Annotated in this window: 78 protein-coding genes, 1 tRNA gene and 1 pseudogene (2 of these 80 cut by a window edge); 34 read left to right on the forward strand and 46 right to left on the reverse strand. The window is 65.2% G+C overall.

Annotated elements, in window-relative coordinates:
* From ACTJI2_RS12790 to ACTJI2_RS12835, 10 genes are all read right to left on the reverse strand, one after another.
* Nucleotides 1–312, reverse strand: the 5' portion of a protein-coding gene (locus ACTJI2_RS12790; protein WP_440842327.1) for a hypothetical protein. It extends 105 nt beyond the left edge of the window; 312 of the gene's 417 nt are visible here — the first part of the coding sequence; it begins with the start codon at nt 310–312; the stop codon falls past the left edge of the window.
* A 360-nt stretch (nt 313–672) separates the two neighbouring features.
* On the reverse strand, nt 673–3,867 hold the full coding sequence (locus tag ACTJI2_RS12795) for a TonB-dependent receptor (RefSeq protein WP_440842328.1): 3,195 nt from the start codon (nt 3,865–3,867) through the stop codon (nt 673–675).
* A gap of 466 nt (nt 3,868–4,333) precedes the next feature.
* On the reverse strand, nt 4,334–4,486 hold the full coding sequence (locus ACTJI2_RS12800; RefSeq protein WP_440842329.1) for a hypothetical protein: 153 nt from the start codon (nt 4,484–4,486) through the stop codon (nt 4,334–4,336).
* Between the two features lie 37 nt (nt 4,487–4,523).
* The gene (locus ACTJI2_RS12805) at nt 4,524–5,396 is read right to left on the reverse strand and encodes an aldose 1-epimerase (protein WP_440842330.1); all 873 of its coding nucleotides are present in this window, start codon (nt 5,394–5,396) and stop codon (nt 4,524–4,526) included.
* Nucleotides 5,350–6,387, reverse strand: coding sequence for a glycoside hydrolase family 43 protein (locus ACTJI2_RS12810; protein ID WP_440842331.1), 1,038 nt, complete (start codon nt 6,385–6,387; stop codon nt 5,350–5,352). The genes ACTJI2_RS12805 and ACTJI2_RS12810 overlap by 47 nt, the downstream gene beginning before the upstream one ends.
* Nucleotides 6,384–7,889, reverse strand: coding sequence for an MFS transporter (locus ACTJI2_RS12815; protein ID WP_440842332.1), 1,506 nt, complete (start codon nt 7,887–7,889; stop codon nt 6,384–6,386). Before ACTJI2_RS12815 ends, ACTJI2_RS12810 begins: the two co-directional genes overlap by 4 nt.
* Nucleotides 7,890–7,950: 61 nt before the next feature.
* A complete protein-coding gene (locus tag ACTJI2_RS12820; RefSeq protein WP_440842333.1) occupies nt 7,951–10,656 on the reverse strand; it encodes a glycoside hydrolase family 3 C-terminal domain-containing protein in 2,706 nt (901 codons plus the stop codon).
* Nucleotides 10,657–10,669: 13 nt separating this feature from the next.
* Nucleotides 10,670–12,361: a glycoside hydrolase family 43 protein gene (locus ACTJI2_RS12825; RefSeq protein ID WP_440842334.1), complete on the reverse strand. Its 1,692-nt coding sequence runs from the start codon at nt 12,359–12,361 to the stop codon at nt 10,670–10,672.
* A 92-nt stretch (nt 12,362–12,453) separates the two neighbouring features.
* Nucleotides 12,454–14,454: a sialate O-acetylesterase gene (locus tag ACTJI2_RS12830; protein ID WP_440842335.1), complete on the reverse strand. Its 2,001-nt coding sequence runs from the start codon at nt 14,452–14,454 to the stop codon at nt 12,454–12,456.
* Nucleotides 14,451–16,652 (reverse strand): alpha-glucuronidase family glycosyl hydrolase, encoded by a 2,202-nt coding sequence (locus tag ACTJI2_RS12835; protein ID WP_440842336.1) that lies wholly within the window; start codon nt 16,650–16,652, stop codon nt 14,451–14,453. Before ACTJI2_RS12835 ends, ACTJI2_RS12830 begins: the two co-directional genes overlap by 4 nt.
* 113 nt (nt 16,653–16,765) lie before the next feature.
* Here ACTJI2_RS12835 and ACTJI2_RS12840 point away from each other — a divergent pair, with 113 nt between their 5' ends.
* Nucleotides 16,766–17,827 (forward strand): LacI family DNA-binding transcriptional regulator, encoded by a 1,062-nt coding sequence (locus ACTJI2_RS12840; RefSeq protein ID WP_183639502.1) that lies wholly within the window; start codon nt 16,766–16,768, stop codon nt 17,825–17,827.
* 276 nt (nt 17,828–18,103) lie between these two features.
* Here ACTJI2_RS12840 and ACTJI2_RS12845 read toward each other — a convergent pair whose 3' ends face one another.
* The 7 genes from ACTJI2_RS12845 to ACTJI2_RS12875 all read right to left on the reverse strand — a co-directional run bounded on the left by ACTJI2_RS12845 (nt 18,104) and on the right by ACTJI2_RS12875 (nt 29,294).
* The gene (locus ACTJI2_RS12845) at nt 18,104–19,513 is read right to left on the reverse strand and encodes a sugar porter family MFS transporter (RefSeq protein WP_141455221.1); all 1,410 of its coding nucleotides are present in this window, start codon (nt 19,511–19,513) and stop codon (nt 18,104–18,106) included.
* A 51-nt stretch (nt 19,514–19,564) separates the two neighbouring features.
* On the reverse strand, nt 19,565–20,899 hold the full coding sequence (gene xylA / locus ACTJI2_RS12850) for a xylose isomerase (protein WP_183639503.1): 1,335 nt from the start codon (nt 20,897–20,899) through the stop codon (nt 19,565–19,567).
* Between the two features lie 35 nt (nt 20,900–20,934).
* Entirely contained in the window at nt 20,935–22,428 is a 1,494-nt protein-coding gene (gene xylB / locus ACTJI2_RS12855; RefSeq protein ID WP_440842338.1) for a xylulokinase, read from the reverse strand.
* Nucleotides 22,429–22,627: 199 nt separating this feature from the next.
* On the reverse strand, nt 22,628–24,157 hold the full coding sequence (locus ACTJI2_RS12860; protein ID WP_440842340.1) for a tryptophan halogenase family protein: 1,530 nt from the start codon (nt 24,155–24,157) through the stop codon (nt 22,628–22,630).
* 24 nt (nt 24,158–24,181) lie between these two features.
* A complete protein-coding gene (locus ACTJI2_RS12865; protein WP_318287913.1) occupies nt 24,182–25,204 on the reverse strand; it encodes a cupin-like domain-containing protein in 1,023 nt (340 codons plus the stop codon).
* A gap of 3 nt (nt 25,205–25,207) precedes the next feature.
* Entirely contained in the window at nt 25,208–25,951 is a 744-nt protein-coding gene (locus ACTJI2_RS12870) for a SapC family protein (protein WP_141455216.1), read from the reverse strand.
* Between the two features lie 166 nt (nt 25,952–26,117).
* The gene (locus ACTJI2_RS12875; protein ID WP_440842341.1) at nt 26,118–29,294 is read right to left on the reverse strand and encodes a TonB-dependent receptor; all 3,177 of its coding nucleotides are present in this window, start codon (nt 29,292–29,294) and stop codon (nt 26,118–26,120) included.
* A 460-nt stretch (nt 29,295–29,754) separates the two neighbouring features.
* Between ACTJI2_RS12875 and ACTJI2_RS12880 the strand changes: the two are divergent.
* A pseudogene (locus ACTJI2_RS12880) lies at nt 29,755–30,809 on the forward strand (LacI family DNA-binding transcriptional regulator).
* 296 nt (nt 30,810–31,105) lie between these two features.
* Here the strand turns inward: ACTJI2_RS12880 and ACTJI2_RS12885 are convergent.
* Nucleotides 31,106–31,477 (reverse strand): YciI family protein, encoded by a 372-nt coding sequence (locus ACTJI2_RS12885; RefSeq protein ID WP_440842342.1) that lies wholly within the window; start codon nt 31,475–31,477, stop codon nt 31,106–31,108.
* A 576-nt stretch (nt 31,478–32,053) separates the two neighbouring features.
* On the opposite strand from ACTJI2_RS12885, the gene ACTJI2_RS12890 reads away from it, so the two are divergent.
* A complete protein-coding gene (locus ACTJI2_RS12890; RefSeq protein ID WP_183641274.1) occupies nt 32,054–32,827 on the forward strand; it encodes an SDR family oxidoreductase in 774 nt (257 codons plus the stop codon).
* Nucleotides 32,828–33,274: 447 nt separating this feature from the next.
* Here ACTJI2_RS12890 and ACTJI2_RS12895 read toward each other — a convergent pair whose 3' ends face one another.
* The 5 genes from ACTJI2_RS12895 to ACTJI2_RS12915 form a co-directional block, all read right to left on the reverse strand.
* Nucleotides 33,275–33,487: a helix-turn-helix transcriptional regulator gene (locus ACTJI2_RS12895; protein WP_183639510.1), complete on the reverse strand. Its 213-nt coding sequence runs from the start codon at nt 33,485–33,487 to the stop codon at nt 33,275–33,277.
* 154 nt (nt 33,488–33,641) lie between these two features.
* A complete protein-coding gene (locus ACTJI2_RS12900; protein WP_318287917.1) occupies nt 33,642–36,596 on the reverse strand; it encodes a beta strand repeat-containing protein in 2,955 nt (984 codons plus the stop codon).
* Nucleotides 36,597–36,670: 74 nt separating this feature from the next.
* Complete coding sequence (locus ACTJI2_RS12905; protein WP_440842343.1) at nt 36,671–40,399, reverse strand: outer membrane protein; 3,729 nt, start codon at nt 40,397–40,399, stop codon at nt 36,671–36,673.
* A gap of 18 nt (nt 40,400–40,417) precedes the next feature.
* On the reverse strand, nt 40,418–44,572 hold the full coding sequence (locus ACTJI2_RS12910; protein ID WP_440842344.1) for a DUF7507 domain-containing protein: 4,155 nt from the start codon (nt 44,570–44,572) through the stop codon (nt 40,418–40,420).
* 230 nt (nt 44,573–44,802) lie between these two features.
* Complete coding sequence (locus tag ACTJI2_RS12915; protein WP_183639513.1) at nt 44,803–45,027, reverse strand: helix-turn-helix transcriptional regulator; 225 nt, start codon at nt 45,025–45,027, stop codon at nt 44,803–44,805.
* Between the two features lie 816 nt (nt 45,028–45,843).
* Between ACTJI2_RS12915 and ACTJI2_RS12920 the strand changes: the two genes are divergently transcribed.
* Genes ACTJI2_RS12920 through ACTJI2_RS12930 form a run of 3 tightly spaced genes read left to right on the forward strand, consistent with a single transcriptional unit; the run spans nt 45,844 to nt 50,297 of the window.
* Nucleotides 45,844–46,404 (forward strand): RNA polymerase sigma factor, encoded by a 561-nt coding sequence (locus ACTJI2_RS12920; RefSeq protein WP_440842346.1) that lies wholly within the window; start codon nt 45,844–45,846, stop codon nt 46,402–46,404.
* Nucleotides 46,401–47,396 (forward strand): FecR family protein, encoded by a 996-nt coding sequence (locus ACTJI2_RS12925; protein ID WP_440842347.1) that lies wholly within the window; start codon nt 46,401–46,403, stop codon nt 47,394–47,396. The genes ACTJI2_RS12920 and ACTJI2_RS12925 overlap by 4 nt, the downstream gene beginning before the upstream one ends.
* Before the next feature lie 54 nt (nt 47,397–47,450).
* Nucleotides 47,451–50,297 (forward strand): TonB-dependent receptor domain-containing protein, encoded by a 2,847-nt coding sequence (locus ACTJI2_RS12930; protein WP_440842348.1) that lies wholly within the window; start codon nt 47,451–47,453, stop codon nt 50,295–50,297.
* Between the two features lie 181 nt (nt 50,298–50,478).
* On the opposite strand, the gene ACTJI2_RS12935 is transcribed toward ACTJI2_RS12930, so the two are convergent.
* Entirely contained in the window at nt 50,479–50,850 is a 372-nt protein-coding gene (locus tag ACTJI2_RS12935) for a YciI family protein (protein WP_440842349.1), read from the reverse strand.
* Nucleotides 50,851–51,474: 624 nt separating this feature from the next.
* Here ACTJI2_RS12935 and ACTJI2_RS12940 point away from each other — a divergent pair.
* Complete coding sequence (locus tag ACTJI2_RS12940; RefSeq protein WP_440842350.1) at nt 51,475–51,777, forward strand: hypothetical protein; 303 nt, start codon at nt 51,475–51,477, stop codon at nt 51,775–51,777.
* Nucleotides 51,778–51,843: 66 nt separating this feature from the next.
* On the opposite strand, the gene ACTJI2_RS12945 is transcribed toward ACTJI2_RS12940, so the two are convergent.
* The 5 genes from ACTJI2_RS12945 to ACTJI2_RS12965 all read right to left on the reverse strand — a co-directional run bounded on the left by ACTJI2_RS12945 (nt 51,844) and on the right by ACTJI2_RS12965 (nt 61,605).
* Nucleotides 51,844–52,209, reverse strand: coding sequence for a tetratricopeptide repeat protein (locus tag ACTJI2_RS12945; RefSeq protein WP_440842351.1), 366 nt, complete (start codon nt 52,207–52,209; stop codon nt 51,844–51,846).
* Between the two features lie 258 nt (nt 52,210–52,467).
* Nucleotides 52,468–52,776 (reverse strand): hypothetical protein, encoded by a 309-nt coding sequence (locus ACTJI2_RS12950; RefSeq protein ID WP_183639519.1) that lies wholly within the window; start codon nt 52,774–52,776, stop codon nt 52,468–52,470.
* Between the two features lie 182 nt (nt 52,777–52,958).
* The gene (locus tag ACTJI2_RS12955; protein WP_440842352.1) at nt 52,959–53,393 is read right to left on the reverse strand and encodes a hypothetical protein; all 435 of its coding nucleotides are present in this window, start codon (nt 53,391–53,393) and stop codon (nt 52,959–52,961) included.
* The gene (locus tag ACTJI2_RS12960) at nt 53,374–57,372 is read right to left on the reverse strand and encodes an RHS repeat-associated core domain-containing protein (RefSeq protein ID WP_440842353.1); all 3,999 of its coding nucleotides are present in this window, start codon (nt 57,370–57,372) and stop codon (nt 53,374–53,376) included. Before ACTJI2_RS12960 ends, ACTJI2_RS12955 begins: the two co-directional genes overlap by 20 nt.
* 1,236 nt (nt 57,373–58,608) lie before the next feature.
* Nucleotides 58,609–61,605: a TonB-dependent receptor plug domain-containing protein gene (locus ACTJI2_RS12965; protein WP_440842354.1), complete on the reverse strand. Its 2,997-nt coding sequence runs from the start codon at nt 61,603–61,605 to the stop codon at nt 58,609–58,611.
* A gap of 168 nt (nt 61,606–61,773) precedes the next feature.
* On the opposite strand from ACTJI2_RS12965, the gene ACTJI2_RS12970 reads away from it, so the two are divergent.
* Entirely contained in the window at nt 61,774–62,058 is a 285-nt protein-coding gene (locus ACTJI2_RS12970; RefSeq protein WP_440842355.1) for a phage integrase central domain-containing protein, read from the forward strand.
* An 824-nt stretch (nt 62,059–62,882) separates the two neighbouring features.
* Here the strand turns inward: ACTJI2_RS12970 and ACTJI2_RS12975 are convergent.
* The 9 genes from ACTJI2_RS12975 to ACTJI2_RS13015 form a co-directional block, all read right to left on the reverse strand.
* Nucleotides 62,883–63,872, reverse strand: a complete 990-nt coding sequence (locus tag ACTJI2_RS12975; protein WP_440842356.1) for a cyanophycinase — start codon at nt 63,870–63,872, stop codon at nt 62,883–62,885.
* Nucleotides 63,873–64,070: 198 nt separating this feature from the next.
* A complete protein-coding gene (locus tag ACTJI2_RS12980) occupies nt 64,071–64,376 on the reverse strand; it encodes an XAC0095 family protein (RefSeq protein WP_440842357.1) in 306 nt (101 codons plus the stop codon).
* A gap of 431 nt (nt 64,377–64,807) precedes the next feature.
* A complete protein-coding gene (locus tag ACTJI2_RS12985; protein ID WP_440842358.1) occupies nt 64,808–65,593 on the reverse strand; it encodes a hypothetical protein in 786 nt (261 codons plus the stop codon).
* 262 nt (nt 65,594–65,855) lie between these two features.
* Entirely contained in the window at nt 65,856–68,624 is a 2,769-nt protein-coding gene (locus tag ACTJI2_RS12990) for a DEAD/DEAH box helicase (RefSeq protein ID WP_440842359.1), read from the reverse strand.
* A gap of 7 nt (nt 68,625–68,631) precedes the next feature.
* Complete coding sequence (locus tag ACTJI2_RS12995) at nt 68,632–69,132, reverse strand: hypothetical protein (protein ID WP_440842360.1); 501 nt, start codon at nt 69,130–69,132, stop codon at nt 68,632–68,634.
* Nucleotides 69,129–72,341: a DUF1156 domain-containing protein gene (locus tag ACTJI2_RS13000; RefSeq protein WP_440842361.1), complete on the reverse strand. Its 3,213-nt coding sequence runs from the start codon at nt 72,339–72,341 to the stop codon at nt 69,129–69,131. The genes ACTJI2_RS12995 and ACTJI2_RS13000 overlap by 4 nt, the downstream gene beginning before the upstream one ends.
* Before the next feature lie 12 nt (nt 72,342–72,353).
* Nucleotides 72,354–73,349: a hypothetical protein gene (locus ACTJI2_RS13005; RefSeq protein WP_440842362.1), complete on the reverse strand. Its 996-nt coding sequence runs from the start codon at nt 73,347–73,349 to the stop codon at nt 72,354–72,356.
* Nucleotides 73,349–76,063, reverse strand: a complete 2,715-nt coding sequence (locus tag ACTJI2_RS13010) for a DUF499 domain-containing protein (protein WP_440842363.1) — start codon at nt 76,061–76,063, stop codon at nt 73,349–73,351. The genes ACTJI2_RS13005 and ACTJI2_RS13010 overlap by 1 nt, the downstream gene beginning before the upstream one ends.
* Nucleotides 76,064–76,245: 182 nt before the next feature.
* A complete protein-coding gene (locus ACTJI2_RS13015; RefSeq protein ID WP_203322814.1) occupies nt 76,246–76,749 on the reverse strand; it encodes an Lrp/AsnC family transcriptional regulator in 504 nt (167 codons plus the stop codon).
* Nucleotides 76,750–77,017: 268 nt separating this feature from the next.
* Here ACTJI2_RS13015 and ACTJI2_RS13020 point away from each other — a divergent pair, with 268 nt between their 5' ends.
* The 7 genes from ACTJI2_RS13020 to proC are packed head-to-tail and all read left to right on the forward strand — an operon-like array spanning nt 77,018 to nt 86,703.
* Nucleotides 77,018–79,267, forward strand: coding sequence for a TonB-dependent receptor (locus ACTJI2_RS13020; protein ID WP_440842364.1), 2,250 nt, complete (start codon nt 77,018–77,020; stop codon nt 79,265–79,267).
* 22 nt (nt 79,268–79,289) lie between these two features.
* On the forward strand, nt 79,290–80,825 hold the full coding sequence (locus ACTJI2_RS13025) for an amino acid permease (RefSeq protein ID WP_440842366.1): 1,536 nt from the start codon (nt 79,290–79,292) through the stop codon (nt 80,823–80,825).
* Nucleotides 80,822–82,261: an amidase family protein gene (locus ACTJI2_RS13030; RefSeq protein ID WP_440842368.1), complete on the forward strand. Its 1,440-nt coding sequence runs from the start codon at nt 80,822–80,824 to the stop codon at nt 82,259–82,261. The genes ACTJI2_RS13025 and ACTJI2_RS13030 overlap by 4 nt, the downstream gene beginning before the upstream one ends.
* A complete protein-coding gene (locus tag ACTJI2_RS13035) occupies nt 82,261–82,899 on the forward strand; it encodes an FMN-binding negative transcriptional regulator (RefSeq protein WP_183639532.1) in 639 nt (212 codons plus the stop codon). Before ACTJI2_RS13030 ends, ACTJI2_RS13035 begins: the two co-directional genes overlap by 1 nt.
* Nucleotides 82,896–83,888, forward strand: a complete 993-nt coding sequence (locus ACTJI2_RS13040) for an alpha/beta hydrolase (protein WP_440842369.1) — start codon at nt 82,896–82,898, stop codon at nt 83,886–83,888. Before ACTJI2_RS13035 ends, ACTJI2_RS13040 begins: the two co-directional genes overlap by 4 nt.
* Entirely contained in the window at nt 83,885–85,885 is a 2,001-nt protein-coding gene (locus ACTJI2_RS13045) for a S9 family peptidase (protein WP_440842370.1), read from the forward strand. The genes ACTJI2_RS13040 and ACTJI2_RS13045 overlap by 4 nt, the downstream gene beginning before the upstream one ends.
* Nucleotides 85,882–86,703: a pyrroline-5-carboxylate reductase gene (gene proC, locus ACTJI2_RS13050; protein WP_440842372.1), complete on the forward strand. Its 822-nt coding sequence runs from the start codon at nt 85,882–85,884 to the stop codon at nt 86,701–86,703. Before ACTJI2_RS13045 ends, proC begins: the two co-directional genes overlap by 4 nt.
* Nucleotides 86,704–86,828: 125 nt before the next feature.
* Here proC and ACTJI2_RS13055 read toward each other — a convergent pair.
* From ACTJI2_RS13055 to dtd, 3 genes are all read right to left on the reverse strand, one after another.
* Nucleotides 86,829–86,904 (reverse strand) — tRNA-Ile (locus ACTJI2_RS13055).
* Between the two features lie 95 nt (nt 86,905–86,999).
* Entirely contained in the window at nt 87,000–88,856 is a 1,857-nt protein-coding gene (gene rpoD / locus ACTJI2_RS13060; protein WP_183639535.1) for an RNA polymerase sigma factor RpoD, read from the reverse strand.
* Between the two features lie 112 nt (nt 88,857–88,968).
* Nucleotides 88,969–89,409: a D-aminoacyl-tRNA deacylase gene (dtd, locus tag ACTJI2_RS13065; RefSeq protein WP_183639536.1), complete on the reverse strand. Its 441-nt coding sequence runs from the start codon at nt 89,407–89,409 to the stop codon at nt 88,969–88,971.
* Nucleotides 89,410–89,461: 52 nt separating this feature from the next.
* Between dtd and ACTJI2_RS13070 the strand changes: the two genes are divergently transcribed.
* The 4 genes from ACTJI2_RS13070 to ACTJI2_RS13085 are packed head-to-tail and all read left to right on the forward strand — an operon-like array spanning nt 89,462 to nt 93,896.
* Nucleotides 89,462–90,361, forward strand: a complete 900-nt coding sequence (locus ACTJI2_RS13070; RefSeq protein ID WP_183639537.1) for a lauroyl acyltransferase — start codon at nt 89,462–89,464, stop codon at nt 90,359–90,361.
* A 36-nt stretch (nt 90,362–90,397) separates the two neighbouring features.
* A complete protein-coding gene (locus tag ACTJI2_RS13075) occupies nt 90,398–91,837 on the forward strand; it encodes a hypothetical protein (RefSeq protein WP_440842373.1) in 1,440 nt (479 codons plus the stop codon).
* On the forward strand, nt 91,837–92,358 hold the full coding sequence (locus tag ACTJI2_RS13080; protein WP_192199515.1) for a PH domain-containing protein: 522 nt from the start codon (nt 91,837–91,839) through the stop codon (nt 92,356–92,358). The genes ACTJI2_RS13075 and ACTJI2_RS13080 overlap by 1 nt, the downstream gene beginning before the upstream one ends.
* 44 nt (nt 92,359–92,402) lie before the next feature.
* A complete protein-coding gene (locus tag ACTJI2_RS13085) occupies nt 92,403–93,896 on the forward strand; it encodes a PH domain-containing protein (RefSeq protein WP_440842406.1) in 1,494 nt (497 codons plus the stop codon).
* Nucleotides 93,897–93,900: 4 nt separating this feature from the next.
* On the opposite strand, the gene ACTJI2_RS13090 is transcribed toward ACTJI2_RS13085, so the two are convergent.
* Nucleotides 93,901–94,965, reverse strand: coding sequence for a CDP-glycerol glycerophosphotransferase family protein (locus ACTJI2_RS13090; RefSeq protein WP_440842408.1), 1,065 nt, complete (start codon nt 94,963–94,965; stop codon nt 93,901–93,903).
* Here ACTJI2_RS13090 and ACTJI2_RS13095 point away from each other — a divergent pair.
* The 7 genes from ACTJI2_RS13095 to ACTJI2_RS13125 all read left to right on the forward strand — a co-directional run bounded on the left by ACTJI2_RS13095 (nt 94,961) and on the right by ACTJI2_RS13125 (nt 103,116).
* Nucleotides 94,961–95,779, forward strand: coding sequence for a glycosyltransferase family 2 protein (locus ACTJI2_RS13095; RefSeq protein WP_183641290.1), 819 nt, complete (start codon nt 94,961–94,963; stop codon nt 95,777–95,779). The genes ACTJI2_RS13090 and ACTJI2_RS13095 overlap by 5 nt on opposite strands.
* A gap of 2 nt (nt 95,780–95,781) precedes the next feature.
* Nucleotides 95,782–97,689, forward strand: a complete 1,908-nt coding sequence (gene asnB, locus ACTJI2_RS13100) for an asparagine synthase (glutamine-hydrolyzing) (RefSeq protein ID WP_440842374.1) — start codon at nt 95,782–95,784, stop codon at nt 97,687–97,689.
* A 145-nt stretch (nt 97,690–97,834) separates the two neighbouring features.
* Nucleotides 97,835–98,782: a UDP-glucuronic acid decarboxylase family protein gene (locus ACTJI2_RS13105; protein WP_203323388.1), complete on the forward strand. Its 948-nt coding sequence runs from the start codon at nt 97,835–97,837 to the stop codon at nt 98,780–98,782.
* The gene (locus ACTJI2_RS13110; RefSeq protein WP_318287944.1) at nt 98,779–99,690 is read left to right on the forward strand and encodes a glycosyltransferase family 2 protein; all 912 of its coding nucleotides are present in this window, start codon (nt 98,779–98,781) and stop codon (nt 99,688–99,690) included. The genes ACTJI2_RS13105 and ACTJI2_RS13110 overlap by 4 nt, the downstream gene beginning before the upstream one ends.
* A 279-nt stretch (nt 99,691–99,969) precedes the next feature.
* A complete protein-coding gene (locus tag ACTJI2_RS13115; RefSeq protein ID WP_203323390.1) occupies nt 99,970–101,139 on the forward strand; it encodes an O-antigen ligase family protein in 1,170 nt (389 codons plus the stop codon).
* On the forward strand, nt 101,136–101,975 hold the full coding sequence (locus ACTJI2_RS13120; protein WP_440842376.1) for a glycosyltransferase family 2 protein: 840 nt from the start codon (nt 101,136–101,138) through the stop codon (nt 101,973–101,975). The genes ACTJI2_RS13115 and ACTJI2_RS13120 overlap by 4 nt, the downstream gene beginning before the upstream one ends.
* A gap of 19 nt (nt 101,976–101,994) precedes the next feature.
* Nucleotides 101,995–103,116 (forward strand): glycosyltransferase family 4 protein, encoded by a 1,122-nt coding sequence (locus ACTJI2_RS13125; RefSeq protein ID WP_440842377.1) that lies wholly within the window; start codon nt 101,995–101,997, stop codon nt 103,114–103,116.
* Nucleotides 103,117–103,120: 4 nt separating this feature from the next.
* Here the strand turns inward: ACTJI2_RS13125 and ACTJI2_RS13130 are convergent, their stop codons facing one another.
* The 4 genes from ACTJI2_RS13130 to def form a co-directional block, all read right to left on the reverse strand.
* Nucleotides 103,121–104,806 carry an ArnT family glycosyltransferase gene (locus ACTJI2_RS13130; protein WP_440842378.1) on the reverse strand — a complete coding sequence of 562 codons (1,686 nt, stop codon included), beginning with the start codon at nt 104,804–104,806 and terminating at the stop codon, nt 103,121–103,123.
* 73 nt (nt 104,807–104,879) lie between these two features.
* Entirely contained in the window at nt 104,880–106,187 is a 1,308-nt protein-coding gene (rsmB, locus tag ACTJI2_RS13135) for a 16S rRNA (cytosine(967)-C(5))-methyltransferase RsmB (RefSeq protein ID WP_440842379.1), read from the reverse strand.
* Nucleotides 106,184–107,104, reverse strand: coding sequence for a methionyl-tRNA formyltransferase (gene fmt / locus ACTJI2_RS13140; protein ID WP_440842380.1), 921 nt, complete (start codon nt 107,102–107,104; stop codon nt 106,184–106,186). Before fmt ends, rsmB begins: the two co-directional genes overlap by 4 nt.
* 103 nt (nt 107,105–107,207) lie before the next feature.
* Nucleotides 107,208–107,723 carry a peptide deformylase gene (def, locus tag ACTJI2_RS13145; RefSeq protein WP_192199512.1) on the reverse strand — a complete coding sequence of 172 codons (516 nt, stop codon included), beginning with the start codon at nt 107,721–107,723 and terminating at the stop codon, nt 107,208–107,210.
* Nucleotides 107,724–107,854: 131 nt separating this feature from the next.
* Here def and ACTJI2_RS13150 point away from each other — a divergent pair, with 131 nt between their 5' ends.
* The 8 genes from ACTJI2_RS13150 to ACTJI2_RS13185 all read left to right on the forward strand — a co-directional run.
* Entirely contained in the window at nt 107,855–109,024 is a 1,170-nt protein-coding gene (locus ACTJI2_RS13150; RefSeq protein ID WP_183639548.1) for a LysM peptidoglycan-binding domain-containing protein, read from the forward strand.
* Between the two features lie 76 nt (nt 109,025–109,100).
* A complete protein-coding gene (gene dprA / locus ACTJI2_RS13155; RefSeq protein WP_440842381.1) occupies nt 109,101–110,240 on the forward strand; it encodes a DNA-processing protein DprA in 1,140 nt (379 codons plus the stop codon).
* A 42-nt stretch (nt 110,241–110,282) separates the two neighbouring features.
* Entirely contained in the window at nt 110,283–110,756 is a 474-nt protein-coding gene (locus tag ACTJI2_RS13160; RefSeq protein WP_141455174.1) for a DUF494 family protein, read from the forward strand.
* A 30-nt stretch (nt 110,757–110,786) separates the two neighbouring features.
* Entirely contained in the window at nt 110,787–111,500 is a 714-nt protein-coding gene (locus ACTJI2_RS13165; protein WP_440842382.1) for a GYF domain-containing protein, read from the forward strand.
* Nucleotides 111,501–111,601: 101 nt separating this feature from the next.
* On the forward strand, nt 111,602–112,696 hold the full coding sequence (locus ACTJI2_RS13170; RefSeq protein ID WP_440842383.1) for an RDD family protein: 1,095 nt from the start codon (nt 111,602–111,604) through the stop codon (nt 112,694–112,696).
* Between the two features lie 31 nt (nt 112,697–112,727).
* Nucleotides 112,728–113,630, forward strand: a complete 903-nt coding sequence (locus tag ACTJI2_RS13175; RefSeq protein ID WP_440842384.1) for an RDD family protein — start codon at nt 112,728–112,730, stop codon at nt 113,628–113,630.
* 12 nt (nt 113,631–113,642) lie between these two features.
* Nucleotides 113,643–114,593: an RDD family protein gene (locus ACTJI2_RS13180; RefSeq protein ID WP_440842386.1), complete on the forward strand. Its 951-nt coding sequence runs from the start codon at nt 113,643–113,645 to the stop codon at nt 114,591–114,593.
* A 172-nt stretch (nt 114,594–114,765) separates the two neighbouring features.
* A protein-coding gene (locus ACTJI2_RS13185; RefSeq protein WP_440842387.1) for a DNA topoisomerase I crosses the window boundary here: on the forward strand, nt 114,766–115,343 show its beginning. It continues 1,966 nt past the right edge of the window; the window shows 578 of its 2,544 coding nt (coding positions 1–578); the start codon lies at nt 114,766–114,768; its stop codon lies beyond the right edge, outside the window.

Below are 115,343 nucleotides of genomic sequence, written 5' to 3' on the forward strand. Positions count from 1 at the left end.
GTCCTTCAAATCGGTCACCAGCGGATGGCCCACCGGCAGCCTGCGCAGGCTTTCGCTGACCGTGGGGACCATCAGCAGGAACACGCTGATGCTCAGGGCAATCGTTTGCACATGTTTCCAGAAGGTCTTCGCCGTTCGCCACCGCGCGATGCCGTAACCCAGCAACAGCATCGCCAGCGTGACGGACGCCACGATGGCGCTGATTGGCTGGTGCGCAATCGGATACACCGTCAGCACCCCCAGCAGCATGAACCAGAAATACGCACGCCCGGCGCGGGTTTCGGGAACGATCCGCCCGTACTTGAACAGCATGTAGGCGGCAAGGGGAATGGCCGGAAGGCTGCCCAGTGTGTGGAGCCAGCCGATAGGAGAAATGCCCACGGGGTCGTTCCTGTCAGAGAGTGAGGCGACTTTACCTACTAGTAGGTAGACAGTCAACCAGGGGCGAGCCCAAGCGTGCGGCGCATGCACGAGCACCCCGTGCTGCCCCGCAGGCAGGACGCTATCCAGGTTTCCTCACACCGGCACGGCATCGGCGCCCTTTTGGACCCCATTGGGTGGTCGCCGCTCGCCAGCGCCGACGAACCGGCACATGAGAGGAAGAAGGGCCACCACGCGAGGTGGCAGCCCTTCGCATCGCACGTCCAGGCCCGCGACGTGCGTTTGCGCCGGTCAGTAGTCGTAACTGACGGTCAGGCGCGCATACGTGGGCGTCTGATAGGCGACCGGCTGGTTGTACAGCGGATTCAACGTCTTGTCGGGCAGCTGTGAGAACGGGTAGATGTTGGTCGCCGCATCCTCGTTCGTGACGTTGAAGACGTTGAAGCTGAAGGCCAGCTTGCCCTCGGCGAAGGCGGGCTTGTACAGCACGCCCAGGTCGATCTGGTTCACCCAACCCAGACGCCCCTGCGACCCGGGGGGTGAGGGTCGGCCGGTATCGGTGCTCGGGTCATAGCAGTAGTGGTACGGGCCGCCGGTGATCGCGCTGGTGCCATAGCCGGCCGGGTCCGTGCCGGTGTAGGTGTCGCCGTAGTAGTTGCCCAGGCAGTTGCGGGGCGCGCCGGAAATCATGCTCAGGTTGCCGGACACGCCCCACTCCGGAGTCAGCTGGTAGTAGCCATACAGCTTGATCTGGTGGCGATGATCATTGGACTGGTCGCCGTTGAAGTGTTCCATCAGCGCGGCGTGGTCCCAGCTCTGCGTGGTCGATACCGAGGCCTGGCCCTGGTAGCTGCCGAGCGCGCCACCGGTACGCCACAGGTCCGAACGCAACTGGCCCTCGGTGGTGCCATAGCTGTGCGACCACACGTAGTTGAACTTCGTGTACCACTTTCCGTCGAACGGACGCTCCAGATTGAACTCCACCGCCGAGTAGTTGCGCTTGAGTTCCGGGAATCCGGCCGCCTCGCGGGTCACCGTGACCTCATGGAACTGGCCATCGGTGCCAATCACACCCCAGGTGTTGGTCTTGCCCGGATTGATCAGCGCCGCGCCGGATACCTTCGACCAGTCAATGGTGATGCCCTGCGCGGCGGCGGCCTCGATCAAGGCGGTATTGGACACGTCATAGTTCTGGTCGTCGATGCTGGCATTCAGGCGTCGATGGGTAGCGCGGACACCGTAAACCCAGCCACTCTCCAGCTGCTTGGTGAAGCCCAGGATGATTTCGTCCTGGTTCTCGCCTTCGATGTCCTTGGCCACCGCGGTGCGCACATCCGCGATGCGGCCGAAGCGCGAGTTGGCCGACACCGCGGATCCCAACTGCTGGGAAATGATCGGCGTGCCGTCGGCGTTGATACCGCTGTAGGTGTAGTAGGTACTGGTATTTATCGCCGGCGTGAACAGGCCAACCGGTGACAGTGGCAGGCCGAGGTAGTAGCGGCCAAGGTTGCCGAACACCTTCAAGGTGGAATCGCCGTGGACGTCCCAGCTGAAACCGATGCGGGGCGCCCATGCGTCCTTGACCTCGATGTAGGCTTGGCCGAATGGCGTGTAATTGGTGAATTCGTCCTTGCGCAGGCCCAGGTTGAGCAGCAGGTTGTCGGTAATCTGCCACTTGTCCTCGATGTAGTACGCCTTCTGCTTGGCCTCGTAGGAATACAGACTGGTGTTGATGTTCCTGATGACGTAGTAGCCGCTGGCGCCATGCACCGGATCCACCAGGCCCGGGCTCGGTGCACCGATGCCCCCATCTTCATTCGCCGCCTGGGTGATCAGGCCGTTGGTTTGCAGGCCGTTGGGATCGTCGGTTCGGCCATAGGTCCATGAGTATCCGGGGCCGGACAGGATAGAGCCGATGTTGATGCCCTCGGACTTCTGGTTGTCGATGCCGAAGCTGAGCGTGTGGTCGCCGACCCGCCATTCCAGATTCAGGCGGGTATTGGTTTTCTTGTACTCGCGGTCCGGATCGCTGGTCGAGATGACCTTCTGCGTGCCGAGGATAGGCGCACCACCGGTGTACGCGGGATTCTGCTGCGTGGCGTCGGCGATCAGCGGGCCGTTGGCTGGGTCATAGCCGGATGGCGTCACCTCATCGGGTGTGGACATTTCGCCATACAGGGCGGTTACGGTGACGTTCTCGCCGAAATAGCCGGTGTACTTGCCAAGATACAGTGTGGGTCCGGCTTCCTGTCGGGAATCGTCGGCATAGTACGTGCCGCGCTCGCGGGTTAGGTAGTCGTAACGGTAGATCTGCCCGCTGGTTTCGTATTCGTCACTGGCGCCGGTTAGTTCGAGCAGATGATTGTCTGTGATGTACCAATCCAGCTTTGCGTACCAGCGCTGCTGGGTGTAGCTGTAGTCCGTCCAGCCGCCGTTGGCGCCGTTGGCGGAATCACGGTTGGACAGCACGCGCACGCCATCGGAATCCGCCTGTTCGGCGGCGACGAAAAAGAACAGCCGATCCTTGAATATCGGGCCGCCGGCATAGGCACTGTAGGTGGTCGTACTGGATTCGCTCTCACTCAACGGCTGGTACAGACCGTTGGCGGCCCGTGCGTAGTCGTAGGCAGTGTTTTTGTTGGTGCTGCCAAGGCTGTCGGGACGCCAGTAGATGTTCTTCTGCTTGGCCTTCAGCCCATTCGGTTCCCAGATCACCGCCGCGCCGAAATGCCACTCGTTGTCGCCGCGCTTGCCGACCTGGTTGATCACGCCGCCATTGCTGCGGCCGTACTGCGCGCCGTAGCCGCCGGTGAAGATTTCCTGCTGGTCGATCGCCCCGTAGGGCAGCGTCAGGCCGCCCAGGCTGTTGCTGGCCGTGGTGGTGTTGAAGCCGTTGAGGTAGTAGGCGTTTTCACTGGCGGCGGATCCGCCGAAACTGGGAAGCGAACCACCCAGCGGGCCGTTGTCGAATCCGCCGCTGTTGTTGACCACACCCGGCGCCAGCAGCGCGATGGCTTCGGCGGTGCGCCCCAATGGCAATTGCAGCAGCTGTTCAGAGGTCACCACCGTACGGGTATCCACCGTGGTGACATCGATGGGATTGAGTCGCGATCCGGTCACGCTGACCGTGCTCAGGGTCTGCAGGTCGCCCGTGCCCGCGAACGAAACGACAGTGCTCGCGCCCACGGTGATGGCCACGTTCTCGCGGGTTTCGACCGCCGCGCCGTCCTGCTTCACCGTGACCTTGTAAGTGCCCAGCGGGAGGTTGCCCAGGGCGTATCGGCCGCGCTCATCCACCGCGACCTCGCGACTGAAACCACTGTTGTTCTCGATGAGCACGGTCTTGCCCGCGCCATTGGCCACGCTGCCGGAGATATTGCCGGTCGTGGATTGCGCCCATGCCGAGCTGCTGGCGAGCGCGAGTGTCAGGGCAAGCGCCAGCCTGCCAGCGCGGGGGTGAGCGGTGCGGGATGTCTCTCTCTTCATTTGGAACCGGCTCCTGTTGTGGGGGAGAAGCGACTACGGGACGCTGGGACGCGTCGCCGGTCTGCCGGCCCCCTTCCAAGCCGGAATTCCTGCGAATCCGAAAAACAAAGACGTTGTTGTACCGCGCCCCCTGTCAGTTTTAACTTTGCCGTAATGGCGTTGTAATAAATATCGGAGCGGTTTTGATAATGCAATGGCATGAACATCATTGCACCCAAGTGGTGCGCCAACGATGCAATGAGGTGAATGCCATCGCCACTTTCATTACGCTTCAAGCGGACACTTGTGATAGAGATCACCGTTGACCGCCACCTGTCCTTGCAGTGCAGGAGAGTCATTGGTCAATGCCCGTCCGCGGAGAGGCACGCTCATGAGCCTCGCATGGACAAAGGTGCTTTCTGCAAACCGCCTTTTCTAAAGAGATGGCCTGCGCGATCTTGCGTATCGTGCAGGCTCATCCTCTTTGTCACATCGGGTCGATGTCAGCGACCGGCGTGTTCATCAGTTGCTGTCCCGCAGATGGGTCGATGCCGTTATCGGCAGCAAACTGCTTGAGGAAAACGCCCAGCTTGGCCACGCGCTTGGCGAAGCGGCGGTTGCTGCCATTGAAGGCGTTCAATCCCCCGGCGTTCAATACTGGTGGAGCCGCCAACGCTTCATGACCACCGCAACACCATCCAGATTGCCAACGTCTGTCCCGGCTCAACGATGCGCGGCGCAAGATTGAATCCGTCCGGCGGCCCCGTCTGTGGTTCCACGCAGGTCGCGTGCCCGGCGCCGTCGTACACCACCCAGTGCGTGCAATCGGATGTGACGTGGAGTCGTTGCCGCGCGCGTTCCAGCACGGCGCCGTCTTCGGCGATGAAGCAGTCATCCCAGGGGCCGGGCCGGGGCGGCACCGGCGGGAGCGTCGCGATGCCATCGTGGTCCCGCGGATACATGGCCGAGGGATGGAAGACGAGCCGGTCGGGCTTGCGGAACCAGGGATGCCAGCCCAGCACGGCCGGCATGGGCTGGTCGCCAGCCTGTACCGACAGGTCCAGCCGCAGACCGTGGTCGTGCAGGGTGATTACCTGTCTCGCGAGACCGCCAAAAGGCCAGTAGCCATCCTGCGGCAGCAGCAGGGACAGGGTTGCGGTGTCGTCATCCTGCGACTCGATTCGCCAGGAGCGGGAAAAGCCGAGGCCATGGATGGCGTGGCCCCCGAAGTTCACCGGCAGTTGGTAGGCGCGCCCACCTGCCTGGAAGCGACCCGCGCGCACGCGTCCGGCCCACGGCACCATGGGATAACAACCCCACGCGATGGTGTCGGGCCAGCCATCGAGGGGACCAATCAGCCAATCCACGCCGTCGAACCGGATCCGGGCGACGCGGCCGCCGGCGGCCGGTGCCAGCTCGACCTCCAGCGATCCCCTGTGCAGACGAATCGTTTCGCCCGGCGGCATCGGTGCGGACGCATCGTCCCGGGGCAAACGACGGGTCTCAGTCGCCATAGGGGTGGATGGTGCGGATGTGGCCGTGCGCGTCATGCCGCAGTTCCGTGCACTTGGCGGTGCGCAGGTGGGTGGCGCCGCCCGACAGCAGGGCGTCGTGATAGAACAGGTACCACTTGTCCGCGAACGCGCAGATGGAGTGGTGCGTGGTCCAGCCGACCACCGGAGTGAGGATCACGCCCTGGTAGGTGAACGGCCCATAGGGGCTGTCGCCCACCGCGTAGCAGAGCAAATGGGTGTCGCCGGTGGAGTAGGAGAAGTAATAGCGGCCTGCATGCTTGTGCACCCAGGCGCCCTCGAAGAACCGTCGTTCGTGATCGCCGGCGCGCAGGGGTTGTCCCTGCTGGTCCAGGATCATGATTTCGCGCGCGGGTTCGGCCAGCGTCTTCATGCCGGTATCCAGGCGGGCCACCCGCGGCCCGAGCGCGGGCGCGTCCGGAGTCGGCTCCTCGTGCGTGGCATCATGGCGGTTGTCGCGGTACTTCTGCAGTTGCCCGCCCCAGATGCCGCCAAAGTAGAGGTAGTGCTCGCCGTCATCGTCCCGGAAGACCGCCGGGTCGATCGAGTAGGCGCCCGCGATGGGTTCGGGCTCGGCGGTGAACGGTCCCTCCGGTCGCTCCGAAACGGCCACGCCGATCCGGAACAGGCCATCGGCCTGCTTGGCGGGAAAGTACAGGTAATACTTTCCATCGCGGCAAGCCGCGTCCGGCGCCCACATCTGCCGCTCCGCCCATGGCACATCGCGTAAGTGCAGGGCGACGCCGCAATCGGTCGCCGGGCCATCCGGCGAATCCATCCGCAGCACGTGGTAGTCCTCCATGACGAAATGGCCACCGTCGTCGTCGAAGGCGGCGCCGCCGTCGATGTCGTGGGACGGGTAGATGTACAGGCGCCCGTCGAACACATGCGCTGACGGATCCGCGGTGTACAGATGGGTGAGCAACGGCTGCGAGATGGCGCACGCGGCCAGTCGTTCCAGTTCGGCGGCCGGCGTTGCCGGCTCTCCGTGGGGGAGGATGTCGGTCATGGGGAGGAAACCTCGGCGTGCAGGGGGCGGTCGACGGCGCGGCGGCGCTGGTCGAGTTCGTGCTCGATGCGCACTTCCATCCGCTTGTCGATCTCGTAGATGAAGAGCAGCGCCACCGCGATCAGGAACGGAAGGGCGCAATAGACGCTGACGGTCAGGCGGATGCCGTCCACCACGGCGGCCGGTTGAGTTTCCAGCCCGGCCTGGTAGCCGTAATGGGCGAGGATGCCGGCGACCAGCGCACCGCCGGTGCTGAGGCCGATTTTCAGCCCGCACAGCATCGCCGAGAAGATGATCGCGGTGGCCCGCCGGTGGTTCTTCCATTCCGAATAGTCGGCCACGTCGGCGATCATCGCCCACAACAGCGGGATGGTGATGCCGTAGCAGAAGCCGTGCAGCATGAAGGCGACGAACACCCAGCCCACCGCGGTGGGCGGAAACAGGTAGAACGCCAGCAGGAACAGCGTGGAGACCAGCAGCGCGACGCCGAAGACATCGCGCTTGCCAAACCGATCGGCCAGGCGGCGCGACACGCCGATGCCCAGGATCATGCAGACGATGCCACCGCCGTTGAACAGGCTGAAGGTGGACGTGGCCGGATCCTCCGGCCACTGGAAGCCGGCCAGGCCCGCGCCGGTCAGCATGGCGTTCAACGAAGCGATCAGGCCATTGAAACCGGAATCGCGCAGGAAAGCGGCCAGCGCGGCCTCGCTCATGTAGTACTGGAAATAGTAGATGTAGGTGCCGCCCTTCAACGCCAGGTTGGTGAACACCAGCACCGTCAGGGCCAGCATCACCTGCCACGGCCGGTTGCGCAGCAGATCGGCCAGATCCTGCAACACGCCGGCGGACTGCTCGCGGGTGGGAACGATGCGCTCGCGCGTGGTGAGGAAGGTGATCAGGAAGAACACCGTGCCAACCACCGCGAACAGGGTCATCACGCTCTCGAATCCCCTCACCCGATCCCCGTCGCCCAGGATCAGGACCAGCGGCAGCAGCAGCACCTGGATGATGAACTGGGCAATCATCACCGCCACGAACCGGTACGAGGACAGGCTGTTGCGCTGGGCCATGCTGCCGGTGAGCACGCCGCTGAGCGCCGAATACGGCAGGTTGTTGGCCGCGTACACCAGCACCAGCAGGCTGTAGGTGGCCAGCGCGTAGATGATCTTGCCCCGCTCTCCCAGTTGCGGCGTACTGAAGGCCAGCAGCGACAGCACGCCGAATGGCACCGCGGTCCACAGGATCCAGGGCCGGAACTTGCCCCAGCGGGTGGAGGTGCGATCGGCGACGATGCCGATTACTGGCGTGAACACGAACGCGCCCAGCAGTCCCACCACGAAGATGATGGTGGCCGCGGTCGCCGGCGGCAGCCGGTAGACATCGGTGTAGAAGAACGCCAGATAGGTGATCAGCGTCTGGAAAATCAGGTTGGCCGCGAGATCGCCCAGGCTGTAGCCCAGCTTCTCGCGGATCGACAGCGGCTGTTCTCGGCTGGACATGCGTGTTTTCCCCCTGGCATCGGTGCCATGCAATTCCGGCGATGCCGGTCCCACGGTTGAATCAGTCATCGGCGGCCTTCACCTCGAATTGCGCAGTGGCACGCGCGTCGGCGCTGGAGCCGCCCACCCGCACCTCGTAGCGGCCGGGTGGAACAATGTAGGCCTGGCGTGCTTCGTCGTAGCGTCGCAGGGCGGACTCCGGCACCAGGTCGAACGTCAGCGCGCGCCGTTCGCCGGGCCGCAGGTGGATGCGCTGGAAACCGCGCAACTCCTGCCGCGCATCGCCGGGCCGGGCCTGGACGGGGCGGACATACAGTTGCACGACTTCATCACCGGCGCGCTCGCCGATGTTCTCCACCCGCAGCTTGATCCGCACCGTCGCGTCCGGCTTCACCGTACGCTTGTCCACCCGCAGGCGCCGGTAGTCGAAGCGGGTGTACGACAACCCATGCCCGAACGGATACAGCGGGGTGCCATCGAAGTAACGGTAGGTGCGTCCCTGCATGCGATAGTCGTCAAATGCAGGCAGTACTTCATCCGCCTTGTAGAACGTGACCGGCAGGCGGCCGGCGGGGCTGATGTCGCCGAACAGCGCCTCGGCCACCGCCGAGCCTCCACGTTGACCGGGATACCAGCTCATCAGGATGGCGCGCAGATTGGCGTCGGCCCAATCCACCGCCAGTGCGGATCCGCCGGTCAGGACCAGCACCACCGGTTTGCCGGTGGCGTGCAGCGCTTCCAGCAGTTTGCGCTGGGTCGCCGGCAGGCGCAGATCGGTGCGGTCGCCGCCGGCGAAGCCGGGATAATTGACGGTCATTTCCTCGCCTTCGACATCGCCGGTGAGTCCGCCCGCGAAAATCACCACGTCCGCGTCGCGCGCCGCATCCAGCGCCTCCTCGAACGGCGGCTTGGCGCCCGGCATGCGCCAGGCCAGCCGGACCGCGGCATCGCGTTCGCCATCGTAGTACTCCAGGCGCAGGTCGTAGGCGCGGCCAGCCTGAAGATCCAGCTCGACGCCATCGCTGCGCAGGCGATCGCTGGCGGTCCAGTGATCCAGCACCCGCACGCCATCCAGGTACAGGCGGAAGCCGTCGTCGGCCGCCGCCTCGATCCGGTACTTGCCCGACACCGGCGGCAGCAGTTGGCCGCTCCAGCGGATGCTGAAGCCGTCGCTCGGTATCCCCTGCCCCGGCGCCGCCTCGCCACGCGCGAGCAGGTTGTCGGTGGGCGATCCGCGATCCCAGCGGAATCCGATCTGCGCGTCGGTTCGCACCAGCGCCGGCGCGCCGGACAGATCCCGGCTGCGGAAGTACTCGCCGCGCAGGCCGCGTTCGACGGAATCGGCGGACGGTCGCAGGTAGGTCGCTTCGATCAGCGGGGTGGCAGCGGGGTCGTCGCGCCCCTCCACCAGATCCACGCCGCGCGCGTAGGTCACCCGGATCCCCGGCACCGCGTCGCGAATGCCCTGCAACAGGGTCACCGGCGCGGCCGGCGTGCCGAAGTAGTTGCCGAGCAGCGCCATGGTGTCGTCGGCGGTCGGGCCGATCACCGCGATGCGCTTCAGGCTGCGCGACAACGGCAGGATGCCGTCGTTCTTCAGCAGCACCAGCGATTCGCGGGCGGCCTTGAGTGCCAGCGCATCGTGCGCCGGCGACTGGTTGACGGTGTACGGCATGCGCGCCCAGCGCACGCGCGACGCCGGATCGAACATGCCCAGCCGCATCCGCGCGGTGAACAGCCGCGTCACCGCCTCGTCGATTTCCGCCTCGCTGATCAGGCCCCGGCGCACGGCGGCGGGCAGCGTGGCGTATTCCTCGCCGCATTCCAGTTCGGTGCCGTTCTTGACCGCCAGCGCGGCTGCTTCCTCGCGGGTGGCCACTATCTTGTGGTTCTTCCATACATCGACGATGGCCCAGCAATCGGATACCACGTAGCCGGTGAAGCCCCAATCTCGCCGTAGGAGATCGCGCATCAGGAACCGGCTGGCGCTGGCCGACTCGCCGTAGACGCGGTTGTAGGCGCCCATCACCGCGTCCACCTGGCCCTCCTTCACCAGCGCCTCGAACGCGGGCAGGTAGGTGTCGAACAGATCCCGCCGACTCGGACGGGCATCGAAATGATGGCGGTCGGCTTCCGGGCCACTGTGCACCGCGAAGTGCTTGGCGGTGGCGTCCAGCTTGCGGTGCGTCGGGTCGTCGCCCTGCAGGCCGCGCACGAACGCCACGCCCATGCGCGCGGTCAGGTAGGGATCCTCGCCATAGGTTTCCTGGCCACGGCCCCAGCGCGGGTCCCGGAAGATGTTGATGTTCGGGGACCAGAAGGTCAGGCCCTGGTAGCGGCCATGCGCGCCCTCGCGCACGAACTGGTGGTGCTTGGCGCGCGCCTCGTCGCTGATGGCGGTGGCGACCTCGCCCATCAGCGGCACGTCGAAGGTGGCCGCCAGGCCGATCGCCTGCGGAAACACGGTGGCCTGGCCGGCGCGCGCGACCCCGTGCAGGCCCTCGTTCCACCAGTCGTAGGCGGGCACGCCGAGGCGTTCGATGGCGGGCGCGGCGTTCTGCATCTGCGCGGCCTTTTCCTCCAGCGTCATGCGCGCCACCAACGCCGCCGCGCGTTCCTCGAAGCCGCTACGGGTATCCAGCCAGGGCGCTGGTTCATCCGCGGCCACGGGGCGCGCGGCGAGCAACGCGAGCGCGCACAGGGCCAGCGCGCGCAGGCGCGACGCGTTGCGGAGGTGTGCCTGGCATTTCGGTTCGGTGATGGTCATCGTTCTCTCCCGCTCAGTGGGCACGTTCGTCGCGCGCGAAGGGACCCAGCAACGTGCCGACGAAGCCGCCGGCCCGGTCGGTGCTCAGTACGGTGCCGTCGATGTCGCGCGCCAGCGATTGCCAGCCGCGGCCGTCGCCGGCATCGAAGGCGAATCCATAAGCGCCTTCGTCACCGTCGATCTTCAGGCGCAGCGCGCCACCGGCCTCGACCTCGCGGGTGGCAAGCGTGCGTGCGGCGCCGGTGCCCCACCGCCCCTCCAGGAACACCTGCAGCCTGCCGCCGCTTGTTCGGCGCGTACCGAGCAAGTACCAATGCGTCTCGCTCTGGAACGCGGCCAGCCCGGCCGCGACACCGGCGCCGGGCAGCGACATCGCCGTGCTGGCATCGAAGCGAAGGTGCTGTTGGCGGCGTCCCAGGAACGCCGGGTTGCGCAGCGTGTCCAGGCCTTCGGCCAGCGGATGGAGGGCCAGCGCGCCCGGGCGCGTGGCCAGATCCGCCCAATCCCGCCTGGGCACGCGCACGCGCAGCCATTCGCGTGCCAGCGCCATGCCGTCGAACTCGTCGCGATGGACGAAATTTCCGGTGGACGGCGCCTGCGCGGCATCTGTGCGCATCCACGACGGCGCGCGTGCGATGTACGGGATGGTCTGGCCGGCCGGCAGGATCACCGGCCATCCGTCGCGCCATTGCACGGGCAGCAGATAGGTTTCGCGTCCGGTGTTGTAGTGGCGCTGCTGGTAATTGCGACTGGCCAGGAACACCGCCCACCACGTCCCGTCGGGCCCTTCGACCAGATCGGCATGCCCGGCGTTGGTGATCGGCAACGACCGATCGACCGGCAGATCGCGCTGGGTCAGGATCGGATTGCCCGGATACGGCACATACGGCCCCCACACCTGCCGGCTGCGCAGCACCACCTGCGAATGCTGCGGCCCGGTCCCGCCTTCGGCGTCGGACAGGTAATACCAGCCATCGCGCTGGTACAGATGCGGTCCTTCGATCCAGATCGGGTTCGTTTCCGGGGAGACGCCGCCATCGATCAGTACCTTGCGCGGGCCGATCGGCTGCAGGCGCTGCAGGTCGATCTCCTGCATCCAGATCGCGCGATGGCCATCGTAGCGCGGAGGACCGACCGGCTCGTCGTTGTTGAGCAGGTAGACCTTGCCGTCCTGATCGAAGAACAGTGACGGATCGATGCCGCCGATGGTCGGCAGCCAGTGCGGATCGGACCAGGGCCCGGCCGGATCGCGGGCGGTGGCGATGAAATTGCCGCCGCTGTCGGTGGCCGTGGTGACCACGTAGAACACCCCGTCGTGGTATTCGATGGTGGGCGCGAAGATGCCGCGCGAGACGCTCAGCCCGTCGAAATCCAGCTGGGTGGGCCGCTCGATGACGTTGCCGATCTGTTTCCAGTGGACCAGGTCGTCGCTCTCGAACACCGGGATGCCGGGATAGAAGGTGAAGCTGGAATTGACCAGGTAGAACTTGCCCCGCGCGGCAACGATGCTGGGATCGGCGTGGAAGCCGGCCAGCACCGGATTGCGGTAGTGGCCGGCGGGCAGCGCCGGTTCGAACGCGGCGTCGCGGCCGGTGTACTCGAACCAGTCGAAGAACACCGGCGCGGCGGCGTCGGCCGGTGGCGCCGAATGCGCCGGCGCGGTGGCCAGCAGCAGGGCCAGGCCGCTGGCGAGCAGCCATCCCATCGTCCTTATTCGGGACGACGATGGCAGGCATGGCGACGTGTTTCGATCCGGATTGGGATCGCGCGCGCGAATTCCGTTGCGGAAGGATGCGTTCATCGGGTCGTCTCGGCCGCGGTGAGTGGAAGTTCGAAAGGTCCGGCGGGCAGGCCGGCGCCGTCACGCAGGGTGCAGGTCGGCCCGTCGGCCCAGCAGTAGCGCACCCGTCCGGCATCGCCGGACCGTTGCGGTGCACGCAGGACCACACGATGGCCATCGATCGTCGCGCCCGCATAACGGCAACCGTCCGCTTCGCCACCGCACAGCTCAAAGCCGATCGGACCGGCCGCGCCCGTCGTCGCCAGCGCGCCGGTGACGCCATCGAACGTCACCACCACCGCATCGGCGGTCCGCCGCGCCTCGCGCGGCACCGGGCCGGAAGGCGCGAGCGCGCGCTCGCCATAGATCACGTGGCGCGCCGCGCGCGCCAGCCGTCGCGCCAGTTCCTGCTTGTTCGGCGGATGGATGTCGTAGTGATCGCCGATGTCGATCGCGATCGCCAACCCCGAGCGCGGCTCCTCCGCCACCACCCGGCGCTGCGCTTCGCGGACCTCCGCCCATCCACTTTCCGTCGGTGCGGAAGGCGGCATGCCGTAACCGGCCAGTTGCGCCACCAGCATCGGCAGGCCGTCGCCCAGTTGCCGGCGCCAGTCCGCGCGCAGCGTGCGCAGTCGCGCCGCGTAGCGCGCGCCGTCGGCGGTGTTGGACTCGCCCTGGTACCAGAGGAAACCGCGTAGTCCGTAGCGACCGAGCGGCGCGATCATGCCGTTGTACAACGTCGACAGACCCGCCGCCGCCTGCCAGGGCGCGCTGGGCGGCGCGTCGGTACCGGGCGCGGGCCGGTAGCGCCAGTCCGCATCCAGTGGCACCCGGCTGCCGTCGTCAAAGCGCAGCGCATGCGCGGTCGCCGGGCCGGCGAGCCCGCCTTCGCGCCAGGTATCCAGCACGTTGACGACCACGCTGTTGGCGCCTTCCCGCAACAGGCCCCGCGGCAGCGCGTAGGCGCGCGCGGCATCGGCGCCATAGCTGCTACCGACGGGCACGCCATTGACCCAGGTCATGTCCGTTTCATCGGCCACTCCCAGTTCGAGCACGGCCCCACGCGCGGCCTGCGCCGCGCTCAGTTCCACCTGCGCGCGGTACCACACCATGCCGTCGTAGGCCGCCAGTTCGGGGACACCCCAGCGCTCCCAGGCGCCGAGTCCGGCGGACGCCGGCCGCCACGCCGGATCGGCCGGCGCATCCGCGCGCCACGGTTCGTCACCGGCGGCCGTTTCCTTGCGCGCATTCCACCAGCGCTGCCAGTGCGCGCCCCAGCGCGCGACCGCGGCGATCGGGTCGGCGGCATACAGTGACAGCACGTCGAGCGCCTCGCCCCCCTGCCCGCCCGCGCGCAGCGCGTCCACACTGGTCCAGGCCTCGATCCGCGAACCGCCCCAGGCCGCCTGGATCAGTCCCATCGGCACGTCGATCGTCTTGCGCAGTTCGCGTGCGAAGTAGAAGCAGGCCGCCGAGAAATCCCGCACCGTCTCCGGCGATGCAATCCGCCAGGCGGTCGGTTCGGAGAAGTGCGACTGCGGCGTGATCGCACCGGCCCGCGGAACGGTGAACAGGCGGATGCGCGCGTCCGTGGCGGCGGCGATCTCCCCGCCCGCATCCAGCGAGCGCCAGACGGGCAGTTCCATGTTCGACTGCCCGGCGCACAGCCATACATCGCCAAGCCATATGTCGCGCACGGTCTGCACGGCATCGCCCGCTTCGACCCGCAGATCATGGGGTCCGCCAGCCGCCTGCGCGGGCAGGCGGATTTCCCATGCGCCGTCGTTCCCCGCCCGCGTCGCCGACGCGGCGCCGGCGAAGGACACGCTGACCTGCTGCCCCGGCGCGGCCTGGCCCCAGATACGCAGCGGCGCATCGCGCTGCAAGACCGCGTGATCCTGGAACAACTCATGCAGCAACGCCGGGCGGTTCGCTTCCTGCGCGTGCGTGCATGGCGCCGCCATGCACCACAGCGCGACGCAGGCGATGCCCCGGGCGAACAAGGCTCCCCGGTTCATCGTCCGTCTCCCGGCGCATAGGGAAATCGCAGGGACTGGTAGTACGCCAGCGGCCGCGGTGGCGGCGCTTCGCCTGCGGGCAGCGGCAACCCGTTGATGGACTGGAAGTAGGCCAGGCTCGCATCGCGCCACCACTGCGCCTCACGCTGCTGGATGCGCAGGAAGGCGGCCACTTCGCGATGCCGCACGTCGTCCACCCGGCCACGCAGGCCCTCCCAGGTGGCGCGCATGTCGCCCACGCGGGCCACGCCGCGCGAATAGCGGTGAACCATTTCGTCCCACAGGGAACGCCCGGATTGCATGCGATGGTCCCAGCGCACGTGGTGGAACCACAGCAGGAGCGGCTCGGGCACGCGATCGACGTCGCCGAACACGCGCGCCACCGGCGGCATGTACTGGGCCACGGCATTGCTGCCCCTGACGCTGCGATCGAAGCCGATGCCGTCGCGATCGGCGCGGTGATAGTAGACCGAGGTCCAGTCCGCGCGCGGGCCACCGTCGACCCAGGGGCCGGGGCCGTAGTGATGACCGCGTGCCATCAGGTGATGCAGGCCCAGCGGGGTCATGTAGTCCACCGCCGCCTCGCGCGATACCATCATCATGTCCACCACCGGCCGCACCACCGCCGGGTCGGGCGAGAAGGTCATCGCGACCCAGTCGCGGGCGATGTCACGCGCGGCCAGATGGGGATTCCACGCCAGCCGGCCGAACGCGTACCAGTTGGCCTGATCGAAGTGGGAACCGCTCCAGTTGCGATCGGCGCCCACGTTGGCCACGCCCGCCATGCCGGTCAGCGCCGCGCCGTGCAGCGAACCGTCCACGACCCGCGCCACCGTGGATCCGGCGCCGCGCGCATGGGTATCGGCGCGCAGCGTCTCTTCATAAAGCGTGCCCAGATAGACCAGGTGGGTGGCGAAGCCCAGATACTCCTTGGTGATCTGGAACTCCATCATCAGCGGCGTTTTCGGCATCGCGCCGAACAGGGGATGGAACGGCTCCCTCGGCTGGAAATCGATCGGCCCGTTCTTCACCTGCAGCAGCACGTTCGGACGAAACCGGCCATCCTGGTGGACGAACTCGGCATGGGCCTGCCTGGCGCGATCGTCCGGGACCTCGTGCGAATAGACGAAGGCGCGCCACATCACCACGCCGCCGTAATCCGCCAGCGCGTCGGCGAGCAGGTTCGCGCCGTCGGCATGCGAGCGGCCGTAGTCCTGCGGGCCGGGCTGGCCCTCGGAATTGGCCTTCACCAGGAAGCCGCCGAAATCGGGAATCAGACCGTGGATCTCGCGCGCCTTCTCGCGCCACCAGCGCCGCACCCGCGGGTCCAGCGGATCGGCGCTGTCCAGCCCCCCTATCTCGATCGGCGCGCTGAAGCGCGCACTCAGGTACACGCGGATGCCATAGGGACGGAAGACATCCGCCAGCGCCGCCGCCTTTTCCAGGTACATCGGCGTCAGGCTCAGGGCATTGGCGTTGACGTTGTTGAGGACGGTGCCGTTTATCCCCAGCGACGCGTTCGCCCGAGCGTAGTCGGTGTAGCGCGGGTCTCGCCAATCCGGAAGCTTGTGCCAGTCCCACAGCGACGCGCCCGCATAGCCGCGTTCGACGTGCCCGTCCAGATCGTCCCAATGGTTGAGCAACCGCAGCTTCAGCCGCGGGGCTTCGCGGATCTCCAGGGCCTGCAGCGAAGCACCGGTCTGCAACAGCCGCAGCAGATGGAACACGCCGTACAGCACGCCGATGTCACCGCCGCCTGCGACGACGAGGGTTTCTTTTCCGTCAATGTTCGTCTGGCGCAGGAAATAGCCTTCCGGCCCCAATCCGCGCACTTCATCGCCCAGCGTCGCGATCCACCGCGAGGAAGCGGGCGTGCCCAGCAGCAGCGTGCCCTCGCCGATGGGGCCGGAGGACAGGCGCGGCGCCCGCCCCAGCAAGCCCTCCAGTCCGCGCAGCAGTTCGTCGCGCGCGGCGCGCTGGGTCGGCGTGGCCTCCGGCGCGACCAATTCGCGCAGGCGCGCCCGGGCTTCCACGGCCTGCGCCGGAGCCATCGGCACGTAACGCATCCACAGCGCGTAGCCGTCCTCGGCGCGCGCCGCGCCCGCGATCAGCACCATCCACAGCAGCAGGAGTTCGGCCAGCACCGGCAGAACGCGCCGCCGGCCCGGGTCGCCCCGACGCAAGGTTAGCGTTAACATTCGCCGGCCAGGCGGGCACGCGGACGTGATGTGTTCCATCATCATCCTGCGAGCCTGGCCGGGTTCGGGCGGCCGCGGAAAGACGCGGCCATGGTCGAAGAAGGGAAAACAGGTTGGACAAGCCGAAGAAGTCGATCCGCCGCAAGAGCAGCGGCGTGACTATCGATGAGGTGGCCGCCCTGGCGGGCGTGTCGCCGATGACGGTCTCGCGCGTCATCAATGGCCAGGGAAAAGTGCGCGACACCACCCGCGAGCGGGTCATGCAGGCGGTGCGCGAACTGGACTACACGCCCAATCTGGCCGCCAGTTCGCTGGCGGCGGCCCAACACACCCGCATCGCCCTGATCTACACCAACCCCAGCGGCGCCTATCTTCGCGAACTGCTGGTGGGACTGCTGCGCGTGGCCTCGCGCACCGCGATCCAGCTGGTAGTGGATTACTGGGACGGCCTGGGTGGCGAAGCCGAGCGTGAAGCGGCGCGCGCGCTCGCCCGCCGCGTCGATGGCGTGATCCTGCCGCCGCCGTTGTGCGAATCCCGCGTCGCGGTGACCGAACTGGTCAAGGCCGGCGTGCCGGTGGTCGCGATCGCCTCGGGACGTTTCAGCAACGACATCTCCTGCGTCAGGATCGACGACTTCACCGCCGGCAAGGAGATGGCCGAGCACCTGATCGAACGCGGCCATGCCCGCATCGGCTTCATCCGCGGACGCAACGACCTGAGCGCCAGCTCGCGGCGCTATGACGGCTTCGTCACCGCGCTGCACGAAGCCGGCCTGGAAGTCGACGCCGACCTCGTCCAGCAGGGCGACTACACCTATCGCTCCGGACTCAAGGCCGCCGAGAAACTGCTTGCGCACCGCAGGCCGCCGACCGCGATCTTCGCCAGCAACGACGACATGGGCGCCGCCGCGATCTCGGTCGCCCATCGGCGCGGGCTGGACGTGCCGCGTGATCTTTCGGTGGTCGGTTTCGACGATACCTCGGCCGCGACCACGGTCTGGCCGGAACTGACCACCATCCACCAACCCATCGCGTCCATGGCCAACGCGGCCGTGGACATCCTGCTGCGCAGCATCCGCCGCAAGGACGACAGCACCCGCGTGCTGATGGACCACGTGGTCCCGCACCGGCTGGTCAGCCGCGAATCGGTGGCGGCACCGCCCAAACGTCGCTAGCGCGTCGCAAGGCCTGCCCGCACCGCACCCGGCAGCGGCATCGTCGACAGGCAGCGGCATACCGGCCCGGCGGACCAGCGCGCTTGCGATATCGGGGTTCCACATGCCCATGCTGTTTCCCGCCCCTCCCGATGACACGGATGCCTGATCAGCTGATCCGGCCGTCCGCCCTGGTCTGTATTCCGTCCGAACAAACCTGCGTCGCGATGCACGGCGCACCACGCCTGCCGACTCCCACGCCGGCCCGCTCATCGCGATGCCGGCGCCGGTCCGGGCTCACCCCTCCATCTGTTCCAGTTCCTTGCCCTTGGTCTCGTGCACGTACTTAAGGACGAAGAACACCGAGATCACCGCCGCAGCCAGGTAGATGCCGTAGGTCGCCGCCAGGCCGATGGCGGCCAGCAGGATCGGAAAGGTCACGGTGATGGCGAAGTTGGACGTCCACTGCGCCGCACCCGCCACCGCCAGCGCGGAACCGCGGATCTGGTTGGGGAACATTTCCCCCAGCATCACCCACATCACCGGTCCCCAGGACAGGTTGAAGAACACCACATAGAGATTGGCCGCCACCAGCGCCAGCGTGCCCATGCCGCCGGGCAGTTGCAGGTGGCCGTCCACCAGCGATCCGCTGGCGAAGGCCCACACCACCAGTGCCAGCGACGCCGCCATGCCGGCCGAACCGATCCACAGCAGCGGCTTGCGCCCGATGCGGTCGATCAGCAGCACGGTGACGAGGCAGGCACCGATGCTCAGCGCGCCGGACAGCACGTTGATCAGCAGGGCGTCGTTTTCCGAGAAGCCCACCGCCTGCCAGAGCACCGCGCCGTAGTAGAACACCACGTTGATGCCCACCAGTTGCTGGAAGGTGGCCAGGCCGATGCCGACCCACACGATCGGACGAATCCGGCCGGTGGCCTTGTTCTTCAGATCCGACAGGCGCGGGCGATGGTGATCCTCGGACAGCGAGGCATCGATTTCGGCCAGTTTGACGCGCGCCTCGCCCGCGCCGAACAGACGGGTGAGCACGCGCATCGCTTCGTCCTTGCGGCGCTTGACCACCAGGTAGCGCGGGCTTTCCGGAATGGTCAGCAGCAGCACCAGGAACAGCAGCGAGGGAAACGCCTGCATCCAGAACATCCAGCGCCAGGCCGCCTGGCCGCCCCACAGCGCCCCGGTCGAGGCGCCCGCGGCGCGGGCCAGCAGATAGTTGCTCAGGAACGCCGCGAACAGGCCGCTGATGATGGCGATCTGCTGCACCGTGGCCAGCCGTCCGCGGTACCGCGCCGGCGCCACTTCGGCGATGTAGGCCGGCGATATCACGCTGGCCGCGCCCACCGCGAATCCGCCCAGCACGCGCGCGGCCACGAACACCAGTGAACTGTGCGCGGCACCGGCGCCAATCGCCGACAACAGGAACAGCGCCGCCGAGATGATCAGCACGCTGCGCCGGCCCCAGCGATCGGCCAGCCGGCCGGCGAAGAACGCGCCGACCGCGCACCCCAGCAGCATCGAGGCGACCTCGAAGCCCAGCCCCGCCTTGCTGGATCCGAACGCCTGCTGCAGGCCGTCCACGGTGCCGTTGATGACCCCGCTGTCGAATCCGAACAGGAATCCCCCGATGGTCGCCACCACGCTGATCAACACGATCAGCCGGGTGTTCTCGTTCTCCGTCAACGCCTGGCTCATGCCGTCCTCCCCTTGCTCAGTTCATGACCGTTGCGATGGCCACCCGACCGCTCAGCGCAACAGGTATTGGTTGAGCAGATTCTCGTAGCGCTCCTGCTTGCCACTGATCTGCCTGGGTTCACCGTTCCCGGCGGCCAGCGCCGCCAGTCCGGACAGGTCCAGCCTACCGTTTTCGAAGTCCTTGCCCGCGCCGCTGTCGAAGCTGGCATAACGCTCGGCGCGCCATTGTTCCCACGGGGATTCGGTCAACAGCGCGTGCGCGACCTCCAGGCCGCGCGCGAACGCGTCCATGCCGCCGATGTGGGCCAGGAACAGGTCCTCCAGATCGGTCGACTCCCGGCGCACCTTGGCGTCGAAATTCAGCCCGCCCTCCAGCCCGCCCTGGCGCAGCACCACCAGCATCGCGCCGACGGTGTCGTACAGGTCGGTCGGGAACTGGTCGGTGTCCCAGCCATTCTGGGCATTGCCGCGATTGGCATCGATGCTGCCCAGCAGCCCGTGATCGGCCGCCACCTGCAGATCGTGCTCGAAAGTGTGGCCCGACAGGGTGGCGTGGTTGGCCTCGATGTTGAGCTTGAAGTCCTTCTCCAGGCCATGCTCCTTCAGGAAGCCGGCCACGGTGGCGCTGTCGAAGTCGTACTGGTGCTTCATCGGCTCCATCGGCTTGGGCTCGATCAGGAAGTTGCCCTTCAGCCCGATGCTGCGGCCGTAGTCGCGCGCCATGGTCAGGAAACGGGCGAAATGCGCGATCTCGCGCTTCATGTTGGTGTTGACCAGCGAGGCGTAGCCTTCGCGACCGCCCCAGAACACGTAGTGCTCACCGCCCAGTTCCACCGTGGCTTCCAGCGCCGCCTTCACCTGCACCGCCGCGCGCGCGACCACGGCGAAGTCCGGATTGGTCGAGGCGCCATTCATGTAGCGCGGATGCGAGAACAGGTTGGCGGTGCCCCACAACAGCTTCATGCCGGTCGCCCGCTGGCGCTCCCCGGCCAGGCCGACCATGTGCCGGAGGTTCTTTTCGTAGGTGGCGATGTCTTCCGCGTCCGGCGCCAGATCCACATCGTGGAAGCACCAGTACGGCACGCCGAGCTTGGTGAAGAATTCGAACGCCGCATCCACCTTGGCTTCGGCGGTGGCCATCGGCGAACCGGCCTCCCACGGGAAGTGCCGCGTGCCGGGGCCGAACGGGTCATGGCCGGCATTGCAGAACGTATGCCAGTAGCAGACCGCGAACTTGAGGTGCTCGGCCATGGTCTTGCCGCCAATCCTGCGGTTCGCGTCGTAGATCTTGAAGGCCAGCGGATTGTCCGAGCCGCGGCCCTCGAACGGGATGCGGCCGATGCCGGGGAAGTATTCCTTGGCGCCGATGAAGGGCTGCGTGCTCATGCTGGATTTCCTTGGGTTGTGCCGGAGGGGAAGCGTCAGCCGCGCTGCAGCGGCGTGACGGCATCGAGGTACTGGAGGAAGCGCCGGTAGCCGTTGGCGTACGCTTGCCTGCGTGATGGATCGGGCGTGGCCGACAACGCCGGGTCGGTCGTCACATGCGCCTGCACGACGGTGGCGATGGACGCGGAGTCGCCGTTCGCGCGAGCGCGGGCCCACAGCGCCTGCAGGGCCGCGCCAAAGGCCGCGCCTTCGGCCTGTCGCGGCACGTCCACCGGCAGGCCGAACACATCGGCCACCAATTGCCGCCAGGCCGCGCTGTTGGCGCCGCCGCCGGTCAGCACGATGCGATCGAAACGCATCCCGGCGCGGACGAAGGCGTCATAGCCGTACTTCAGGCTGTAGGTCGCTCCTTCCATCGCCGCGCGATACAGGTGCGCCGGGCTGAGGTTATGCACGTCCAGGCCGGCGAGCACGCCCTTGCCCAGCGGCAGATCCGGGGTGCGCTCGCCGTTGAGGAACGGCAGCATCACCAGCCCGTCGGCGCCGGCCGGCGTGGACTGCACGAGCGCGTCGCCGTCGCGCGCGTCGAAGCCGAACAGGCGCGCGACCTGCTCGGTCGCCACCGTGCAGTTCATCGTGCAGATCAGCGGCAGCCAACCGCCGGTGGACGAGCAGAACGCCGCCCACGCGCCGGCCGGATCGACCACCGGCGTGTCTGAGTACGCGAACAGCGTGCCCGAGGTGCCGAGGCTCATCGCCAGCCGGCCTTCGGCCACGCAGCCGGTGCCGATGGCCGCCATCATGTTGTCGCCGCCGCCGACCGCGACTTTGACGGTGGTGGGCAGGCCCAGCTTCGCGGCCATCGCCGGCATGATGTCGAACAGCGCGTCCGGCGCGGCGATCGGCGGCAGGCAGGCCGCCAGATCGCGATCCGGATCGGTGGCATGCAGCATCGCCTTCGACCAGCCGCGCGTGCGCACGTCCAGCCAACCGGTGCCGGAGGCATCGCCGTACTCGCAGAAGCGCTGTCCGGTCAGCACGAAATTCAGGTAGTCGTGCGGCAGCAGGATCGTCGCCAGCCGCGCGTAGGCCTCGGGACGATGCTTGCGCGTCCACGGCAGCTTGGAGGCGGTATAGCCGGCCAGGATCGGATTGCCGGCCAGCTCGATGGCGCCTTGCGCGCCGCCGACCGCCGCCATGATGTCGACGCACTCGCCGGCCGTGCTGGTGTCGTTCCACAACTTCGCCGGCGCCAGTACCTGTCCGTCGATGTCCACCGCCACGAAGCCGTGCTGCTGGCCGGACACCGCCAGCGCATCCACGCGCGCGCGGATCGTCGGGTCGATGCGATCGAAGCAATCGCGCATCGCCTCCACCCAGTCCGACGGATGCTGCTCGCGGCTGCCGTCCTCGCCACTGGTCAATGCCAGCGGCGCACTGGCATTGGCGACCACGGCGCGGGCATCCGTGTCGTACACCACCACCTTGAGGCTTTGCGTGCCTGCGTCGATGCCTGCGGTCAGTGCCATGCGAAGTCCCCGGAACGAAAAGTTAGCGCTACCATTTCGGCGGTAAAAAAAATCCGCGTCCGCGAATACCGCCGGGAAAGCCGCTGCCGCGGCCCGGTCCCTAGCCTGCGGCCACTGTATACACGACCGCGCCGGAGTACATGCTGCGGCGCAGAATCCCCGTCCCGACAAGGACTTGCGGACGACGGACCGTGCGCTTTCATGCCCGCTGCTCCCGCGCCGGGGCCGGACGTTGCCGCCACACCTCGGCGTTGGCCGGGCAGTAGCGTTCAATGAAGTCCTGCTGCGCCGGCATCGCCGCCACCGCCCGCGTGATCGGCGCGCGGATGCCGTCCAGCAGGCGCTTCAGATCCGGGTCGGACAGGCCACGCGCCAGCGGATGGTGCGCCTGCGGCTGCAGGCCCTGGCCCAGCATCACGTGGGTCCAGGAATCGACGCGGAACAGTTCGTTGGCGCCCTGCCAGGCGTGCGCGCGCTCGCGCCACGCCTGCAGGCGGATCGCCAGCGAATCGGGCAATTCCATGTGGCGGCATTCGCGCCACATCGGTTCCTCGCGCTGGTTGGCGTGGTAATGCAGGATGATGAAGTCGCGCACGTGCTCCATCTCGGTCCGGCTGGTCTCGTTGTACAGCCGCACCAGCGCGTCATCGATGCCATCGAGCGGAAACAGTTCGATCAACCGCACGATCGCGGTCATCGCCAGGTGCAGGCTGGTCGATTCCAGCGGCTCGATGAAACCGCTGGCCAGGCCCAGCGACACCACGTTCCTGTTCCAGGCCCGCAGGCGACGCCCGGTCCGGAACGGCACCCGCCATGGATCGCGCACCGGCGGCGCGCCGACGTCGGCCAGCAGTTTGGCGCTGGCTTCGTCGTCGGACATATGACGGCTCGAAAACACCAGGCCGCAACCGACCCGGTGCTGCAACGGGATGTGCCAGCGCCAGCCGGCCGCATGCGCGATCGCGCGCGTGTACGGCACCGGCGCGCCGGTTGGCTCGGTCTGCACCGCCACCGCGCGGTCGCTGGGCAACCAGCGGTTCCAGTCCTCGTAGCCGGTTTGCAGGGTCTGCTCGATCAGCAGACCGCGAAAGCCGGTGCAATCGATGAACAGATCGCCCTCGATCACCTGGCCATCCTCCAGCAGCAACGCGCGCACGTCGCCGGTCCCGGCGTCCTGGCGCACCTCGCGGATCTTGCCCTCGATCCGCTTGAGTCCGTTGCGCTCGGCATGCCGGCGCAGGAAACGCGCGTACAGCCCGGCGTCCAGGTGGTAGGCGTAGTTGACCGCGGGCTGCCCGCCCAGGGCGAACCGATCCCGCAGCGACGCCTGGGTTTCCAGGCAGAAGTCGCCGAGCTCGGAGGCATGGCCGCGGCGCAGGCTCTCCAGCCAGAAATGGTGGAACGCGCAGACCAGGGTGCCCTGACCGGTGATGCCGAACGGATGGATATAGCGCTCGCCGTGCCGGCGCCAGTGCTCGAACGAGATCGACAGCTTGAACGTGCCGGCCACGGCCTGCAGGAATTCCTGCTCGTCGATCTGCAGGAAGCGATGGAAGCTGCGGATCGGCGGCACCGTCGATTCGCCGACGCCGACCGTGCCGATCTGCTCGGATTCGATCAGGGTGATGTCCAGCAGTCCGCGGAACTGGTGCGCCAGCGCGGCGCCAGCCAGCCAGCCGGCGCTGCCGCCACCGGCAATCACCACCCTGCGTATCCGTCCAGCTTCCATCCGTCCCCTCTCCCGGCGTGCCGGTCAGCGATTGAGTTTGTCGATCAGCATGGCGCGCAGCTGCCGCGCCATCGCTTCGTCCAGCGGCCCCATCACCCCGCGCGCATCTTGGGGCAGGTGCGCGCCGGCCTGATCGGCGGCGCCGAACACGTAATGATCGAAAATCGCGCGCCATCCCCGCTTCTCGCGCTCGGGCCGATCCCGAATCGTCCACAGCGCGTGGTACAGCGCGTGCATCGGCGTCGGCAGATAGGCCGGCGCGCTGCTCCACCAGTAGTTGATCAGTACGTTGAACGGCTCCAGCCCCTGCACGTGGTGCCACCACAGGCTCGGCATGAAGATCGCGTCGCCGGGTTCGAGCACCGCCTCGCGCGCGGTCGCCCACGCCTCGGCGAAGCGCGGGTGGCGCTGCAGATCCGGTGCGGCGAAATCCACGATGCTGACCGCCTGCCCGCCGGGCGTCGGCGCCAGCGGTCCCGGATACAGGTTGGCGATCTGTTCGGGCGGGAACAGGGTGAAGCGGCGCCGTCCGACGGCGCAGCAGGCGATATTGTTCAGGGCGTCGTAATGGCATGACGCGATCACCCGGTTGCCGATCCAGATGCTCGGCGGCGCGTGGATGCCCTGGGCCGCGAGCCCGAGATCGTTGCCGGCGCGCAGGCGCGGAAGACGGGCGTCCACCGGCAACGACGCCACGTAGTAGGTCGGTGGCCGTTCGTCTTCGATGTGCCGTGCGATCCCGTCGAGTACATCACCCAGGCCATCGCGGCGCACCTCGCAGTTCAAGCCGGTGAAGCCGGCATCGTAGAACGGCCGTCCCGCCACCTCCGGCGCGCCCCACGAATAGGTGACCGGCTGGCCGTTGTCGTGATCGCGCAGGTAGTCCATCGCGGCGCGCATCGAACTCCGGCCGGCCCGCACCAGTTCCCAATCGCGCGCGACCCCGCGCAGCACGACCGGCTCGCCGCCGGCCAGCAGCGCCTGCACGGGCACGTTCTCACCTGGCGACAGCGCCAGTTCGGGCAGCGGCGTGGCGGCAGGCAACATCGCTCAGGCCGCCCGTGCCTGGCGCAGGCGACGCTGCTTCTCGGCCATCAACCGGCGCAGGTTCTGCATCGACGCCTGGATCAGATACGCTCCTTCCAGATATCCGGCGCGGTGGAGTCCGTGCAGCGCCCCCGCGTCCAGCGCGGCCAGGCGCTCCCGATCCAGGCCATGCAGGCCGGCCAGGCTCACCCGGTGCTGGTCGTCCAGCTGCAATTCCAGGTCCAGCGGCTGGATCAGCTCCAGCGCGTCGAACGCGGCGAACATCGACGCGCCGGATTCGATGCCGTCGCGGACGCCGCGCAGCACCGCCGAGACATGATCCAGGTAGGGACTGTGCCCGCCGTGTGGCAGGAACACCGCTTCGCCTTCGCTGAAACTGGCGCGCGGATGATCCAGGTCGACATGGATTACCGGTTCGCGCCGGAGTTCGCCCTCCACGCTGCGCTCCTGGAAACCAATCAGGAACGGCCCCTTGGCGACGATGCCCGGCAGGTAGGTGGCGTTCCAGCGGCCATCGCGCAGGAACAGGTTCTCGCGCGCGTCGAAGCCCAGCAGGGCGACCGCCTGCCAGGCGCCGTCGCGGTTGCGGTCGCGACGGAAGAAAATCGGATACTCGCGCTGCAATTCGGCGAACTCGGTCGGGAACGCGGTGACCATGCCGACATCGTCGCCGAACTCCGGCCCGAAGCGGGTGATGACCCGCAGGTCCTTGTGGGCGACGTTGTTCAGCAGTTCGTGTCGTGCCATGGTGATTCGGGACCGGGTGGCGTGCGCGGAGTTATGCACCGTCCCTGCCGGAATTGGAAGGGCCGCCGCCGAAAGCCGGGCGGGCGACCGGTGGGTGAAAAGGGATCGCTGCCGAAGCAGCGATCCCATCCTTCACGATAGCCGGAGAGGGCGGTATCGCAGGACCCTAGAACTTGTAGCGGACACCGAGCATGTAGCGCGGACTCTGATCGACCAGCTTGATTACCTGCTTCTCCGAGCGGCCGTGCCAGCGCACGTCCTCGCCGGTCAGGTTGATCGCCTCGAAGCCCAGCGACCAGCGGTCCGACAGCGCGTAGTTGACGCTGAGATCCCACTGCTCGTATTCCTCGACGTAGTACGGATTGCGGTTGGATCCGTTCTGGTTCGCCGCGATGAGGTACTCGTCGCGCCAGTTCCACGCCAGGCGGACCGACCAGCCATACTTCTCGTACATCAACATCAGGTTGGCGGTGTCGCTCAGGCCCAGCAACGCGAACTGGTCGCGGTCCAGCACCGTGTTGTCGAAGCCGACGTCGCCATTGACGATGGTGTAGTTGGCGAACAGACCGAAACCGCTGTCACCGAGGAAGTACTGGCCGCCGATTTCCCAGCCGCGCAGCTTGGCCTTGTTCTGGTTGACCGGCCGGTTGACGTCGAACAGGTACAGCGGATCGTCCGCCTCGCCGACCAGGTTGTAGTCGGTCTCCATCTCCAGCACCTGCGCCGAGCTGCCGTCGTAGGCGGCCAGGCCACCGGTTGCACCGGCGTTGCGCAGCATGGCCAGGGCCGTGAACAGCGCCGTGTCGTTGGCCGAGCAGGCGGCGTCGACGTCGTTGCCGGCGCCGCTCACCTGGGTGACGCAAGCCTGGCTCTGCAGGAAGTCCAGCGCCGCCTGCGCATCCGGACCGGAGGTCGGGTCGGTCAGGCCGTACAGCGATTCGCGGACCACGGTGTTGCCGATGAAATTGTCGACCGCCTTGTTCCAGTAGGTCACCGACACGTAGCTGGCATCGGCGAAGTACCACTCCAGCGCCAGGTCCAGGTTGTCCGATTCCAGCGGCTCCAGCGCCGGGTTCTGGGCGTCGCCGCCGGCGCGCGTGGACGGATTGACCAGCACCGAACCGGTCGGCTGGTTCGGGTTCGGACCGGCGTACAGGTTGCCGTACGGCGGACGCGCGATCGTCTTGCTGAACGAGGCGCGGCCCTTCAGGGTGTCGGTGAAGTCAATCCCGAAGTCCAGGTTCGGCAGCAGGTAGCTGTAGCGGTTGGTCTCGCTGAACGGCTGCACCTCGTCCGAACGCAGGATGCGGAAGTCGTTGTTGGCCGACCACTCGATCGCGTTGGGCACGGCCACTGCCGAAGTGGAGGTGACATCGGTACGCTCGTAGCGCACGCCAATCCGCGTCTGGGTGGCCATGCCGCCGAGCTCGCCCTGCATTTCCAGCTGCAGGTAGACCGAATCGGTCTTTTCCTCGATCTTGTTGTCGGCCGCCAGTTGCGGGTTGTAGCGGTTGCTCGCCCCGTACTCGCCGGCCGCCCACCGCGCCAGGTCACTGGTGTTGCCTCGCCATGCGCCGGGCGCCGCGCCGTTGGCGCTGTAGTCGTCGAACAGGCCGATGATGCTGGTCCGCTGCAGCAGATCGGTCAGGCCCGGTTCGTCGCCGGCATTGGCCACGCCCCAGTCGCCGAGCGTGGCGTACATCTCGGTCGCCTGCCGCCGCCTCATCGTCATGCGCGAGGAATCGACGCCGAACTGGAAGCGGCCATCCTCGAAATCGAACTCGCCGTCGATCCGGCCCTGCTTGATCTCGGTTTCCTGGGTCTGCGCGTTGATGCGCAGCACCTGCGAGCCCAGTTGCTCGGGCGGGAAGTCGGGATTCAGGGTGCCGCCGGTGCCGGCCACCGCCGATGCCGCGTCCGGATACCAGGTGCGGGCACCGAGCGGCAGGCCGTTGTTGAAGCGCAGCTCCTGCGCCCAGTTGCCGCCGCAATACGGACCGACCGTGCAGTTGTTGGTGCCGGCCAGGCTGAAGTAGGTCGCGCCGCCACCGGTCAGCGGGTCGTTCGGCTTGCTGCTTGACTTGGTGTTGTGGGCGTCGAAGTTCAGCCGGAACCGATCGCTGACGTCCCACTTGGCGTTGAAGCCCAGCGAGTCCAGCTTGTACTTCTGCTCGTTGTGCTGCTGCTCGTAACCGAAGTCCTTGGCACCTACGATGTCGCGCAGGTAGACCGGCGTGGCGACGGCCTCGTTGGTGTCGAATGCCAGGTGGGTGAAGCTGTTGGCGCGCTGCAGCCAGATTGTCTGCTCGCCGCGATCCTCGGAGATCTCGTTGGTCGAGTACGTGTAGTCCAGGGTCAGGGTCAGGCTGTCGATCGGCGCGAACTGGATCACCGCCTGGCCGTTGATGCGCTCGCGTTCGAAATCGGCGAAGGCGTAGCGCAGGTCGTTCGGCATCGCGTAGAGCTGGCCGATGGCCGGCGCGTTGACCACCTCCGCGCCGGCGCGCAGCGCCGGATCGGTGCCGGTCCAGCGCTGGATGTTCCAGGCGTTCTCGGTCGCCTGCACCGAACCGCCGTGGCGCTTCTGGTAGCTGGCCGCCAGGCCGACGCCCCAGGTCTTGTCGTCGTTGGTGTAGCTGAAGATGCCCGAGACTTCGGGCGTCATGTCGGTGTCGAACGGCTGCGAGTCGTCGTAGACCGCCTTGGCGCCGGCGCTGGCGACCACGCCGGTGTGGTTGAACGGCCGATCGGTCTGGATGTTGATGGTCGCGCCGATGCCGCCGCTGGGCACGGTGGCCTGGCCGGTCTTGAAGACCTCCAGCGCGCTGATCGCCTCGGAGGCCAATTGGGCGAAATTGAACGCGCGGGTGCCGCCGTCCACGCCGCCGATCGGGATCTGGCCCGGCGCGCCGAACGCGTCGGCGCCGGGAATCTGGCGACCGTTGAGGGTCACCATGTTGAACTGCGGGCCGAAGCCACGCGCGGTGACCTGCGCGCCCTCGCCGTCGCGGCGCTCGATCGAGATACCGGTGATGCGCTGCAGGGACTCGGCCAGGTTGGTGTCCGGGAACTTGCCGATGTCCTCGGCGGTGACGCCATCGACGACGCCGATGGCGTCGCGCTTCATCCCCATCGACTGATCCAGACTGCTGCGGATGCCGCTGACCACGACCGTGTCCAGGGTCTTGGCCTGGTCGGTCGCCTGCGACGTGGATTGCTGGGTGGTGTCCGCAGGCGTGGCCTGCGTGGCGGCGTCCTGGCCGAACGCGGGGTTGATGACCAGCACGCCCCCCACGAAGGTGAACATGGCCTTCGATTTGAATCTCGCCAACTTCCGGCTCATGAACTTGCCCTCAGGTCTGGAGTTGCACGGAAACTGCACGCGTTCATGGATCTCCCCTTTCACGATCAATGGATGTATCGCCCTCCCAAGGGCGCCCACGGGCATGGCCCGTTATTTCCAGACCGGAACCGGGCGCAGCGTCCGAGGACGCACGACCTGGTATTCCGGCTTCAAAACGTGGTTGGACGACTAGCGCGCGATGGAGGGGCAGGCCATTGACCGGGCTGTGCAGCAGTCGAGTGGTAGCGCTACCATTACGTTGGGCCGCAGACTAATCACGCGTCTTCGTCCTTGTCACCATGCAGCGCAGCAAATCGACGCAAAGTCCCCGAAACACCGCGCCGAGTACGTTGGGAGGAACCGTGATGGAAACGATTCCAGCCACGGGACTGCGCGTGTAATGGAGGTTTCCCGCCCGCAGGCCGCCTGAACCACGCAGAATGACCGGATGAATTCCCGCATGAACAAGACCAGCAAGTCGGTCCGCCGCAAGGGACGGGCCATCACCATCGACGAAGTCGCCGCGCACGCCGGCGTCTCGCCGATGACCGTGTCCCGCGTGATCAATGGCCACGAAGGCGTGCGCGACGCCAATCGCGAACGGGTGATGCGCAGCGTGCGCGAACTCGGCTATCGGCCCAACCTGGCCGCCAGCGCGCTGGCCGCGGCGCAGCACACCTGCATCGCGCTGATCTACACCAACCCCAGCTCCAGCTACCTGCGCGAGCTGCTGGTCGGCGCCTTGCGCGGCTCGGNGTGATCGCCACCTGGGACACCCTCGACGCGCAAGGCCAGCGCGCCGCCGCGCGGCAGTTGGCGCAGAGCGTGGCGGGCGTGATCCTGCCGCCGCCGCTATGCGAGTCCAAGGCGATCGTCGCCGAGTTCGCGCAGGCCGGAATCCCGGTTGTCGCGATCGCGTCGGCGCATTTCAGCGACCGGATTTCCTGCGTGCGCATCGACGACCATCGCGCCAGCCACGAAATGACCACGCACCTGATCGCGCATGGCCATACCCGCATCGGCTACATCAAGGGCGATCCCAACCAGACCGCCAGCGCGCATCGCCTGCGCGGCTACCAGGAAGCCCTGGCCGAGGCCGGCCTCGCCTTCGACGAGGCACTGGTCCAACCCGGCTATTTCACCTATCGCTCGGGCCTGGACGCGGCGGAGAACCTGCTGGCCCTGCGCCGACCGCCGACCGCCATCTTCGCCAGCAATGACGACATGGCTTCCGCGGTGGTCTCCGTCGCCCACCGCCGCGGCCTGGACGTGCCGCGCGATCTCTCCGTGGTTGGCTTCGACGACACCTCGGCGGCGACGATGGTCTGGCCCGAACTGACCACCGTCCACCAGCCGGTCGCCTCGATGTCCGATGCGGCCATCGACATCCTGCTGCGCGAAATCCGGCGCCCGAATACCTCGGCGCGCACCCTGGTCAACCATGTCGTCCCGCATCAACTGGTGAAGCGCGCGTCGGTCGAAACCCTCGCCAAGCGCAAGACGGGCGGACGGTAGAAGGTTGGGAGACAGAGGCCAGGTGACATGCGTGGTGCGGGCCACCGATGAAGTGCTCAGTGACTCACGCCATTGGCGTCGCGAGCAGGCCGTCCGGGAAAGCGAGAAGCAACGGCAAGCATCCGCAACGCCGGATTCATCCGTGCACGGACGCAAGTAGCGAGACCGGCATCGAATGCCTGCCCGCCAGGGGAACCTCCGCCCATATCACGCTTCCCTTGGCGTCGCCAGCCGGATAACGGCCAAGAAGGGCGCGCATTGGCTCCCCGGAACCTTCAGCGCATTTGTTCAAGTCCTCACGGAGCCAGGTAAAAGGCCATGGGGATGAGCTCGACGGCCCATCCGCCCTCTTCCCCCAAGATGGCGGCCGGGTGCATGGAGGCGATGCGCAATGCGTCCTCGGGACCGTCCGCCTCGATGATGAACAAGCCGCCCACTACCTCCTTCGCCTCGGCGTAAGGTCCATCGGTGACATGCGTCTTGCCTCCACGCGGACGGAGCGTTCGCCAGTTGCTGATGTCGCCCAATGATGCGGACACCCGCACCTTGCCGGTGGCGAGCATCTTTTCGTCCAGGGCGGGGCACTGGCTCTCCAGCGCTTCGACGTCGCTGGGACTCATGGCGGCAAACTTTTCGGGGCTGAAATAAGCCAGGCCGAGGTATTTCATGGGAATTCCTTTGAACAGGGGTGTGTTTGACGACGAAGCGGAGGGCTGGAAATCGACCGTGCTCGGATACCGCTGCTGATGGCCCCGGAAAATCCGCTTGTCCTGTGGCATCCATAGTCATTGCAGGACGTCCGAGTTGATTCCGCTATGGATTCGGTTCGAGGGCTCCCATCCTGGACCGCGAGTTTCCCGTCTGATGCAGATCGATTCCAGGGCTGCCTGGCCTGTCATCGGTTCAAACAGCAATCCAGGGGACGCTGACCCGTTGGCCGGGCGGTGTCCCTACTGGCACGACCGTTTTACAGCGGCCCTGCCCGCACCGCGGGACGATTCAGGATGCAAAAGCTTCTCGCATTCACATGTCATGCCGTTCGGCCGTAGACGGGCAACATCCATGCCGCCCAAAAATCACTGCCACCCGCAGCCCTGTGATTATCAATCACAAAAAGCGATCGCACGCACATTTTCTGATTTCGCCCGATTAGGATTTTCTGGCGGAGGCCGCTCCATCAGGTATCTGACCAGCCGCCGCAGATGCATCTTTCACAGCACGTCCTACAACCCGAGGAGAGCCCCATGACTGAGCGTTCGCTGAAGAACAAAGTTGCGGTGATCGCGGGCGGCGGCAAGAACCTTGGCGCCCTCGTGGCGCACCAGTTCGTCGACGCTGGCGCTCGCGGCATTGCCATCCACTACAACAGCGACTCGTCGAGATCCGACGCCGAAAGAACCGCCGCAGAACTCCGGGCCAAGGGCGCAGATGCAACCCTGTTCCAGGGCAACCTGGCCGTGGTCGAGAACAACGCCAAGCTGTTCGAACAGGCCAAGGCGCATTTCGGACAGGTCGATATCGCAATCAATACCGCTGGCGTTGTGATCAAGAAGCCGATCCTGGAAATCACAGAAGCGGACTATGACAAGAGCTTCGACGCCAACGCCAAGGCTGCGTTCTTCTTCATTCAGCAAGCCGGACGAAACCTCACCGACGGCGGAAACATCGTCACGATTGTCAGTTCATTGCTGGCGGCATACACGCCGTTCTATGCGATATACCCGGGCAGCAAAGCGGCCGTCGAACACTATACGCGTGCGGCGTCGAAAGAATTCGGCGAGCGTGGCATCTCGGTCAATGCGATCGGCCCCGGCCCGATGGACACCTCGTTCTTCTATGGGCAAGAACAGCCTGACGCGGTGGCCTACCACAAATCCGCCGCGGCCCTGAGCAAGTACAGCAAGACCGGCCTGACCGACATCCAGGACATTTCGCCCATCGTCAAGTTCCTTGTCACCGATGGCTGGTGGATTACCGGACAGACCATTTTTGCCAACGGTGGCTACACGACCCGCTGACCTGGTCGATGCACCAGACGATCCGGTCCAACGGACCGGATCGCGCCCCGCGAGCGGGACCCGCATGAATCGGTTCCAACCACTGCTGGACCGCTTGGGAGTCGCTGGCCCGGACCATCGTGTCTCAACCAAACGTGGCACTGCTTCTCGGTACCACGGGAGCATTTTGCCTGCGCTCGACGCTTTCCAGACAGCCGTGGCCAGTCAACGTCTGATCCTGCAAGCCACCCGCGCCAGGGGGCAGCGGAGGACAGCTGGATTCCACCAGGCACGGAAATACGAATCCGAGCAGGGCAGCGCACATACTCACTCGCTTGTCCGCTAGCCGAAGCAGAGAAAAAACGCCTTCCGTCCGCCCAATGGGTCGCCGGTCGTTCCTGCGCTCCGATGCTCGCGGGCCTGGCGGGCCGCCCCGCTCCCGCACTCCGGATGAACGTGTCCTGTCGTTCATGAAAGCGCGATCCCACCGCGACCGGTCGCCAGCCATTCGATCGAGACGTCTGTTGTGATCGCCACGTCCACCAAGTGGCTTGCGCGGGGCTTCGGACGCTCGCTGACCTCCCAATTGGCGACTGCTCCGCGTGACACGCCGATCCGCTCCGCCAATTGGCTTTGTGTCATCCCCGCACGCTGACGCGCCACGCGCACACGCGTTGCCATGTCCATTGTTCCGCTAGCTCCGCCATCTTCCTCAGGAGCTAAACGCATCCTGACCCCTACCTCCCTACCTCCGCCCGTGACCGGCACGGAGGGTCCGTTCATGGAAGGTCAATGCTTCGGCGAAGCAGAGGAGCAATGCGTCACCGCAGCGCGCCTACGGCACGCTGCACGTGACGACAAGGGTGATGCTGCTATTGGCTGGAAATGTGGAAATGGCCACGCCGGTGTTCTGCAGGGTGTTCACGTCCAGCACCGACGGACACACGGCCCCACCCGTCGCACCGCTGCAGCTCACCGCCGTACAGGTCAAACCGATGGCCGTGTCTCGCACGAGCGCGCCATCCGCCGCATCCGGACCTGCATTGCTCACCACGATCGTATAGTTCGCGGCGGTTCCGCTGGTCACCGTATCGTTGGCCTGGTCGCCCGGACCTGACGACGGCGTGTTGGTCTTGGTGACCGACAAGTCCGCCTTCGGATTCCGCGTATTGACGAAGCTGCAGGTCAGATCATCCCCTACTGCCGGCGTCACGCTGAAGCTGGTCCCGTTGCCGCCAGGGGTTTGTCCACCCGACATTGCATTGGTACAGCTGTACGTGGTGGCATAGCTCGCCAGATCCGCTCCGGCTGCCGCCAATTCCGACAGGGTATAGGACGCACCGATGGCCGCGGAGCCCGCCGTCACCATGCCGGTAGCGGTACTGCCGCTGCCGCCGGTGGTGACGGGAGCAGGCGCACCGGCACCGGTGATGCTCAGCGTGAATTGATCCGCGACATTGAAGCGACCGTCGGGCAGGGACTTCTGCAGACGCAGGACGGCGTGCTTGCTGTTGGTATACGTGCACGTGATGGTCTCGCCTTCGTCCAGATCGATGGTGGCCACGCCTGTGCCCGGGTTCACCGTGCTGCCGCCATCCGGGTCGGCGCAGACCAGGTTGGACAGGGTCCAGCCAGCCACGGCCGTTTCCGTCACGGTGTAGACGCCCGCCGCCAAACCGGTGAAGGCCTGCATGTTCGGCAACACAGTGTCGGCGTCATCGTCAAGGCTGAAGTTGCCCAGGCCCGTGCCGGTGGCGGTGAAGGAAAAATCCTGAGCACTGTCCGGCAACGCGTCCTTGACGATGACAATGCTGCCACTCTGCACATCGGTGTCGCTAGCCGTGTTGTCGGCCGGTGTCGACTCGGTCACGCCCGCCGGCACGGCCAGAGTAGCCGTATTGGTCAGGCTGCCACTCGTGGCCGTGGCCGTCGCTGTAACCGTGAAGGTAACGCTGCCGCCGGGGGTCAGCAACGGAACAACGATACCGGTGCCCTGCATCAGGGCCACGGTGGTATTGGCGGCCGTCGGGCACTGCGAGCCGAGGGTAGCGCTGCCGCAGGCGACGCTGTTCGCCGACAGGCCGCTCACCACCGGATCGGTGAAGGTCGCGTCGCTGATCGGGTTGGCGCCGTTGTTGGTCGCCACGATCGTGTAGATCAGGTTTTGTCCGTTCGTGTACGTCGCCTGCCCGTCGGTCTTGGTAATGGTCAGGTTGGTGGTGGACGGGCCGCTGAACTCGGAGGTCGCGCCCGAACTACAGGCCGCCGTCAGGCAGCGGGTCGCTGTCATGCGCAAGGTGGCAGCATCCACACCCGCGACGGCGCAACTGCTTGGAATATTGGCACTGGGATTGGTGACGATGCACGACCCCAGCCAGACCTGGCCCTCGCCGTAGCCGGTCGGGTCCACACCGCCCGGGTTGTTGTAGAAGTCGATTCGGTAGCCGTTGGCGTTTGCGACCGTGTCGAGAACGAAATTGACGGTGTTGCCCGAAATTCCGCTGATCACTGGAAAGTTCTGCACGCCGTTGGGCCCGGTGTCGGCGTCTCCCGCATCGTTCGGGGTAACACCATTGGTGGCCAGGTCGATACCCAGTCCCAGGTTCCCGGAAATGTTGGTGTTGGCGTATACGATGTTATCGGCGGCGTTGATGCCGGTAATGTTGACGCCATCCCCCCGGTTACCTGTAATAATGTTTCCGGTGACGACGTTGCCATTGGTCTGAACCAAGCCGGTACTGGGAAGCAGTACCCCGGCCCCGCGATTGTCAGTGATCGTGTTTCCCTGGATCAGATTGTTGTTGAATACGCCCATCTGTGTTCCGCTACCGTAACCGGTGACGGATACGCCAGCACCATTTCCACCGGTCACCGTGTTGTTGGTGATGGTATTGTTGCTGGCACCGTAGGGACCGTCGAACTGCATGCCTAATCGGATGCCGATGCCCGTGCTGTTGATGATGCTATTGCCATCAACCCGCACATTGTCAGCCGTGAAGAGGGCAATACCGGAAGAGCCTCCCGTCACCGTGTTGTTGGTGATGGTGCCGTTGTAGGCCGGGTTCGCAAGATAGGGTGAGCTGGCGGTATTGTAATAGTTGATGCTGTAGACACCGCCCGTGATGTTGTTGCCGTTCGTGGTGACGTTATCGCTGTCGCGCACCAGGATGGCACTTCCCGTTGTCACGCCCATCGTGAACGTATTTCCCTGAATGAGCATGTTCGAGACACCGCCAACACGCACCGTACTGCCGAAATCGACGGTCCCGGTGAATCCCATATTCAGAAGCTGGCTGTTGTCGGCTTCGGCGTCGTAGAACGAAAGCGTATCGAAGGATCCGCCTGCAAGATTGACGGCATTGCCTCCATCGATGACCAAGGTGTCAGTGACGTCAGGAAGCGTCGAAGCAAGCACGATGGTACCGGATACGCTGAATACGATGGTGTCATCCACTGCCGTGGTGGCATTGGCCTCATCGATGGCCGCGCGCAGCGTTGTGCAGCTGAAGCTGGGGCTTGCCCCTGTGCACGATCCCGCCGTATCACCCAGCGTGGTTACCGTGTAGGTGTCCGCGTATGCACGACATGAGACAGACACCAGTGCAATCAGAAGAAGCCTCGTGATCTGGGAGGACACCCTGGATAGACGCATGGATTTGCTGTTTTTATCCGCCATGAAAACCCATCCCATTACCTTTTGACGCCGCAATTCCGCACAGCGGAACGCTGCCTGCCAGAAATTTCGTCGATGAAGCGCCGCAGACTGGAAACTCCCTGTGTTCTTCTTCATTTCTTCTCGTTCCGCATGCGCCGCCGGACGACTGCTCCGCTCATTGAATTCGTGCCCTGAACCGCTGCCAGGCATCAGTACCTGCCTGTCAGGTTGATGAACCAGCCCTTGTGATCTTTGTCGAAGTCGGTCAGATCGTCGCTGAAGCCGGTGAAGCTGTAGCCCACGCCGATACGGAAGTTCCTGCCGATATCGCGATCCAGTCCGACCAGCGCGCCGCTCGTGCTGCCGCCGCGCTTCACATCCAGCCAGCGGTACGCCGCCAGTGCGTGCCACTGCCCGGCCAGGTCGTAGCGCGCCGATACCGCGGCGAAGTTCGTGGTCGAATCGGCCCAGCGGCCGGCATTGCGGCCATGACGCACTTCCCCCTCCCGGCGCGCCACCTTCGCGGCGAACTCCCACTGCGCGGTCACTTTGTACGTACCCTCCAGCGAGACCACCTGGGTTCTCTGGTCGTAGTCGGCGCCGCCCACCTGTCCCAGCGTGGCGAGGTCGTATAGGTAGGTGTAGCGCCCGAACAAGCCCCAGCGCACACTGTCCCACGGACGGTAGGCAAAACCGAAGTTGCCCTCGATGAACTTCGCGCCTGCTGCCGCAGCCACCTCGTCCGTGGTCTTCGAATAATTCAGCCGCGCGGCGATGCGCCAGCTGTCGTTGATCTTCCGGATCAGGCGGTGGGTGCTGACCCACTGCTCACGCCGCTCGGCGCCGGTGTCCTGGCGCCATTCGAGTTTGCTCTGCCAGTCGGTATCCGGCGAGGTGCGCCCGCCATTCAGGCTGATCGCCCTGCGTTGCACTTGGCCGCCATCCACGTTGGCAAGCTCGCCCTTCATCAGGGTGAAGCCCAGATTCCAGCCCAGCGCCGGATAGAAATCCATGCCGAAGGTGTGCGCCAGCCCCGACTCACCACGCTCCTTGAGCATCTGGCTTTCGTTGAACAGGTTGACTTGATGGGACAGGCGCCAGCGTTGGCCCAGGGTCCAGCCCGTCTGTCGGTGGGGGTTGAACAGCGGATCGAACCCGGTGGTGTCGGTGCTGTAGGTGTAGCTTCCGTAAATCGTGTGCTCGGGATCGAGCCGGTATTCGGCGTTGACCGTGGCCGCATCACCGCGATCGCCGCTGCTGGCCTCCACGCCCACGCTGGACAGGTCGTTGAACAGGTACTTGGCACCCAATGTATACAGATCGTTGTCGGCATAACGGCCGCCATCGTCGTCCACCGTGAGCTGGGCCTGCCCGTACAGATCAACGCTTGTCCCCAGTCGCTGGGTGTACTTAAGCGCGGCCAGCGTGCCGACGACATCGCCGCCCATGCGCTGTTCCTCGACGCGACGCAGTTCGCCACTGAGCATGCGGGCTTCTTCGATGCGCCATTCGCCGGTCAGCTGTGCCTGGGTCAGGCTTTCATCGCCGCGTTCGGCCTTGCTGAAGCGCGCATAGACACCGACACTGGGGGTGAACTGCCCCAGCACTTCGGCGCCGTATTCGGTCATCTCTTCGCCACTTCCGTAGCGGCCCGTCGAGTATCCGGCGCCGACCCGGCGCCACCAGGCGCCCGTGCTCCAATCCTGTTCGGTCCATCCCAGCTCCTTCAGGTTGGCCCGCGCTTCGATCGCCCTGGCGTCACCTTCGCGGCGACCCGCCATATCGTTGATCCGGCTGAAGCTGAGGCCGCCATTGTCGGAGAAGAATATCGGCGCTGCGGACGACTCGGTCTGCGTGTACTCCGCCTTGAGGTAGGTGCCTTTGCCCGCCTGCAGGGTCAGGTCGCCACCGGCAAGGGTGTAGTCTTCGCCGGCGCGGTTCTCGTCCACGTAGGTGGCACCGACGGCGATGTGGTCGCCGAACCATTGCTTGCCGCGCAGGCCGGCGGCAACGTCGTCCGGATCGAACCCGGACGGCATCCACTCGTAGTCCACCAGCAGGCGCTGCTCGAACCCGTCCAGCGGAGTGTCGCGCGTCAGCGTGGGCACGTTGTCGCGGGTGATCTGCGACAACGGCCGGGTCAGCAGGACGCGGCCCTGCAGTTCGTCGATTTCGTAGTCGGCGCCACGGGTCAGCGTGGCGCGGTGCTCGACGCGGCCGGTGGTCGGATCCCGCACCTCCAGTACCACCACGTCCGATCCGGGCAGGATGTCGGTATGGCGCAGGTAGTACAGGCTGCCGCCGGTGCCGATGAACTCGTTGTGCCCGGGCGCGCTCTGCGCCTCGGAGCCGAACAGGCGCAATTCACTCTTCGGGTCGCCCCACGGATTGGTGCCACGCGAACGCCAGTCGAGTGCCGCGCCATACAGCGAGCGCACGTACTGCGCGTACTCGGTCCCGGTGATGCCGGTCTGGTAGTTGCCCCATAGCGCGTGGTTCCGGTCCCAATCCATTCGCACGTAGAAGCGTCCCATGGTATCCACGTCGCGGTAGACCGTGGAATCGTCGCCATATACCGGGTAGTAAAGATCCGGGTCGAGGCGACGGAAGATGTCCTGCGGGTACGCCTGCCCGAAACCATCGAACAGGTGCTCGAGGTCCTTCTCGGTGGTGTCCGCCTGCGCGGTGACCAGGTACTTGCCCCGCAACTTGGCCTTGCCGTAGAACGCCAGACGACCGTCGCTGATGACGTCGTCGTCGTAACGCACGTCGGCGAAGGATGTCGCCGACGAACCGCTGACCTTGTTCTCCGCGAAGGTCACGTCGGCCAGGCCCACGCCAAAGAAGTACTTTCCGGTCACGTCCACGTTCAGCACGTGGGAGGCGACGCCATCCCTGGCATCGCGCGTTGCCCTGTCGCCGGCGGGATCCTCCCCAACGGAGATATCGAAGCTGTGCTTGCCCACTGGCACCAAATACTCGGCGACGAACTTGCGCTCCATGTCGACCGGATAGCTTTCGCCATTGATCCACAGCTGTGCCTGGCCGGGCAGGTTGCGACCCTGGATGCGGATGCGCGAACCGTGCAAGGGGATGTTCTGCTGGCGCAGGCCGTTCTGCGCGAACGCCGCATCGATGAGTCGCAGGGTCTGGGCCTGTTCGACGCCAAGCGACCTGCCCAGGGTTTTCTGGCTGCTGTCGCGTAGCAGGTTGGCGCCGCGCTCGAATTCCTCCGGCTTGACCAGCTGGAACCTGTTCGGGTACGTCTCGTCGAAGTTGCCCCGGGCGTCGTATGCGCGCAGCACGTAAACCAGCTCGTCCCCCTGGCGGAACGGGTACTTCTCTGGCAGCTTGCCATCCCACTCGGTGCTGGCGAGGTTGCCGACCTTCAGCGGCAACATGGCGATGGGTTCGATCAGATCCGCGTCGGCCGCACGGTACACGTACAGCTCATAACGCTGCACGAACGCCGAGTAGTTGCTGCGCACATAGAACTGCACCGGTTTGACGATTGCCTGGCCGTCGAACGGCACCAGCGACGGCGCCGAGACGGTCAGCGAGGGATTGCCCAGCGTCGGGTCTTCGGTCGCCCAGATCGCACCGCCAGCGGGCAGCTGAATCGAGAACTTTCCTGAGGCAACCGCCTCGCCCGGCTGCTCGGTCGCCACGGTGACGCGGCGATCCGGCTGCAGTTCCATCGATGAGGATTGCTTGTCGGTATCCCGGGTAATCGGTTTGTCGTAACTGCGGGTCCGCAGACGAAACAACAGGCCGTCCTGCGAAGTGCAGGATTCATTGGTGCAGTCGAGCGGTCGGGCCATGCCTTCCGCCGCGCCCTGCTGCGCCTGCGCCCGGGAGTCCGCTTCCTGCGCGCCCGCAAGCGGCGCCATGCCCGCCAGGATTCCGGTCAGCGTGCAGTCGAGCAGTTTCATTCTCATCTTCATGATCCGCGCTCCCTACTTCCGCTTCGCGCCGACAGCGGCGGCCGGATCGTCATTCACTTCCACACGGACCTTTGCTCGCACCTCCGGGCTCAGGCGTTTTGCCAATGCCTCGTACACTGCCCTGGACCGACGCTGGCCCAGCGCGATGTTGTATTCGCGCGAGGCGCGAACGTCGGTATGACCGACGATGCCAATCTGGCCGCTTCCCATCTTTTCCAGCGCCGCCGCGACCTTGTCCAACAGTGGCTCGAACTCGGGCCGGATCAACGACTTGTCGGTGTCGAACAGCACGGTGCCCAGCAGGGTGCCGCCATCCCCCACACCGACCAGCAGCGAGTCCGGATCATCGACGTTGGTGCGGACGCTGACCTGCAATGCCCTGGCCGATTCGGCGCTGAGCCTGCCCATCAAGGCAGCCTTCACTGCCGTGGCCCGGTCGAACGCCAGCGCGTCGGTTTCGCCATTGGCGGCGATGATCACTTCGCCGCCGTGGTACCGCTCGACCATGTCGGCCATCTTGTCTATGGCGGGCAGGTACTTGGCCGGCACTTCGATGCTGCCCGGGGCGAAGAACACCTGGCCCATCTCCAGTTCGATCTGCTCGCTGCCACCGGGAATCTCTTCCACCGGCAACTTCACGCCGAAGTCGAAGCGCACCGGCAAGCCCGGTACCAGGCGGCGCAGCAGCGGGTTGTCGGTGGTGAACCCGGCACCGGCCGGCAGCGTGGACGGATCCACCTTCAGGATGAAGTTGCGGCCGCGGTCGGCACCACCAAAGGTATCCGGAAGGTGATAGCGCCCGAATTGATCGGTCTCGATCACCAGGCCTTCCACCGACGCGATGCGCACACCCGGAATGCCGCGTTCGTCGATGCCGGCATTCGAGATGGTGTAGTCCACCACATAGCCGCTCTCGTCCTGCGCGATCCTGCGCTCGACCTTCGGCGCAGCCGCATTCAGGCCCCTTGCGGCTTCACCGGACTTCTCGACCGTGGTGTTGCCGGCCTTGTCCATGCGCACGGTCACACCCTGCTCGTTGGTCAGCACGAAGTCGTCGGTGAAGTCCGGCGAGCGGAGCGTCTGCCGGATCACCACCTGATGCGCGTGCTCCGGATCGGCCACCGACTGGCGGCCACCGATCGTGTCCACCGCGATGCCGTGCAGCATCGGCGGGCTCGCATCCGGCTCGGGCTGCGGCCCCGTGCCGCGATCGATCGTGGTCGAATTGGGCACGTAGGCCGACCGGCTGAAGCCGCCCCGCACGCGGGTTCCGCTCATCGTCGCGCTGTCCTGCCAACCATCACCATCGCGATCGTCGAACACCGTGCCGAGGATCAGGCTGTTATCCACCAGCGGATCCGCGACCAAGGCGACTTCGGCCGCCACCACGTTGGAGATGGGGCGATTCGTCGGCGAGTAGCCCTGCGCCTGGTTGACCTGGGTACCCGGACGGACGCCCGCGCCGACTCGCATCAGGTAGACCAGGGTTGCGGTTTGGCCGGCCCGGACATCCAGGCCGCCGAAGCGGATCGGGTGCTGGCCGGACACGGCACCTGCGTTGTCGCCATCAACCACCGACAGCGAGCCTTCCACGTAGGTGAAACCTGCCGGTGCCGTATCAATGAGATAGCCGTTGATCAGATCGGCATCGCCCACGTTCTCGGCCGTAATGGTGTAGCGGACCAGATCGCCGACCTTGGCTTCCCGAACCCCGGCCGTCTTCACCAGGCGCAGCTGCGCCTGGCCAATGACGGTCACCGTGGCCACCGCCGTATCGCAGTTGGCCGGATTGAGCCTTTCGCAGATCGTGTATGGATAGGGGTAGGTGCCCGGCGGCGTGCCCGGCGTCACGGCGATGGTGCCATCCGGGTTCATCGTCAGACCCGGGTGCGGGTTGGCGCCTGGAACCACGGTAACGGCAACGGGCGCAACCGGACTTCCATTCAGCGTGTCGTTGATCAGCACACTGGGCGTGACACCGCCTGCCCCGGTGTTGATCGGTTCCGACGTGTCATCCACGGCATTGATGACTGGCGCAACCACGGTCACCGTGATGGTGGCCGGGTCGCAGTTGGCCGCATTCAGCCGCTCGCAGATCTGATACGTGATGGTGTAGCTTCCTGCCGGCGTTCCTGCCGGCACACCCACCACGCCCGTTGTCGGATCCAGCACCGGCACGGGGCCGCCGTTGATCGGCGTCGCCGGCGTCAGTACCGCACCCGTGATCGCGAACACATCCGTGATCGGTTGGCCGTTCAGCGTGTCATTGGTGTATGCGTTGCCCGCGTTGGCGTTGCCCGTCGCGCCATTGATGCCGGTGTACGTGTCATCGTTGGCCACGATGGGAGCCGACCCCACCACTACGGTGGCATTGGCGCTGTCGCAGTTGGTCGGATTGGCCACTTCGCAGATCTGGTAGGGATACGCGTACGTACCCGCCGGTGTCGCTGGCGCCACCGTGATCGTGCCGTCCGGATTCATCGTCAGGCCCGGGTTCGGACCGGCCCCCGGTGTCAGCGTCACCTCGGACGGATCCACCGGCTGACCGTTCAGCGTGTCGTTGGTCAGCACCGATGGCGTCGTGCCTCCCGTGCTGCCGTTGATCGACGGCGAAATGTCATCCACCGCGTCGATTGCCGGCGCAGTAACCGTTACCGTGATGGTCGCCGTGTCACAGTTCGTCGGATCCACCCTCTCGCAGATCCGGTAAGCGATCGTATAACTCCCCGCCGGTGTGCCCGCCGGCACGCTCACCACGCCAGTGGCCGCGTCCAGTACCGGCACCGGCCCCCCGTTGATCGGCGTTGCCGGCGTCGTCACCGCGCCAACGATGTCGGTCGCGTTCACGGGCTGGTTGTTCAGCGTGTCGTTCCCGGTGTAGGCGTTGCCCACATTGGTGTTACCTGCCGCACCACTGATCCCCGTATAGGCGTCGTCCACGGCATCAATGACCCGATGTGCGGTAGGCGTATCCACGGTCGTGGAACACGCCGGTCCGGTGCTGCCCACCGCGCAGACCGGGCTGGTTACGGTCGCCGTATTGCGGATGTTGCCCGCCGCGACGTCCGCCGCGGTCACAACATAGGTGCCCACCAGCACGCAGGTCGCCGCCGGCGCCACGCTGGCGCAGGTCGCCGAACCGGGCGTGATCCTGCTGTCGCTCACCACCACGTTGGTCAGGTTGCCGGTGGTGCCGATGTTGGTCACGGTGACCGTATAGGTCAGCACGTCCCCCAAGCTCACCGTGCCGCTGTTGTCGCCATCGGCATGGTGGGTCAACGCCTTCGCCAATGTCTGGCTTAGCGGCGCCGCCGGGGTCACCACGGTACGGGTGCACGCCGGATCCGCGCTGCCCACCGGGCAGACCGGGCTGGTCGCGGTCGCGGTGTTGCTGATGCTGCCCGCCGCCACGTCCGCCGCGGTCACGAGATAGGTACCCGCCAGCACGCAGGTCGCCCCCGGCGCCACGCTGGCGCAGGTCGTCGAACCAGGTGTGATCTTGCTATCACTCACCACCACGTTGGCCAGGTTGCCGGTGGTGCTGGTGTTGGTCACGGTGACCGTATAGGTCAGCACATCCCCGAGGCTCACCGTGCCGCTGTTGTCGCCGTCGGCGTTGCTGGTCAGCGCTTTCGTCAGGGTCTGGCTCAGCGCGGTATTCGTGTACTCGCAGACGACGGCGCCGGTGGCTGGCGTGGTAAATGTCGCCGTCGCGACTTGGGTGCTGGTATCGACAGTCACCGGCACGGACGCGCCATTGCAACTCACCGTGACCACATAGCCGGCCACGTCGCCGACGGAGAAGGCTTCCGTGAGGGTAATCGAAGTACCGCCCGGCACACCGGCCGTCGCATGGGTGGTCGTACCGGGCGCACTGGAGCTGCCGGCAGTCGCGTTGACGACCCCCGTGCCGCCAATGGTCAATGCGACCGCATTGCCGGCCACTCCGCCGGACCATTGCTTGCCCAGGGTGACCCCATACAGGACCGTGTCGGTATCCGTCGCGCTGTTGCAAAGCGGATTCCCAACCTCGCACACGGGATCAATCACACCCGTCGGCGGGGAAACCGTAACCGTATTGCTCGCGGTTTGTGCAAGCGAAGACGTGGCGGCAAGCACAAGCCAACCCGCCAGCGCGCAGAATGAAATGCGGCGCGGCCACATCATGAATCTGGAATCAGGCGACACACAGAACGACCCCCAAACTTGGCGTCCAAACCATCACACGCCTGCGATACGCCACACAGGCGTCCCACCATGAAAAAAATCGAAAATCGGATACGAAGCCATCCCCGTCAGCCAAAGGTCAGGACGCACAAGGAAGTCGCAGTCACCCCGAACACGGAAATGCCATGAATCCCCCTAGGCTCTCGATGACCGCTACGTTGCCCGATCACTCACACCTTGAGTTCGATATCCCCCCGCCCGAGCGCCAGCCACTCGAACGAAACATTCGTTTCAATCGCGATTGAAACCAGGTTCGCGACATTGGGTTTTGGGCGCGTGCTGATTTCCCAGTTTGCAACCGCGCTACGCGTCACCCCGATCCGGCCTGCCAACTGACTCTGCGTCATTTCCGCCCGCAGGCGCGCGATACGTATGCGCGCCGCCATGTCTTCCATCGTCTCCGCCCCGAATCATGGTTCCCCGTAGAAACGCAAGATCACGCCTCCCTCCCTACCTCCGTGGATAACGACAGGCCGGGTTTTCGCGCGCACATCGTCCCCTCTGCACAGCCTGGACCTGCGCTATCCGGTCTGGTGCCTGAGGCTCAGGCAATGACCCCGTGGCGCATGCAACAACCGTGCCTTGCTCTACATCACTTGCGGCACACTGCCGGCACGCGGCCCCATCCCCATCGGCTTCCGTACCGCCACGACGCACGATCCTTCACGAAGGGCCGCAATCTCCGAGGCAGCAACGCCCCAAAGAATTCGAATGGCCTCATGCACTTGCAACCCCGAGGGGAGGCACACGAAGAATCGTGTCGGATATCACGCTTTGTGATCGATACTCACAATCCAGCCCGCGTGGTGGCCCTTCACGGCGCATCTCTCCAGCGCCCCTCTGGCAATCACCTCGCGAACGGCCTCGCGCCCCCGGGTCACAGGGTTCTTGTCCATGCACCTTCCGGCTTCTGGAAGCTGGCTTTCCCCCTTTTCCCCCAGGAAACGCAAAACACCCCGCACCTCCCTACCTCCCCACCCAGCGCAGGCCACAGAAGGAGACAGACGTCTAGAAACGGGGCCGGCACGAGAGTGATTACCTCTATCCAGCAAGCATCCATCAACACCTCGTCAACGGGTCCTGTTCGCCTTGAAACCACGTGTGGACAAGGCCCGGCCGTAGCTCGTCACGGTCCCTGGAGGTAGTGAAATTACTTTTGAGGCTGGTTAAAATCAGTCACAAAGGCGACTTCCTTCTGCGAGCGGGGGCCAATGAGTGCCACTTTGGACGCGGGGATCAGCCATCAGGTCTTCGAACGATTTCTGGGCGAGCAACGCCCGATGCTGGTCAGCTATCTGCGTGGCCGGGGGCTCTCGCTCGACGACGCCCAGGACATCGCGCAGGAAAGCCTCTACAAGCTGACACGCTATCGCGACTTGCCGGTCGAAGCCCTGAGACCGCTGCTCTACCGGATTGCACTCAACGCGCTCCACGATTCCCGGCGGCGGCAATCCGGCATGCATCAGACATCCTTGTCCGATATGGATCTCCAGGCGCACGACATCCAGGACGAGATGCCGCGGCCGGAGCAATGGGCGGAAAACCGGGAAGAGCTGGCACGGGTACGCGCGGCCATCAGTCTCCTTCCGGAACGCTGTCGGGAAATCTACTTGCTTAACCGCATCGAAGGGATGAGCTACAGTCAAATCTCCAAGCATTGCGGCATCTCCGTCAAAGCGGTCGAGAAGCACATGGGGAAGGCACTGACCTCACTCAGGAAGCAGCTCTCCATTCAAACGCGCCCCAAGGGCGTACCCGGGGAGCTCCCATGAACACAGCGACACCTCCTCTCCAGGGTTTTCCCGATTCGGCTGAAGGTTGGCTGGCACGCTTGCTATCACCCGAATGCAGCGCGTCCGACCATGCCGCCTTCGAGGGCTGGCTGGCCATGTCCTCCCGGAATGCGCTCGACTACGCCGAGGTTGAACGCATTCACCAGTTGGCCGGTGCATTGCGCGCGGATATGACGTCGCATGCTCCGGAACCTCGCCCGACCACCCGCATACCGCCCACGCGACGCAAGCGTACCTGGCTTCGTCCTTTGGCCTGGGCCGCCGTCCTGATGCTGGCCGTGAGCGGCGGCCTCTGGATGCTTGCCGAGTTTCGCAGCACTCAGCCCATCCCATATGCAACGGAGATAGGGAAGCAGCGCCATGTCGATCTGCCCGACGGATCCACGCTGGTGCTTGATACCGACACGCGCGTTGAGGTGGCCTACGAGCGTTCGCGGCGCCACATCGTTCTGCTGAGAGGTCGTGTCCAGGCCAGTGTCGCACACGATGGCAATCGGCCGTTCGTGGTGACCTCGGGCATCGGTAACATCCGGGCGCTGGGTACCGTCTTCCAGGTGGAACGACGGGGGGCGAGCACTGTCGTTGCCCTGCTGGAGGGGCGCGTCATCGTGGATGCAAACGGAACTGAACCCGGTCATGCCATCGAGCTGCATCCGTTGCAACAACTCGCCTATGACGCGGATGGCAAGCTGGGATCCCCCCAAAGCGTTGATGGCAGTGTCGCGGAGAGCTGGACGCGGGGGCGGCTGGTATTCAAGGAAGAACGCCTTGCCGATTTGATTGCAGTCTTCAATCGGTACTCTCACGAACAACTGATCCTTTCCCAGCCCGAACTGGGCGATATCCGGATCAGCGGCGTATTCAATGCCGACGACCAGCCAGGACTGCTCGCCACCCTGCGCCAGGGCTGGGGCCTGCAGGCGAAGCCGGTCGCCGGAAACCGGATCGAACTGTCCACAACGAAGCAGTAGGTGCTGGGGAGCACGATCGACCATGCCGATCAGTCTTGCGGAAAACACCGCGTGATGACTGTGTATCGTGAATCCCTCAGACGCCGCCTGGCGCGCCTATTCGTTCTGGCGTTCCTGGCTATCGCCACGCAGAACGCCAACGCGGGACCGACGGATTCTCCCGCCCCATCTCGGTACGAGATTGCCCCGGGTACGCTGGAAGAGGCCTTGCAGGCTCTCGCCGACCAATCGAATATTCAATTGCTGTACTCGCCCATGCTGGTGCGTGGAAAACACAGCCCCGGTTTGCGGGGCAATCACACGCTTGCCGCCGGGCTCGCCCGACTGCTTGCGGAGCATGGCCTGACGGCGGTAGCGGTTAACGCCAACACCTACCTTCTGCGGAGCGCAGGGAATCAGGCTCGTGTAGCCAGCGCTATCGCAAGGCAGCCGGAAACAACTTCTGAAGCCAGCGTGACCGCGCTTGCGACGATCGACGTCACCGGCACTCGCATTCCGCAGCCGTCCCTGGAATTGTCCGTCCCCATGACCGTGATAACGGCGGAAGAGATTGAACGGAGTGGACAGCAAACGCTCTACGACCTGTTGAGTGAGCGTCCCGGCCTTGTGAGCCATCACCCCGTCACGGTGGCCAGCGAAGGACGGTACTATCCAACGGTGGTTGCCTCTGGCGCCAGCCTCTATTCTCTCGGGCCGCGCGCAACCCTTTACCTGCTGAACGGCAAGCGTATCGCCCCATTCGGGCTCGCATCCAGCGACCTCGGCGGAATACTAGATCTCAACGGTATTCCTCTGAGTTTCATTGATCGCATCGAAATCCTGCGCGGTGGCGCTTCTGCGATCTATGGGGCAGACGCCATGGCAGGCACCATCAATATCATCCTGAAGAAGGACTACGAGGGGGGCGAGATTTCCTCGCGTTCCGGCGTCTCGCAGCGAGGAGATGCACAGTCTCGCCAGACCTCCATGATCTTTGGAACGCGGACCCCATCGGGCGGAAATCTACTGCTTGCAGCGGTCACTTCCTCGCAAGACGAACTTGGTGGCGAACGTCGGAAATGGCATACCAACGATCGTTCCCGATTCGGACTTCCGGACGACCGCCCATTCCTCGGGTTTGCGACCTGGAGGGGAGTGCCTCTACTTTCTCTTCCGCAGTGCCAGGCAGCGGGGGAGAATCCAGACTCTCCGTATTGTCGCTTTGACTCTGCAAGGTATCGAACCTTGCAGCCCGGGTTGCGCAATCGATCCCTGTATGTCCGGTGGGATCAGGAATTGGGCAGTTCATTCTCATTGTACTTATCCGGACTGCGCACTCAGAGTGAACAAACACTGCAACATTCACCAATCCGGGGCGTTTTCCCCATAACCCCCTCTCACCCGGATTATTCGAAGGCTCCCATCGGGGGCTCGGAGGTCTACTACGCATTCTATGAATTCGGAGCTCCCCGGAACCAGAGCACCAGTATCGCAAATGCGGTGTCGGTCGGATTGGAAGGTTGGGCTCACGGATGGAACTGGAACATCGCCCTGTCCCGCAGTGAAAATCGCGTCCGAACCACCATCAATAACGTTTTCCTTCGCGCCAATGTGCAGGAAAACATCAATCGTTTCCGCATCGATGGATCAGACAATACGGATGTCATGAACGCGATGCGGGGCTCTCTTCATCCCGCCGGATACTACTCCGTCGACACGCTGGAGGCCACATCGAACCGCCCGCTGTTTGATGCCTTTGATGCGAGCGCCCAGATCGTGGTGGGAATGGCGATTCACTCCGCTCGACGGCGAAGCATTCCGGATCCCCTGCAGATCAACGACGGCGTTGCTTTCGGCTCGACCGACGTTGAGCCGTACGATCTTCATGACCGAAATTCCGCCCTTTTTGCCGAACTCAACTTGCCCCTCCACCGGACGCTGCAGGTGGACTTGGCCGCCCGCATCGATCGTCACCAGGGGTTTCGGTCCAACACGTCTCCTCGATTCGGAATCAAGTGGACCCCAGACCGGTCTATTCTTGTGCGTGCCAGCCTCGGGCAGGGTTATCGGGCTCCCAGCCTCAACGATGCACGTATTCCCTTCGACGAGATTACCGATACCTTGTACATGCGCGCCACTCCACAGTTGCTGCCCTGCATTCTGGTTGGCTCGAATCTTTGTGAGGTCGAGTATGGCGTGGGCGACAATCCTCATCTGCGTGCGGAATTCTCCCGCAGCCTGACCCTTGGCGTGGCCTGGGCTCCGACACACGCCTTCAGCGTGAGCCTGGACGGCTACCGTATTTCGCGTACCGATGAGTTCGGCATTGCGGACGCTTTCAGCTACCCCTCTCTTTTTCCGGATGGCCTGGTTCGCGACGCCAATGGCGTGCTCTATCGCGCCAACAGGTACCTGGCCAACATCGGCAAGTCTGAATCCCGAGGATGGGAACTCGAGTCAAACTATCTGCTTCGGAACGATGATCTTGGCGAGTTCAACTTCCATCTGGCGGCTCACTATCTCAGCCGATATACCACCTCGAGCATCATCCAACCCAAAGCCGTCGAGCACGCCGGCCATGACACGCCCAAGCTGACCTTGCTGGGCAACGTGCAATGGCGACATGGCAACTGGACGACGACCTTGAACGTACGCCATTTCGGGTCCTCGCACGCCTATGCCGCTGGAAAGACTTGCCCCGGCGAAAATCGCGCCGCCGGCAAGTGCACCAACCCGGCGGCGACACTTCTAGGCCTCAATGCCCGTTATTCAAGCTCCGAGGACTGGTCATATTCGCTCAACGTCAACAACCTGCTGGATAGACGCCCTGTGGACTATCGCTACTACACCAGTGGCTACAACATCGCGGTCGACGACGTCTACGGGCGCTACTTCACCGTGTCAGCGACGTATCGTTTCTGATAAGGACCAGCGCGATGGCACGCAACATCGTGGTGGACGCGGGCGGCGAGATCGGCATCGAATGCCCGCCCGAGGGCGGAACCTCCGTCCATATCACGCTTCCCTTGGTGTCACTGGTCGGGTAATCGCCAAGGAGAAGCGTCGGCTCCCCAGAACCTTCAACGCATTTTTGTTCCAGCCCTTATGGGGCCAGATAAAAGTCCATGGGGATGAGTTCGACGGCCCACCCTCCCTCTTCGCCCAAGATGGCGGCCGGGTGCATGGAGGCGATGCGCAATGCCTCCTCAGGGCTGTCCGCCTCAATGATGAACAGGCCACCCACGACCTCCTTCGCCTCGGCGTAGGGCCCGTCGGTGACATGCATCTTGCCGCCACGCGGACGAAGCGTCCGCCAGCTGCCGGTATCGCCCAGTGACGCGGACACCCGCACCTTGCCGGTGGCGAGCATCTTCTCGTCCAGTGCGGGGCACTGGCTCTCCAGCGCTTCCACTTCGTCTGGACTCATTGCGGCGAACTTTTCGGGGGAGAAATAGGCCAGGCCGAGGTACTTCATGGGAGTTCCTTTGAACAGGGGTGCGTTTGACGACGAAGCGGAGGGCTGGAAATCGACTGTGCTTACGCAAAACTGGGAAGAGGACTACTCCCTACATGGCCCACCCGCCATGGAAAGATACTCTGCCCCACTTTTTTAGCTTCACTTGGCGCATTTTTTCGCCGTAGCCCGATTCATGGCTACCCGGTGCTCCCGGGAGCACTAGCCTTTGTGCTCACACATGATTCTTGCCCCAGCATCTAGGCGCAAGCCATGTTCCTTGCAGGCGCATCGGGCACCGTGATAGCGTTCCGGAACCTCCAACATCCCGCTCGACATGAAGTATTGATGTGCAGGCAGATGGCCTGCTTCGCTACAGAATCCTGGATTCAATGAGCAAGGCTCATAAGCGAAAGGCAATGGCCGGCTCCAGGCGCCAGCCCCCATACGAGAAGTTCCAGGCATACGCTACGGCGAACATTCTCTTGTTCTATCTCAGAGTCCGCGGCTCATCAGCGAGATAGATCTACCTGACTACACACGCTGTACCTGCCAGCACTGGCATATGAATGCTCTATCAGGCGTAGACCCTGTCATGGCCTGACGGGCATTTCCGCACAAATTCAACCAAAACAGGAAAGCGCTATGAGTAATTCACTCACTGGCGGCGTGCGCGTGCGCGCCGACAACGGAAAGTTCTATGACATTGAAGCAACCGACTTTGAGCTCGCAGAAAGTGGGCGCCGTCATCTTGGCGATGGGGAGTACCAGTTCGAGCGCCTGTACGTGGCCAATCTCTGGACCGACAACGTCAACATCGAAGTCCGGTTCGAGGTCGCTAGCCGAAATGGGATGGTGCGCGCCTATGTACCGACAGTGGTCGATGCCACCTACATCGAAGACGATCTTGAGGAAGTTCTCGTCGATGAGGACGAGGGCTCCAACTAAGCCCTCACTCGCAGAAGGCCCGGCCATGGCCGGACCTTCTCGCACCTTCCTACGGTGGACCCGCCCCTACTTCTTGTCTTCAGCTTCCTTACTAACCACATTTTGAGCATCCAGGTCTCCCATTTCTGAAGCCCGCAAAATCCATTTTTTATACTTTGTCAATTCATTTTCCTTCCGATAATGAATTGCTAAATTATATGCAGCCTCAGGAAGGCCTTTTTTTACCGCAAGGCGGTACCAGTGGACTGCAAGGCCACAATTTTTCGCAACCCCGCCAGTACCATCACTGTAGATGTTCGCCAAGTTGACTTGAGCTTCACCGCTTCCGAGTCTAGCTGCCTTACTAAAGTATTCGGCCGCCATAGCAATGGACCCTGCCTCAAAGGCAGCGCATCCCTTTTCAAGCAATTCTCTCGCTCTCTTATTTGCCATGCCACTTTCCGGATGAAAACCCGGCATGCCCTGCCATCAATCATCTTGAAATCAATAAAGACATAGCACTTCTGGATCCGGCATCCCTGGAAGTTGGGGAGCCATGTGCCTGTCGTACTCCACCACATTGCAACCTATTTCTTTGGCTGCGCCAGTGCTTGTCATTCTAGAAATAGGGCCAGAACGGCACTCTCTGTATTGGCCCTCGCCATCAGAAAGTGCTCCGACCTCTGTTTTTTTTATGCGTCCCAAAAAATACTAGTAACGATAAGCCAAGAGCCCGAACCCAGCCTCAAAGTACTTCATGAGCATTTCGGCTTCAGAGGCTGACGTTGCCACCAACTCCTCCAAGCCCATCGTGCAAGTGCCTTGCTCAGCATCAAATCTCCTCTCTGTCACCACAAGAAATCCATCGAAACTGGAACCAGGCAAAGAAGATTCCCGAGCAAATAAGAATGAAACCCTGTCTCCTACAACCGGCAAAGCGCAAAGTTCAAGGCTCCCCGTGACATTTCCATAGGCATCACTTGGAGAAGTGAAAACTGAAAAATCAATGTCTACTTTCATCATTAATTCCATGGAGACTAACGAGTCCCTTCCCCCGCTGGCGGGGGAAGGTGCCGAAGGCGGATGGGGGCAACGCCGACGACGCACAAGCCTCCTCTTCCAGCGCTGCGCGCCGCTTCTCCTGCAAGGCATTCGTTGTGACGAGATGCCGCACCCCTGTTTTCTCCACCTTATTTTAAAGATCACATATTTGCGTATTGTTTGGAAAATGCTTCGAGCGGGAACTGGAGATCAGGATGACTACCATCATCAAATATAAGACGCCACCAGGGGGTAACATACTTTACCGTGTGCTCGCCGCCTCGCTCGTCTACGATTTTCAACTCTGAGACAAAAACTCCTCGCCGATGCTCAACGGATGATTTTTTTTTCCCCATCTCAAAAACACGATTACCCAACGAAATATAGCGCGCACCATCGTGACGAAAGAAGATGACTCTACTCGCGCCAGCAATGACCTTCTCAAAATCGATGAGCCATCCACTGGCCTCTAGACGAATATTGGGTTCTGGATCGATCTTTCCAGTTTCAGGCGAGTAGTGGAAAAGCGGCTGCTGCAACGTGTTAAACGCTGAGTGGCGCCTGATAAGAACTCTGTTACTCGCATCCACATTCATTGGCGTTCTCCATCGCGCTATTTGCTCGAACCCCACTGGAAAGCAAGCCAAAGCCCACGATTCCTGTCGTCCACGGCAAGCTAGTCCTCCCGGCTCCTGCAATGATCGCAGCTTCGGCCTTGCCCTGGGCGATAAGCCCTTCGTAGGTGACGGCATGCCAATTTTTCAATATTCCCGCAAACGGACCCCTGAAGTAATCCTTGAGTGCGTTCCTCGCGGCGACTGATTCCATCGCGGAAAGCCCAAGCCCCGGAATTTGTCTGGCTTTAGCCACATATGCCAGACGGCTGACGGGAACGGCGAGGCTGTATGCTGTGCCTGCAATCTCTCCATTTCGATATGCGGAAGAGCATTTATTGACAGACCCTATTCCGTGGTAGTCGCGATATTTGGCGGAAAGTGAAAACGAAAGGGAGTCGCCAAATCCAGCAACAGCATCCACCATTCCCTGCGATGGTGACCAGCCACCGGTTGTTTGGTATACCAGTTCAAACACAGGATCAAAGAAATCGAGCCCGTTGGGGTCGATACTTCGCAGAGGATTCATCCCAGCATAGCCATAAGTGGACAAGCCTCCAACCTGGCCAATCGGATCCGAGGTTTGGAATCGTCCAGCTGCGGGATTGTAGTCACGAAAGTAGTTGTAGTTGAGCGCTGAAGCCACGTCATACCGCTGCCCCGGGAACCGCATGTCCAGCACGAAGGGGATGCCATCCCCATCTGGGTCCTGCTGCGGGGCGGTGCTGCCGAAGGCTTCGCCCTTCAGGTCCCAGGTCCACACCGGTACGTTGCGCGCGGCTTCAATCACCACGCGCGGGCTGCCCAGGTGGTCGGGCTGGAGGTAGTGGAGCTGCTGGCCGTTGGCCAGCAGGCCCACCGGCAGGTCGTCCATCCACAGCGCCTGCTGGACGGGGGCGCCGCTGTCGTCATAGTCGCCCAGCCAGTGGCCGGCTTCGTCGTAGACGGTGTAGATGTTGGTGGCGCCCAGGTAACGCCGCACCTGTTCGCCGCGGCCGTTGTAGGCGTACTGCCGGGTGGTCACGCCGGACTGCTGCACGAGGCTCATCCGGTTGGCGTCGTTGTAGGCGAAGCCGCGGGTTCCGCCGATGGCGGTAGTGTTGCCGACCGCGTCGTAAGTCCGGGGAACACCGGCCACGTCCGTGAGGCGATGACTGGTCGCGGGGTACGTGTAGGCCGATGTGCCCGCCGCCGTGGTGTGGGCCGTGCGGTTGCCGGTAGCGTCATAGGCATAGACGTCGATGGCCGCCTGGGTCGGGCCGTCCTCGGTCCGGGTCAGCCGGCCCAAGGCGTCATAGCCGAAGCGGATGGCCGGGGTCGCCACGCCTTGCGCCGTGCCCAGCTTCGTCAGGTTGCCCACCGCGTCATAGCCAAAGCCCAGTGACAGGCCCCCAGTATTGGGGTCTTCGATGGTGAGCGGGCGGTAGTCCTGGTCCAGGGTACGGCTCAGGCTGCGGCCGTTGCCGTAGGTCCAGCCGGCCACCGGGCCGAAGGGATGGTAGCTGGCCTGGTGCAGCAGCACCTGGCGCGGCTGGTCGCTGCGGGTGACGCCGACCTCGGTCACCTGCCCCTGCGCGTTGCGGCCGTAGTCCACCGTGGTGCCGTCCGGGTAGACCATCGCCTGCAGGTTGCCGGCCAGGGTGTAGGCATAGCGGACCACGAAGTTCACCCCGTTCGTGGTCTGCACCTTGCGCACGAGATGACCGAAGCGGTTGTAGCAGTAGCGGGTGCTGCCGCTGGCATCGTCCATCCCGCTCAGCCGGCCCACGCCGAAGGTTTCCCCCGCCTCGCATGCGGTCGGCACGGTGTCGTAGGTATAGCTGACGTTGAGGGCGGTGTCCGGGTAGTTCACCGCCGTCAGCCGGTTCAGGGCGTCATGGGCGTAGGTCGTGGTGACCCCGCGCGCGTCGGTCTGGCTGGCGCGGTTGCCGGCGCTGTCGTAGGTGTAGGTGGTGGTGCCGGTGTCCTGGCTCTGCAACTGGATCAGGTCGCCCAGTCCGTTGTAGGTGTAGGTGGTGTCCAGCCCCTTGGGGTCGGTCACCTTCGTCAAATTATCCAGCGCGTCGTACTGGAACTTGGTCTCGGCGGCGATGCCGCCCACGTCCTGCAAGGTGCGCGCCAAGCGGTTGAGCGGGTCGTGGTCGTGATCGGTCACCCGGCCCAGTGCGTCCGTCACCGTGTTGGCGTTGCCGTTGGCGTCGTAGGTAAAGTCGGTCGGGTGGGCCTGCGCGTCGGCCTGGGTCGCCAGTTGGCCCAGCTGGTTGTAGATGCGGCTCAGCGTTCGCTTGAGGGCACCGCCCGCGTCCTTGGTCTCCTCGGTGATGCGGTTGCCGGCATTGTCCAGGACATAGTGAATCGTGTTGCCGGCGTTGTCGCTGATGTCGGTCAGGCGATGGGCCGCGTCGTAGGTGTAAAGCGTGAACGCCCCATCGGGCTGGGTGACCTGCTTCACCAGCCCAGTCGGCCAATACGCCACGCGGGTAATGGCGTCATCGGTCTCGACCGTGTCATTCGTGCCACGCACCTTGCTGGCCGTCAGCCAGCCACGCGGGTGGTACTCGTAGTCGGTGATGACGCCATTGGGGTCCTTGACCGACAACGGACGGCCGGCGCCGTCGTACTTCACATACTCAACCACCTGGCCCTTGGCGTTGGTGACTTTCCAGAGGTCGCCCTTGCGGTAGTCGCACCCGCTCCCGGGCACCGCGCAATTGATCGCATCTTCGGCATGATAGTGAACACGCTTGACAAGATGCTCGGATACTGGACCGGACTCGGTCTCCGACAGGAGCAGTCCGGCGCGCGGACAAACCGCATTCAGGACGTCATCCTCCGTGCAGTACTGGTATCTCCGTTGGCGGACAGTCGCGGGGGGCGCGTCAGAAGAACCGCAGGGATAGGTAATTGCCCCGCCGACCACATCGTGGCGACATGTTGCGACAGTCCGTCCTGCTGCATCGTATGCAACATCGGCCCTGGACCGGAGTACTGTTGTCCCCGAATAGGTTTCGTGCCGTATCGGCCTGGAGTTGGAGTCGTAGACCGTCTTCTCGCTCCGCTCCGCAGCCGTACCTACTCCTGATGTAATCAGTTTTGGGAGATTTCCCACGTATTGGTACTCGGTCACGCCTCCCATCCTGTCCACCGCTCTCTGGAGGTAGGCGTTGCCGTATGTCAGCACCTTCTGTCCCGCAACCGACGTGACACTTGAGGGCTTTGGAAACAGCCCCCGCCGAATGTTGATCGTCTCCACACCTGTCCTATCCGACTCGACCTCCACGACATCTTCGGAAACATAACGCACAACGGTCTTGTCGACCGCGCCGCCGTCTCCCTGCAGTACACTCCGCGTGACCCAGCCGTTCTCGTTGTACGAGAAGGTCGCGTACCGCCTCCCGTCTTCCGACTCGATTCCCGTCAGAAGGTATGCGAAATCAACCGCCGGGCCCTGCCCCGATTCGCCGTAGAAGTACTTTTTCTTGCCTCCTCCTTGTCCGTATTCAACCTCGGAAAGATTTCCATCCTGCCCATAGCGATACGCGATGACCAATCCATCCGGGAGAGAAATTTCGCTCAACTTCCCGCTCGTATAGACAAAACTTGCCACTCTCCCATCGACAGTAGTTAGCTGGGACAATCGGCCCGCAGCGTAGGACAGATAAATATCACTTTCCGGCCGGCTCGCATTGCGAATGGACACCAGCCGACCTGAGGTGTCGTAGCTGCGCACGTCACCGCCTACTTCCCGAACCTGATACTTGACACCATTCAGACTCACCTCTCGGAGCGTCGAAGTGTTTGAGTTCTGGAAGGTGTACTGTGGCCACCCGATGGAAATGACGGCATCAAAATAGCCATCTGGCGTGATTCGATAAGGAGCGCTACCCACGACACTTATGATTCTGTCGTCATAGACGTGCGACCACCCCTTTGACATCGCCAGAGAATCGAACTGCGCCAACGAGTGGTAGTTCCGATAGAACTCTCGCCCCCCGAACAGGAAATCTACTTCCTTTCTCGACTTGTCTCCTGTCAGGGGATGACACGGATTCGCGGTTCCACAGGTCTGCACCTGACTGGTTCGGATAACAATTTCCTCTCTGGGCAGCGTGGTTCTGCAGGATTTCCCAGTCTCGTAAGTGTCGCCCGGCGCCAAGGCAAAACTCCCTATGGGAGAAAATCCACTAGGACAACGAAAATGTTGTCCCATGTCTATGGTCATGTATCTTTTTGACAAAGTTCCATTGCAATTCAAGATAAAGCTTGCGCGCCTGAAATTCGACCATGGCGGCGATAGGTATATATCGTTCCACACACCGCTACCAAAGGTTCCCTGGAAGCGTAGGAAGCCATAAGCCACTCCACTCTTGCTCTCCACGGAGTAGACGGGACTAGGTAAATACTGGCCCTCGCCCTCCGTTGGGGGTGAAACCAGTTGACAAGAACCTATCGCCTCGGCCTGTCCTATCTGCCAGCTCGCTGAAATCGCGGATTGCTCAGAAGAACAATGCGCCGCATATATAGGATCGTCCGTTGAACACCCAGGCTGCTGAACAACACCCTGCAGTTTCGGCACGGAGTAGACCGGCGAATAAAAGTGTTCCGGCACCTGATCAGGCCGCTGATAGTAGACCCATCTCCGCCCATCATTGGCTCCACTTGATTCCGAAGCCCGTACCAGCAAATTTCCAGCCGGTGCGCTTGCCCGCATGGCGGCCTCTGCCGCAGGCAGTGAGGGATAACAGACGTCCTTGTAACAGTAGGTGTTGTCCACCGCCCCTGCAGGCACAATTGCAATGACAGAAAGCAACAGCGCAACAATAGTCAAGAAAAAAACACGCATGAGGTCCTTCTCTTCTGTTGAATTATTCGGTAGCGCATCAGGACCGTCCGCCTGGCATTGATGGCGTCGCCAAACGGTTAGGATTTCTAACCACGGTCGAGGCGCAGAATACCCACTGGCACGCCTCAGCGCATTTCCAACACTTCCGCTCCTTCCAGTCCTGCAGCAAGGTGTGGGCGTCATCCTAGGTAAGGGTGCCAGTTTTTCATGTTCACCCCGATGCGGCTCGATTAGCCGAGATGCCTCCTTTACTTTCATCAACTTAGTTCGTGTTACTCGATCTCGCTAGTTCCGAGTAGTCTTCTCCAAAAAAAACCCGGCTTGCGCCGGGTCCAAGAGGATGGTGGGGGAAACTCAGAACCGATAGGTCGCGCCCACATACAGCAGGCGGCCGATGCTGTCGTAGAGCGCGGAGCCGGTGCCGGAGCCGAAGTAGTTGAGCGGTGGGTTGCGGTTGAAGACGTTGTCGATGCCGAGATAGGTGCTGACGTCTGCCTTGGCGAATCGGTAGCCGACCTGCATGTTGTGGATGGCGTGGGACGCGTTGCGGATGGGGCGGGCGGAGCCCGGGTTGCTCTCGTAGCTGGACGGTCTGACGCGCAGGTTCCGGTGCACGAAGTTCACGTCCCAGGAGCCGCGCCAGTTGCCGCGGTTGTACTTGGCCTGGAGGTTGGCACGCCAGCGGGGCGAGGTGATCGAGTCGACGTACTCCTCGAACTCGTCCGGGAAGTCCTGGAAGCTCCATTCGCGGTGCTGCAGCATCCGGGTGCCGGTGAAGCGCACGACCGCATCGCCCTCGAACAGGCCGAAGCGGTAGTCCATCTCCACATCGATACCTTCCCGGCGCGACTTCGCCATGTTCTCGTTGATGCCCGTCCAGCTCGTGATGCTGTGGGCGGGGAAGTCATTGCCCTTGGCATCCGTATACCCACCCACCGGTGCGCGGGTGATGAACGAGCAGAACTTGTTGTCGATGCCGCTGGGCGAATCCACGCAGCGGGTGGCGTTAGTCTGTCCGGTGACACGCCCGATGGCGTCTTCCAGCGTGACGCGCCAGTAGTCCACGGACATGCCGAATCCCTCCAGGAATTCGGGCTGCCAGACAAACCCGAACGATAGGCTCTCCGCGGTTTCCGGCTGCAGCTTCGGATTGCCGCCGCTGATGCCCGGCCGGGTTGCGCTGAAGCTGTCGACCCAACCCACCGGAATACCCAGTGCCGAACAGTTCGCCCGCCGCAGTGCCGGGTCCTTGGCCGTGTCGGGCCGGTTCGAGTTGACCTGGTTGTAGTTGCAGGGATCGGCGATGAACGCGTAGTTCTCCATCTGCCCGCTGTAAAGCTCGCCGATGGAAGGCACGCGGACGGCGCGGGCCTTGGTGGCACGGAAGCGCAGCGAAGGCAGGACGGTCCAGTCGATGCCCACGTTCCAGGTGGTCGTGGATCCCATGTTGCTGTAGTCGGAATAGCGCCCCGCCAGATCCAGGGCCAGTCGCTCCACGCCGGGCAGGTCAGCCAGCAGCGGAACGGTGGTCTCGGCAAAGACCTCCTTGACCGCGTACTCGCCCCCCTGACTGGGAATGGCGTTGAGGAAGGTCAGGCCGAGCGCCGACAACGGATCGGTATTCTCGCGACTGGTCTCCTTGCGGTACTCGACGCCACCGGCGAACCCGACATCGCCCGCCGGCAGCGTGAACAGGTTGCTGTTGGCCACCGAGGCGGTGAACACCCGCTGCTCCAGCTTGGAACTGTTCAAGGAGTTGGTGTTGAACCAGTTGGCGGCTTCCTGGCTGACCGCGCCATGGCCGAAGACGCTGAAAGGTACGCAACCGGTGCGGGCGAGCGGCGAATAGACCGCGCCGGTGTGCGGATTGATCGCTGACGGATCGAGCGTGGTCCGACAGACCAGGTTGCCGTTGCCGTCGCGGGCCACGTCCAGTCCCGCCTGCCAGCGCTCGTTGATACGGTTGCTCATATTGACTCGATCAATCGTCGTCTGGCCGAAGTTGACGGACGCCTCGTACGTCCAGTCCTTGCCCAGAAAGCCTTCCACGCCAAAAACGGCTCGCACGGTCTGGCGATCGACCTCCTCGCCCCGGCGTCCCGCGTCGAGGTTGAAACGGTTCAACGACAGCAGGCTGACGCCGTGCTGATCCATCAACGCACCAAGTTCGGCGGATACCAGCGGGTTCTGGCGCCGGATGCGGATGGGCTGGTCGAAGCTGGGCTGCCCGAAGTAGTGGGCCTCGGTCTTGCTGTACTTGCCTTCGAAGAACAGCCGGTGCGCGTCATTCAGATCGAAGTTGATGACCGTATTGAAGCTGGTCCGGTCGAACGCCGGCTGGAGATTCGCCACGGCATCCAGATCAAGGAAGTCGCAATCCACACACGATGAATTGCTGGTCACCACCCCGTCGTAGCGGTTGGGACGGAAGGTTCCGTCGGGATTGAACAGGTAGCGATTGCCATACGTGGTCGGGTCCCGGAAGTCGAAACGTCCCAGGGTGAAGGTGCCGCCGTTGGACAGCGAATGCAGGCCACCGGGTCCCTGATACAGGTTCTGCGGGTTGTCCTGGGTGGGCGGTCGCGACGGGTCATAGTTGGGGTTGGGCACGGTGATGAGGTATTCACGCCCGATCTTGCGATCGCCACGCCCGAACCGATCCTGCTTGCTGTATTCCAGCGAGAAGGCCGCCGAGCCCCGATCATCCGCGAAGTTACTTCCGGCAGAGAAACTGACGAAAGAGCGGTTGAAACTCCCCTCTTCGGCCGCGCCATGCTGGCCGCGAAGCTCGAAATCGTCGAAGGACTTCTTCATGATGAAGTTGACCACGCCGGCCACCGCATCGGCACCGTAGACCGCCGAAGCGCCGCCCGTGATGACCTCGACCCGCTCAATCCATTCCACCGGAATCGTGTTGGTGTCCACCGCGGTCGAGCCCGGGCTGGATCCGACATGACGCCGACCGTTGACCAGCACCAGCGTGCGCGAGGTTCCCATGCCACGAAGATCCAGCAGGCCCAGACCCGCCGTGCCAATGAAACGCGTGGAGTTGCCCAGCGTGTAGGTGGGCGTCAACTGCGGCATCCGCGCCATTAGATCGCCGATGTTGGTCGCGCCCAACGCCCGGATTTCCTCCGCGCTGATCGCCATCACCGGCGACGAGGTGACGAAGCCCACGCGCTGGATGCGCGAACCGGTGACCGTCACCTTGTCGAGGTCGGTGGTTTCGCTGGCCGATGGTGCTTCGGACTCCTGGGCGATGGCGGCAACCGGAACGCACGCGGCCAAGGCCAGCAGTACCGCTCCCCGGAGTGGGTGGTGTTTGAACCTGGATTGGTTACGGACTTGCATGACTCCCCTCTGTCGTTTGCAGAAAAACGGTCCGCGTGCGCGAACGCGCGACGCGGACCGGCAACGACCATAGGAAGAGAAAGATTCAGTTGCAAGTATTTGATTTCAAAGTATTTATTCTCACATTTATAGCGCCATTGCTGTTTTTGCGGTTTAACCGCGCGGCGCATGCCAGGGCGGAACACATCGCCCTGGCGTGGCCGCCAAGTCTTCCCGTACATCGGTGGCTGCTTGGTGACCGAGCTGACCGCCCCCGGGTTCCTACGCGTTGGCCGCCGGGTCGAGGAACGCGGCGGCGGCGTGTGCGCGCATCGTGTCCTCCAGAACTGCGGCCAGGTGCAGATTGCTGATCCACGTCACAACCAACCTGCTTATGGCGGGAAACAATTGGAAACCTGTCGCAAATGGATGCGGCAAGGTGGTGGAAGAATCAATCGTCTAATCAAGGAGTGAATCCATGAAGAGCAAGATGTCATCCTGCGTGTTTGCGGTTCTGATGACTGGACTTTTTTTCGCCGCGACCGCTGGCGCCACAACGAAAACAATCTATGCGACGGCAAACAGCAACGGTTCGACCACGGGTAGTGCTTCGATGTCGTCGGCCTCCAAGGTCACGTGTACGTCCGCATCAGGGGGAGGCACCAGCTCCCGGTGCTTCATTCAAGCCCCCGGCTGGAGCGGTCTATTGACGGCTGGACAATCGATCGGGACCAGCGGGCCAGGCACGGTCACTCTTTCGTGTACCGGGACCTACCCGGTGGGTGGGTCATTGTCTTGTTCCGCAAAGGTTGATGACACCACCTGTTCGCCTGAACAGACTCTCTCGGCCTCCGCGAATTGGGCAGGTACCACGCAGGGTCTCGCAGCCATAAAGGGACCGGCGATCGTTGAATGCACGTTTGCGTCCGGCGGTGGTACCAGCTCCAGGTGCTTTGTTACGGCGCCTGGGTTCAGTGGACTCATGTTGGAGGGCCAGACGGTTTCCGCCACGGGTGCCGGCACCGTGGTTCTGGGGTGCGCAGGCAGCTACCCGGTAGGCGGCTCTCTGTCTTGCAATGCGCAAGTCAGCCAGATCTGCCCTTGACCAGGCGCTGATGCTGCAAGGATGAACGGATGGGCCGCACTGCGGCCCATCTCCCTTGGTGTCGGGTAGTTCTTCCACCCGGCAGAGCCGCGCAGCGCATGCCAGGGCGAAACACATCGCCCTGGCATGGCCATCGACTGCGGTTTGTCCCTCGCCCGGACATCGCCCTTTCGGGCGATGTCCGGGCGAGCTTTCAGTAAGCCGAACCACCCGCCTGGGTGGAACTCAGCACACCGGCTTCGGCCGTGACCGTGTAGGTGGCTCCGCCCACCGGCGCCCAGTTGACCAGATCGAAGCCATCGCCGGCGGCGATGCGTGCGACGCCGATGTTGCGATAGGTCAGCGGTTGCTTGGCCGAGCACACCTGCGGCAATCCCGGCGCTTGCAGGAAGTACACCTTGCCCGTGCCGACCACGCTGGCATAGCCGCCGTTGGCGACCAGCAAGGCGGTCGCTTCATCGACGGCGATGCCACGCGGCGCGGAGCTCCAGCCGTTGGCCGCCACACGGCACAGGAAGGCAAGGTTGCGGCCCATGCGGTCGCGCGCGGCGAAGTGGGGGTCACCGATGACGCCCTGCAGCGTCGACACCGCGGCGAAGTCGCGGTCGAAGGTCAGGTAGCGATTGAACGGATCCGCCAGGGCCTGGCTGCTGGTCGCGCCCTGGCTGGCGTTCGCGCTGTAGACGAACTGGGTGAGCACGTTGAGACCGGCACTCGTGCCGCCCACCGGCACGCCCTGCGCGATGCGCGCGTTGAGCGTGGACTGCACCGGCGTGCCCTTCCAGAAATTGATGTAGTTGGACTGATCGCCGCCGGCAATCCACACCACCTCCGCCTTGGCGATGATGGCCGCGACGTCCGCATGGTTCGCCGCCGCCGCGTCCGGAATGATCAGCGTGGCGACCGAGTTCGCGTTCGGGCACAGGCCCTGCACGTACGGATTGTAGGCGTCGGCGCCGGTGGCGCGGATGATCAGGAAATCGCCGTTGCCGCCCAAGTTGCAAAGCCACTGGAAGGCGGCATCCACATCGCTGCCGCCGCCCATCAGGACGGTACCGGACGTGGTGGCCGGCGAGACATCGCTCGCGCTGCCGACGCGGACATACGTGTAAGGCGGGGCCTTGCCGGCCATCGCGGTAGTAGCCAGGACCGAAGCGAACAGGAACACCAGCAGACTGCGCATGGAACACCTCATCGTTGGGTGACAAAAACCCAGACGAGCCAGTTGTCCCAATCCCCCACGCACCGCGACAGGCGGTCGCGCATGGGCGCCTTGGCAGAAAACCCTCTTGCGGCCACACCCAAGTCCTCCAAGGCAGGCCCTGCCCCGCCAGCGCATGCCAGGGCGGAACACATCGCCCTGGCATGACTGTCGCCAGTGCTAGCGCATCGCGCGCTTTCGCTTCAGTACCTTCCGCCTGGGACCGTCGCCGGGTTCGGGCGGCCGGACCGATATCCACTCCGACTGGCTCATGATCCGGTCCACTTGGCGCTCCATGTTCTCGAAGCTCGCATACCAGCGGTGAATCGCCATGGTCGGCTCGTTGTGCTCGTCACCACCACACGCGGCACTGAGGAAACTCATCAGATTGAGCTGGTTACGCAACTGCTTCAGCTCGTGGATAGCGGCTTCGGAAAAGAAATAGCCCGTGCGTGGCAACGGGGTCGCGGGGGCATCAGAACTCATCGGCGGTACTCCAGTCCGTGGGGAAAGAACCCCGTCTTCCGGAAGGAAAACGGGGATGTCGGGAGGCTAGAAAACCGCATTGAGTCGGCGGGCGTATTCCCTCATGAAGAGGTGTTTTATTAGCCGCCCTCCCGACGCTGAACTTCTACCGCGTCGGAGTACCGATGTCGCTAGTACAGAAGAGCCACCGAGAGATGCTGCGGTGGCTCCGCTCAATGAAGGAGTTTCTAGACTCCGGTGATGAGTCTGCCTTCGCTATCGAACGCGTTCAATGCCCTAGCGCTCAATGTTAGTGGAGTGACTATCCAGAATCTCATTGCCTACAGCAACGACACAAAATTTTACTTCATGTCTGCGAATCAAGCTCATTCTCAAAGAATCCGCGCTTATCTCATCCTGAAAACTCAATTATGCCTGCCAGCCATTCTCACTTAGCCAATGATGTTCCCAGCCGGAACATGGCAAACGGCTATGGCGATTAACGCGACTATCATTGCCACCCAAAATGCGAATCGCAATCGCTTTATCTTAATTCTGTTAAGCACAATCTTCCCCTCCTCTTCCTTGTGCGCTCGGGTTCTTCTATCTTGCTCCCAACTGTTCATTTTGTTGGAAAGATAGGCAGCGAGCGCCGGCGTCCCCGACAACCATTCCAGATCTGGCTTTCGTGGAGGCACAAGAACCTGGTCGAGCCGAATAATCTGAGCGGTACACGGCCAGCCATGCTCGTTCCGTTCAACAAAAGGAAGGCCAAACTGACCATAAAATCTACTGGCATCTTCTGGGGATCTGCCGTTGGGCATGTAGCAGATACGCTGCACGCGCGCGGGGGAATCTTGGACGATATTATTCGCCCACCGGATGCATTCGGACATCATTTCAGTACCAATCCCTCGTCGACGGAACTCTCTCTCGTCTACTGTGACGAAACCGTTAGTGAGCTTCACCGTGATGCCTAACCCGTCTTCACCGAACTGCTTGAAAACCCTCGCACTGAAGTCAGCAATCTTTAGTGGCTCCCCCATTACTCCACTGACCACCCACTCAAAGGCCCGACACAGGGAAAATGCGATTTCCCCTTCTTCCAATAGCCGCTCTTCCGCCTCGACACGGTAGGTCAGTGACTCGATTTCACGAACATGGATGAGCAGGGATCCTATCCTTAGCCAACGCACTCGTTCATTTTTTAGTTTTTCCGTCTGCAACACCACCAACACTCAAATACGTCGAAATAAAAGGCCATCATCTTCTCGCGTTCCGTTCGAGAGCTTCACACAATATCCATCAGAAACTCACTCTTTCCATTGTTGGAACTAACATGGATGCTCATATAAGCTAAAACCCAAAGCCTGACTGTGAACCAGTCTTGGCTATCCGACTGATTTTTCCTCGTCCTAGTGCCAAGGCCATCGGCTTCCGCCTACCTGCTGTAGGCCCTCCCCACTTCCCATCTCCTCTCTACAACGATAGCTAAGTCCTTCAGCCGCTGATCTCGACGTATCCGATCACTTCGGCCGAATAGCTACCATCACCATTGGCAGCCTCCTTATACTGCAGCTCCCGCTGCAAGGTCGGCTCGATGAGGCGCACAAACAGGTCGATCCGCTGTTGTGGCGAAAAGGCCGGGCCGGCCAACGGAGCCTGGAGGTACTTCTCGCAGAGCCGCTCGACTGCTGGCACGCGGGTACCGTCCTTCTTGACCGCTATAGGCTGCACGAATACCCGGCGCTCACCTTTGCCGATCGAGGCCTCGACCATCCACAGCGAAAGCAGCACTGGCTCGTTCACGTCGCCGGATACGGCGATGCCGATCTCCTCCGGGGGCACGCTGCGGCAGCGTCCCAACTCGTCCTGCACCAAGGGATGATCCAAACCCAGCAGTTGCAATGCATCTTGGTTCGTGGCGGCCTCTCGGTTCAAGGTGAAACGTGCGCGAGTGGTGCCATCGGTGTCGACGAGGTCGTAGGTCGTATCGTCCGCCTTGACCAACTTCTGCTGGCGATCCGCAACCGCCACCGATAGGAAGCGCACCAGCCGATCCAGACTAGATGACACATCCGAGAACGGCTTGTAGTCGTCGAGGCTGAAGCCATCAAGGTCTTGGAACAGATCAAATACCACCTGCCGCGCTTCGCGAGAATTGGACAAGGCTGCTTCCAGTTCCTCCTGAGTGCGCTTCAGTTCTGGGTCGGACAACGCCTCCTGATACAGGCGATCATAGTTCAGGCGTTCGGACAGCTGGCCGAGAATCTGCGCGCGCAGGTCTTCGGCCACGTTGCCACGGTCATCGACCTTGCCGACTGCGCGAGCGATCTCGGTGAGCTTCTCTTCCAGTAGCAAGAATATGCGGCCTTCGATGGTGTCCGATAGCACCAAGTTGTAAACCTGCGCTGTGTCGCGCTGACCGTAGCGATGGATGCGCCCGATGCGCTGCTCCATTTCCATCGGATTCCACGGCAGATCGAAATTGAATAGGATACGAGCGAATTGGAGGTTGATGCCTTCGCGTCCGGCCGCCGTGCAGACCAGTACGCGCGGGCCATCCTTCTGGCGAAAGCGCCGCTCTGCCGCCACCTTTGCGCCGTGGTCGCCGCCGCGCAGCACCACCACACCCTGACCAGGGAAGGTTTGTTCGATCTCGCGAGCAATCATGTCCACCGTACCCAAGTAGGTGGCGAAGATCACGATCTTCTCGCCTGGATTCTGCCGCCACAGCGTTCCCAAGCCATCCAGCAGCTTCTGCATCTTGGTTTCGCGCTGCGCTGGGAAAATGCGCAGCAGGTCACCGATGCGCAGGCGCTCTTCGGGCAGGTGCAGATTCACCACCGCCGAGGCCGCCTCTTCCGCATGTGTGGCTGAGTACTCGCTGCCGTAAGGATCGGAGGCCATCTCCAGCATTTCTTCATCCAGCTTCCTGACCAAGCGGTACTTCAAGTCGGCCAGCACGCGATCCACCTCGCTGCGGCCAACACCGTCACGCGGCAGGCCGAACTCCTCGTGGATCAGTTCGCGCGCTTCCTCGGTCAATCGTTCACGTCCTTCGATGTCCAACTCGCGGTCGCGCAACAAGGCCTCGTGCAGGGTCAGCATCAGCAAGCGACGCTTGAGCGTGCGAAGCACGGCGGCAAAGCTCGAGGCGGCGATCTTCTGGAAGATAGCCATCAGGAAGCCCAGGGCGCGGCCTTGGCTGCCTTGGCGGCGTGCGAGATCGAAACCCTCTTCTAGATACTCACGCAGCTTTTCGTAGAACAGTCGCTCCGGCTGTGCCATCACCAAGGACTCGGTATGCACCCAGCGCCGCGCGAACAACGGCAAGCCATCCGGCTGGCAGGCGTCCGCCTTGGTGCGGCGGAACATAACCGTGTTGAGGCGATGGCGGTTGTTCACCATCTCTTCGGGATTGCGAAACAAAGTCGGGTCAAGCAACTGCACCAGCATCCAGAACTGGAAATGGCTGCCTTGGTGCGGCGTAGCCGACAACAGCAGTAGGTCGCGCGAGTGATCCTTCAGCGCCTCGGCCAGCTTATAGTTCTCGGTCTTGCGCACCTTGCCGCCAGTGCGATACGCCGTGAGATGGTGCGCCTCATCGAACACCACCAAATCCCAGCGGGGCGCATCCAGCAGTCGCTTGATGCGCGCCGGTCGCTTCAAGGTGTCGATGCTAGCTATCAGTCGGTCGTGCTTGGCGAAGGCATTGGTCTTGCGATCGGTGATGTCGCCTTCGGAGCCAAACACCTCGAAGTCGAGGTTGAACACTTCGTTCAATTCGCGATGCCAGTTGTTGACCAGACCGGCCGGCACTACCATCAGGGCGCGGTTCAATTCGCCGCGGCTGGCCAGCTCGCGCAGAATCAGCGCCGTTTCGATTGTCTTGCCCAGGCCCACTTCGTCGGCGATCAGGTAACGCCGCGGCGAGGCCGTAGCGATGCGGTGGGTCAGCACCACTTGGTGCGGCAGCAGGTCGATCTTGGCCGAAGTCAGCGCCAAGGCGCTTTCCATCACCGGCAACGCATGCGCCTCGTAAGATAACCAAGCCTTGCGCGCACGCTCTGCATCACCCTGCACGGCGCGCAGAATGCGCTCGGTACGCCCAAGCTCGCGCCGCAGCGAAGCAACCGGCACGCGGCGTTCGCCAATGCCGAAGAACGCGCGCAGGTAGCCATCGTGCGCCGGATCTAGGACGACGCCTTGGCCATACTCATGGTGGGTGATGCGTTCACCAGGCTGAAACTGAATCTCGACGGTCACGCGCGCCTCACGTGATCCGCAGGTGGAATAGACCGGCCGGCTGGCCACCTTCGCGCAGCAATATTTCGCGCGGATACTCGTTGGCCTGCCCCCAGAGGATGCGACCGAAATCAATCTGGCTCTGTCCGTGCGGCGGCGCGCACAACCAGCTCACCGCATCGGTGGTCGGCTGCACCCTGAGCCGGTTGCGACCACCGGGCAGCCAGAACGCCAACGCCGCCTCACCCTGATACACATCCTGAAACGACAACACCGCCGGCTTGATGACATCGCCCAACCAGACCTCGGCGTCCGCTGGTGCCAACAGGTCCAGCGCACCGTCCAGACCGGCAACGATCAAGGTATGACCGCCATTGCTAGGCAAATCATCCGGCCATTGCCCCTTGGCACGCAGGAACTGGCGCAGACTCCATACCTCGTTTGCGGAGCAAACGTGGTTGCGCGCTTCCTCATCCCACAGCCAAGTGGTGCCACGCCTGTGCCATGCGGTGTCCAGCATCTGCCTCATTGCCCGTACTCCCCATCGTCATCGAACAAGCTGGCCTGTGCGGGCTGCGGCCCTTGGCTGGCGACCCAGGTCTTATAGATCGTCGTCGCGCGCGAGGCCGCGTTGTGGAACGACTGATCCGGGCCGTGCTTGTGTAGCCATTCCAGCAAAGGTTTCAACGCCACGTGCGGCTTGAAATTTTCGTTCTTCAACGTGTCGGCGGCGCTGATGCCGCTGTTGTCGTAACAGGCACCGATCAGCACCAGAGCCTGGTCGAAATCCGAAGTCAGCCGGCGCTTGTGCTTGCCCTGCCATTCGCGGGCGAACTCCAGCGGATCAGTGCGGGTGAAGACCTTGTTCTTTTCCTTGCACCAGCCGCGCTGGACGAAGTCATCCGGCGTAGTGATCGAGCCTTTGAGGAACTTCTGCAGCTGGTCGCGCTTCAGCTCGCTGGCCGTGCCGAAGGTGCGCAGGAACTGCCGCGTCATCGGCTCGGCGTTGACCGGTGGTGGTTCCTTGCCCTTGTCGGCATCTTCGTCAATGAGCTGGTTGATGCCGATCAACGCTTCACGCACGGAGATGGTACGGCCTTCGTCCACATACACCTTGCCGTAGTGACGCGAGAAGTATTCCAGCGCCTTGCCGCGCCGGATGACCTGAATGTCGGCTGCAGGCAGTCCTTCCTTCATGTGGTTTTCCAACATGGTCTGCAACTGGCGCACATCGGCCATCACCTCGCGGCGCATACGGCCCCAGCTCACCGGCTTGGGCTCTACGGTGCGCTTGCGGCAGACGTGGATGATGTCGTACTCGATGGTCTTGGAACCGAACTCGCCTTCGCCCTTGGTTTCGTCGGAGCGGATGGGGTACGTCGCTTCAAGGTAATAGCCCGCGTTGAAAAGCGACTCCAGCACCGCCACCCACGGCTCGTCTTCGCTGTGGTGAAAGGTAAAAGCCAGAATGCCGCTGGGCTTGAGCACGCGGTGCGCTTCGCGCCAGCACTGCGTGAGCAGGCGCTGGTAGAACCCATCCGGGTCTTCCGATTCGCGCGCGCGGTTGGCAACCGCTTCCAGCGACTTGGGCGTGTAATCGGCGCGGAAGTAATCCGGATACTTGTCCTTCAGCGCGAGGCGCAGCCAGACGTAGAAGAAGTCGGATAGCTCCGAGTAGTGCAACAAGCCTCCGAAGGGCGGATCGGTGATGACCAGATCAAGGCTGAACGCGGGAACATTCGTAAGGTCGGTGGATGAACCACAATAGATGTCGGCACCCTGCAACGGATCACCGGGGTAAACCTTTTCGCTCTTTCCTGATACCTCCCCAGCAATGCTTGGTGCGTGCCTATTGAGGTATTCGGCGCTCACGGCTTCCCACGGTGTCTGCGCCCATTCCCCACCCTTGAACAGAACTTCATAGGTAGATGACCATGGGCCATAGCCCATTGGCGGGAACACGCCTACCTCCACAACATTGTTCTTCGGGTGGAAATTACTGTTCGACATGGCAGGAGCCAGCTTGTCGAGCTTCATGTGCCAAAAAGCGAGCGAGTTTTGATTGCGCAAGAAATTCTGGAATGCACCAAGCACATACTCGCGCGTCTTCCAGTCGTAGCTGCCAACCTCGACAATGGCCTTCAACAGCTGTGCGTGAACGAGCAACTGACGCGGATTGAACATCGTCCACCAGTGCGTGAAACCGTGGTTCGGCACGCCACCTTGCAGATGGTGGGTCATGAAGCCGTAGGCCAGTTCGGAGCGCGGCCAGTAGTCCTTCAGGTCAGCGTCCTTGCGCCTCTCCCATTCCGCGAACGCGGCATCGTACTGCCGGGCGTGCGCCGCGTCGTATGCGGCGAAGAAGCGACCGCTGTAGGGCTTGCCTGCTTCATCTCGCTTGGGCGCATAGCCCTGCACGGCGTAAGCGGCCATCGGCCCGGTCTTTCCCGTGGCCTTGATGGTGGTGAGCACATCCTGCACCGTGCCGCAGGCCGAGCAGGCGTAGTGCGACTTCTTCGGAACCGTGCCTTTCTCGGGCGCAAAGGTGACACCCGTTTCCGGGTCAGTCACTTCATCCGGCAACGCGCCGCGCACTTCCAGCAAACGAATCTTCGCGGCGCGTGCGGCGTCCCATCGCGTGGTCGCCGCCACGTTGTCCTGCGCCGAACCGCCGTAGGGCGCACCCGTAGCGTCCTGCTTCGCTTCGCCCGCCAGCCATTGCGGATGCACCAGCAGGCTCAGTTCCACCTTCTTGTTCTTGCCCTTGCCAAGGTTCACCAGCGCGGCGTGGCCGCAATGCGAGCAGATCACTCCCTTCTTGCGGTCGAGCACGGAGTACGGCGCTTCAGCGGGGGAAACGTAGAACGGCGCATCGGGGGCCATGCGGGCGGCTTCTTCCTCCACATCGAACGCCTCACCGCACTTGCCGCAGGTGTGTTCCCAATGCTTGACGGTGAGAGTTTTCACTGCCATCACGGGGCTGGTCATGATCGGCGTGCGGTGGCCGCAGCCCGTCACCTGACAGGGGCCGTGCTTGGCCCAGAAGGTGTAGATGATCTCCGGGCCTTCGTACTGGTAGGCCTTGCGCTCATCACGCAGAATGGTGAGCGGGTCGAAGTCGGGTGGCATCACCTTGCCCGTGGGCAGATACGTCCATTTGCCTTTCTCACCCTGCGGGCCGTCGCAGTAGTAGTACGGCATGATCTGCGGCTTGACCTCGGCTTCAATGTCGGCAAGCAGCTTCTTTACCTCGTCCAGATCGACGTTGGCCAGCTCCTGCTTGACCACGAACCACGCGACCGGGTTGAGGTCGTTGCCGATCATCTGCATGCCGAGGCGCGAGCCTTCCACCAGCGTGGTGCCGCCGCCCATGAAGATGTCCGCCACCTTCAGGTGCTTGAACGCGCCTTTCTTCTGGTGATTGGCGTAGTAGTTGTCCCACACCAGCTTGGCCGCGTGCGAGGAATCTTCCGGCGCTTTGGTGGCCGCCGCGATCAACATCGAGCGGAACACGCTGGAACGACGTCGCGCCCACCATTTCGACATCTGATAGATCGGCTTGCCCGCGTTGCCCTCGATAATCGCCACCTGATTGACCGGCAGGATGGGGAAATCCACCTCCAGGCAGGTCTTGGGGCGGTTAGGGTCATTGAAATCCACCGTCTCCAGCGCGACGGCCTTACCTGCGCCGACGGCCTTGGCAACTTGCTGTTGGAGTAGTTCTTTCTTGGTTGCCATCAACCATAATCCTTACTTGGTCAGCTCGACGAAAGGCGACAACACTTCCAGCAGCGACAAGCCGCCGTGCGTGAGCGAGGGGTAGCCGCCTTGGCTGCGCCATTTGCGCCGACCCAGCGCCAGCAAGTACGGCCCGTGCGGGCCATCGACGTGCAAGGCGACCGGTGGCACGAAGGGGCCGGCCCCATGCACGCCCTTCATGCCGCGCCCGCTGGAGAAAGCCTGCTTGAGCCAAGTCGCAGCATCCCCATCGGCATCCGGGAAATAGCCGGTGGCCGCATAACCGTGATCGGAAGTAATGACCAAGCGACGTCCCGTGGCCAGGCGCTCGACGAAAGCCCAGAATTCGTCACTGGAAAGCCGCTGCGCGGCATCCTTGGTCAACAGCTCCAAGCCTTGACCCGCGCCGAACTCATGCAGCATTGAATCGGGCCAGTGATGCCAGAATACCCAGTTTTTCGCCCCCGATGCCCGGTTAATTTCGGCCTCACAGTCCTTCCACGGAAGATCGACTGTTTCAGTCTGTACCGGTTGCAACCGGTGTGCCAGGCCAGCGCCGTTGCTCTGGAGCTTGCTGCGGCCGGCAAAGCCCAGCGCACGCGCGAATTCGTCGGTTTCGCCCGGCAACTCGGACGCATGCGCGCAAACCTCGTGCACGTTGAAGCCACGTTCTGTCGCGCCTTGCAGCAACCACGGCAGCTCGCGTAGGGACAGCGCATCAAGGATCAGCACCGCCTTGGCGCTGTATGGCTCGTCCCACCAACGCAGCAAGCGATCCGAGGTACGCTCCACGTTGCTGCCGAAGACCTGCCACAAATCCCAACCGCTTGATGCCAGGAACAGATCGAGATTCCCGATCTCGCGGTCACGCCGAACGACTTCGCTCGGTGCATTGCCTTCAGCCAAAGGTTTGCGGAAAATCTCGATGACTTGATTGATGATGGCGGCCCAGGCATCGGAAGCCGTACCCGTAGTCAGCGTGTGCAATATAGCGGGCGACAGGGCCATCAGTCCTCTTCCTTCTCAAGGTTCAGCTCAAAGGTCATGCCATCGGGCAGCTTCTTCAGCAATTCCTTGAGCTGCGCACCGGTGGCCACGGAAACCTTGATCGACACTTCAGCGACCTGCGTAGCCGGGCCAATGCCCCAGCCTTCCAGCTTCCCGATCAGATTCAGCGCCGAGGTGGCAGGATTCGACAGGACGGTACGCTGCTTGGTTGGCGTACCATCGCCTCCGAAGATGCTGCTGAGAGCCGGGGTCGGCGCGGGATTATTGCCGGGGACAGGATCGCCCGTCCCCGGCGTGGCAGGTATTGCGCCGCTATCAATTAGCGCAGGCACGGCTGGCGCGGTTCCGCCGGTGGCGGGCACGGCCGAAGGCTGCATCACGAACACTTCATCGAGATGTCGCCCGGTTGCTGTGAGCTTGGGGCGCAGACGTCGCCAGGCACTTTCTTCATCCTCGCCCGGCATGGTTTGCAGGTACTCCATGCCACGCAGGTTGATTGCGATCCAACCCTTGGCGCACAGGCGCAGGATGCGCTCCTTCATCACGGTTTCGCCTAGCCACGGGATGCACTCCTGGCCTGCCGGACGCGGCTCTTTCAGCTCATTGAGCAGCTTACCCACGGATTCGCTGTTGGCCGCGAATTCCAGCACCAGCGCCTCGAAGTCCTCCGGTACAAACAGATCGTTGGCCAGCGACTCTTCGATGGCTTCGGGGATTTTCGCGCCTTGCTCGCTCAAGCGTTCGATGCTGAATTTGCATTGCGCCGGATCGGCGAAATTCCATCGCTGCAAGACGGCAAAGCGGTCAAAGCGCTTCTTGAGGTTCTCCCTCAGCGCCGCCTCAAACTCCCGATGCAACCGGCGGTATTCCTGGTTCTGCGCGCTCCACTCCTGGGCCTTCATCTCGGCTCGGGCCAGGATCAGCAAATCCCGATCCAGAAAGGCGTTGGGGCTACCCCCGCGCGGCAACAGGAAGCGCACGGTGTTGCGGCGCTTCTGCAATTGATCCTTGAGCCAGCGTCCCAGCGTGGCTTCGAGTTTCTCCGGTTCTTCCGGCAGCACGAGGATCGGCAGGCGCTCGTCCCAGCGTTCCGGGCGCTCGGCCTCGTCGAGCGACGACCACGGATCGGTCTGCCACGATTTCGGCAGGGCAATGACACGGAATGCACGAGCGACATCATCGCTGCCGCCGATAACATAGCGCACCTGCTTGGCCAATTGCGCCTGGTCGGAGCCATCGACGAACAGCTTGTCATTGCGAGCGCAAGCCATCAGCTTCGCGCGGGGGTTCTCATCCTCGCGGAAAAGCAGCTTGTTGCCTTCCTGGTGGATATTGAAGCTATTCTCGACGATGGTGTGCAGTTCGACCTGGAAAGCGTTGTCATCCACCGGCTTGTCGCGGGTGATGTCGACTTGCAAGGTGGCTGGCTCACCGCCCGCCAAATTGCCGACGGCAATCGAGCGCAACCATAGTGCGCCCATGATCTCTTGCAGGTTGGGCGTTCGGCTTGCATAGTCGGGGACCGCTTCTTTCACCGAGATGATGTTCTGCTGCGCTTTAGCGCGCAGGTTGCGGTGATGTTCGTTGGACACCGAATCCAGCAGCGCCCCGATGCCCGAAGTGTCATCGTCCAGGCGGAAATCTGAGGCAGTCAGCACCGGAACCACGCCACCACGGCTCTTGTAGAGATTGGCAAGGATGCGAATCATATCGCGCGTTTCCTGCGCGTCGGTGGCAACCAGCACCTGTTCTTCAAGCAGGCGCAGCAGGTGCGGCGCATAAGGCCAGGATTCGATAAACTCCTGGCGCTTGCGATCCTGCTCGGCAGGCGGCACTTCCAGCAGGCGGAAGTATTCGGCCACGTGTTGCGCCACCAGGGATTCGATGGTGCCGTCGGCGATCTGCATCCGGTTGTCGAATAACCGGTGCAGCAGCATCCGGCGACGATCCCGTTGGATGCGCTCGGCGCTGCCGCCCGCCTTGAAGTCGATGGCTACCGGATTGACACGATGCACCTGCTGGTAAGCGTCGCTGCCGCCGTTACGCACCGAGATCACTAGCACCAACAGGTCCGGTCGCTCCTTGGCGATCTCCGAAAGAATCTGGATGAAATTGAACGCCCAGGTCTTCCACGGGTACTGCTTGGTATTGGTCAAACCGTCGAACCAGGTCTGGAACTCATCCAGCAGCAGCATCGTCGGCTTGTTCTCCAACAACTCGATAATGAGCCTGTCGGACGGCACGTCGGTCTTGGAAGCGCCTTGGCCTTCCCATTTGCCCTTGACATAGGTGCCATGTGGGTGGTTCTCGAACAGCACATCCCACAGGAACTTGTAGCGATGGCGGTGCAGGCTCTCGCCGATGACATGCATGCCGTCGCGCAGGGCGATCTTGGCGATGCCAGGCTCGTTCAAGATGCCGGCCCAGGATTTGAGCCAAGCGCCGGTGGATGCCGGATCGGTAACGGCGTGGTACAGCGCCGCCATCAGGTGCGACTTGCCTTGGCCGCGCTCGCCGATGACGACTACCGGTCGCCCTTGGCTGGGGCCGATCGCCTCGATGCCCTTCAGCAGGTCATGGGTAGGATAGGTGATCTCCAGGAACAGCCGGGCGGCGATTTGGGTCGCGCCCGTGTTCTGGTCATTGGACAGCTCGATGGCCGTACCCTTGAGACGATTGCCTCGAAATTCTTCTCGCAGAGCCAGCCCAAGCATTGATTCTTCCCCTTTGTGTCTGTTCCGCGTTCTCCCCGAGGAGGCGGCTTCCTGAACGCCAATTCTAGCCCTCAATCGCCCAGCAAAAAGACAGATCAGAACAGCTGAAAGCGAAAACAAGCAAAGAAGGCCTCAAGGTAGGCCTTCGAAGTACCCGGGGGCCTTTGCACTGAACTCCCAAATCACCCCCGCCCCCCGCGCCGCGTAGACGAAGCCTCCACCAGCGGATACCCACTGAACGGCTTGACCTCGTCCATCAGGAAGTAGGAGACGATCTTCTCCACGCCGTAGTCGCCGCCGAGCAGCAGGCGGGCGATGTCTTTCCAGTGGTGCACGTCGTTGACGATGACCCGCAGCAGGTAGTCGTACGCGCCTGAAATCCGGCAGGCCTCCACCACCTCGGGCATGGCCAGGATGCGGCGGTCGAATTCGGTGAATTCTTCCAGCGCGTGCTGCTTGAATGAGACCTGGGCCAGCACGACGGTCGCCGAGCGGATGCGGTCCACGGCCACGTGGGCGCGGTAGCCGCGGATGAGGCCCTTGGCCTCCAGCGTGCGCACGCGGGCCAGGCAGGCGCTGGGCGAGAGCGCGACCCGCTCGGCCAGGGCCTGGTTGGTGATGCGCGCGTCCTGCTGCAGCACATCCAGGATCTTCAGGTCGATGCGGTCCGGCGTTTTGGCGGTCATGGGTGTCCGGCGGTTGGGGGGTGCCGCAGGTTGTTCACCATTTGGCGGTCCTCGCCGCAGATTCTGCATATTTTTTGCGGGAGACCAACCACATCTTCGGCCTACCGACCAGCAATACCATTTGAATCAACCGGTTACTTCCGTTCCGGCACCCGTTGATTCTGCTGGACAGCGGTGGCCTTTTTCACTTTCACTCGGGTCAGCCATGTTGGCCGAGGCGCGAAAGCCGCCGGCGGCCCTTTCCATCGCCATCCCGGGGAACCGTGTCATGTCATCGCATCCGCGTCTTCGCAAGCTCACCCGCGCCATCCGCTTCGGTTGCTGTTTCGGCCTGATGGCCAGTACGCCTGCCTGGGGACAGGACGCGGCGCCACAGACGGACCCGGACGCCGCCACCAACCTGGAAACCGTGGTGGTCACCGCCGGCAAGTTGAACGAGTCCGTCCGCGAGATTGCCGGTTCGGTCTCGGCGGTCACCGACCAGCAGTTGCAGGACCTGGGCGCGCAGTCGTTGGCCGACTACATCCAGCGCACCCCCGGCGTGGTGTTCAACAGTTACCAGCCCGGCGTGTCCCATGTGGTGATGCGCGGCATCGCCACCAGCTCGGGCAATGTGCAGGGCCAGCCGACCACGGGCTACTTCCTCAACGAGGTGCCGCTGACCGAGCCGGGTTGGACCATCGCCATTCCCGATGTGGATGCCTTCGACCTCAATCGCGTCGAGGTGCTGCGCGGGCCGCAGGGCACGCTGTTCGGATCGGCGTCGATGGGCGGCGCGGTCAACTACGTGGCCAACGTGGCCGATGCCAGCGGGTTTGATGCCTCCGCCGAGCTCACCGTCAGCCAGACCAAGAACGCCGACGTGGGCTTTGCCGCCAAGGCGATGGTGAACGTGCCGCTCAAGGAGGACCTGCTGGCGGTGCGCGCGGTGGCGCAGTACCGCGATGCGCCGGGCTTTCTGGACAACATCGGCACGGGCCGGAAAGGCGCCAATGACAGCACGCTGGAGGGAGGCCGCCTGTCGGTGGTGCTCACTCCGAGCGAAGCGACCACCCTGACCTGGCTGAGCCTGCTGCAGAACAGCGACAGCGACGACAACAGCTACCAGATCGTCGGGCTTGGCGATCTGGAGCGCAACACCGCGCTGCCGGAATTCACCAATACCAAGATTGCCGTGCACAGCCTGCGGCTGGATCAGGATCTCGGCTTTGCGGATCTGACGGCGCTGCTGGCGCACCAGAAGAAGCAGCAGGACTGGCGGTTCGACTACACGCCCATCCGCGCGGCCTACAACGCCGACCTGGGCCTGGACCTGAGCACGCCGCTGTACATCGTGTCCGGCGGCGAAAGCCGGGGCAAGAGCATCGAACTGCGATTGGCGTCCAAGCCGGGCGGCCGGGTGGACTGGCTGATCGGCGGCATGTACTTCGACTCGGACAAGGATCTGTACGAACGCATCGGCGCCGAAGGCGCGGCGGGGGCGTTCGACCGGTCGCCGCTGTTCGGGCCGGGCAGCGGCGCGGTCATCGCGCCGGACGGGCAGATATTCAACAGTTACTTCACCGATCTCGCCGGCTCGGAGGCCGCGCTTTTTGGCGAGGCCAGCTTCCATTTCAACGAGCAATGGAAGCTCACCGCCGGCGGCCGCCTGTTCCGCAACAAGGTGCGCACGACCAGCACCCAGGTCGGCTTCTCGACCTATCCCGGCAATCCGATCATTTCCCGGCAGCAGACCGAGGAGGACGGTTTCAATCCGAAGGTGGCGCTGACGTGGCAACCCAGCGCCGATGTGATGGTCTATGGCCTGGTCTCGGAGGGCTTTCGCTTTGGTGAGCCGAACACCGCCGGTCTCAGCGCGTATCCGGTGCCGTCGGGTTCCAAGAGCGACAGCCTGATCAACTACGAACTCGGTACGCGCACCACATGGGCCGATGGCCGTCTTCTGCTGGACGCGACGCTGTTCTACGTGGACTGGAAGGACATCCAGCTGCGCCTGCAGACGCCGGACCTGTTCAACTACGCGAGCAATGGCGGCAAGGCCTACAGCCGCGGCATCGAGATGGCCGCCACCTGGCGTCCGACGGATGCCTTCGAATGGCAGGGCTCGGCGACCTGGCAGCGCGCGCGGCTGGACGAGGATCTGTTCATCCTCTACTACGGCACCGCGCCGGCCGGCTCGCAATTGCCGGGTTCGGCCGACTGGACGGTGAGCAATCTGCTGAGCTACCACTTCGACACGCGCTTCTCGCCGACGATTTCGCTGTCGCACCAGTATGTCGGCGGCGGCATCAGCGACCTCAACTCCGCGGTGCCGGGCGTCACTCCGAATCGCCAGGGCAACTACAACCTGTTCGACCTGCGTTATCGGATGACCTTCGGCAACACCGAGGTGACCCTGTTCGGCAGCAATCTCACCGACAAGCGCGGCATTACCCGCACCGTGCCCGAGACCAATGGCATCGGCCAGGGCGTGGTGCGGCCGCGCACCTACGGCGTGACCGTGCATTGGCGCTACTGACGCGATGGAAGGGAGCGGCTTAGTGAAAGCGCGTTCGATGGGACGCTGGCAGTTGGCCACCCGCCGCAAGTCGCTGGAGGCGGTGGTGGCCGATGGCGAGCGTGCCGGCCTGCATCGGCGGCTGGGCGCCGGCAGCCTGCTGGTGCTGGGCGTGGCCAACATTCTTGGCGCCGGCATCTATGTCGTCACCGGCACGGCGGCGGCCAGCTTCGCCGGTCCCGCCGTGGTGCTGGCCTTCGTGCTGGCGGCGTTGGCCTGCGGGTTCACCGGCCTGTGCTACGCGGAGCTGTCCTCGGTCATCCCGGTGTCGGGATCGGCGTATTCGTATTGCCAGGTGACCCTGGGCGAGGGTGCGGCGTGGGCGTTGGCGTGGATGGTGATCCTGGAGTATCTGCTGGCGGCCGCGGCGGTGGCGGCGGGGTTTGCCGGCTATCTCACCAGCCTGCTGGGTGACTGGCATGTCGCGGTACCGCTGGCGTTGGCCACTTCCAGCGTCACCGCCAGCCAGCAGGGCGGGCATACCGAACTGGCGTTCAGCGGCGGCATCAATCTGGTCGCGATGTTGGCCGTGCTGGCCGCGGCGGCCGTGCAGATTGCCGGCGTGGGGCGCTCGGCCTGGGCGAACCTGGTGCTGGTGCTGATCAAGATCGCGGTGTTGCTGGCGTTCGTGGCGGTGGGCTCGCAGTTCATCGACGCGGCCAACTGGCGGCCGTTCCTGCCGCCGAACGAAGGCGGCTTTGCCTATGGCTGGCCCGGTGTACTGCGCGCGGCAGCGATGCTGTTCTTCGCCTACCTCGGGTTCGAGACCGTTTCGATGGCGGCCGCCGAAGCGCGCCAGCCGCGTCGGGATGTTCCGGTGGGCATCCTCGGTTCGCTGGTGGTCTGCACCGTTCTCTATATCGCCGCAGGCGCGGTGCTGACCGGCCTGGTGCCTTTCCGCGAACTCGGTGTGCCGGATCCGGTGGCGCTGGCGGTGGATCGCATCGGTTGGCCCGGCTTCGCGGTGCTGATCAAGATCGGGGCGCTGACCGGACTGGGCTCGGTGCTGCTGGCCAATGCCTATGGCGCCTCGCGTATCAGCCTGAGCATCGCCCGCGATGGCCTGCTGCCGGCCTTCTTCACCCGCGTGCATCCAAAGCTGGGTACGCCCTGGCTGGCCAGCGTGGCCTTTGGCGCGGCCAGCGCGCTGCTGGCGGCGCTGCTGCCCATCAGCATTCTTGGCGATCTGATCTGCCTGGGCATCGCCTCGGCCTTCATCGTGGTGTGCATCGCGGTGATGTGGCTGCGTTCCCGGCGTCCGGACCTGCGCGGCGGTTTTCGTGTGCCGCTGGGCGGTGTGTGGATAGGCCGCACGTGGATTGGCGTGGTCCCCGTGCTGGGCATCGTGATGTGCCTGGCGATGATGGCCCCGGTCCTGGGCGACATGGTGGCGCAGGTGCGGCGCGGCGATGTGCTGCCCGCCAGCATCCTGGTGGTTTACGTATTGGCAGGCGCCTCGCTCTATCTCGGTTATGGCCAGCGCCGGGCACGCCGGCAAGTCCAGGATTCCAACGCATGACCTTTCAAGCTTTTCCCCTGGCCCAGGCGCTGCAGCTGGGCTGCCTGGATGCGCACGATCAGTCCGCCCTGGTGCGTCGCGGTGAACTCTCGCCACGCGAGCTGACCGCCGCCGGCATCGTGCGCGCACGCCATCTCGATCCCACGCTGGGCGCGCTCAGCCATGCCGACTTCGAGGGCGCGCTGGATCGCGCCTCGCGCGTTTCCCCCGACGCGCCGATGGCCGGCGTGCCGTGGCTGCCGAAGGATTCGGTGCGCTATCCGGGCATGCCCACGCGTGGCGGCTCGCGTTCGCGCAGCAGTGTTCCGGCGACCGACGCGCCGCCCTTCGTCCAGCGGTTTGATGCGGCCGGACTAGTGGCGATTGGCAAGAGCGCCATGCCCGAGTTCGGTCTGATGGGATCCACCGAGCCCCTGCTCGGCCCGGTCACGCGCAATCCCTGGAGCCTGGATCATTCGCCTGGCGGTTCCAGCGGTGGCGCGGGCGCCGCGCTCGCCGCCGGCATCGTGCCATTGGCCCATGGCAGCGACGGGGCCGGATCGATCCGTATTCCAGCGTCTGCCTGTGGCGTGGTCGGCCTGAAGCCCGGGCGCGGCGCCACGGTGGCGGTGCGCGGTCGCCATGCCATCGAGGATCTGATCGTGGCCGACAGCCTGATGTCGCGCAGTGTGCGCGATACGGCCTGGGCGTTCGCGGCCGCCTACCCGGATGCCGACTTCAGCGTGCAGGCGCTGACTCGCCCGCCCAGGCGTTTGCGCATCGGCGTGATTGACGCTTCCTTGCCCGGGTTGGCGCCCGATCCTGCGGTTTCCCGCGTGCTGGAGGACGTGGTCGCGCTCTGTTCGTCGCTCGGCCACGAGGTCGAGACCACGCAATATCCGCTGCCCGGTTCGGAGGTATGGCAGGCGCTGTACACGCTGTGGTCCAGGCTTGGCCTGGATGCCGTGGAGATGGCGGCCGCGCAAGGCGGCGACGACTTCGCCGCCCGGTCGCTGGAGCCGTGGACGCACGGACTCGCCCATTACCATCGCACGCGTTGCGGGGTGGCGGAGCTGGAACAGGCGTATGCGGTCGTGGCCGCGCTGCCCACCGCGTTCGCCGCACTTCATCAACATATCGACGTATTGCTGACGCCGACGCTGCGCAGCCCGCCTCCCCCGCTGGGCGACTTGACGCCGGATCGCGACTTCGAGGAACTGCTTCCCGCGATGTTCCATTGGATGAGCTATACCCCGATGCAGAATCTGGCGGGCACACCGGCGATATCGCTGCCGTTGGGGCAAAGCGATCGACTGCCAATAGGCGTGCAGTTCGCCGCCGATCGCGGGCAGGAGCCTTTGCTGCTGCAACTGGCGGCCGAACTCGAACAGGCGGCGCCCTGGCGTGGCCGCTGGCCTGATGTTTCCGCCGCCGCAGCAGTGAAGGAGATCCGCTGATGGGACATGCCCGTGACAGCCGCTACGCGGCGCGAACGCAGGACGACGTGCTGCGCCTGTTGGCCGCCCATCCGCTCGCCTGGCTTGTGTCATGCGGTGGCGAGGATGCCGCGTTCACTCCGCTTCCGTTGCGCGCGGAGTGCGACCCCAACGGCACGCTGTTGGCGCTGCGCGGCCATCTGGCCAGGCGCAATCCGCATGTCGCTCGCCTGCAACGCGACGGCCGCGCGCAAGCGCTGGTGATGGGGCCGCAGGCCTATGTGTCTCCCAGCTGGCTGGATGACCGCACCCAGGCGCCCAGTTGGAACTATGCCGCCGTGGCTTTCGACCTGGAGGTCACGGTGAGTTCGGACGAGGATGACATCCGGACGGAACTCGAGGCGCTGACGGCGCAGATGGAGTCCGATCGTCCGCGTGCCTGGTCGCTGGAGGAGATGGGCGAGCGCTATGCGCGATTGGCCTCGGGCGTTGTGGCGTTGCGTGGTTCGGTGCGCGAGGTGCGAGCCACCTTCAAGCTTGGCCAGGACGAAGCGCGACATGACTTCGCTCAATTGCTGACGGGTCTGGAAGCCGGTGGCGAGCACGCACTGGTCGGCTGGATGCGGGATTTCGCCGGTGATGCGAAGGAGCGCGCATGAGCCGCAGCCTGGAGGCGCTGGACCCGCAGATCCGCCGTTTCATCGAAGACGTCTGCCGGGAAGGCGCGCGGCTGCGCGGTGGCCGCGCGCTGGACTGGCCCGAGCGCCGGCTCATCGCGGCCCAGGCGCGCACGCCGTGGCGTGAGGGCGGTCCGCGCATGCTTGCCACCCGGGACTATCGCCTGCCCTCTGCGCACGGTGAGTTTGGTCTGCGCGTGTTGTATCCGCAGGCCATGGAGGCGCAGCCCTCCCCCGCATTGGTGTACTTCCACGGCGGCGGATGGTGCATGTTCGGACTCGATACGCATGACCGTCTTCTGCGGGAGTACGCCGACGCTTCGCGCAGGGCGGTGGTGGCGATCGACTACAGCCTGGCCCCCGAGCATCCCTACCCCGCTGCACTCGACCAGGCCGTCATTGCGCTGGACTGGTTGAAAGAGAACGGAGCGGAGGCGGGTATCGATACCCGGCACATTGCGTTGGGCGGTGATTCCGCCGGCGCCAATCTTGCCGTGGCGGCCGCGCTGCGCCTTCGCCAGGCCGGACAGCTGGCGCGCATATCGGCGTTGGTCCTCAACTATGGCGCCTGGACGCCGGTTCTATCCGCTGCTGCGCGACAGAGCCTGGGGACATCCGAGGACATGCTCAGCGGCGCGGAGATGGACGAGTTCTGGGCCGCGTATCTGGGGCCCGAGGCGGAACGCACGGTCACTCCGCTGTCGGCGCCGCTTCTTGCGGAACTGCATGACTTGCCACCCGCCCTGCTGCTCTGGGGCGACCGCGACGTCCTGGCCGAACAGAACGCGGCGATGGCGCAGCGGCTGCAACAGACGGGCGTGCAGGTAAGCACCCACGTCTATCCCGGCGCGCCACACAGCTTCATCGAGGCGATGTCGGTCTCCGATCAGGCGCGCGACGCCATTGCCCGTGGGGCAGAATGGATACGCCGACACACTCCTGTTTTCTCCTCGCAAGGACTCCCTGCATGAGGCCGATGCTTCATCGTCTGTTCGTCATCGGCCTGATGATGGCGGCCCTACCGACCTTGGCCTTGGCACAGGCGTCACCGGTGATCCCCACGCCGGACATGATCATGGCGCTCAAGATCGTCGGCGATCCGCAGATCGATCGCGAGGGCCGCTGGATCGCCTATACCGTGGGGACACCCCGGAGCCACGGGAAGCGGTCGCTCAGTCGCATCTGGCGCGTGCCGGCGACGGGCAAAGGGGGCGCCCAGGAAGTCGTCGCTCCCGAAGACGCCAACGAGGAACATCCACGATGGAGCGCGGACGGCCGCTACCTGTACTTCATCTCCAATCGACCTTCATCCGCGGCGGATGACTCCAAGGACGTGGCCGACGCACAGGTGTGGCGGGTCGACGCGAACGGCGAAAATCCAACCGTCCTGACGCATTCGCCCGGTGATGTCAGTGCGTTCGAAGTCGCGCGCGACGGAAGCCGCATCGCCTATCTGGCTGCGGACGCACCCAGTGCCGCCACCGTCGCCGCGCGCGAGGCCAAGGATGACGCGGTGCTGGCGGATCACCCCACACAGTTCTCACGCGTATGGCTGCGTGACCTGGGCAACGGGGAAGCCCGGGCACTGACCGCGCCGGATCTCCAGGTTCACGACCTGGCCTGGTCCCCGGATGGGCGACGCCTTGCCATGCGGGTATCCCGTGGCACCACGCTCAATGACTATTGGTATCGCTCGCGCGTGGTGCTGATTGACGCCGATACCGGCGAGCTGGCCAAGGAACTGGAAGCGCGCGCGTCGGCGCATCCCCTGCAATGGTCGCCCGACGGAACGCGACTGCTCTATGGCCACCTGGGCGAGTACGGCATGGTCGCCGACGTCACCGTGCACGACCTCGGGAGTGATCGGAAGACGGTGCTGGCGCCCGGCTGGAACGGCACGTTGTGGCTGGCGCGCTGGCAGGATGATCGCACCCTGCTGGGGCTGGGCCAGCGCGGTGTGCGGGGCGCGTTCCTGCGCCTGGACGCGGCGACCGGTCAGTGGCGCGAAGTCGCACGGCCCCGGATTCCGTTTGCTTCATTCACCACGACGAGCACCGGTCGAAGCGCCTATCTGGGCATTCGCGACGACCAGCCCGCCGAGGTATGGACCCTGGATGGCGGCACGCTCGCCGCACGCACCGACACGCATCCGCAGGTCGCTGGATGGGCGCACGGCCAGGTGCGGGAACTGGCCTGGACGTCCTCGCGCGATGGTTTGGGCATCACCGGCCTGCTGGTCACGCCGCCCGGCTGGAAACCCGGCACGCCATTGCCCACGCTGGTGCAGGGCCATGGTGGCCCGGCATGGGCCTGGTGGTCGGGCTGGCTGGGCTCCTGGCATGACTGGGCGCAGCTGCTGGCGACCCACGGCTATGCGGTGTTCCTGCCCAATCCACGCGGCTCGGAAGGCGGCGGCCATGCCTTCGCCGAAATGGCGCGTGGCGACTGGGGCGGCGGGGATTTCCAGGACATCCTCGATGGCCTGGACATGCTGGAAAAGGAAGGTGTGGTCGATCCTCGGCGACTGGCCATCGGCGGCTGGAGCTACGGGGGCTACATGGCGGCCTGGGCGGTCACGCAGAGTGATCGCTTCCGCACCGCGATCGTCGGCGCGGGCGTCATCGACATCGGCGCGATGGCGCTCACCACCGACACACCCGACTACCTGCCAGGCTATTTCGGTGATCCGGTAACGCAGCGCACGCGCTATGACGCGCACTCGCCGATTCGTTACGCCGATCGGGTGAAAGTGCCGGTGCTTATCCTGCATGGCGAAGAGGACAAGCGCGTGCCGCTGTCGCAGGGCGAGATGTTGCATCGCGCACTCGTCTTCAACGGCACGCCGGTGACCATGGTCACCTATCCGCGAGGACCGCATTGGTTCTTCGAAACCGCCCACGGTCGCGATGTCCAGCAACGTGTTCTGGACTGGCTGGATCGGCAACTGGGAACGGAGCGGTCCCCATGAGTTTCGGTATGGAGGTCGCCTTCATCGGGGGCGGGCACATGGCGCGCTGCCTGGTGGAGGGATTGCTGAGCCAGTGCCGGGATCCGGCACGGATCGCGGTGGCCGATCCCGTGGCGGCCACCCGCGATGCCTTGTCCACGCAGTTGCAGGTCCGCGTGTTCGAGCAGGGTATCGACGCGGTCGCCACCGCCGACTTGTGGGTGCTGGCAGTGAAACCACAGGTGGCGCGCGCGGTTTGCGAGGCGCTGGCCGGACAGGCGGCGCGGACGCGGCCATTGGTCATCTCGGTCATGGCCGGCATCACCCATGCGCAGCTGAGGCAATGGCTGGGGATCGACACCCTCGTGCGCAGCATGCCGAATCAGCCTGCGGCCATCGGCGCGGGAATCACCGCGCTGTATGCGGATCCCGCGCTGGACGTCACGTCGCGGACGATCGCCGAGGCGGTCTTCAGCAGCACCGGCACCACCGTCTGGATCGAGCACGAGACACAGATGGATATGGTCACCGCGATCTCCGGCAGTGGCCCGGCCTATCTGTACCGGTTGGCCGAAGCCATGGAGGGCGCCGCCTGCGCGCGCGATCTGCCGCCCGAGATCGCACACCATCTCGTGGTGCAAACCCTGCTTGGCGCCGCGCGCATGCTGCAGGTCTCGGGAGAATCCCCGGCGCAGCTGCGCGCAAGAGTCACCTCCCCCGGCGGAACCACCGAGGCAGCCATCCAGACCCTGGAGAATGGCGGTTGGGCGAAGCTGATCGATGAGGCCGTAGACGCCGCGCATGCACGCGGACGAGCGCTGGCCGAACAGTTCGGTTGAACCTGCGATAGGCCCGTGCACCGAATCGTCCACTTGGGTGGGGGATACGCAGCCGGCTCATTCGCAACGACATCGGAAGTGACGGCGTGTTGCGGCCCGAACATCGTGCACGCCCGGAGTGCTTTTGGTGGGCCCACCAGGACTCGAACCTGGAACCAAAGGATTATGAGTCCTCTGCTCTAACCATTGAGCTATAGGCCCGCTGCCGGGGCATTGTAGCGGGGGGCGGGGGCGGAAACGAAGAACCCGCCTTGCGGCGGGTTCTTTGCTTTGCTGGGTTTGCCTGCTGGCTGGAATCAGTCGATGTCCAGGAAGCTGCGCAGCTGCTCAGAGCGGCTGGGGTGGCGCAGTTTGCGCAGGGCCTTGGCTTCTATCTGGCGGATGCGCTCGCGGGTGACGTCGAACTGCTTGCCCACTTCTTCCAGGGTGTGGTCGGTGTTCATGTCGATGCCGAAGCGCATGCGCAGCACCTTGGCTTCCCGCGGGGTGAGGCCGGCCAGCACGTCGCGGACGGTTTCCTGCAGGTTGATGTTGGTGGTGTTGTCGATCGGGGACTCCACGTTGGTGTCCTCGATGAAGTCGCCCAGGTGGGAATCCTCGTCATCGCCGATCGGGGTTTCCATGGAGATCGGCTCCTTGGCGATCTTCATGACCTTGCGGATCTTGTCCTCGGGCATGTCCATTTCCTTGGCCAGCTCCTCCGGGGTGGCCTCGCGGCCGTACTGCTGGAGCATCTGGCGGGAAATGCGATTGAGCTTGTTGATCGTCTCGATCATGTGCACCGGGATACGGATGGTGCGCGCCTGGTCGGCGATCGAGCGGGTGATCGCCTGGCGGATCCACCAGGTGGCGTAGGTCGAGAACTTGTAGCCGCGGCGGTATTCGAACTTGTCCACGGCCTTCATCAGGCCGATGTTGCCTTCCTGGATGAGGTCGAGGAACTGCAGGCCGCGGTTGGTGTACTTCTTGGCGATGGAGATCACCAGGCGCAGGTTGGCCTCGACCATCTCCTTCTTGGCCTTGCGGGCCTTGGCTTCGCCGTAGGCCATGGCGCGGCTGATTTCCTTGATCTCGGCCAGCGGCAGGTGCATCGCCTGTTCGACGGCGATGGTGGCTTCCTGCTCGGCGATGATCTGGTCCTTGACCTCGCGCAGGCCGGAAGACCACTTCTGCTTGCGCTTGAGGACTTCGTCCACCCAGCCCAGGTTGGTCTGGTTGCCTTCCCAGGCGCGCAGGAAGTCCTTGCGCGGCATCTTGGCGATGTTGGCCGACAGGTGCATCACGCGGCGCTCGTGGTCCTTGATCTCGTTGACCACGTCGCGCAGCTTGCGGACCAGGGTGTCGGTCAGGGCGAGCGGCAGCTTGAGGGTGACGAAGACCTCGGCCATCTCGGTACGGATCTTGGTGACGGCCTTGTTGTCCGGGCCGCTCTTGGCGTGCGCCTTCTTGAACTTGGCGTAGCCGTCGGCCAGCGCTTGCATGCGGCGGGCGACTTCTTCCGGATCCGGACCGGTGGGCGCCGCCTCTTCGGCCGCGTCGTCACCGCCATCCTCGTCTTCGTCGTCGCTGTCGGCGTCGCTGTCGGAGGCTTCGACGGCTTCCGGCACTTCTTCCGCCGGTTCCTCGACGTCGTTGAAGCCGACCACGACTTCGGCCAGGCGCTTCTTGCCGGTCTTGTGCAGTTCGTACTCTTCCAGCAGCAGTTCGATCGACCACGGGAAGTTGCCGAGCGAGGCCTGGACCTGGCCCAGGCCTTCCTCGATGCGCTTGGCGATGGCGATTTCGCCTTCGCGGGTCAGCAGCTCGACGGTGCCCATTTCGCGCATGTACATGCGCACCGGGTCGGTGGTGCGGCCACCTTCGGTGTCGAGCGAGGTCAGCGCGGCGGCGGCTTCCTCGGCCGCGGTCTCGTCGACTTCGCGACCGCCGGTGTTGCCGTCGGACAGCAGCAGGGTTTCGGCATCGGGGGCGACTTCATGGACGTCGATGCCCATGCCGTTGATCATGCCGATGATGTCTTCGATCTGTTCCGGGTCGACCAGGTCGTCCGGCAGGTGATCGTTGACTTCGGCGTAGGTCAGGTAGCCCTGCTCAAGACCCTTGCTGATCAGCAGCTTGATTTCAGATTGTTGGGCAGGACGTTCGTTGGCCATGGAGGTTGCGCCACCGGCAGGAGAGGAGGAAGGAACCTAGTATTATACCAGCCCGGGCCACCCCTCGTCCCTGAAAACCATCGTGGGGACGCTGTGTCCGCCTGTCTTGACGTCAGGGGCGGAGCAGGAAGGTCACGGGCCCGTCATTGACCAGGCTGACGACCATATGGGCGCCGAAACGCCCGGTTTCCACCCCTGGCGCGTGTTTTTGCCGGCAGATTTCGACCAGTCGGTTGAATCCCCGTTCAGCCTCCTCCGGCGGGGCGGCGGTGGTGAAGCTGGGACGCATGCCGGAGCGGGTATCGGCGGCCAGGGTGAACTGGCTGACCAGCAACAGGCCGCCGCCGGTATCGGTCAGGGAGCGGTTCATCTTTCCGGCGTCGTCGGCGAACACCCGGTAGCCCAGCAGGCGCTCGGCCATGCGCTGGAACTGCGGCTCGGCATCGCCCGGCTCCACCGCCACCAGGGCCAGCAGGCCGCCACCAATGGCGCCCACGGTTTCGTCGTCCACGGTCACCGACGCCCGGGTGACCCGCTGTATCAAGGCAAGCATGCGGCCATGCTCGCGGCCCGGCCGGTCACGGTCAACCGCTAGACTGATCACGATGAAGCCGCAGACCACCGCCCTCCTCCTCTACACCGCGATCGCCTGGTTCATGCGCCTGCCCTGGCCCCTGCTGCGGTGGCTGGGGAACCGGCTGGCCTGGCTGTGGCTGCGCACCGACGCCCGCGAGAGCCGGGTGGCCCGGCGCAACCTGGAGCTGGCCTTCCCCGGCCTGGACGACCGCGCACGGCAGGCGCTGCACCGGGACATCCTGCGCGCCACCACCCGCCAGCTGATGGAAACCCTGCGCTTCTGGACCCAGCCGCACGCGCGGAACCTGGCCTGCCTGCGCGAGCTGCACGGCGCCGAGCTGTACGACCAGGCCCGCGCCGCCGGCCGCAGCGTGATCATCGCCGCGCCCCACTACGGCAACTGGGAACTGCTGAACCAGTGGCTGGCCTCGCGCGGGCCGTACGCGTTCGTGTACCGGGTGCCGGAGTCGCCGGTGGGCGACGCCTTCCTGCTGCGCGCGCGCGGCGCGGCCAACATCACCCAGGTGCGCGCCGAGGGACCGGCGGTGCGCCAGTTGTGGAAGCAGCTCAAGGACGGCGGCGTGGTGGCGATCCTGCCGGACCAGCAGCCCAAGGCCGGCGACGGCGAGTTCGCGCCGTTCTTCGGCGTGCAGGCGCTGACCATGACGCTGCTGTCGCGGCTGGCCGAGCGCACCGGCGCGGTGGTGCTGTTCGCCTGGTGCGAGCGGATCGGCGACGGCCCGGATTTCGCCCTGCACATCGAACCGGCCGAGCCGGCCATCGCCGATCCGGATCCGGTGGTGGCGGTGACCGCGCTCAACGCCGGCGTGGAGCGGATCGCGCGTCGCGATCCGGCCCAGTACCAGTGGACGTACAAACGCTATACCCTGCGGCCACCGGGCAGCGGCGAGGACAATCCTTACCTCTGAACCCGCGTGATGATTCGAACGCGACAAGGGGACGACATGCGTGCAATGGGATTGTGGCTGGCGCTGTGGGCGGCGCCGGCGCTGGCGGCGGGCGATGATCTGGCCGAAATGAACGCGGTCAGCCGCGCCTGGGATCGCTACGCGGAGCTGGTGAACGCGAACAAGCCCGAAAGCGCGGATCTGCTGGCGGCCTCCAGCTTCACCCATTTCACTTTCCTGCGCGACGCCGCGCTGTACGCCTCGGCCGACCAGCTGCGGCGCCTGCCTTCCGATGATCGGATCAAGGCCTACCTGCTGCGCGCCACCCAGGACGAGGCCGCGCTGAAGAAAATGGACGGCGTCGCGCTGGCGCGCCTGTTCGCCAGCAAGGGCTGGATTTCGGTGCGCAGCGACGAGGAGGACGGCCCCGTCTCGCTGACCCATGTGACCATTTCCGGCGATCACGCCGTGTCCGAGCTGGGCCCGCCGACCGAGAGCAATTTCCAGTTCGGCCCGGATTTCGTGCGCGAGAAGGACGGCTGGAAGTACCGGCTGGAATCCTCGGCGCTGGCGGCGTCGGCGGCTTTCGACCAGTCCGCCACCAATGCCGGCGTCACCAGCACCCAGATGACCGAGTTCGTGCTCGGGCGGATGCTGGAAGCGGAGCCGCCGCGGCTGGCGGTGCTGGATCGCGCGCCGGTGGACGATGCCGCCGCGCGCATCCGCCTCAATGAGCAGTGGCCGGACTACGACAGCGTGTTCCGCTTCCGGGTGGAGGCGCTGTGGCGCAAGGCCGAGGCCGAGGACGGCCTGGCCCAGTTGGCGCTGGGTTCGATGATGCTGGACGAGAATCCGCAGTACGTGCAGCGCGATCCGAAGCAGGCGCTGGAGTGGCTGGAACGCGCCAGCAACAACGGCAACACGCGCGCGGCGATGTATACCGCCGGTCTGCTGATGCAGGACCCTTCGCAGTTCGGCGATGCCCTCTACCGGCGCGTGCTGCCGCATCTGCAGCGCGCGGCCAATGCCTCCAATGGCATGGCGATGGTGGAGTTGTCGCATTTCTACGCCGAGGGACTGGCCGGTCTGCCACAGGACTGCCGGCAGGCGGTCGACTGGCAGGCGCGCGCGGAGGAAGCGGGCGTGGAGCACGCGCGCAACGAACAGGTGTGGACACTGGCGACCTGCCCGGTCCCCGGGCAGCGTGACCCGGCCCGCGCGCTGGAGCTGGCGCGGTTCATGATCGAACGCAAGGACAAGCTGTCCTCGGGCGAACTGGACACTGTCGCCGCGGCCTTCGCCGCCAACGGCAAATTCGAACAGGCGGTCGCCTACCAGACCGAGGCCGTGGCCAAGGCCCCGGAGGAGTACACCGACCGCAAGGCGCTGGCCGCCACCCTCAAGCGCATGAAGGGACGGCTGTCCGACTACCGCAAGGGTCGCGACTACGTGCTCGACTACAGCATGTACGAACAGGCGAAGGCGGAGAGTCGCTGATGAGCGACCTCCCCGTCGAAACGCCAGACGCGGCACCGCCCGCCGCGCCGGACACCGCGTCCGGCTGGCAGCCCGTGCCGCCGCGCGGTGGCGTGCTGGCCGCCTTGGGCGGCGCGATCATCGGCATCCCGCTGGCGGTGGGCGCCGCGTTCGTCAGCCAGGCGTCCGGCTGGCTGTCGCCGTGGCTGGCCGCGCCGGCCGTGTTCCTGATCGGCGCGGTGCTGTGCGGTTGGCTGAGCCTGCGCCGGCACCTGCGCACACGCTGGAAGCTGGACGAGTCCGGCTTCGCGGTGCGGCGCGGCAACTGGTGGCAGAGCGAAACCCATGTGCCGATTTCGCGCGTGCAGCACCTGGACCTGAAACGCGGTCCGCTGGAACGCGGCATGGGCCTGGCGACGCTGGTCGTGCACACCGCCGGCACCCGCCAGGCCACGGTGAGCGTGCAGGCGATGGACGCGGCCGACGCCGAGCGCCTGCGCGACCGGCTGGCCCGGCAACTCGACCTCGACGACGCGTTGTGAGCGTTCCCCCGCCTCCCCCGCTCCCTTCCGCCGCCGACGCGCCGATGGCGGTGGAGCAGCGGTTGCATCCGTGGTCGTGGCTGTTCGTGCTGGTGCAGCAGCTCAAGCAGTTCATCCTGCCGCTGATCGCGCTGGTGGTGTTCGGCGGACGCGGGGATCCGGACAATCTGTGGGCCTCGCTGGGTCCGCTGATTGCCGTCGGCGTGCTGGTGATCCTGTCGGTGGTCCAGTACTTCACCTATCGCTACCGGATTGGCCGCGATGGCCTGACCATCCGCAGCGGCTGGCTGCATCGCAGCCTGCGCGAGATTCCGTTCGCGCGCATCCACAACGTGGGCATCCACCAGTCGTTGCTGCATCGCCTGTTCCAGGTGGCGGAAGTACGGCTGGAGTCGGCCGGCGGGCAGAAGCCCGAAGCGGAGATGCGGGTGCTGAGCCTGTCGGCGGCCACCGCGCTGGAGAACCTGATCCGGCATCGCGGCCAGGCCGCGCCGGCATCGATGACCGATGCGCCGTCCCTGCCCGCTTCGAACACCTTGCTGGCGCTGCCGCTGACGGAAGTGATCCGGCTCGGGCTGGCCTCCAACCGCGGCATGGTGGTGGTCGCGGCGGCGTTCGGCCTGGCCTGGCAGGTGCTGCCCGACAAGATGATGGCGGGGCTGGTGCGGCGCTATTCGCGCGAAGCCTTCGGCTACGCGAGCCATCTGGAATGGACGTGGCAGAGCGGCGCGCTCGCCGCGCTGGCAATCCTCGCGCTGGTGCTGGTGCTGACCCGCCTGCTGTCGGTGCTGCTGGCGCTGGTGCAGTTCCATGGCTTTCGCCTGAGCGAATCCGATCGCCGCCTGACCGTCGAACGCGGCCTGCTCACGCGCCTGCGCACCAGCGTGTCGCGCCGGCGCATCCAGGCCTGGACCTTGCGCGAAGGCGTGGTGCAACGCTGGCTGAAGCGGCGCAGCCTGCACATCGATACCGCCGTGGCCAGCCGGGTGGATCACGACGATGGCCGGGCCTTGAAGGTATTGGCGCCGATCGCCACGCGGGACGCCTGCGATGCGCTGGTCCGCCATCTGTTGCCGCATTCGGACTGGCCGCCCACGCACTGGCAGCCAATGCCGGCGCGGGCGGCGTGGCGGCTGTGGCTGCCCGGGCTGATCCTCACGCCGCTGCTGGCGCTCGCGCTATGGTTTCCGTTCGGCGCCTGGGCGGGCCTGGCATTGCTGGCCTGGCCGCTGACCGGTTGGGCCGCATGGCAGAACGCGCGCCGTTCCGGCTACACGGCCGGCGATGAACTGATCGCGGTGCGCGGCGGCTGGTGGTGGCGCTGGTGGCGGTTCGCCGAGGTCGACAAGCTGCAGGCGCTGCGGCTGGCGCGCTCGCCGATCGATCGCTGGCTGGGCACGGCCACGCTGTGGCTGGACACCGCCGGCGACAGCGGTCTGGCCTCGCCCCTGCGATTGCGCTTCCTGCCCGAGCCGGAAGCGCGGGCGATCTGCGAGCGACTGGCGCAGGCGCTGGCGCGCCGCCGCCTGCGCTGGTGAGCGCTCAGCGCGCGGCCGGTCCCCAGTAGCCGAGGTCCTTGCGGATCTGCAGCCCGCGCAACAGGCTGCCGAACGGCTTGCGCGCCAGCGGACCCAGTTCGCCGCGCAGCAGCCGCTCGGTGGCAATCATCACCCGCTGCGAGGAATGCCCGTCGTGATACGGATGGATCGCGGTGGCGTAGTCGGCCAGCGCGGCGCGCAACGCGTCGTCCGGTACGAACGCGCGCGCCAGCATCTCCGGCAGGCGCGCCGGATCGTCGAAGTCGATCATGTGCGGCTTGGGCGCACGGTTGCGGAAAGTCACCACCGGCTTGCGCTGGACCACGAATTCGCTGACCACCGAAGTGGTGTCGGCCACCAGCACGTCGGCCGCGCGCTCGGCGCTGATCAGATCCTCGGTCTCGACGAACACGGCATTCGCGCCGGCCAGCGCGCGATAGCGCGCGAACAGGTCCGGCGCGCACTTGGGGTGCAGGGTCAGCAGCCAGAAGCGCTCGCCGGTGGCCACCTGCGCGGCGATGGCCTCATGCAGGTGCGGGGCCGCGCTCAGGCGTTCGGTGAAGGTCGACGCGAACATCGCCACCGGCCGCCCGTTGGCCTGCGCGCGCCATTGCCGGACCCGCGCGTCCTCCGGCCCGAACAGCGGATCCAGCTTGGGCCAGCCGGTCTCGACCACCTTGAAGTGACCGGCCTCACGGGCCAGCGCCTCGAACGGCGCGGTGGTCGCCGGCCCTTGCGTGCAGTACAGGTCGAACATGCCGCGCACCCGGAAGTGGCCGCGCGCGGCATCGCGCTTCTCCACGTTGAAGCCATGGAACAGCTGCACCTTGGCGCCGGACACGAAGGTCGGCACCCAGTTGGCGGCGCTGAACACCGCGCGCGGGCGCAGGTCGACGGCCTGGCGCGCGTGTTCGATCATCCTCACCGGCGCAGGCAGCCGCGAGCCGGCGGCACCATCGACGAACCAGGCGTGCACGCCGTGTCCGGCGGCTTGCAGCGCATCGGCCAGCGGCTGCAAGATGGGCAGCGCATAGCGTTCCGTCGCAAACAACAGGTAATCCGCCATCAACGCCTCCTCGAACCACCGGGTCCCGATTTCGGCCTGCATTATCGCGTTTAACGAAGCGGACCGCATTGGCGACTGCCTGGCCTCGCTGGCGTTCTGCGACGAGATCGTGGTGGTGGATTCGTATTCCACCGATGCCACGGTGGCGATCGCGCAGGCGGCGGGCGCGCGGGTGCTGCAACGGGCCTTCGACGGCTTCCGCAGCCAGAAGCAGTTCGCGATCGAACAGGCCCGGCATGACTGGGTGCTGTGCCTGGACGCGGACGAGCGCGTGGACGACACCTTGCGCGGCGCCATCGAGTCGGCGCGCGCGACCGGTTTCGAGGGCGCGGCCGGTTACCGGTTCGCCCGCCTGTCGGACTATTTCGGCCGCTTCCTGCGCCACGGCAACGCCTATCCGGATCGAGTGCTGCGCTTGTTCGACCGCCGCCGTGGCGGCTGGCGCGGCAAGCGCGAGGTGCACGAAGCGGCCAGCGTGGACGGCGCGGTGAAGACCCTGCGCGGGGACTTGATCCATTACCCGTACCGTTCGCTGGAGCAGCAGTTGCTCAAGACCCAGCGCTACGCGCGGATGATGGCCGAGCACGATTTCGCGCGCGGCAAGCGCGCCACCCTGGCCAAGCTGGTGCTGTCGCCGGCCTGGCGCTTCTGGCGCGGCTACCTGCTGCGCGGCGGCTTCCTCGATGGCTGGCACGGCCTGGTCTACGCCTACGTGCGCGCCAACTACGTGCGCCAGAAGACCGTCATGCTGTGGCTGCTGCAGACCGGGCAGCCGGTCGTGACTCCCGTTTCCCCCGAACCTGCGAACAAGGCCTGACCATGTGCGGCATCGCTGGCGCCTGGTCGCCCCAACCGCGCACGGGCGCGGACGAACTCCATGCCCTTGGCCGGCGCATGGGCGAGGCCATTGCCCACCGCGGTCCGGACGACAGCGGCACCTGGGTGGACGCGGATATCGGCCTGGTGCTGTCGCACCGGCGCCTGTCGATCCTGGATCTGAGCCCGGAAGGCCACCAGCCGATGGTGTCGGCCGACGGCCGCTGGGTGATCGCCTTCAACGGCGAGATCTACAACCACGCCGCGCTGCGCGCGGAGCTGGAAGCGCTGGGACACCGGTTCCGCGGCCACTCCGACACCGAAGTGCTGCTGGCGGGCATCGCCCAGTGGGGCGTGCAGGCAGCACTGGAGCGCGGCAACGGCATGCTCGCGCTGGCGGCCTGGGATCGCCAGGAGCGGGCCCTGTGGCTGGCGCGCGACCGGGTCGGCAAGAAGCCGCTGTATTACGGCTGGACGACGGACGGCACGCTGGTGTTCGGCAGCGAGCTGTCCGCGCTGCGCGCCCATCCGGGCCTGCGCCACGAGGTGAATCCCGACGCGCTGGCGCTGCTGCTGCGGCTGGACTACATCCCCGCGCCGTACGCGATCCTGCGCGGCGTGCACAAGCTGCCGGCCGGCACCCTGCTGCGCCTGGATCCGGCCGCGTTGGCGGCGGGCGACGCCGGCCACGATCCGCTGCGCGCGCCACTGCACTGGTGGAATGCGCGCCAGCGCCAGGAAGCCGCGATCGCGCAGGGTTTCGACGGCGACGAGGGCGCCGCGCTGGACGCGCTGGATGCATTGCTGCGCGACGCGGTCGCGCTGCGCATGGAGGCGGACGTGCCGCTGGGCGCGTTCCTGTCCGGCGGCACCGATTCCTCGCTGGTGACCGCGCTGATGCAGGCGCAGTCGGCGCGGCCGGTGCGCAGCTTCTCGATCGGTTTCGACAACACCGACCACGACGAGAGCGCCTATGCCACCGCGGTGGCGCGGCACCTGCGCACCGATCACACCGAACTGCACGCCGACGGCCGCGCCGCGCTGGATCTGGTGCCGGACATGGCGCGGATGTTCGACGAACCCTTCGCCGATTCCTCGCAGTTGCCGACCGCGTTGCTGTGCCGGCTGGCCCGCCAGCACGTGACGGTGGCGCTGTCGGGCGATGGCGGCGACGAACTGTTCTTCGGCTATGGCCGCTACCTGCGCGCGCTGCGCAACGACGCGCGGCTGGCGCGCCTGCCGCGGCGCCTGCTGGCCCGGCTGGCCGGCAATCCTGGCGAACGCTCGCGGTTGGGCGGACTGGCCGCCGCGCGCGCGGAACTGGCGACCGGCGATCTGCAGGGCGTCGCCCTGCAGCGGGTCAGCCGCTGGCGGCGGCCGGAATCGGTCGTGCGCGGCGCCCGCCGCGCGATCACCGCCTACGACGATCCGGCCGCGCTCCCGGCCAACGGCGGCCCCGCCGATCGGCTGATGGCGCTGGATTTCGCCTGCTACCTGCCCGAGGACATCCTGACCAAGGTCGACCGCGCCAGCATGGCGGTGGCGCTGGAGGCGCGCGCGCCACTGCTGGACTGGCGGGTGGTGGAGTTCGCCTGGTCGCTGCCGCTGGCGATGAAGTACCGCGACGGCCAGCTCAAGCACCTGCCCAAGCGCCTGCTGGAACGCTACCTGCCGACCCCGCTGGTGCATCGGCCCAAGTCGGGTTTCGGCGCGCCGGTCGGCGATTGGCTGCGCGGTCCGCTGCGCGACTGGGCCGAGGCGCAGCTGGACGAGCGCCGCCTGCGCGAGGAAGGGCATTTCGATCCGGCGCCGATCCGCGCCATCTGGGGCGAATTCCTCGCCGGCCAGCGCAAGTGGCACACGCACCTGTGGGGCGTGCTGATGTTCCAGGCGTGGCGCGAGCGGCTGTAGCGTTCACGCCGCCCGAAGGCGCCGTCGCCGCATGTCGCGGGTGTCCGCCCTTCCCCCCGCCCCGACCCAGCCGTGACAATATGCGCCTGCCCGGCGGGCCCGCTTCGTGCCGCCGGCGGTGTTCTTCCTTCCAAGAGAGTGGTTCATGCAGCGCATTCTGATCACCGGCGGTGCCGGCTTCCTGGGTTCCCACCTGTGCGATCGGCTGATCCGGGACGGACACGACGTCCTGTGCGCGGACAACTTCTTCACCGGCAGCAAGCGCAACGTCGCCCACCTGCTCAACCATCCCTACTTCGAGCTGATGCGGCACGACGTGACCTTCCCGCTTTACGTGGAAGTGGACCGCATCTTCAACCTCGCCTGCCCGGCCTCGCCGATCCACTACCAGCACGATCCGGTGCAGACCACCAAGACCAGCGTGCACGGCGCAATCAACATGCTCGGCCTGGCCAAGCGCCTGGACGCGCGCATCCTGCAGGCCTCCACCAGCGAGGTGTACGGCGATCCGGAAGTGCATCCGCAGCAGGAAGGTTACTGGGGCCGGGTCAATCCGATCGGCCTGCGCAGCTGCTACGACGAGGGCAAGCGCTGCGCCGAGACGCTGTTCTTCGACTACCACCGCCAGCACGGACTGGACATCAAGGTGGTGCGCATCTTCAACACCTACGGCCCGCGCATGCATCCCAACGACGGGCGGGTGGTCAGCAACTTCATCGTGCAGGCGCTGCGCGGCGAGGACATCACCATCTACGGCGACGGCAGCCAGACCCGCAGCTTCTGCTACGTGGATGATCTGGTCGAGGTGATGGTGCGGATGATGGACACCGAGCGCGGCTTCACCGGTCCGGTCAACATCGGCAATCCCGGCGAATTCACCATGCTGGAACTGGCCGAGAAGGTGCTGGCGCTGGTCGGCGGCCATTCCCGCCTGGTGTTCAAGCCGCTGCCTTCCGATGATCCGAAGCAGCGCCAGCCGGACATCACGCTGGCGCGCGGGAAGCTGGGCTGGGAACCGAAAGTGGGGCTGGAGGACGGCCTGAAGGAAACCATCGGCTACTTCCGCAAGCTGCTGGCCGAGGGCCAGGCATGACCCGCTTCGCGGTCATCATCACCAACTACAACTACGCCCGTTTCGTGATCGAGGCGGTCGACGGCGTGCTGGCCCAGGGCCGGCGCGCGGCGCAGATCCTGGTGGTGGACGACGGTTCCACCGATGGCTCGCAGGCACTGCTGACCGAACATTACGGCCACCATCCCGGCGTGCGCCTGCTGTTCGGCGAGAACGGCGGCCAACTGGCGGCCTTCCAGCGCGGCGTGGCCGCCGTGGATGCAGACGTGGACGTGGTCTGCTTCCTCGATGCCGATGATCGCTGGCAGCCGGACTACCTGGAGAAGATCGGCGCGATCTACGACCAGCGCAAGGATGTGGGCTTCGTGCTTTCGGACATCGATCTGTTCGGCAACGAGGAAGGCCGCATCGGTTTCGCCGAAAAGGAACTCGATCTCGGCTACACCGCCATCAGCACCTACGCGCTGACCTACTGGTATGGTGCGCCGACCTCGGCGCTGTCGCTGCGGCTGCGCTATGCGCGCCTGTGCATGGACCTGCCGCCGCAGGTGGGCGCCACCTGGCGGATCTCGGCCGACAACTGCCTGGTGTTCGGCGCCAGCATCTTCGGTGCGCGCAAGTACTTCCTGCCGACCGGCCAGGTCGGCTATCGCATCCATGGCAACAACGGTTGGTGGGCGCAGCAGAACCGGACCACCACCTTCCTGGGCCTGCTGCAGTCACGCGGGCTGATCGGGCATTACGCACGCGCCGCCGGCATGGACGATTCCTGCCTGGAACTGGCCAAGCTGGAATACCGGACCAAGCCGGAGCCCGACTGGGCCGAGGCGCGCCGCTACATCGGACTGTGCTGGCGGGCGCGCCTGCCCTGGTGGAAGCGCCTGGAGCGCATCCTGAGCATCGTCCGCAGCCCGAAACGCAAGAAATAGACACGCTCTACACGCAATGGATTGCGCGCAGCGACAATCGGTGACTTCCGGCTTGGTTCCCGGGTGTAGCTTGCCTTACGCTTGGGCGGATCTCCCGCATTCCCCCGACCCTGCCGGACGCCGTGTTTGAGCTCTCGACCTTCTCCTGCTCCCCCCGCGCCTGACGCCGCGCCGGCGCGCCCGCGCACGCCGTCGCAGGTTTCCCGCGCACCGGCCCCGGATCGGCTCCCCGGCGGGCACCCGGCTGCGACGCTGCGTTCGGATCCCGCGGTTTCCGGGATGGCGGTGCCCACGCGCTGGCGCAACCTGCTGTGCGTGGGATTGATGGTGCTGATCGCGGGGATGTGCGTGTTGCCGGCGGGTCCCTCGTTCAATCCCGGCAAGCCCTACCAGTACCTGCTGGCGCTGACGCTGTATCTGCCTGCGCTGATCCTGGGCTTCGCGCATTTCGATCGCTGGCGCGATCTGGGACGCCGCCCGCTGATGCCCTGGCTGCTGGCGCTGTTCTGCTGGTCCGCGTTGAGCCTGGCATGGACCAACGCGACGCGGCCGCTGGACGAGATCCTGCGCATCCTGAGCGTGCTGGTGTTCCTGTTCGCCTGGCGGCACGGCATTGGCGACGACCCGCGCCGCCAGCGCTGGCTGCTGGTGGGTGGCGCAGGCGTGCTGGCCGCCACCGCCATAGCGGCGATGCTCCGGTTCGCGATCCAGCCGCCACCGGACGGCCGCGTGACCGGCTTTGGCGTGATGGCCAACGCCAACCTGATCGCCGCGGCGATGGGAGCCGGTTTCCTGTGGCTGTGGCCTTGGCGTTTCCACACGCCGGGACAGCGCCTGTTGAAATGGTCCGCCATGGCCGTGCTGATCGCCTGCCTGGTGCTGGCCGACTCGCGCAGCGCCTGGGCGGCGCTGTTCGCCGCGATGTTCGTGCTGCTCGCCATCCGCAGCAAGGAGCGCGCCTGGCGGCGCGTGATCGCGCTGATCGTGGTCGGCGCAGGCGTGGCGATCGCGGCCTACCCGGAGCTGAGCGAGCGCGGCTGGTCGTTCCGGCCGCAGATCATGCAACACAGTTGGGACCTGTTCCTGCAGCAGCCATGGCTGGGTCTGGGGCTGGGCGCGCGCTTCACCCTGCCGGTGCAGGGCGGCATGGGCATGGACCAGGTCCATACCCACAACCTGTTCACCCAGATCGCGGTCGAACTTGGCTTGCCGGGATTCCTGCTGTGGTCGGTGATCTGGCTGGCATTGGGCTGGCGTGCCTGGCGTCATCGAGACGACGTGATCGGCCGCGCCGTGCTGGGCCTGTGGGTGTTCGCCAGCGTGATGGTGCAATTCGACCTGCCGCACCTGATTGACAGCCCACGCCCGGGTTGGTTGATCATCTGGCTGCCGCTGGCGCTCAGCCTGTCGTTGCCATCGGCGTCCACCGACCCTTCGCGCGCACGATGAAGATTTCCCTGGCGGTCCTCACCTACAACTGGCCCGAAGCCCTGGAGCGGGTGCTGGAAAGCGTGGCGGCGCAGCGGCGCATGCCCGACGAAATCCTGATTGCCGATGACGGTTCCCGGCCCGATACGGCCGAAGTGGTGGCGCGCTGGCAGAAGGCGCTGCCGGTTCCGGTGCGCCATCTGTGGCAGGAGGATCGCGGCTTCCGCGCGGCGCGCTGCCGCAACCGCGCGATCGCCGCCAGCCGCGGCGACTACGTGATCCTGCTGGACGGCGACATGATCCTGCATCCGGACTTCATCGGCGATCATGAAATGCTGGCCGAGCCGGGGTTCTTCCTGCAGGGTGGCCGGCTCAAGGCGACGGTCGCCGAGAGCAAGCGCCTGCTGGCCGGCGGGCGGCCGGTGTTCGCGCCGTGGATCGACGCCGATTTCGACGAGTTCGACGGCACCCGCCGCCAGTACGCCTTCCGCCAGCCGCAGCTGGCGCGCTGGAAGGCGCGCTCGCGCAACGGCGGGCGGGTGATGAGCTGCAACATGAGTTTCTGGCGCGCCGACCTGCTGAAGGTCAATGGTTTCGACGAACGCATGGAAGGTTATGGCGCCGAGGATCGCGAGCTGGCGGCGCGGCTTGAGAACACCGGCCTGCGCCGGCGCGCGCTCAAGTGGGCCGCACTGGCCGTCCACCTGTGGCACAACTCGCGCGCCCCGCCGGACGTGGACGACATGAGCCTGCCCAACAACCGCCTGTTCCAGGCCACCCGCACGCAGAAGATCACCCGCTGCGAACACGGCATCGACGGCCACCCCGAGTTGCTGCAGGATCCGGTGATCTCCTGATCCCGCTCACGACTCGCCGATGAAGCTGCTCTACACCAATTTCCACAGCGGCAGCGGCGGCGGCCACACCACCTACATCCGCGAACTGGCGCGCGCGCTCGGACCGCGGCACGAGGTCCATGTTGCCGCCCCGGCCGGCAGCCGCCTGCTGGCCGAAGCCGCCGCGCTGCCCGGCGTGCACACGCTGGCGCAGCCTTTCCCGAACGGACTGCGGAAGCTGCGCGAACGCGCGCTCGCCATCCGCCAGTTGCGCGATTACCTGCGCGCGCACCGGTTCGACATCGTGCACGTCAACGGTTCGGCCGATCACCGCATCGTCATCGCCGCATTGCGCGGCGTCTCGCCGCGTCCGCGCGTGGTCCTGACCAAGCACAACACCAAGCCGATGGGTGGGCTCCAGCACGTCTGGCGCGCGCGTTTCCATACCGACAAGGCGATCGCGGTGTGCGAGTACGTGCGCCGGCAGCTCGAGGCCACGCCCTACCGCGTCTGCCATCCGCAGACGGTCTACAACGGCGTGGACACCACCCATTTCGCCCCCTGGCCGGACGCGGACGCGCGCATGTCGCGGGAACGCTTCGCGCCGGACGCCGGGTCGCTGCTGATCGGCAGCAGCGCCGGCACCGCCGACTACAAGGGCTGGACGGATCTGGTGGCGGCACTGGGGCTGCTGTCCGCCGAAGAGCGCCGCCGGGTGCACGTGCTGATTGCCGGCCAGCCGCCTTCCGCGCGGCAGTTGGCGATCGTGCGCGAGGCCGGCCTGGAAGCGCAGTTCCATTTCCCCGGACTGCTGGAAGACGTGCGTCCGATCATCGCCGCGCTGGACGCCGGCTTCGTGCTGTCGCACGACATCGAGACCATCTCCTTCGCCTGCCGCGAAATGATGGCGATGGGCAAGCCGGTGATGGTGACCGATTACGCCGGCCTGCCGGAAAACCTGCACCCGGGCGAGGACGGCTGGGTGGTGCCGGTGCATGGCCACGAGGCGATGGCGACCACCCTGCGCTGGATGCTCCGGCATCGCGATGCCCTGAGCGGAATGGGCGCCGCCGCGCGCGCGCATGCGCTCGCCGAATTCGGCATCGCTCGATTCGCCGACGCCACCGAGGCGGTTTACCGGGACCTGCTGGTCAACCGCTGATCGATTACGGCTTCATCGCCGCTCGGCAGCCCGTTGTGGCCGCGTCGTCCACCAGCCACCAGCTACGCCGGTTGGCCGAACCCAAGGAACGTGCAAGGGTGCGATCCACGCAGGCCGGCAGGGTGGCGTCCTGCGCCATCAGCACGCGCCGCGCGGGCGCCTCGTGCAGCCAGGCCAGGCCGCGCTGCCATTGCAGCTCGACCGGCGCGCGGAAACCGAACTCGGTCACCTCGCCTTGCGCCTGCAGCAGTTGCTGTTCCTTCCAGTCCACCAGCCCGATGGCGGTGTCCACGCCGGCGCGTGCGCGTGCTTCGGCCATCACGTCGCGCGCCGAGTTCTCGCCGTCCAGCAACGGCGCCAGCGCCATGCCGTAGCCGACCCACAGCACCAGCACGGTCACCAGGGTCAGCGGGATCGCGCGCGCGCGCCGCAGCCACAACGCGGCGGCGACGATCAGTCCCCCCATGACCGCCAGCGCCAGCCACAGGTGATCCGCATGCGGATCGCCGGCCAGGCCACGCTCGGCTTCCAGCTTCAGTTCGAAACGCGGATCGCCGGTCAGCGCCATGCCTCCGGCTACCAGCAGCAAGCCGCCCAGCGCCACCGCGAACACCAGCAACCCGGCGCGCACGCCGCGACGCTCGCCCAATGCGGGCAGGAACGGGGCCGCCGCCCACGCCAGCGCCGGCAGTGCGGGCAGGATGTACATGTCGCGCTTGCCCGGGCTGGCGCTGAAGAACAGCAGCACCAGCAGCATCCACGCCAGCGGCCACCACACCCGCGCGTCGTGCTGGCGCCAGGCCTCGCGCCACGGCTTGATCAGCCAGGGAATGAAGATCGAGAACGGCAACCAGAACAGCGCGATGACTTCCAGGAAGTACCACGGCGGCGCCTGGTGGTGCCATGCGGCGACGTAGCGGGTGGCGGTCTGGCGGAACAGGATTTCGTTGAGATAGGCACGGTGCTCGGGATCCCCGCTGGTCAACGCGGTCACCACCATCGGCACGAACCACAGCGCGATCGCCAGCAGGAAACTGGCCCCGCCCAGCCACCATCGGCCCGCGCCCTTCGGCGCCGGCTCGGTCAGTCCCTGCCAGCCGCGCCAGCGCATCAGCGCGTAGGGAATCAGCGCCAGCAACGGCAGGAAACCCACGCCCTTGCTGATCACGCCCAGGCCGGCGGAGAAGCAGCCCAGCCAGTACCAGCGCCAGTTCGGTCCCAGCAGCATGTGCCGGCCGAGGCCGTACATGCCCAGGGTGATGAAGAACACCACGGTCGGATCGATCTGCGCGCGCTTGCCCTGGTAGACGAACTGCATCGCGCACAGCACCGCGCCGGCCGCCCACAGCGCGGCCTGGCGGTTCCAGGTACGGCGTGCGAAGTCGTAGGTCAGCACCAGCGTGCCCAGCGCCGCCAGCAGCGACGGAATCAGGAAGGCGACGTTCCAGTCGCGCACCACCGCGTAGGTGGACGCGATCATCCAGAAATACAGCGGCGGCTTGTCCGGATAGAGCTCCTGGCCGCGGTGCGGGAACAGCCACTGGCCGGACTCCCACATCTGCCTGGCCACCAGCACGAAACGCGGCTCGTCGGCCGGCCACGGCGCGCGCATGCCCAGCCCCGCGCCGATTACCACCAGCGCGAACAGCAGGAACCACCAGAACGCGGTCTTGTCGTCGGTCTTGATCATGGCGCGCGATGATACCGGCGATTCGTTAGGCAATTGTCGGAACCGGCCCTGCGGCCAGCCAATGTCGCGTGGCTCACGCCCCGTCGCTGCGGACCAGGCGCGCGTAGAAGAAGCCGTCCATGCCATCCTCGCCCGGCAGGCGCTGGCGGCCGGCGCCGGAGGCATGGCCGAAGCGCGGGTCCAGCGCTTCGGTGCGGGCGTCGGGCGTGCGCGCCAGGAAGGCGTCGATCTGGCGCTCGTTCTCGTCCTTGAGGATCGAGCAGGTCGCATACAGCAGCATGCCGCCCGGCCGCAGCAGGGTCCACGCCGCATCCAGCAGGCGTGCCTGCAGCGCGCGCAGCGCGTCGATGTCCTCCGGCCGCCGGTGCAGCAGCACGTCGGGCTGGCGACGGACGATGCCGGTCGCCGAACACGGCGCGTCCAGCAGGACCGCGTCGAACGGCTGGCCGTCCCACCAGATCGAAGGCTCGCCCGCATCGGCGGCGCGCAGTTGCGCCCGCACGCCGACCCGCGCGAGCGTTTCGCCCACGCGTTGCAGGCGTCGTGCATCCACGTCCATCGCCAGCAGACGCAAGGTGCCGTCGCGTTCGAGCAAGTGCGCCGCCTTCCCGCCGGGCGCGGCGCAGGCATCGAGTACCCGCGCGCCGGCGGCGGGCGCCAGCGCATCGGCCACCAGTTGGGCGGCCCCGTCCTGGATCGACACGTCACCGTCGGCGAAGCCCGGCAACGCGGCGACCGCCACCGGCGTATCGACGCGAATCGCATCGGTGGCCAACGGCGAGGCGGACGCGACGAGTTCCGGCAACGTCTGTCGCAGGCGCTCCAGATAATCCGCCACCGGCATGCGCGCGCGGTTGACCCGCAGCCACAGCGGGGCGGCTTCGGCGCTCGCGGCGAAAACCGCATCGGCCTGCCCGGCCCAGTCCTGGCGCACTCGCTCGCGCAGCCACGCCGGCCAGGCCCGTTCGGGTGCGGCGGCCGGCAGGCCTTCGCGCTGCGCGCGGCGCAGGATCGCGTTGACCATCCCGGCCTGGTGCGAGCGCTTCAGTTCCCGCGCGGCTTCCACGGTGGTAGAGAGCGCGGCATGCGCCGGCAGTTGCAGCGCATCGATCTGGGCGAACCCGACCCACAACAGCGCCCGCAGTTCGCCGTCGCGCCGGCCCAGCGGTTTCTGCATCCAGCGGCGCAGGGCCTCGTCATAACGGACGCGCTGGCGCAACGCGGCGAAGCAGATCGCTTCGGCCAGCGCGCGATCCCGCGGGTCCGGCAGGCGCGGCAGGCCGGCGGCCAGTTCCGCCTTGAGCGAACGCCCCCGGTGCGCGACCGCATCGAGGATGCGCGCGGCCAGTGCGCGCACGGCGGCGCCGGTGCCCGGATTCACGCGGTCACCAGATCCCGGCGCGCGTTGAGGTAGTCGGCGGCAGTGATCGCCTTGCCGCCCTCGCGCTGGACCACCCGCAGGCGCAGCGCGCCCTGGCCGCAGGCGATGTCCAGGCCCTGCCGGCCCGCCGTGAGCAGCGTGCCGGGTTCGGCCCGGTGCGCCAGATCCAGCGCGACCGCGCCATGGATGCGCAGGCGTTCGCCGGCCACGCTCGCCTCGGCCACCGGCCAGGGTTCGAACGCACGCACCTTGCGCGCCAGCGCGTCGGCTGGCTGCGACCAGTCCAGCCGCGCTTCGTGCTTTTCCAGCTTGTGCGCATACGTGGCACCGGCTTCGGGCTGCGCCTGCGCCACCGGGCGCATGCCCGCGCGCAGCAGGCCAAGCCCGTCGGCAAGCACGCGCGCGCCCAGTTCGGACAGGCGGTCGTGCAGTTGCCCGCCGGTTTCCTGTTCGCCGATGGGCGTGCGCTGGGACAGCAGCACCGGGCCGGTATCCAGCCCGGCTTCCATCTGCATCAGGCAGACGCCGGTTTCGGCGTCGCCGGCTTCGATCGCGCGCTGGATCGGTGCGGCGCCACGCCAGCGCGGCAGCATCGACGCATGTACGTTCCAGCAACCGTAACGCGGGATGTCCAGCACCGCCTGCGGCAGGATCAGGCCGTAGGCGACGACGATCATCAGGTCCGGGGCCAGTTCGCGCAGGGCTTCCTGCGAGGATTTCTTCCTCAGCGATTCCGGTTGCAGTACCGGGATGCCGCGCTGGATCGCCTCCAGCTTGACCGGCGAAGGCGTCAGCCCGCGGCCGCGGCCGGCGGGCCGATCCGGCTGGGTGTACACCGCAACGACTTCATTGCGCGCGTGCGCCGTGCGCAGACTGGGAACGGCGAACGCCGGCGTGCCGGCAAAAACGATTCTCATGGGAGACGAGGTATCCGGGGAGGTAGAAGGAGGATGGCGGCCGGCGCGACCCGCAACCTGGCTCTTGCGAATCCCAAATCCCGAATCACCAATCCCGCGGCCGTCAGGCCGCAGCCTGACGCCGCTGCTTGGCCAGCTTCTTGCGCACCATCTCGCGCTTGAGCGGCGAGAGGTAGTCGACGAACAGCTTGCCGTCGAGATGATCCATTTCGTGCTGGATGCAGACCGCCAGCAGGCCGTCGGCGCGCAGTTCCTGCGCCTGGCCCCGGCGATCGACGAAGCGCACGGTGATTTCATTGGAACGGGTGACGTCGGCATAGATGCCGGGAACCGACAGGCAGCCTTCCTGGTAGACCTGGTCGCCGGCCCGGTCGACGATCTCCGGATTGATGAAGACCCGGGGGTCGTTCTTCTCTTCGCTGATGTCGATGACCATGAAACGCTGGTGCACGTCCACCTGGCTGGCGGCCAGGCCGATGCCCGGGGCCTCGTACATGGTCTCGAACATGTCGTCCAGCAGGGTCTGGAAGGCCGGCTCGGTCACCCGCGCCGGGTCGACCGGCACCGCCTTGGTGCGCAGCCGGGGATCGGGGAATTCGAGGATGGGAAGCAGTGCCATGGTGTGTCCGAGATGGGGGCGCCAGTGGAATCCGGCAAGGCCTCACGGATTCTAACTCGGGCGCTTGCGTTGCGCCGGGTTTTCTGGACTATAGTGCGGACCACCTGTCGGGGAATCAGGTAGATACAGCCATGTTTAAACATTTTCGTACGGTTCTCGCCGTTGCGGCGATTACCGTGGGCAGCTATGCCGCCGCCGCAGAAATGGCGGGGGACCACCCGGACACGTACGTGGTCAAGCGGGGGGACACCCTCTGGGACATTTCCGCCCGCTTCCTGAAGAAGCCGTGGCTGTGGCCGGAGATCTGGCAGGCCAATCCGCAGATCAAGAACCCCCACCTCATCTACCCCGGCGACGTGCTCAGCCTGGCTTATCTGGATCGCGTGGCGGTCCAGGCCGGTCCGCGCCAGGAAGCCCCGCTGAACGCGATTCCGCTGTCCGACGTCGAGCCGTTCCTGAAGAACCTGAGCATCGCCGACAGCTTCCAGCATCTGCCGTACGTCGCCGGGCTGGAAGAGAACATGCTGCGCGCCACCGCCGGCCAGAACGTGTACGTGCTCGGTCTGGACCAGGCCCAGCCCGGCCAGCGCTACGCGATCGTGCGCCCGGGCCTGCGCTACACCCAGACCCGGGTGAAATCCAGCGGCGAGTACCTGACCTACAAGGAAGACTTGGATTATCGCGGCGCCCGCATCAAGGGCGCGCCGGCGGACTGGAACCGCCAGTGGTCCAGCTCGGCGCTGTCCGACGGCGGTCCGGTCGAACTGCTGGGCTACGAGCTTGAGCAGGTCAACGTCGGCACCATCACCCGGGGCCTCGTGCCCGGCAGCGAAACGGTCACCCTGACCCTGCAGGACAGCGGCAAGGAAGTGCGTGCCGGCGATCGCGTGGTCCCGGTCGAGGCCAAGCCGTACGACCTGCAGTTCTTCCCGCACCCGCCGGCCACGGCCATTGCCGAGGGCAAGCTGCAGATCCTGGCCGTCGCCAACGCGCTGACGTCCGGTGGTCCGCGCGACGTCGTCGCCATTTCCGGCGGCAGCCGCGAAGGCATCGACAACGGCACCGTGCTGTCGGTCTGGCGCCGGGGCGATCACGTCGCGAACAAGGTGCGCTGGCCCAATTCCTCGCGCATGGACGACTCGCCGCGCAACGGCGCCGGCCGGGTCAGCCTGCCGGATGAGTACGCCGCGCACGTGATGGTGTTCCGCACCTTCGACAAGGTCAGCTACGGCCTGGTGATGGAAGGGGTGAAGGCCACCCGGGTGGGCTACGAGCTGAAGCATCCGGACGCCACCTACTGAGTCTTCGGACAAACCCTACGCAACACCGCGACGGCGCCCGAGGGCGCCGTCGTCGTCTCCGCACTAGGCTGGCCTCATGTCCCGCCACGAAGACGACTCCGAGGCCCTGTTGCGCCTGACCCTGGCCGGCGGCGGCAGCGCCGCCCGCCGCCGCCTGCTGGAACGCCATGGCAGCCCCGGCGCCGCATTCGCGGCCGGGCCGCGCGGATGGCGGGCGGCCGGACTGGACGATGGCCAGGTCAGCGCCTTCGCGGCGCCGGCCGCTGCAGGACTGGCAATCGCCCGGGAGTGGCTGGCTGCTTCGCCCCGCCATCACCTGATCGGCTGGGATTCGGGCGACTATCCGCCGCTGCTGCGCCATTGCCCGCATCCGCCGCTGGCGCTGTTCGTCGATGGCGATCCGGCACTGCTGTGGCGTCCCTCGGTGGCGGTGGTCGGCAGCCGCTCGCCGACCGCCGGCGGACGCGACAACGCCGCGGCGTTCGCCGCCGCGCTGGCCAGGGCGGGGGTCGTGGTGGTCAGCGGCATGGCCGCCGGCATCGACGCCGCCGCGCACGAGAGCGCCCTGGGCCAGGTCGAAGGGACCACCGTCGCAGTCCTGGGCACCGGTCCGGAACAGGCATATCCGCGCCGGCACGCGCCATTGCGGGATCGCATCGCCGCGCACGGCGCGGTGGTCAGCGAGCATCCCCCCGGCACCAGCGCGCATCCCAGCCACTTCCCCCGCCGCAACCGGATCATCGCCGGCCTGTCGCTGGCCACGCTGGTGATCGAGGCCGCCGAGCGATCCGGCGCACTGATCACCGCTCGCCAGGCGGCGGACAGCGGCCGTGACGTGTTCGCCGTGCCCGGTTCCATCCACAATCCGCTGGCGCGCGGCTGCCACCGCCTGATCCGCGACGGCGCCGGCCTGGTCGAACGCGGGGACGAACTGCTGGACGCCCTCGCCCCGCAATTGGCCGGGACGGTCCGGATCCTGCGCGAACAGCTCGGCGAACCTGAACAGACCCCTCCCGAACGGTCGCTTCCGGCCGGCGGCGGCCGGGACCCCGACTACCAGAAGTTGTGGCGCGCGCTTGGTCACGACCCAACGGGTATGGATCAACTGGTGGACCGGACCGGATTGACGACCGCCGCCCTGTCCTCCATGCTGCTCGCCATGGAACTGGATGGGCGCGTATCGGTCGAACACGGCCGTTACTGCCGCAAAGGCTAGTTTCTTTCCTCCACAGCGCCACCGTGCGCAGGCCGAGGGGCAATGAAAGAGAGCATCCTGGATGTACTGCTGTACCTGTTTGAACACTATTTCACCGAGGACGCGGACCCCGTCCGTGATCGCGACTCTCTCCAGAACGGCCTGATCCAGGCCGGTTTCAGCCCCGCCGAAATCAACAAGGCTTTCGACTGGCTCGACGCCCTGGCCGATCAGCGGCCCGGCGCGCCGCAACCGCGCGTGGGCGGCCCGACCCGCATCTTCCATGGTCCGGAGCTGGAAAAGCTCGACGTGGAAGGCCGCGGCTTCCTGATGTTCCTGGAACAGCACGGCATCCTCGATGCCGATCAGCGCGAACTGGTGCTGGATCGGGCGATGGCGCTGGACCAGGACGAGCTGGATCTGGACGACCTGAAGTGGGTCGTGCTGATGGTGCTGTTCAACCAGCCCGGCTCGGAAGCGGCCTACGCGTGGATGGAAACGCAGATGTTCGTGGACGAACCTGAACCGGTACACTGAGCCGACTTCAACCTGCTTTCGGGGGAAAGCATGGCCCAGTGGTATTACGCGGAAGGACCGGGGCGGAACGTTGGACCACTGACCACGGAGGAACTGGCGGCCTGCTTCCGGCGGGGCCAGTTGATGCTGGATTCCCAGGTCTGGCGCGAGGGCATGGCGCAATGGCAACCCTTGCGCAGCGTGGCCGCCGAGCTGGGCCTGGACGCCACCGCGTCGGCCACCGCGCCGATGCCGCCGCCGCTTCCCGGCGCGCCGGGCCACGCCAGCCCGCGCCCGGGCGCTCCGGCAATCACGCCCGCACCGCGAGGGATGAGCCGCGGCACGATCATCCTGATCATCTGCCTGGCGGCGATCATTCCCATGCTGGCCATCCTCGGCATCCTGGCGGCGATCGCCATACCCGCGTACCAGCAATACACCTCGCGCGCCAAGCTGATGGAACCGATCGCCGCGGGCGACGCGCTGAAGCCGCTGATTGAACGCCATCTGGCCGAAGGCCGCTGCCCCGACAACGACGCCGACGGCTTCCAACCGGAAGCCGCCTACGCATCCCCGCATGTCGCCGGCATTCTCGTCGGCGAGTTCGACGACGGCACGTGCGGGGTGGAGGTGCGCGTCCGCGGCACCGGCAATTCGCGCATGGACGACCACGCCATCTGGATTTTCTACGACGGCCAGTCCCGCAGCTGGGGCTGCACCTCGGACATCGAGGACCCGCTGCTGCCGGAGCGGTGCCGCGGCTGATGTGCCGCATGCCGGCGATCCCGCCCCGCGGCGGTCGCCCATCTAGGCGTTGACGAGCGCTTGCGGTAACGTTCGCAGCGCAACGGTTTGGGGAAACCAGCATGTCCACTTGGTATTACGCCGGGGCCGAGCGGCAACCGCTCGGCCCGTTGTCCACGGATGAACTGAAACAGCACTTCCACAGCGAACGGATCGCACTGGACACGCTGGTCTGGCGCGACGGAATGATGCAGTGGCGACCATTGGCGGACCTGGCCCAGCAGCTCGGCCTGCTGGAGATGCCGCGGGCACCGTTCGATGCCTCACCCGCGTCGCCCGCCGCGTTCGCGCCTCCGGCGCCGCCGACGGTTCCCGCGTCGCCGACGATCGCACGCGTGGAAGCCGAAGAGGTCGCAGCCGCCGTCACCGCGCCGCCCGAACGGATGCCGGCACCATCGGCCGCACCGGTGGGTAGCCGCGCGGTGTTCAATCTCGGCAGCGATCCTTCGCCCACGCCGGTGTACGAGCGTCCGGAGATCATCGAGCGCATGGCCGCGGCGGGCACCGGCGAGACCGCTGCCTCCCGCAACCCGTACCTGGCCGCACGCGCGCCGCTGCAGGCGCAGCCCTCCTTCGTCGCCGACCAGAACGTCGTCTACGCCGGATTCTGGAAGCGCGCGGCCGCGACGATCATCGACGGCTTCATCCTGTCGCTGGTGGTGGGCCTGTGCGGTGAACTGTTCGGCGTGATCCTCAGCGATCTCGCCGGCGGCGGCGAATTGGCCACGGCGATCACCACCTCGCTCAGCACGCTCGCCCTCAACGCGCTCTACTTCGCCTGGTTCCATTCCACCTTCAACTACGCCACGCCGGGCAAGATGGCGATTGGCATCAAGGTGGTGCGCAGCCATGGCGAACCGATCTCGTTCCTGCGCGCGCTGGCACGCTTCTTCGCCACCATCCTCAGCACGCTGACGCTCTTCATCGGCTATCTGATGGCCGCGTTCACCGCGCGCAAGCAATCGCTGCACGACATCATCTGCGACACCGTGGTGGTCGACAAATGGGCCTACACCACCGAGCCGGAGCGCCAGCGCAGCGAGCTGGGTCTGGTCGCGATCGTGGTGCTGGGCCTGTATGGTCTGGTCATCGTGGCGGGCGTGGTCCTGATTTTCTTCGTCATCGGCCTGGCCGCGACCACGCAGCGGTTCGGTTGAACAAGCAACAGCAACAGGAGCAGTACAAAAAATGAGCAGTTGGTTTTTCGCCATCGGCGAGCAGCGCCAGGGTCCGATCAGCGCGGAAGAACTGGGCACGCGTTTCCAGCGCGGCGAAATCACGCCGGATGCGCTGGTCTGGCGCGAAGGTATGGACGGCTGGCGCCCGCTGGGCGAGATGGCCGCGGAACTGGGCCTGGCGATTCCGGCCGCCGCGCCCGCCATTGCCACCGTGGTCAACGAGCCGGCTTCGCCGTACGCGGCACCGGCCGCGCACGTTCCGCTGCAGTCCGCGCCGGTGTTCGCCGGCCAGGTGGTGATGGCCGGTTTCTGGAAGCGTTTCGCCGCTTCCTTCATCGACGGCATGGTGATGATGGTGGTGACCCTGGTGGTCGCTCTGGTTGGCCTCATGCTCACCGGCGGAGCGGCCGCGCTGAATCCGCAGGCATTCGCCAACGACATGATGCGCGGCACCTTCGGGGTGACCTTCATCCTGGCGTTCTACGTGCTGCCGATCCTCGCCCAGGCGGTCTATTTCACCTGGATGCACGCGTCCGCGTCGCAGGCGACCCTGGGCAAGCTCGCGGTCGGCATCAAGGTGGCGCGCACCGATGGCCAGGCGCTCACCCTGGGCCGCAGCTTCGGTCGCTGGTGCGCGTACTTCTTCCTCAATCTGGTCAGCTGCGGCGTCACGACGCTGATATCGGCATTCACCGTCGGCCTGACCGAGCGCAAGCAGGCCCTGCACGACATGATCGCCGATACCCTGGTCGTGGACCGCTGGGCCTTCACCGCCCATCCGGAACGGCAGCGCCGCGACCTGGGCGCGGTGACCTGGACGATCATCGTGCTGGCGGGCCTGTTCTTCGTCGCCTACATCGGCTTCTTCGTGTTCGCCATGGGCATGGCCGCCATCGCCGGCGGCAATCAGTAATCCCGGCGGGCGATGAAGCACTGGTACTACGCGGACGAGGCGCGGCAGCCGCAGGGTCCGGTGGATGCCGCGATGCTGCGGGATCTGCTGGCCGGCGGACGGATTTCCCACGCCACCCTGATCTGGCGCGACGGCCTGTCGCAATGGCAGGCGGCCGGCGATTTCGCCCGGGAACTGGGCCTGGACACCGGCGCGCGTTTCCGGCAATCGCCGGTGGTCGCGGAAGACGTCGCGGAAGAAAAGGACGGGTCGACGGCCGGGGCCATTACCGATACTGCGTCGTTCCCGCCCCCGGACACCACGCCTGAAACGGACGCGTCCCCGTATGCCGCGCCCGAGGCCGCGGTCGGGCTCGTATCCCAGGTCGTGCAGGGCGGCGAGGTCGTCTATGCCGGTTTCTGGAAACGCACGGCGGCCTATGTCATCGACAGCTTCCTGCTGACCATCATCACCACGGTGATCAGCACCGTGACCGGGCTCGCGATGCTGCCGCTGGTCATGGCCGGCGCGACCCAGCCATTGCTTGTCGTGGTGCTGCAGGTCGCGTCCTACCTGGTGCAGATCGTGGTGATGGCCGGCTATTTCGCCTGGTTCCATGCCTCTCCCCACCAGGCCACGCCCGGCAAGATGGCGATCGGCATCAAGGTGGTGGACACGCAGGGCGGGCCGATCAGCTTCTGGCGCGCCATCGGCCGGTTCTTCGCGACCTTCGTCAGCACGCTGCTGCTCATGGCGGGCTACCTGATGGCGGCCTTCACCGGCCGCAAGCAGGCCCTGCACGACCTGATCTGCGGCACGCTGGTGGTGGACAAGTGGGCCTACACCCACTATCCGGAGCGCCAGCAGCCGAAGCTCGGCGTGGTCACCTGGATCGTCCTCGTCCTGGGGGGGCTGCTGTCCCTGCTGTTCCTGCTGGCGGCCGGTGTGCTGGTCGCCGCCATGGGAGGCGTTTTCGGAAAGTGACGGGCTTCACGGAACCCGTTCAGGGTTGACAGCCGTGCCCGGGCATGATTCCACTAGTAAATAGCGAAACCTGAACGCCCGGGGCCACGGCTCCGGGCGTCGGCTTCTCTGCCGCCCGCTTTTGCGCCACCCTTGCCGGCCACGCGCCGCCCCCACCGCCCATCGGAAGGACATGTCCAAGCACCTCCTCATCGTCGAATCGCCGGCCAAGGCCAAGACGATCAACAAATACCTCGGCAAGGACTTCCACGTCCTGGCGTCCTACGGTCACGTGCGCGACCTGGTGCCGAAGGAAGGGGCGGTGGACCCGGACAACGGCTTCGCGATGCGCTACGACCTCATCGACAAGAACGAGAAGCACGTCGATGCGATCGCCAAGGCGGCCAAGGCGGCCGAAGACATCTATCTGGCGACCGACCCGGATCGCGAGGGCGAGGCGATCAGCTGGCACATCGCGGAGATCCTGAAGGAGCGCGGCCTGCTCAAGGACAAGCCGCTGCACCGGGTGGTATTCACCGAAATCACCCCGCGGGCCATCCGCGAGGCGATGAACCAGCCGCGCCAGATCGCCAACGAACTGGTCGATGCCCAGCAGGCGCGCCGCGCGCTGGACTACCTGGTCGGCTTCAACCTGTCGCCGGTGCTGTGGCGCAAGGTCCAGCGCGGGCTGTCCGCCGGCCGCGTGCAGTCGCCCGCGCTGCGCATGATCGTCGAGCGCGAGGAAGAGATCGAAGCCTTCATCGCCCGCGA

This window comes from Pseudoxanthomonas sp. 22568 (assembly GCF_052044485.1).
Taxonomy (GTDB): Bacteria; Pseudomonadota; Gammaproteobacteria; order Xanthomonadales; family Xanthomonadaceae; genus Pseudoxanthomonas_A; species Pseudoxanthomonas_A beigongshangi.

What these genes read in the sequence shown, in the direction of transcription:
- ACTJI2_RS12795 (WP_440842328.1), bottom strand. Translation starts at nt 3,867, where the DNA reads ATGAAGAGAGAGACATCCCGCACCGCTCACCCCCGCGCTGGCAGGCTG.
- ACTJI2_RS12805 (WP_440842330.1), bottom strand. Translation starts at nt 5,396, where the DNA reads ATGACGCGCACGGCCACATCCGCACCATCCACCCCTATGGCGACTGAG.
- ACTJI2_RS12810 (WP_440842331.1), bottom strand. Translation starts at nt 6,387, where the DNA reads ATGACCGACATCCTCCCCCACGGAGAGCCGGCAACGCCGGCCGCCGAA.
- ACTJI2_RS12815 (WP_440842332.1), bottom strand. Translation starts at nt 7,889, where the DNA reads ATGTCCAGCCGAGAACAGCCGCTGTCGATCCGCGAGAAGCTGGGCTAC.
- ACTJI2_RS12820 (WP_440842333.1), bottom strand. Translation starts at nt 10,656, where the DNA reads ATGACCATCACCGAACCGAAATGCCAGGCACACCTCCGCAACGCGTCG.
- ACTJI2_RS12825 (WP_440842334.1), bottom strand. Translation starts at nt 12,361, where the DNA reads ATGGGATGGCTGCTCGCCAGCGGCCTGGCCCTGCTGCTGGCCACCGCG.
- ACTJI2_RS12830 (WP_440842335.1), bottom strand. Translation starts at nt 14,454, where the DNA reads ATGAACCGGGGAGCCTTGTTCGCCCGGGGCATCGCCTGCGTCGCGCTG.
- ACTJI2_RS12835 (WP_440842336.1), bottom strand. Translation starts at nt 16,652, where the DNA reads ATGTTAACGCTAACCTTGCGTCGGGGCGACCCGGGCCGGCGGCGCGTT.
- ACTJI2_RS12845 (WP_141455221.1), bottom strand. Translation starts at nt 19,513, where the DNA reads ATGAGCCAGGCGTTGACGGAGAACGAGAACACCCGGCTGATCGTGTTG.
- xylA (WP_183639503.1), bottom strand. Translation starts at nt 20,899, where the DNA reads ATGAGCACGCAGCCCTTCATCGGCGCCAAGGAATACTTCCCCGGCATC.
- xylB (WP_440842338.1), bottom strand. Translation starts at nt 22,428, where the DNA reads ATGGCACTGACCGCAGGCATCGACGCAGGCACGCAAAGCCTCAAGGTG.
- ACTJI2_RS12860 (WP_440842340.1), bottom strand. Translation starts at nt 24,157, where the DNA reads ATGGAAGCTGGACGGATACGCAGGGTGGTGATTGCCGGTGGCGGCAGC.
- ACTJI2_RS12865 (WP_318287913.1), bottom strand. Translation starts at nt 25,204, where the DNA reads ATGTTGCCTGCCGCCACGCCGCTGCCCGAACTGGCGCTGTCGCCAGGT.
- ACTJI2_RS12870 (WP_141455216.1), bottom strand. Translation starts at nt 25,951, where the DNA reads ATGGCACGACACGAACTGCTGAACAACGTCGCCCACAAGGACCTGCGG.
- ACTJI2_RS12875 (WP_440842341.1), bottom strand. Translation starts at nt 29,294, where the DNA reads ATGAGCCGGAAGTTGGCGAGATTCAAATCGAAGGCCATGTTCACCTTC.
- ACTJI2_RS12885 (WP_440842342.1), bottom strand. Translation starts at nt 31,477, where the DNA reads ATGAAATACCTCGGCCTGGCTTATTTCAGCCCCGAAAAGTTTGCCGCC.
- ACTJI2_RS12890 (WP_183641274.1), top strand. Translation starts at nt 32,054, where the DNA reads ATGACTGAGCGTTCGCTGAAGAACAAAGTTGCGGTGATCGCGGGCGGC.
- ACTJI2_RS12895 (WP_183639510.1), bottom strand. Translation starts at nt 33,487, where the DNA reads ATGGCAACGCGTGTGCGCGTGGCGCGTCAGCGTGCGGGGATGACACAA.
- ACTJI2_RS12900 (WP_318287917.1), bottom strand. Translation starts at nt 36,596, where the DNA reads ATGAAGAAGAACACAGGGAGTTTCCAGTCTGCGGCGCTTCATCGACGA.
- ACTJI2_RS12905 (WP_440842343.1), bottom strand. Translation starts at nt 40,399, where the DNA reads ATGAGAATGAAACTGCTCGACTGCACGCTGACCGGAATCCTGGCGGGC.
- ACTJI2_RS12910 (WP_440842344.1), bottom strand. Translation starts at nt 44,572, where the DNA reads ATGATGTGGCCGCGCCGCATTTCATTCTGCGCGCTGGCGGGTTGGCTT.
- ACTJI2_RS12915 (WP_183639513.1), bottom strand. Translation starts at nt 45,027, where the DNA reads ATGGAAGACATGGCGGCGCGCATACGTATCGCGCGCCTGCGGGCGGAA.
- ACTJI2_RS12920 (WP_440842346.1), top strand. Translation starts at nt 45,844, where the DNA reads ATGAGTGCCACTTTGGACGCGGGGATCAGCCATCAGGTCTTCGAACGA.
- ACTJI2_RS12925 (WP_440842347.1), top strand. Translation starts at nt 46,401, where the DNA reads ATGAACACAGCGACACCTCCTCTCCAGGGTTTTCCCGATTCGGCTGAA.
- ACTJI2_RS12930 (WP_440842348.1), top strand. Translation starts at nt 47,451, where the DNA reads ATGACTGTGTATCGTGAATCCCTCAGACGCCGCCTGGCGCGCCTATTC.
- ACTJI2_RS12935 (WP_440842349.1), bottom strand. Translation starts at nt 50,850, where the DNA reads ATGAAGTACCTCGGCCTGGCCTATTTCTCCCCCGAAAAGTTCGCCGCA.
- ACTJI2_RS12940 (WP_440842350.1), top strand. Translation starts at nt 51,475, where the DNA reads ATGAGTAATTCACTCACTGGCGGCGTGCGCGTGCGCGCCGACAACGGA.
- ACTJI2_RS12945 (WP_440842351.1), bottom strand. Translation starts at nt 52,209, where the DNA reads ATGGCAAATAAGAGAGCGAGAGAATTGCTTGAAAAGGGATGCGCTGCC.
- ACTJI2_RS12950 (WP_183639519.1), bottom strand. Translation starts at nt 52,776, where the DNA reads ATGAAAGTAGACATTGATTTTTCAGTTTTCACTTCTCCAAGTGATGCC.
- ACTJI2_RS12955 (WP_440842352.1), bottom strand. Translation starts at nt 53,393, where the DNA reads ATGAATGTGGATGCGAGTAACAGAGTTCTTATCAGGCGCCACTCAGCG.
- ACTJI2_RS12965 (WP_440842354.1), bottom strand. Translation starts at nt 61,605, where the DNA reads ATGCAAGTCCGTAACCAATCCAGGTTCAAACACCACCCACTCCGGGGA.
- ACTJI2_RS12970 (WP_440842355.1), top strand. Translation starts at nt 61,774, where the DNA reads ATGCCAGGGCGGAACACATCGCCCTGGCGTGGCCGCCAAGTCTTCCCG.
- ACTJI2_RS12975 (WP_440842356.1), bottom strand. Translation starts at nt 63,872, where the DNA reads ATGCGCAGTCTGCTGGTGTTCCTGTTCGCTTCGGTCCTGGCTACTACC.
- ACTJI2_RS12980 (WP_440842357.1), bottom strand. Translation starts at nt 64,376, where the DNA reads ATGAGTTCTGATGCCCCCGCGACCCCGTTGCCACGCACGGGCTATTTC.
- ACTJI2_RS12995 (WP_440842360.1), bottom strand. Translation starts at nt 69,132, where the DNA reads ATGAGGCAGATGCTGGACACCGCATGGCACAGGCGTGGCACCACTTGG.
- ACTJI2_RS13000 (WP_440842361.1), bottom strand. Translation starts at nt 72,341, where the DNA reads ATGGCAACCAAGAAAGAACTACTCCAACAGCAAGTTGCCAAGGCCGTC.
- ACTJI2_RS13005 (WP_440842362.1), bottom strand. Translation starts at nt 73,349, where the DNA reads ATGGCCCTGTCGCCCGCTATATTGCACACGCTGACTACGGGTACGGCT.
- ACTJI2_RS13010 (WP_440842363.1), bottom strand. Translation starts at nt 76,063, where the DNA reads ATGCTTGGGCTGGCTCTGCGAGAAGAATTTCGAGGCAATCGTCTCAAG.
- ACTJI2_RS13015 (WP_203322814.1), bottom strand. Translation starts at nt 76,749, where the DNA reads ATGACCGCCAAAACGCCGGACCGCATCGACCTGAAGATCCTGGATGTG.
- ACTJI2_RS13020 (WP_440842364.1), top strand. Translation starts at nt 77,018, where the DNA reads ATGTCATCGCATCCGCGTCTTCGCAAGCTCACCCGCGCCATCCGCTTC.
- ACTJI2_RS13030 (WP_440842368.1), top strand. Translation starts at nt 80,822, where the DNA reads ATGACCTTTCAAGCTTTTCCCCTGGCCCAGGCGCTGCAGCTGGGCTGC.
- ACTJI2_RS13035 (WP_183639532.1), top strand. Translation starts at nt 82,261, where the DNA reads ATGGGACATGCCCGTGACAGCCGCTACGCGGCGCGAACGCAGGACGAC.
- ACTJI2_RS13040 (WP_440842369.1), top strand. Translation starts at nt 82,896, where the DNA reads ATGAGCCGCAGCCTGGAGGCGCTGGACCCGCAGATCCGCCGTTTCATC.
- ACTJI2_RS13045 (WP_440842370.1), top strand. Translation starts at nt 83,885, where the DNA reads ATGAGGCCGATGCTTCATCGTCTGTTCGTCATCGGCCTGATGATGGCG.
- proC (WP_440842372.1), top strand. Translation starts at nt 85,882, where the DNA reads ATGAGTTTCGGTATGGAGGTCGCCTTCATCGGGGGCGGGCACATGGCG.
- rpoD (WP_183639535.1), bottom strand. Translation starts at nt 88,856, where the DNA reads ATGGCCAACGAACGTCCTGCCCAACAATCTGAAATCAAGCTGCTGATC.
- dtd (WP_183639536.1), bottom strand. Translation starts at nt 89,409, where the DNA reads ATGCTTGCCTTGATACAGCGGGTCACCCGGGCGTCGGTGACCGTGGAC.
- ACTJI2_RS13070 (WP_183639537.1), top strand. Translation starts at nt 89,462, where the DNA reads ATGAAGCCGCAGACCACCGCCCTCCTCCTCTACACCGCGATCGCCTGG.
- ACTJI2_RS13075 (WP_440842373.1), top strand. Translation starts at nt 90,398, where the DNA reads ATGCGTGCAATGGGATTGTGGCTGGCGCTGTGGGCGGCGCCGGCGCTG.
- ACTJI2_RS13080 (WP_192199515.1), top strand. Translation starts at nt 91,837, where the DNA reads ATGAGCGACCTCCCCGTCGAAACGCCAGACGCGGCACCGCCCGCCGCG.
- ACTJI2_RS13085 (WP_440842406.1), top strand. Translation starts at nt 92,403, where the DNA reads ATGGCGGTGGAGCAGCGGTTGCATCCGTGGTCGTGGCTGTTCGTGCTG.
- asnB (WP_440842374.1), top strand. Translation starts at nt 95,782, where the DNA reads ATGTGCGGCATCGCTGGCGCCTGGTCGCCCCAACCGCGCACGGGCGCG.
- ACTJI2_RS13105 (WP_203323388.1), top strand. Translation starts at nt 97,835, where the DNA reads ATGCAGCGCATTCTGATCACCGGCGGTGCCGGCTTCCTGGGTTCCCAC.
- ACTJI2_RS13110 (WP_318287944.1), top strand. Translation starts at nt 98,779, where the DNA reads ATGACCCGCTTCGCGGTCATCATCACCAACTACAACTACGCCCGTTTC.
- ACTJI2_RS13115 (WP_203323390.1), top strand. Translation starts at nt 99,970, where the DNA reads ATGGCGGTGCCCACGCGCTGGCGCAACCTGCTGTGCGTGGGATTGATG.
- ACTJI2_RS13120 (WP_440842376.1), top strand. Translation starts at nt 101,136, where the DNA reads ATGAAGATTTCCCTGGCGGTCCTCACCTACAACTGGCCCGAAGCCCTG.
- ACTJI2_RS13125 (WP_440842377.1), top strand. Translation starts at nt 101,995, where the DNA reads ATGAAGCTGCTCTACACCAATTTCCACAGCGGCAGCGGCGGCGGCCAC.
- ACTJI2_RS13130 (WP_440842378.1), bottom strand. Translation starts at nt 104,806, where the DNA reads ATGATCAAGACCGACGACAAGACCGCGTTCTGGTGGTTCCTGCTGTTC.
- fmt (WP_440842380.1), bottom strand. Translation starts at nt 107,104, where the DNA reads ATGAGAATCGTTTTTGCCGGCACGCCGGCGTTCGCCGTTCCCAGTCTG.
- def (WP_192199512.1), bottom strand. Translation starts at nt 107,723, where the DNA reads ATGGCACTGCTTCCCATCCTCGAATTCCCCGATCCCCGGCTGCGCACC.
- ACTJI2_RS13150 (WP_183639548.1), top strand. Translation starts at nt 107,855, where the DNA reads ATGTTTAAACATTTTCGTACGGTTCTCGCCGTTGCGGCGATTACCGTG.
- dprA (WP_440842381.1), top strand. Translation starts at nt 109,101, where the DNA reads ATGTCCCGCCACGAAGACGACTCCGAGGCCCTGTTGCGCCTGACCCTG.
- ACTJI2_RS13160 (WP_141455174.1), top strand. Translation starts at nt 110,283, where the DNA reads ATGAAAGAGAGCATCCTGGATGTACTGCTGTACCTGTTTGAACACTAT.
- ACTJI2_RS13165 (WP_440842382.1), top strand. Translation starts at nt 110,787, where the DNA reads ATGGCCCAGTGGTATTACGCGGAAGGACCGGGGCGGAACGTTGGACCA.
- ACTJI2_RS13170 (WP_440842383.1), top strand. Translation starts at nt 111,602, where the DNA reads ATGTCCACTTGGTATTACGCCGGGGCCGAGCGGCAACCGCTCGGCCCG.
- ACTJI2_RS13175 (WP_440842384.1), top strand. Translation starts at nt 112,728, where the DNA reads ATGAGCAGTTGGTTTTTCGCCATCGGCGAGCAGCGCCAGGGTCCGATC.
- ACTJI2_RS13180 (WP_440842386.1), top strand. Translation starts at nt 113,643, where the DNA reads ATGAAGCACTGGTACTACGCGGACGAGGCGCGGCAGCCGCAGGGTCCG.